Annotated in this window: 96 protein-coding genes, 1 tRNA gene and 4 pseudogenes (2 of these 101 cut by a window edge); 49 read left to right on the top strand and 52 right to left on the bottom strand. The window is 60.9% G+C overall.

Annotation, left to right across the window (positions count from 1 at the left end):
* Positions 1-129: the 5' end (the start) of an SCP2 sterol-binding domain-containing protein gene (locus tag RO009_03110; protein MDT3684018.1), read on the bottom strand. It extends 303 nt beyond the left edge of the window; only the first 129 of its 432 coding nucleotides appear in the window; its start codon is at positions 127-129; its stop codon lies off the left edge, out of view.
* A gap of 178 nt (positions 130-307) precedes the next feature.
* On the opposite strand from RO009_03110, the gene RO009_03115 reads away from it, so the two are divergent.
* The 4 genes from RO009_03115 to RO009_03130 are packed head-to-tail and all read left to right on the top strand — an operon-like array spanning position 308 to position 3,387.
* Positions 308-1,867 (top strand): UbiD family decarboxylase, encoded by a 1,560-nt coding sequence (locus tag RO009_03115; protein MDT3684019.1) that lies wholly within the window; start codon positions 308-310, stop codon positions 1,865-1,867.
* Positions 1,864-2,427: a UbiX family flavin prenyltransferase gene (locus RO009_03120; protein MDT3684020.1), complete on the top strand. Its 564-nt coding sequence runs from the start codon at positions 1,864-1,866 to the stop codon at positions 2,425-2,427. Before RO009_03115 ends, RO009_03120 begins: the two co-directional genes overlap by 4 nt.
* A 39-nt stretch (positions 2,428-2,466) precedes the next feature.
* Positions 2,467-2,985 (top strand): molybdopterin adenylyltransferase, encoded by a 519-nt coding sequence (gene mog, locus RO009_03125; protein MDT3684021.1) that lies wholly within the window; start codon positions 2,467-2,469, stop codon positions 2,983-2,985.
* A gap of 24 nt (positions 2,986-3,009) precedes the next feature.
* Complete coding sequence (locus RO009_03130; protein MDT3684022.1) at positions 3,010-3,387, top strand: hypothetical protein; 378 nt, start codon at positions 3,010-3,012, stop codon at positions 3,385-3,387.
* Positions 3,388-3,556: 169 nt separating this feature from the next.
* Here RO009_03130 and RO009_03135 read toward each other — a convergent pair whose 3' ends face one another.
* Positions 3,557-4,201 carry a transferase hexapeptide repeat family protein gene (locus RO009_03135; GenBank protein MDT3684023.1) on the bottom strand — a complete coding sequence of 215 codons (645 nt, stop codon included), beginning with the start codon at positions 4,199-4,201 and terminating at the stop codon, positions 3,557-3,559.
* Positions 4,202-4,242: 41 nt separating this feature from the next.
* Here RO009_03135 and RO009_03140 point away from each other — a divergent pair, with 41 nt between their 5' ends.
* From RO009_03140 to RO009_03150, 3 genes are all read left to right on the top strand, one after another.
* A complete protein-coding gene (locus tag RO009_03140; protein ID MDT3684024.1) occupies positions 4,243-4,569 on the top strand; it encodes a Dabb family protein in 327 nt (108 codons plus the stop codon).
* A gap of 63 nt (positions 4,570-4,632) precedes the next feature.
* Positions 4,633-5,118 (top strand): AMP-binding protein, encoded by a 486-nt coding sequence (locus tag RO009_03145; protein ID MDT3684025.1) that lies wholly within the window; start codon positions 4,633-4,635, stop codon positions 5,116-5,118.
* A 134-nt stretch (positions 5,119-5,252) separates the two neighbouring features.
* Positions 5,253-5,612: a DUF6455 family protein gene (locus RO009_03150; GenBank protein MDT3684026.1), complete on the top strand. Its 360-nt coding sequence runs from the start codon at positions 5,253-5,255 to the stop codon at positions 5,610-5,612.
* Positions 5,613-5,902: 290 nt separating this feature from the next.
* On the opposite strand, the pseudogene RO009_03155 reads toward RO009_03150, so the two are convergent.
* Positions 5,903-6,857 (bottom strand): annotated as a pseudogene (locus RO009_03155) (IS3 family transposase).
* A gap of 275 nt (positions 6,858-7,132) precedes the next feature.
* Between RO009_03155 and RO009_03160 the strand changes: the two are divergent.
* From RO009_03160 to RO009_03180, 5 genes are all read left to right on the top strand, one after another.
* On the top strand, positions 7,133-10,645 hold the full coding sequence (locus RO009_03160; GenBank protein MDT3684027.1) for a helicase-related protein: 3,513 nt from the start codon (positions 7,133-7,135) through the stop codon (positions 10,643-10,645).
* Positions 10,642-11,145 carry a hypothetical protein gene (locus RO009_03165; protein ID MDT3684028.1) on the top strand — a complete coding sequence of 168 codons (504 nt, stop codon included), beginning with the start codon at positions 10,642-10,644 and terminating at the stop codon, positions 11,143-11,145. Before RO009_03160 ends, RO009_03165 begins: the two co-directional genes overlap by 4 nt.
* Before the next feature lie 13 nt (positions 11,146-11,158).
* Positions 11,159-14,056 carry a DUF1156 domain-containing protein gene (locus RO009_03170; protein ID MDT3684029.1) on the top strand — a complete coding sequence of 966 codons (2,898 nt, stop codon included), beginning with the start codon at positions 11,159-11,161 and terminating at the stop codon, positions 14,054-14,056.
* A 28-nt stretch (positions 14,057-14,084) separates the two neighbouring features.
* The gene (locus RO009_03175) at positions 14,085-16,901 is read left to right on the top strand and encodes an ATP-binding protein (GenBank protein ID MDT3684030.1); all 2,817 of its coding nucleotides are present in this window, start codon (positions 14,085-14,087) and stop codon (positions 16,899-16,901) included.
* Between the two features lie 184 nt (positions 16,902-17,085).
* A protein-coding gene (locus tag RO009_03180; protein MDT3684031.1) for an IS3 family transposase occupies positions 17,086-18,218 on the top strand; the annotation gives its coding sequence in 2 pieces (ribosomal slippage) (positions 17,086-17,347 and positions 17,347-18,218; 1,134 coding nt in all).
* 380 nt (positions 18,219-18,598) lie between these two features.
* Here the strand turns inward: RO009_03180 and RO009_03185 are convergent.
* From RO009_03185 to RO009_03195, 3 genes are all read right to left on the bottom strand, one after another.
* On the bottom strand, positions 18,599-18,925 hold the full coding sequence (locus RO009_03185; protein MDT3684032.1) for a hypothetical protein: 327 nt from the start codon (positions 18,923-18,925) through the stop codon (positions 18,599-18,601).
* A 301-nt stretch (positions 18,926-19,226) separates the two neighbouring features.
* Positions 19,227-20,189 carry a DNA-primase RepB domain-containing protein gene (locus RO009_03190; protein MDT3684033.1) on the bottom strand — a complete coding sequence of 321 codons (963 nt, stop codon included), beginning with the start codon at positions 20,187-20,189 and terminating at the stop codon, positions 19,227-19,229.
* Entirely contained in the window at positions 20,186-20,683 is a 498-nt protein-coding gene (locus tag RO009_03195; GenBank protein MDT3684034.1) for a hypothetical protein, read from the bottom strand. The genes RO009_03190 and RO009_03195 overlap by 4 nt, the downstream gene beginning before the upstream one ends.
* Positions 20,684-20,894: 211 nt before the next feature.
* On the opposite strand from RO009_03195, the gene RO009_03200 reads away from it, so the two are divergent.
* Positions 20,895-21,317 (top strand): ribbon-helix-helix protein, CopG family, encoded by a 423-nt coding sequence (locus RO009_03200; protein MDT3684035.1) that lies wholly within the window; start codon positions 20,895-20,897, stop codon positions 21,315-21,317.
* On the top strand, positions 21,314-22,978 hold the full coding sequence (locus RO009_03205) for an LPD7 domain-containing protein (protein MDT3684036.1): 1,665 nt from the start codon (positions 21,314-21,316) through the stop codon (positions 22,976-22,978). The genes RO009_03200 and RO009_03205 overlap by 4 nt, the downstream gene beginning before the upstream one ends.
* Before the next feature lie 660 nt (positions 22,979-23,638).
* Here RO009_03205 and RO009_03210 read toward each other — a convergent pair.
* Entirely contained in the window at positions 23,639-25,882 is a 2,244-nt protein-coding gene (locus tag RO009_03210) for a DUF87 domain-containing protein (GenBank protein ID MDT3684037.1), read from the bottom strand.
* A 443-nt stretch (positions 25,883-26,325) separates the two neighbouring features.
* Here RO009_03210 and RO009_03215 point away from each other — a divergent pair, with 443 nt between their 5' ends.
* Positions 26,326-27,348, top strand: coding sequence for a hypothetical protein (locus tag RO009_03215; GenBank protein ID MDT3684038.1), 1,023 nt, complete (start codon positions 26,326-26,328; stop codon positions 27,346-27,348).
* Positions 27,349-27,358: 10 nt separating this feature from the next.
* Complete coding sequence (locus RO009_03220; protein MDT3684039.1) at positions 27,359-28,522, top strand: hypothetical protein; 1,164 nt, start codon at positions 27,359-27,361, stop codon at positions 28,520-28,522.
* A gap of 600 nt (positions 28,523-29,122) precedes the next feature.
* On the opposite strand, the gene RO009_03225 is transcribed toward RO009_03220, so the two are convergent.
* The 5 genes from RO009_03225 to mnmA form a co-directional block, all read right to left on the bottom strand.
* On the bottom strand, positions 29,123-30,928 hold the full coding sequence (locus RO009_03225) for a hypothetical protein (GenBank protein MDT3684040.1): 1,806 nt from the start codon (positions 30,926-30,928) through the stop codon (positions 29,123-29,125).
* Positions 30,929-31,048: 120 nt separating this feature from the next.
* Positions 31,049-31,125 (bottom strand) — tRNA-Met (locus tag RO009_03230).
* Positions 31,126-31,253: 128 nt separating this feature from the next.
* Positions 31,254-31,583 (bottom strand): hypothetical protein, encoded by a 330-nt coding sequence (locus tag RO009_03235; GenBank protein ID MDT3684041.1) that lies wholly within the window; start codon positions 31,581-31,583, stop codon positions 31,254-31,256.
* Between the two features lie 59 nt (positions 31,584-31,642).
* Positions 31,643-32,278 carry a methyltransferase domain-containing protein gene (locus tag RO009_03240; GenBank protein ID MDT3684042.1) on the bottom strand — a complete coding sequence of 212 codons (636 nt, stop codon included), beginning with the start codon at positions 32,276-32,278 and terminating at the stop codon, positions 31,643-31,645.
* A 17-nt stretch (positions 32,279-32,295) separates the two neighbouring features.
* Entirely contained in the window at positions 32,296-33,492 is a 1,197-nt protein-coding gene (gene mnmA, locus RO009_03245) for a tRNA 2-thiouridine(34) synthase MnmA (GenBank protein ID MDT3684043.1), read from the bottom strand.
* Between the two features lie 333 nt (positions 33,493-33,825).
* On the opposite strand from mnmA, the gene RO009_03250 reads away from it, so the two are divergent.
* The 10 genes from RO009_03250 (at position 33,826) to RO009_03295 (ending at position 42,847) form a co-directional block, all read left to right on the top strand.
* The gene (locus RO009_03250) at positions 33,826-35,280 is read left to right on the top strand and encodes a flagellar hook-length control protein FliK (GenBank protein ID MDT3684044.1); all 1,455 of its coding nucleotides are present in this window, start codon (positions 33,826-33,828) and stop codon (positions 35,278-35,280) included.
* Between the two features lie 9 nt (positions 35,281-35,289).
* Positions 35,290-35,994 carry a flagellar hook capping FlgD N-terminal domain-containing protein gene (locus RO009_03255; protein MDT3684045.1) on the top strand — a complete coding sequence of 235 codons (705 nt, stop codon included), beginning with the start codon at positions 35,290-35,292 and terminating at the stop codon, positions 35,992-35,994.
* Positions 35,995-36,158: 164 nt separating this feature from the next.
* A complete protein-coding gene (locus RO009_03260) occupies positions 36,159-36,434 on the top strand; it encodes a DUF1153 domain-containing protein (protein MDT3684046.1) in 276 nt (91 codons plus the stop codon).
* A 147-nt stretch (positions 36,435-36,581) separates the two neighbouring features.
* Complete coding sequence (locus RO009_03265) at positions 36,582-36,983, top strand: hypothetical protein (GenBank protein ID MDT3684047.1); 402 nt, start codon at positions 36,582-36,584, stop codon at positions 36,981-36,983.
* Positions 36,984-37,145: 162 nt separating this feature from the next.
* A complete protein-coding gene (gene fliF, locus RO009_03270; protein ID MDT3684048.1) occupies positions 37,146-38,774 on the top strand; it encodes a flagellar basal-body MS-ring/collar protein FliF in 1,629 nt (542 codons plus the stop codon).
* A 15-nt stretch (positions 38,775-38,789) separates the two neighbouring features.
* Entirely contained in the window at positions 38,790-39,893 is a 1,104-nt protein-coding gene (fliG, locus tag RO009_03275; protein ID MDT3684049.1) for a flagellar motor switch protein FliG, read from the top strand.
* The gene (locus RO009_03280) at positions 39,893-40,540 is read left to right on the top strand and encodes a FliH/SctL family protein (GenBank protein MDT3684050.1); all 648 of its coding nucleotides are present in this window, start codon (positions 39,893-39,895) and stop codon (positions 40,538-40,540) included. The genes fliG and RO009_03280 overlap by 1 nt, the downstream gene beginning before the upstream one ends.
* Entirely contained in the window at positions 40,533-40,889 is a 357-nt protein-coding gene (gene fliN, locus RO009_03285) for a flagellar motor switch protein FliN (GenBank protein MDT3684051.1), read from the top strand. The genes RO009_03280 and fliN overlap by 8 nt, the downstream gene beginning before the upstream one ends.
* A 133-nt stretch (positions 40,890-41,022) precedes the next feature.
* The gene (locus RO009_03290) at positions 41,023-42,396 is read left to right on the top strand and encodes a sigma-54 dependent transcriptional regulator (protein ID MDT3684052.1); all 1,374 of its coding nucleotides are present in this window, start codon (positions 41,023-41,025) and stop codon (positions 42,394-42,396) included.
* A 109-nt stretch (positions 42,397-42,505) separates the two neighbouring features.
* Positions 42,506-42,847 carry a DUF952 domain-containing protein gene (locus tag RO009_03295; GenBank protein MDT3684053.1) on the top strand — a complete coding sequence of 114 codons (342 nt, stop codon included), beginning with the start codon at positions 42,506-42,508 and terminating at the stop codon, positions 42,845-42,847.
* 184 nt (positions 42,848-43,031) lie between these two features.
* Here the strand turns inward: RO009_03295 and RO009_03300 are convergent, their stop codons facing one another.
* Complete coding sequence (locus tag RO009_03300; protein MDT3684054.1) at positions 43,032-43,466, bottom strand: DoxX family protein; 435 nt, start codon at positions 43,464-43,466, stop codon at positions 43,032-43,034.
* Between the two features lie 140 nt (positions 43,467-43,606).
* On the opposite strand from RO009_03300, the gene RO009_03305 reads away from it, so the two are divergent.
* On the top strand, positions 43,607-44,509 hold the full coding sequence (locus RO009_03305) for a LysR family transcriptional regulator (GenBank protein ID MDT3684055.1): 903 nt from the start codon (positions 43,607-43,609) through the stop codon (positions 44,507-44,509).
* Between the two features lie 5 nt (positions 44,510-44,514).
* On the opposite strand, the gene RO009_03310 is transcribed toward RO009_03305, so the two are convergent.
* Positions 44,515-44,985, bottom strand: coding sequence for a DUF411 domain-containing protein (locus RO009_03310; GenBank protein ID MDT3684056.1), 471 nt, complete (start codon positions 44,983-44,985; stop codon positions 44,515-44,517).
* Between the two features lie 187 nt (positions 44,986-45,172).
* Between RO009_03310 and RO009_03315 the strand changes: the two genes are divergently transcribed.
* The 3 genes from RO009_03315 (at position 45,173) to RO009_03325 (ending at position 49,578) form a co-directional block, all read left to right on the top strand.
* A complete protein-coding gene (locus RO009_03315; GenBank protein ID MDT3684057.1) occupies positions 45,173-46,261 on the top strand; it encodes a DUF1176 domain-containing protein in 1,089 nt (362 codons plus the stop codon).
* Positions 46,262-46,831: 570 nt separating this feature from the next.
* Positions 46,832-48,961, top strand: coding sequence for a flagellar biosynthesis protein FlhA (gene flhA / locus RO009_03320; GenBank protein MDT3684058.1), 2,130 nt, complete (start codon positions 46,832-46,834; stop codon positions 48,959-48,961).
* 395 nt (positions 48,962-49,356) lie between these two features.
* Complete coding sequence (locus RO009_03325; protein ID MDT3684059.1) at positions 49,357-49,578, top strand: hypothetical protein; 222 nt, start codon at positions 49,357-49,359, stop codon at positions 49,576-49,578.
* Between the two features lie 127 nt (positions 49,579-49,705).
* Here the strand turns inward: RO009_03325 and RO009_03330 are convergent, their stop codons facing one another.
* Both RO009_03330 and RO009_03335 read right to left on the bottom strand, forming a co-directional pair.
* Positions 49,706-50,443 carry an anti-sigma factor gene (locus RO009_03330; GenBank protein MDT3684060.1) on the bottom strand — a complete coding sequence of 246 codons (738 nt, stop codon included), beginning with the start codon at positions 50,441-50,443 and terminating at the stop codon, positions 49,706-49,708.
* 5 nt (positions 50,444-50,448) lie between these two features.
* Positions 50,449-51,006: a sigma-70 family RNA polymerase sigma factor gene (locus tag RO009_03335; protein MDT3684061.1), complete on the bottom strand. Its 558-nt coding sequence runs from the start codon at positions 51,004-51,006 to the stop codon at positions 50,449-50,451.
* A 332-nt stretch (positions 51,007-51,338) separates the two neighbouring features.
* On the opposite strand from RO009_03335, the gene rnk reads away from it, so the two are divergent.
* Entirely contained in the window at positions 51,339-51,737 is a 399-nt protein-coding gene (gene rnk, locus RO009_03340) for a nucleoside diphosphate kinase regulator (GenBank protein MDT3684062.1), read from the top strand.
* A gap of 135 nt (positions 51,738-51,872) precedes the next feature.
* On the opposite strand, the gene fliJ is transcribed toward rnk, so the two are convergent.
* Both fliJ and fliI read right to left on the bottom strand, forming a co-directional pair.
* Entirely contained in the window at positions 51,873-52,292 is a 420-nt protein-coding gene (fliJ, locus tag RO009_03345) for a flagellar export protein FliJ (GenBank protein ID MDT3684063.1), read from the bottom strand.
* 92 nt (positions 52,293-52,384) lie between these two features.
* Positions 52,385-53,713, bottom strand: a complete 1,329-nt coding sequence (gene fliI / locus RO009_03350) for a flagellar protein export ATPase FliI (GenBank protein MDT3684064.1) — start codon at positions 53,711-53,713, stop codon at positions 52,385-52,387.
* 361 nt (positions 53,714-54,074) lie between these two features.
* On the opposite strand from fliI, the gene RO009_03355 reads away from it, so the two are divergent.
* From RO009_03355 to RO009_03385, 7 genes and pseudogenes are all read left to right on the top strand, one after another.
* A complete protein-coding gene (locus RO009_03355; GenBank protein ID MDT3684065.1) occupies positions 54,075-54,776 on the top strand; it encodes a response regulator transcription factor in 702 nt (233 codons plus the stop codon).
* Between the two features lie 203 nt (positions 54,777-54,979).
* Positions 54,980-56,029 (top strand): transporter, encoded by a 1,050-nt coding sequence (locus tag RO009_03360; GenBank protein ID MDT3684066.1) that lies wholly within the window; start codon positions 54,980-54,982, stop codon positions 56,027-56,029.
* A 35-nt stretch (positions 56,030-56,064) separates the two neighbouring features.
* On the top strand, positions 56,065-56,592 hold the full coding sequence (locus tag RO009_03365; GenBank protein ID MDT3684067.1) for a hypothetical protein: 528 nt from the start codon (positions 56,065-56,067) through the stop codon (positions 56,590-56,592).
* Positions 56,502-57,038: pseudogene (locus RO009_03370) on the top strand (HupE/UreJ family protein). Before RO009_03365 ends, RO009_03370 begins: the two are co-directional and overlap by 91 nt.
* A gap of 28 nt (positions 57,039-57,066) precedes the next feature.
* The gene (locus RO009_03375) at positions 57,067-59,025 is read left to right on the top strand and encodes a DUF3604 domain-containing protein (protein ID MDT3684068.1); all 1,959 of its coding nucleotides are present in this window, start codon (positions 57,067-57,069) and stop codon (positions 59,023-59,025) included.
* A 260-nt stretch (positions 59,026-59,285) separates the two neighbouring features.
* Entirely contained in the window at positions 59,286-59,561 is a 276-nt protein-coding gene (locus RO009_03380; protein MDT3684069.1) for a hypothetical protein, read from the top strand.
* 785 nt (positions 59,562-60,346) lie between these two features.
* Positions 60,347-60,766 (top strand): annotated as a pseudogene (locus RO009_03385) (DUF2778 domain-containing protein).
* Positions 60,767-60,874: 108 nt separating this feature from the next.
* Here RO009_03385 and RO009_03390 read toward each other — a convergent pair.
* The 7 genes from RO009_03390 to RO009_03420 form a co-directional block, all read right to left on the bottom strand.
* Complete coding sequence (locus RO009_03390; protein ID MDT3684070.1) at positions 60,875-61,762, bottom strand: protein-glutamate O-methyltransferase CheR; 888 nt, start codon at positions 61,760-61,762, stop codon at positions 60,875-60,877.
* Complete coding sequence (locus RO009_03395) at positions 61,759-62,868, bottom strand: chemotaxis response regulator protein-glutamate methylesterase (protein ID MDT3684071.1); 1,110 nt, start codon at positions 62,866-62,868, stop codon at positions 61,759-61,761. The genes RO009_03390 and RO009_03395 overlap by 4 nt, the downstream gene beginning before the upstream one ends.
* Before the next feature lie 105 nt (positions 62,869-62,973).
* Positions 62,974-63,339: a response regulator gene (locus RO009_03400; protein MDT3684072.1), complete on the bottom strand. Its 366-nt coding sequence runs from the start codon at positions 63,337-63,339 to the stop codon at positions 62,974-62,976.
* A gap of 57 nt (positions 63,340-63,396) precedes the next feature.
* Positions 63,397-63,858, bottom strand: coding sequence for a chemotaxis protein CheW (locus RO009_03405; GenBank protein MDT3684073.1), 462 nt, complete (start codon positions 63,856-63,858; stop codon positions 63,397-63,399).
* 8 nt (positions 63,859-63,866) lie between these two features.
* A complete protein-coding gene (locus tag RO009_03410; GenBank protein ID MDT3684074.1) occupies positions 63,867-66,470 on the bottom strand; it encodes a chemotaxis protein CheW in 2,604 nt (867 codons plus the stop codon).
* A gap of 347 nt (positions 66,471-66,817) precedes the next feature.
* Complete coding sequence (locus tag RO009_03415) at positions 66,818-67,411, bottom strand: response regulator (GenBank protein ID MDT3684075.1); 594 nt, start codon at positions 67,409-67,411, stop codon at positions 66,818-66,820.
* On the bottom strand, positions 67,408-69,051 hold the full coding sequence (locus tag RO009_03420; GenBank protein MDT3684076.1) for an MASE1 domain-containing protein: 1,644 nt from the start codon (positions 69,049-69,051) through the stop codon (positions 67,408-67,410). The genes RO009_03415 and RO009_03420 overlap by 4 nt, the downstream gene beginning before the upstream one ends.
* Before the next feature lie 166 nt (positions 69,052-69,217).
* On the opposite strand from RO009_03420, the gene RO009_03425 reads away from it, so the two are divergent.
* Together RO009_03425 and RO009_03430 are read left to right on the top strand one after the other, a co-directional pair.
* Positions 69,218-70,495, top strand: a complete 1,278-nt coding sequence (locus RO009_03425; GenBank protein MDT3684077.1) for a putative Na+/H+ antiporter — start codon at positions 69,218-69,220, stop codon at positions 70,493-70,495.
* Positions 70,496-70,585: 90 nt separating this feature from the next.
* Positions 70,586-71,035: a universal stress protein gene (locus tag RO009_03430; protein MDT3684078.1), complete on the top strand. Its 450-nt coding sequence runs from the start codon at positions 70,586-70,588 to the stop codon at positions 71,033-71,035.
* Positions 71,036-71,174: 139 nt separating this feature from the next.
* Here RO009_03430 and RO009_03435 read toward each other — a convergent pair whose 3' ends face one another.
* Positions 71,175-71,651 carry a MarR family winged helix-turn-helix transcriptional regulator gene (locus RO009_03435; GenBank protein ID MDT3684079.1) on the bottom strand — a complete coding sequence of 159 codons (477 nt, stop codon included), beginning with the start codon at positions 71,649-71,651 and terminating at the stop codon, positions 71,175-71,177.
* A 53-nt stretch (positions 71,652-71,704) separates the two neighbouring features.
* On the opposite strand from RO009_03435, the gene RO009_03440 reads away from it, so the two are divergent.
* Both RO009_03440 and RO009_03445 read left to right on the top strand, forming a co-directional pair.
* A complete protein-coding gene (locus RO009_03440) occupies positions 71,705-72,229 on the top strand; it encodes a DUF2269 family protein (protein ID MDT3684080.1) in 525 nt (174 codons plus the stop codon).
* 9 nt (positions 72,230-72,238) lie between these two features.
* A complete protein-coding gene (locus RO009_03445) occupies positions 72,239-72,829 on the top strand; it encodes a DUF2269 family protein (GenBank protein ID MDT3684081.1) in 591 nt (196 codons plus the stop codon).
* Between the two features lie 160 nt (positions 72,830-72,989).
* On the opposite strand, the gene RO009_03450 is transcribed toward RO009_03445, so the two are convergent.
* The gene (locus RO009_03450; GenBank protein ID MDT3684082.1) at positions 72,990-73,625 is read right to left on the bottom strand and encodes a histidine phosphotransferase family protein; all 636 of its coding nucleotides are present in this window, start codon (positions 73,623-73,625) and stop codon (positions 72,990-72,992) included.
* A gap of 257 nt (positions 73,626-73,882) precedes the next feature.
* On the opposite strand from RO009_03450, the gene cysQ reads away from it, so the two are divergent.
* The gene (gene cysQ, locus RO009_03455) at positions 73,883-74,698 is read left to right on the top strand and encodes a 3'(2'),5'-bisphosphate nucleotidase CysQ (protein MDT3684083.1); all 816 of its coding nucleotides are present in this window, start codon (positions 73,883-73,885) and stop codon (positions 74,696-74,698) included.
* 473 nt (positions 74,699-75,171) lie between these two features.
* Here cysQ and RO009_03460 read toward each other — a convergent pair whose 3' ends face one another.
* The gene (locus RO009_03460) at positions 75,172-75,681 is read right to left on the bottom strand and encodes a YHS domain-containing (seleno)protein (GenBank protein MDT3684084.1); all 510 of its coding nucleotides are present in this window, start codon (positions 75,679-75,681) and stop codon (positions 75,172-75,174) included.
* A gap of 264 nt (positions 75,682-75,945) precedes the next feature.
* On the opposite strand from RO009_03460, the gene RO009_03465 reads away from it, so the two are divergent.
* From RO009_03465 to RO009_03475, 3 genes are all read left to right on the top strand, one after another.
* On the top strand, positions 75,946-76,506 hold the full coding sequence (locus RO009_03465) for a DUF1134 domain-containing protein (protein ID MDT3684085.1): 561 nt from the start codon (positions 75,946-75,948) through the stop codon (positions 76,504-76,506).
* A gap of 160 nt (positions 76,507-76,666) precedes the next feature.
* The gene (locus tag RO009_03470; GenBank protein ID MDT3684086.1) at positions 76,667-77,953 is read left to right on the top strand and encodes a hypothetical protein; all 1,287 of its coding nucleotides are present in this window, start codon (positions 76,667-76,669) and stop codon (positions 77,951-77,953) included.
* A 171-nt stretch (positions 77,954-78,124) separates the two neighbouring features.
* Positions 78,125-78,874 (top strand): DUF2927 domain-containing protein, encoded by a 750-nt coding sequence (locus tag RO009_03475; protein MDT3684087.1) that lies wholly within the window; start codon positions 78,125-78,127, stop codon positions 78,872-78,874.
* 12 nt (positions 78,875-78,886) lie between these two features.
* Here the strand turns inward: RO009_03475 and RO009_03480 are convergent, their stop codons facing one another.
* Genes RO009_03480 through RO009_03495 form a run of 4 tightly spaced genes read right to left on the bottom strand, consistent with a single transcriptional unit; the run spans position 78,887 to position 85,043 of the window.
* Positions 78,887-79,780, bottom strand: coding sequence for a hypothetical protein (locus tag RO009_03480; GenBank protein ID MDT3684088.1), 894 nt, complete (start codon positions 79,778-79,780; stop codon positions 78,887-78,889).
* A 55-nt stretch (positions 79,781-79,835) separates the two neighbouring features.
* Positions 79,836-80,549, bottom strand: coding sequence for a Crp/Fnr family transcriptional regulator (locus RO009_03485; GenBank protein MDT3684089.1), 714 nt, complete (start codon positions 80,547-80,549; stop codon positions 79,836-79,838).
* Between the two features lie 20 nt (positions 80,550-80,569).
* On the bottom strand, positions 80,570-81,781 hold the full coding sequence (locus RO009_03490; protein MDT3684090.1) for a patatin-like phospholipase family protein: 1,212 nt from the start codon (positions 81,779-81,781) through the stop codon (positions 80,570-80,572).
* 49 nt (positions 81,782-81,830) lie between these two features.
* Positions 81,831-85,043, bottom strand: coding sequence for an adenylate/guanylate cyclase domain-containing protein (locus RO009_03495; GenBank protein ID MDT3684091.1), 3,213 nt, complete (start codon positions 85,041-85,043; stop codon positions 81,831-81,833).
* Between the two features lie 108 nt (positions 85,044-85,151).
* Between RO009_03495 and RO009_03500 the strand changes: the two genes are divergently transcribed.
* Positions 85,152-85,301, top strand: coding sequence for a hypothetical protein (locus RO009_03500; GenBank protein MDT3684092.1), 150 nt, complete (start codon positions 85,152-85,154; stop codon positions 85,299-85,301).
* 155 nt (positions 85,302-85,456) lie between these two features.
* Here the strand turns inward: RO009_03500 and RO009_03505 are convergent, their stop codons facing one another.
* From RO009_03505 to RO009_03575, 15 genes are all read right to left on the bottom strand, one after another.
* Positions 85,457-91,645 carry an SDR family NAD(P)-dependent oxidoreductase gene (locus tag RO009_03505; protein ID MDT3684093.1) on the bottom strand — a complete coding sequence of 2,063 codons (6,189 nt, stop codon included), beginning with the start codon at positions 91,643-91,645 and terminating at the stop codon, positions 85,457-85,459.
* Positions 91,642-91,995, bottom strand: coding sequence for an acyl carrier protein (locus RO009_03510; protein MDT3684094.1), 354 nt, complete (start codon positions 91,993-91,995; stop codon positions 91,642-91,644). Before RO009_03510 ends, RO009_03505 begins: the two co-directional genes overlap by 4 nt.
* On the bottom strand, positions 91,989-92,741 hold the full coding sequence (locus RO009_03515; GenBank protein ID MDT3684095.1) for an SDR family oxidoreductase: 753 nt from the start codon (positions 92,739-92,741) through the stop codon (positions 91,989-91,991). Before RO009_03515 ends, RO009_03510 begins: the two co-directional genes overlap by 7 nt.
* Before the next feature lie 13 nt (positions 92,742-92,754).
* Entirely contained in the window at positions 92,755-94,122 is a 1,368-nt protein-coding gene (locus tag RO009_03520) for an AMP-binding protein (GenBank protein MDT3684096.1), read from the bottom strand.
* Positions 94,123-94,163: 41 nt separating this feature from the next.
* Positions 94,164-94,682 carry a hypothetical protein gene (locus RO009_03525; GenBank protein MDT3684097.1) on the bottom strand — a complete coding sequence of 173 codons (519 nt, stop codon included), beginning with the start codon at positions 94,680-94,682 and terminating at the stop codon, positions 94,164-94,166.
* A 214-nt stretch (positions 94,683-94,896) separates the two neighbouring features.
* The gene (locus RO009_03530; GenBank protein ID MDT3684098.1) at positions 94,897-95,370 is read right to left on the bottom strand and encodes a hypothetical protein; all 474 of its coding nucleotides are present in this window, start codon (positions 95,368-95,370) and stop codon (positions 94,897-94,899) included.
* Positions 95,371-95,437: 67 nt separating this feature from the next.
* Positions 95,438-95,656: a hypothetical protein gene (locus tag RO009_03535; protein ID MDT3684099.1), complete on the bottom strand. Its 219-nt coding sequence runs from the start codon at positions 95,654-95,656 to the stop codon at positions 95,438-95,440.
* Between the two features lie 188 nt (positions 95,657-95,844).
* Positions 95,845-96,087 carry a DUF1150 family protein gene (locus tag RO009_03540; protein MDT3684100.1) on the bottom strand — a complete coding sequence of 81 codons (243 nt, stop codon included), beginning with the start codon at positions 96,085-96,087 and terminating at the stop codon, positions 95,845-95,847.
* 254 nt (positions 96,088-96,341) lie between these two features.
* Positions 96,342-97,457, bottom strand: a complete 1,116-nt coding sequence (locus RO009_03545; protein ID MDT3684101.1) for a M20 family metallopeptidase — start codon at positions 97,455-97,457, stop codon at positions 96,342-96,344.
* A 3-nt stretch (positions 97,458-97,460) separates the two neighbouring features.
* Positions 97,461-98,171, bottom strand: a complete 711-nt coding sequence (locus tag RO009_03550; GenBank protein ID MDT3684102.1) for an ABC transporter ATP-binding protein — start codon at positions 98,169-98,171, stop codon at positions 97,461-97,463.
* A complete protein-coding gene (locus RO009_03555; protein ID MDT3684103.1) occupies positions 98,171-98,944 on the bottom strand; it encodes an ABC transporter ATP-binding protein in 774 nt (257 codons plus the stop codon). The genes RO009_03550 and RO009_03555 overlap by 1 nt, the downstream gene beginning before the upstream one ends.
* A complete protein-coding gene (locus tag RO009_03560) occupies positions 98,941-100,116 on the bottom strand; it encodes a branched-chain amino acid ABC transporter permease (GenBank protein MDT3684104.1) in 1,176 nt (391 codons plus the stop codon). The genes RO009_03555 and RO009_03560 overlap by 4 nt, the downstream gene beginning before the upstream one ends.
* Positions 100,103-101,023 carry a branched-chain amino acid ABC transporter permease gene (locus RO009_03565; GenBank protein ID MDT3684105.1) on the bottom strand — a complete coding sequence of 307 codons (921 nt, stop codon included), beginning with the start codon at positions 101,021-101,023 and terminating at the stop codon, positions 100,103-100,105. Before RO009_03565 ends, RO009_03560 begins: the two co-directional genes overlap by 14 nt.
* A 76-nt stretch (positions 101,024-101,099) precedes the next feature.
* Positions 101,100-102,272, bottom strand: a complete 1,173-nt coding sequence (locus RO009_03570) for a branched-chain amino acid ABC transporter substrate-binding protein (protein ID MDT3684106.1) — start codon at positions 102,270-102,272, stop codon at positions 101,100-101,102.
* A gap of 337 nt (positions 102,273-102,609) precedes the next feature.
* Positions 102,610-103,089 (bottom strand): Lrp/AsnC family transcriptional regulator, encoded by a 480-nt coding sequence (locus RO009_03575; protein MDT3684107.1) that lies wholly within the window; start codon positions 103,087-103,089, stop codon positions 102,610-102,612.
* A gap of 127 nt (positions 103,090-103,216) precedes the next feature.
* On the opposite strand from RO009_03575, the gene RO009_03580 reads away from it, so the two are divergent.
* Positions 103,217-105,637, top strand: a complete 2,421-nt coding sequence (locus RO009_03580) for a transketolase (GenBank protein ID MDT3684108.1) — start codon at positions 103,217-103,219, stop codon at positions 105,635-105,637.
* Positions 105,638-106,145: 508 nt separating this feature from the next.
* On the opposite strand, the pseudogene RO009_03585 reads toward RO009_03580, so the two are convergent.
* Positions 106,146-107,543, bottom strand: a pseudogene (locus RO009_03585) (HWE histidine kinase domain-containing protein).
* An 11-nt stretch (positions 107,544-107,554) separates the two neighbouring features.
* On the bottom strand, positions 107,555-113,269 hold the full coding sequence (locus RO009_03590; protein ID MDT3684109.1) for a HAMP domain-containing protein: 5,715 nt from the start codon (positions 113,267-113,269) through the stop codon (positions 107,555-107,557).
* 303 nt (positions 113,270-113,572) lie between these two features.
* Between RO009_03590 and RO009_03595 the strand changes: the two genes are divergently transcribed.
* A complete protein-coding gene (locus tag RO009_03595) occupies positions 113,573-113,941 on the top strand; it encodes a hypothetical protein (protein ID MDT3684110.1) in 369 nt (122 codons plus the stop codon).
* Between the two features lie 171 nt (positions 113,942-114,112).
* On the opposite strand, the gene RO009_03600 is transcribed toward RO009_03595, so the two are convergent.
* From RO009_03600 to RO009_03610, 3 genes are all read right to left on the bottom strand, one after another.
* Complete coding sequence (locus RO009_03600; protein ID MDT3684111.1) at positions 114,113-114,529, bottom strand: thioesterase family protein; 417 nt, start codon at positions 114,527-114,529, stop codon at positions 114,113-114,115.
* A 256-nt stretch (positions 114,530-114,785) separates the two neighbouring features.
* Positions 114,786-115,199: a hypothetical protein gene (locus RO009_03605; protein ID MDT3684112.1), complete on the bottom strand. Its 414-nt coding sequence runs from the start codon at positions 115,197-115,199 to the stop codon at positions 114,786-114,788.
* On the bottom strand, positions 115,196-115,343 hold the end of the coding sequence (locus RO009_03610; protein ID MDT3684113.1) for an FAD-dependent oxidoreductase. The gene runs 1,823 nt beyond the window's last position; 148 of the gene's 1,971 nt are visible here — the last part of the coding sequence; the start codon falls outside the window, past its right edge — the gene reads right to left on this strand; it ends in the stop codon at positions 115,196-115,198. Before RO009_03610 ends, RO009_03605 begins: the two co-directional genes overlap by 4 nt.

Below are 115,343 nucleotides of genomic sequence, written 5' to 3' on the forward strand. Positions count from 1 at the left end.
CTCGACCATGGGTCGATCGGGATGCGGCCTGAGCCGGAAAACGAATGGGAGATCGACCGGATCGACCAGAAAAATCTTCTCGGCGTGCCCCTCGAGCCGCGCAAACAGGGCGGGCTGCTGCCGTCGCACGCTCTCTGCTGCGCGCTGCAAAATGAGACGCAATGGCCACAACGGCAGAGGCCTCAGAAGCAGCGCGAGCGGAGCCGGGACGATAGGAACATTGGTCGCATTATGCATAACAAAACATAGCTGGGGAGAAATGCTGCGTCTTTGCTCCAGAGCAAAGCGCAGGGGCTTCCGCGCAGACATGGATCGCCGCAAGGAGATGCTGGTGCTCGTCCGCGATCTGCCACCATTTCGCAATTTGCGGGATTTTCTCGACCATCTTGCGATCACGAAGGACCTAGTCCGCATCGCTGAGCCGGTCTCGCTTGTCCATGAGATGACCGAGATTCATCGGCGCGTTCTTCACGCGGAAGGCCCTGTCTTACGTTTCGACAAAGCCTTGCATGAGGCTGGCGCGCCGGCTTCCATGCCGGTCATCGTCAATCTGTTCGGGACGGTGGAACGGGTCGCGGCGGGTTTTGGCGTCCGGCGCAATCGTCTTGGTGAGCTTGGCGAAGCATTGGCGGCTTTGCGCAACCCGCGCCCGTTGAACGGGGTCCGTGATGCCCTCAAGCGCTGGCCCATGCTACGGGCCGCGCTGGCAACGCGCGCCCAATTGGTGCAACGCGCAGCTGTGCAGACGATCACTCGGCGCCATGGTGATATCGACCTTGGCGCGTTGCCGATCCAGACCTGCTGGCCGGGAGAACCAGCCCCGCTCATCACATGGCCTCTTGTCATCACCCGTCCGCCAAATGCCGATGCGGCCGACGTCGGCCGCATGAATGTCGGCGTCTATCGCCTGCAGGTGCTGGACCGGGAGCGATTAATAGTTCGCTGGCTCGCTCATCGCGGCGGCGCGGCGCATCATCGCGCCTGGGCCGCGCTGAACCAGGACATGCCGGTTGCAGTCGCCATTGGTGCAGATCCGGCCACCATGCTCGCCGCAGTGCTGCCTCTCCCCGAAGCATTGTCGGAAATGAACTTCGCAGGCCTGTTGCGAGGCGAACGGCCGCGTATAACCCCCGCCGTCAGCGTCCCTGTCATGGTTCCTGCAGACGCAGAAATTGTCATTGAGGGCTGGGTCAGCCCGCGGGAAACGGCGCCCGAAGGTCCCTATGGCGACCACACGGGCTACTACAATGGCGTTGAGAACTTCCCGGTCTTGCGCGTGACCGCAATCACGAGCCGGGCCGATCCTCTATATTTGTCGACCTTTACCGGCAGACCGCCGGACGAGCCGTCGGTCATCGGCGAAGCGCTGAACGAACTCGCCTTGCCGCTCATCCGCCAGCAGATACCGGAAATCGCTGATCTCTACCTGCCACCCGCCGCCTGCTCCTATCGCATCGCGGTGGTCTCCATCGCAAAGCGCTATCCTGGGCAGGCGCGGCGCGTGATGATGGCGCTGTGGGGGATGCTCCCGCAATTCAGCTACACCAAAATGATCGTCGTGGTGGACGACGACATCGATGTCCGCAGCGGAGCGGATGTGCTGTGGGCAACGTCCACGCGGATGGACCCGGCGCGGGATCTCCTGGTGCTTGACCGAACGCCTATCGACTATCTCGACTTCGCCTCGCCGGAATCCGGCCTGGGCGGCAAGCTCGGCATCGACGCCACAACCAAGATTGGCAGCGAGACACACCGCGAATGGGGCCGGCCACTCGTAATGTCGCCGGAAGTGACGACGCGCGTCGATAAAATATGGCCGCAACTCGCATTCAAGCTGCGTGCCGGCATTGGCGGGATGGAACAATGAGCGCGCGTGTCGTTGTCGGAATCAGCGGCGCGTCCGGTGCCGCCATCGGCATTCGTGTCGTTGAGCTTCTCGCAGAGCTAAAAGCCGAGATCGATCTCGTTATTTCTACCGATGCGGAACGAACGATCGCAATGGAAACAGGTGCCGAGGCCCTAGACAAGATCACCACACTGCCTGTCCGCCGCCACGACGCGAGCAACCTCGGCGCAGCCATAGCCTCCGGCTCGGTTCAGACTGCGGGCATGATCGTCGCGCCCTGCTCTATGCGCACGCTTGCGGCGATCGCTCACTCGCTGTCTCACAATCTGCTGGTCCGTGCGGCCGACGTCCACTTGAAAGAACGCCGCCCTCTTGTGCTCATCGCCCGCGAGACGCCGCTCCACCTTGGACATCTGAAGGCGATGACCGCTGTCACCGAGATGGGGGCAATCGTGATGCCGCCGGTCCCCGCTTTCTATCTGCACCCTTCCGGCATTCAGGATGTGATCGAACAGATCGCGCGCCGTGCGATCGATCTTCTCCACGTCGCAGAGCCGACTGCAAAGACGTGGAAGGGCTAAGGAAATACGATGTTCCTCTGTTGGACGTGAGCAGACATGGTGCGCATTGGCATTCTTACCATTTCAGACCGGGCAAGTGGCGGACAGTATGAAGACGTGAGCGGTCCTGCGATCGAAGCTTGGCTCACGCGCGCGATTCGTTCCCCGTGGACCTCGTGTCGCCGCATCGTCCCCGACGGCCTTGAATCGGTGTGCGACGCCCTGATCGCGCTGTGCGACGACGACGGTGCCGATCTCGTCTTGACCACCGGCGGCACCGGCCCCGCGCCGCGCGACCTAACACCCGAAGCAATGCGGGCTGTGATTGTGCGCGAGTTGCCCGGGTTTGGTGAGCTCATGCGGCGCGTCAGCTTCAACACGGTGCCGACGGCGATCCTGTCGCGCCAATCCGCCGGCATACGCGGCCATACATTGATTGTGACCCTGCCTGGAAAGCCGACCTCAATCGCCGTGTGCCTCGACGCAGTATTTCCGGCGATCCCCTATTGTTTGGACCTGATTGGAGCCGGACGAATCGAGACCGATCCCGATATTTGCCTTGCTTTTCGCCCGGCATGAGATTCATCGGGGTTGAGTTTCCTCGTGCGCGATCCGCAGGTCCTTGCCCGTCACAATCAGGGCCTGTGCCTCACGCATCGCCTGGGCTGCGTTCGCCGCAGATATACGAATCTAGTCGAACAGTGTCGCCATTTCCTCGAACACACCTGGGTCGTCTTCCCCTCCGTTGATGTCATCGAGCTCGGCAAGAAAATAGAGCTGAGCCGCGATCCAATCCCTCTGCCGGCGCCCCTGTCGAAGCGCGCTGCGAAATCGGCGGCGAAATTCGAGGTCCGAGAAACGCTCGAGCGCGCCGTCGAGCGTCGTTCTGCACTCGCAATCAAGTGCACAACGGCACTGGACTCTCCGGCATTTTGCAGAGGCATGAACCACTCATCTTCCGGTCGAAAGGCCGATTTATAGTCAAGAAAAATGCCGGCAGAACTGGCAACCGACGTTGTGGCCGCGCAAACTTCAACGGTCTGATGTGCGCAAATCCGCCGGCGAGTTATGAGCGGCTTAGGGTGAAACGCGCTTTGGGAGAAGAGATCACAGGCTCTCCCATAAAGCGCACCGTGACGACAGCTCTGCCCTACTTTCGGTCATGACGAGGATTGCGGCGCTTTCGCCTCGCATCGCGCAAGGGAAGCGACATACCCTCATCCATCCGCTTCCGGCCGGGGTCGAAATGCGTCAACGGCTGCGCCGCAATATGCGTCGCCAGGCTTCTTTTCGCCAACTGATGATATTGCTGGGTCGCCTCGATCTTGATGGCCAGCTCATCGTCGGTCAGTTCGCGCAAGACCCTGGCCGGAATGCCCGCCGCCAGATGACACGGCGGAATCTCGACGTCGGTCGCAACAAAGCTCATGGCCGCGATGATCGCGGATTCGCCGATGACGGCGTGGTCCATGATCACCGAATGCATGCCGACCATTGCGTTCCTTCCGATGCGCGCGCTGTGGATAATGGCGCCGTGCCCGATATGTCCGTCGGGTCCGATTACGACGTCCGTGCCGGGCAACGTGTGCAGCGTGCAGTTGTCCTGCACATTGGAGCCATGCTCCAGCACGATGCGGCTGAAATCTCCGCGCAGCGATGCACCCGGCGCCACGTAGCAGCCTGCGCCGATCACCACATCGCCAATGATGATGGCATCGGGGTGCACGAAAGCGGTCGGATCGATGACCGGTGCGATGCCGTCGATGGAATAGATTTTGCGTTTGTTCGAGCTCATCACCCACTGTCCCTCAAAACAGCATAAGAAGGAAGCGACCTATGTTCCGGCATGTGTCTCTCTACAGGATGGTGCCCGAGGCCGATCTGCAGGCGGCTATCGACATCCTCAATGCTCTGCCGGCAAAAGTGCCGGGAATCATCAACTGGACCCTGGGAGCGCATCGGTCGCCTCCCAGCGGGCGCAGCGGACACTGGGACTATGGCTTGGTGTGCGACTTCAGAAGCTTCGAGGATCTGCAGACTTACAACAGTCACCCGGCCCACTTTGAAGCCGTCAAGGCGGTCTTGCCAATGATCTCGGCGCACGCGATCTGCGATTTGAGTTTAACGCGGATAAATAAGACGTTTGGTGCCTCTTGGGTCTGACTAGCCGATGGCTGGCAATTTTCTGAAGAACCCCCGCCACAGCAACAGTTTGGATTCAAGGGCGTGCGCTGCTATTTGTCGGCGGGCGAGTCGCTTCCCGAAAACGTCTATAACCGTTGGCGCGAGGCCACGGGCGCGCCGATCGTCGAAGGCATCGGCATGACCGAAACAATATTCATGGTGATAGGCGGCACGCCGCAGGACCATCGGCCGGGCGCCACCGGCAAGCCCTTTTCCTATACCGAAGTGAAGCTCCTCGATCCCGAAGACCAGCCGGTCGAACCGGGATCACCGGGGACGCTCCGTCTGGGCTCGCTGTGCAAAGATTATTGGCAGCAGCCGGAAAAGACCGACGCGGCCTTCCGCGACGGCTGGTTCCGCACCGGCGACGTCTTCGTCATCGATGAAGAAGGCTGGTGGCGATCATCAGGGCCGCGCCGACGATCTGCTCAAGATATCCGGGCAATGGGTCAGCCCGGCGGAGATCGAGGAATGTGCGACGACAGTGCCCGGTGTGGCGGAAGCCATCGTCGTTGGCGCACAGGATGAAGACGGGCTGGTTCGGCTGAGCATGTTCCTGGTCGCGCCCGAGGGGGACAGCGAGACCTTGCTGCAGCGTGTGCAGGAACGTCTCCTGCAGACGCTCTCAAAATACAAGTGCCCGAGGCGCATTGTGTTCGTCGATGCGATTCCACGCACCGCGACCGGAAAGGCGCGACGCTTTCGCCTGCGGAACTGGGCGGCATTTCCTGCAACGATTGATGCGCGCGCTCGGACTCGATCCGGTTCGCCTCGAACAGGCGAATGCGCCACTGTTCCGCAATCTGCAGCGAAAATGCGTCTCCTGCGACTCCCACGAACGCTGCGACGCCGAGCTACAACAAGGCACCTACGAAGCCGACTTCCAGGACTATTGCCCGAATGCGGATGTCCTTGTTTCTCTGCGGATCGGCGGCGGCCCCATTAAGAGACATGCCGCGCGGTCTCGCGTTGCGGTTCAGAGTTGGGGGGCAGACAGTTACGAACACGCCGTCACGGCGTGACGGACGATGGCGCCATGCGAGAACGGAGAAGCTGCGTCAATCGGCATTGCGCCAAATTCGTTATCGGCTAGGCGCGCTTTTTCAGTGGCTTAGCGCGGAATTTGGTAGCGGAGGACGGACCCGCGACCTGCTCACCGCTAAGCTCTTGATTTCAAAGAATCCAGCTCGCCCAAAGTCGCCAATGGGTAATGTCACATACTTACATTCTAAGATTAGAGCGCTCTTATCTGCAAGTCCTGGAGGCCCACGTATTAGACCTATGGCCTGCACCCGGTTTTGTTGACACGCACTTAAGCTAACCCGTGCTTCCGCTCGAACTCCATAGGGCTGAGATAGCCGATGGTCGAGTGCCTGCGCTTCGGATTGTAGAAGCGCTCGATATAGTCGAACACGTCGGCCTTGGCTTCGTCCCGTGTCCGGTAGGTCTTGCGCGCCGTGCGCTCGGTTTTCAGCGACGAGAAGAAGCTCTCCATCGCCGCATTGTCCCAGACATTGCCGGAGCGGCTCATTGAGCAGACGATGCCATGATCTGCCACCAGCCGCTGGAATGGCTCACTGGTATATTGACTGCCACGATCGGTGATGCAGCAGCGCGTCAGGCTTGCCCCGCCGCCAGATCGCCATCACCAGCGCATCGGTGACGAGCTGAGCCGTCATGGCGGCACTCATCGACCAGCCGACGACGACGAGAGAACAGGTCCACGACGGTCAAGACGTAAAGCCAGCCCTCGGCTGTCCAGACATAGGTGAAGTCGGCAATCCATCGACGGTTGGGAGCGGGAGCGGCAAAGGCGCGGTCAAGCACGTTCGGAGCGACGGCGGCGGCCTGCCGCGGACCCAGGTCAGGCGGCAGCCGACGCCGGCGCGGGCGGGCTTTAAGCTCCTGGCACCGCATCAACCGCTCGAACAGGTGCAGTCCGCAGGATATCCCTTCGGCGAGCAGATCATGCCAGACCCGCCTGGCGCCATAGGTCCGGTCGCTCGCCAGGAAGCTCGCTCGCACCTTCGCGCCGAGCGCTTCGTCATTGCGACTGCGCTGGCTGCGGCCGCTTCAGCCACGCATAGAAGCCGCCCCGCGAGACACCGAGCGCCCCGCACATCCAATCCGCCGGCCAGATCCCCCGGTGCTTCGCGATGATGGAGCACTTCACGTCGATTCCTTCGCGAAGTAGGCTGCGGCTTTTTTTTTTGGATGTCCCGCTCCGCTTTCAGCTTGTTCACTTCGCGCTTGAGCCGCGCGATCTCTTCGGAACCGGGTGCAGGCCACTTACTCATAACGGCCATTTGGCTTGGGTATAGGACTCCGAGTCTAAGAACAAAAGTGAACCGGCTCAGCCACTTAGCCGGCGAGTCCCGAATTGTGGGGTAGCTTTGTGGGGTAAAGGTATCCTGAGCTTCAGCTTTCCACAACCCGCTACGAGAACCGAGGCTTTGCGGCCGCCGTTGCTGTAAAGAGAAGTGCGTCCGACTTGGGGGAGATCGATGGTGACAGAAGCCTGCCTGAAGGCCATCCCGGAGCAATGAGACTTGAAGAAGTTGCACCCGGGCAAAGCCTCTCGGGGATCGAACCAACTGACATTGTGACCGTTGTGGCGGTCGTACCGCTGGCCGAAGGGTCTGTGCAGCTAATTTACCGCGCGCCTGACGGGACGATGAAGGAACGCCTGCTCGGGCGGGCGGAAGAAGCAACAATCGCCGTTGCCAGTACCGAGCGCCCGTTCTCGTTCGACGGCGACGGTGGTGCCTTCCAACTGGCCTGCGAGGCCAAGCGGATAGACCTTGCCTTCCTGTTTGATCCGATGATGGCGGTGCACAGCTCGAACGTCGAGCCGCTGCCGCACCAGATCACCGCCGTTTACGAGTCACTGTTGCCGCGCCAGCCGCTGCGCTTTGTTCTTGCCGACGATCCTGGCGCCGGCAAGACCATTATGGCGGGCCTCTACATCCGCGAGCTTATCATGCGCGCGGACTCGCACCGCATTCTAATTGTCGCGCCAGGCAGCCTGGTCGAGCAGTGGCGCGACGAACTGTTTGAGAAATTTGGGCTGGAGTTTCACGTTTATTCGAGCCTGCTGGAGCAGACCTCGCCCAGCGGCAATCCCTTCGACGACTTCCCGCGCCTGATCGTCCGCCTCGATCAGCTTTCCCGCAACGAGGAGCTACAGGACAAGTTGTGCAATCCTGGCTGGGACCTCGCCGTGTTCGACGAGGCACATAAGCTGTCGGCGCACTATTTCGGATCTAAGCTTGAAAAGACGGCACGTTTTCGGTTCGCGGAGAAGCTGGGCAAGCATGTTCGGCACCTACTGCTGATGACGGCGACGCCCCACAACGGCAAGGAAGAAGACTTCCAGCTTTTCCTGTCGCTTCTGGATTCGGACCGCTTCTACGGAAAATTCCGGGATGGCGTTCATAAGGTCGATCCCTCCGACCTGATGCGTCGCATGGTCAAGGAAGAACTACTGAAATTTGACGGTACCCCGCTGTTTCCGGAGCGTCGCGCCTATACAGTCAATTACGAGTTATCACCGATCGAAGCTGCGCTCTATGAGGCCGTTACCAACTACGTGCAAACGGAGATGGGCAAGGCTGACCAACTCCAAGGCGCGCGCAAGGGATCGGTCGGTTTTGCGCTCACCGCGCTGCAACGGCGACTTGCCTCAAGCCCAGAGGCCATCTTCCAATCGCTCAAACGCCGCCGCGAGCGGCTTGAGAATCGGCTGCGCGAAGAAAAACTGGGTATCCGGGGCCGCCAGCCCATTGCCGAGACTTATCCCGGAATCCCTGAGGATGACGACGACCTCAGCGCCGAAGAACAGGAAACTCTTGAAGAAAATCTGATCGACGAGGCGACCGCCGCCAAGACCGTTACCGAGCTTGAGGCCGAGATCGTCATCCTCAAAGGGCTGGAAGCCCAGGCCAAGGCCGTTGTCGCGTCAGGCCAGGATCGCAAGTGGGATGAGCTGTCCAAGATTTTGCAGAATAATCCCGAAATGCGCGATGCCGCCGGCCGGCAGCGCAAGATCATCATCTTCTCAGAGCATCGGGATACGCTGAATTACCTTCATGCCAAGGTTGCCGGCGTGATTGGAAATCCCGATGCCATCGTCACCATTCACGGCGGCACGCATCGTGATGAGCGCCGCCGACTCCAGGCATTGTTCCGTTCCGATCCCGATGTTCGCGTGCTGGTGGCAACCGACGCAGCCGGCGAAGGCGTAAACCTTCAGAACGCGAACCTCATGGTCAACTATGACCTGCCCTGGAACCCGAACCGGCTGGAGCAGAGGTTCGGTCGCATCCACCGTATCGGGCAGACTGAAGTCTGCCACCTGTGGAATCTGGTCGCCAAAGAAACTCGTGAGGGTGACGTCTATCATCGGCTGCTTAAGAAGCTGGAGGTCGAAAGTGCCGCGCTGAAGGGCCGCGTCTTCGACATTCTGGGCGAGGTTTTCGAGGAAACCAGTCTCAAAGACCTCCTCATTCAAGCTATCCGCTACGGTGACCAGCCTGAGGTGCGTGCGCGTTTGACGCAAAAGATCGACCAGGCGCTCGACCACGATCACCTCAAGAACCTTCTCAACCGCAATGCTCTCGCGCAGGAAACTATGAGTGCCGAGCGGCTATTCGCCGTCAAGGAAGAAATGGAGAAGGCCGAAGCCCGGCGGCTCCAGCCCTTCTTTGTGCGCGCCTTCTTCACCAAGGCGCTGGATACCCTCGGCGGAACGGCGCATCCGCGCGAATCCAGCCGCTATGAGGTCACTCATGTCCCCGCAGCGATCCGCGAACGCGACCGCCGCTTGACCGGGCGGAACCGGCGAGAGAATGAGCCGGTGCTGCGGCGGTATAGCCGCATCTGTTTCGAACGGGAGGCCATTCAGCCGCTCGACAAGCCCGGGCTGGAGCGCGCCGTTCTCATGCACCCCGGCCATCCGCTTATGCTCGCCATGTCGGACATGATCCTTGAGCAGCATGCCAACCTGCTGCGGCAGGGTGCCGTTCTTATCGACCCTGCCGACGAAGGTCTTGATCCCGCGCTGCTGTTTCTTCTCACCCACGAAATCAAATCGGGTGACGGCGCCGTTCTTTCCAAGCGTCTGCAATTCGTGCGCGTTAGGCCGGACGGCAAGGCGGAGTTCGCGGGCTGGGCGCCGCATCTTGACCTTGAGCCGATGTCAGAGAGCGAACGCGTTTTGCTCAGGGATACCCTCAAGGCGTCGTGGCTTGCCTCGGGCCAGGAACAGCGTGCCTTGTCGCTGGCGGCAACGACGCTTGTGCCCGAACACTATGGCGAGGTCGCCCAGCGGCGTATCGCCCATGTCGAAAAGACCCTCAACGCCGTGCACGAGCGCCTGAGCAAGGAAATCGCCTTCTGGCAGGATCGCTGGCTCAAGCTCAAGGAGGACGGCGAGGCCGGCAGGGACGTTCGCCTCAACCTCCAAAATATCGAGCGCACGCTTTCCGATCTGCAAAGCCGCCTGGAAAACCGCAAGAAAGAGCTTCAGGCCATGCGGCACGTCGTCAACGGCACCCCAGTCGTGCTGGGCGCGGCGCTGATCGTTCCGGCGGGCCTTATGGCAAAACTGCGCGGTGATGAGCCGGTCGATCCGGCGGCGGCGACCTTTGCCGCCGACCCGGCGGCACGCTCGCGCATCGAGCAGCTTGCCATGCAGGCCGTGCAGAAGGCTGAGGAAGCGCGCGGCTGCCGCGTCGTCGATGTATCCGCTGCAAAATGCGGGTGGGATTTGAGTTCCTATCCCCCTGCCATCGACGGCAAACAGCCCGACCCGCGCCATATCGAGGTGAAGGGCCGAGTGAAGGGCGCCAGCACCGTTACCATCACCCGTAACGAAATGCTCTACGCCTTCAATCAGGGCGACAAGTTCGTACTGGCCATCGCGCTGGTCGGCGAGGACGACTCCATCGACGGCCCGCATTACATCCGCAATCCTTTCGACCGCGAGCCCGGCTGGGGAGTCGCGTCGATCAATTACAGCTTGGGCGATCTGCTCGCCAAGGCAGAAGTTCAATGAGCGCCGCCGATGTTATGGGAAAGCAGGCCCTGGTGGTCGCCACCGCGCTGACGACGGCAGAGCAATCGAATGCGATTGTCGTTTCCTTCGATGCTAAGTGGCATCGCAGTTTGTTAGGCGGGACACTGGGTGCCGTCATTCGGAAACGCGTGCCTAAAGAACGAAGTTTTGACTGGCTATATTTTCACGTCAATAGCCCGATAAGCGCGATCTGTGGACGAGTTAGAATCGACAAAATTACTATGATCACCTTGCAGCAAGCAATTCGACTTGCCGAGCAACTCAACCTTCCTCCAGATGCAATAGCGCAGTACGTGGGGCACGACGGCCGAGTCGGATGCTATCATCTCGGCTCGTTTCAGATCCCATCCGTCGCGCTGCATCGCTCTACTCTCACCGAGAGGGTGAAATACAGTCCGCCACAAAGCTTTCTAATTCTTTCCAAAAGCGCAAAAGAAATCATCGACGCGATCTGCGGCTTCGATGATGTTTCGTCTTGAGAGGGTTAGAATCTTGACTTCAACAATAAAATCCCCCCGCAAGCTTATCGAGGTGTCGCTCCCACTGGACGCGATTAATATTGCTGCGGCTCGCGAAAAATCCATTCGACACGGCCATCCCAGCACATTGCATCTGTGGTGGGCGCGACGACCGCTGGCTGCGGCGCGGGCCGTGATATTTGCACAGATGGTCAATGATCCATCGTGGAAATGGGAGCTTGAGCATCCCGGCGAGGTTCCGCCCAACAATCTCAAGGCAAGCTGGGCCAAAAGCCGCAATCGGTTATTCGCCATCATCAAAGATATGGTGACCTGGGAAAACACCACCAACGAAGAAGTGCTGGAAAGAGCCCGCGTTGAAATCCGCAAGTCCTGGCGCGAAACTTGCGACCTCAACAAGGATCACCCGCAGGCTGCGGAACTGTTCGACCCCGGAAAGTTGCCCGCTTTCCACGATCCGTTTGCCGGCGGCGGCGCCTTGCCGCTGGAGGCGCAACGGCTTGGGCTTGAAGCCTATGCGTCCGACCTCAACCCCGTCGCCGTCCTCATCAACAAGGCGATGTTAGAGATTCCGCCAAAGTTTGCGGGACGCCCGCCGGTGAACCCGGAAGCGCGCGCAAGCCATGACTCTTGGAGCAACCAGTGGAGTGCGGCGCAAGGAATCGCCGAAGACGTCCGCTATTACGGCCAATGGATGCGCGAGCAAGCGCAAAAGCGCATCGGGCATCTCTACCCGCCTGTCGAGATTACGAAGGACATGGCAGATGATCGGCCCGATCTGAAACCGCTTGTCGGAAAGAAACTCACGGTCATCGCCTGGCTCTGGGCGCGGACGGTGAAAAGCCCGAATCCCGCCTTCCGTCACGTCGATGTGCCGTTGGCCTCAACGTTTGTTCTTTCAAGCAAGGAAGGCAAAGGAGCCTACGTTCAGCCCATCGTCAATGAAGACAAGTACAGCTTCACGGTGAAGGTAGGTAAGCCGCCGCAGGAAGCTAGTGAAGGCACCAAGGCCGGCGGTCGTGGCGCGAACTTTCGTTGCGTGCTCTCACATACACCCATTGGCGGCGACTACATCAAAGCTGAGGGGCGAGCCGGGCGCATGGGCGCAAGGCTCATGGCCATCGTCGCAGAAGGTACGCGAGGCCGTGTCTTTTTGGCGCCGACCCTCGAACACGAGAATGCCGCTCGGCTGGCGCAACCCGCTTGGAAGCCCTCTGGCAATGTGCCTGCCCGCCTCACGGGCGGTACGTGCGTTCCTTATGGCCTGACCGAATGGGGCGACCTCTTCACCCCGCGCCAGCTTGTGGCGCTGACGATGTTCAGCGATCTCGTTACGGAAGCTCGAAAACAAATTGAGCACGACGCGCTGGCCGCCAACCTGCCCAACGACGACACCGCACTCGAATCGGGCGGCTCAGGCGCAAAAGCCTATGCTGATGCTATCGCGGTGTATCTCGGCCTGGCCGTCAGCAGGACGGCGAATACAATAAATTCTCTTGCTGTATGGTCTCAAAGCCGCGAACAGAGCGTCAATTTGTTTAGTAGACAAGCCATACCGATGGCGTGGGACTTCCCAGAGGTAAATCCCTTCGCAGGCGCGGCTGGTGATTTCGGAGCTACAACAACGTCCATTGCGAAAATAGTGTCGCAAGCCTTGATACGGTCTGCGCACGTGCAGCAGGCAGACGCGCAGACGCAGGAAATATCTAGGTCAAAGCTGATCTCGACAGACCCGCCCTACTACGACAACGTGGCTTATGCTGACCTAGCTGACTTCTTTTACGTCTGGATTAGAAAGTCCCTTCGGCCAGTCTTCCCGAGTCTGTTGGCAACCGTTGAGACACCCAAGGTGGAGGAGCTTGTCGCTTCTGCCTATCGCCACGGCGGGAAGGAAAGGGCCGAGATGTTCTTTCTTGACGGCATGGCTCTATCGCTAACCCGTCTCGCCGCTTTGGCCCATCCAAGTTTCCCGCTGACTATCTACTACGCATTCAGACAATCCGAAACGGCCACAGAGACTGGCACGACATCAACAGGTTGGGAGACATTCCTAGAAGCGACCAAGCGGGCCGGATTTGCGCTGACTGGAACTTGGCCGATGCGTACTGAGCGGCCAAGTGGTGTGAAGACCGGTACAAACGCCCTCGCATCCAGTATCGTCCTTGTTTGCCGCCCGCGACCCGCGACGGCGGAAACCATTTCTCGCCGCGCATTCCTGCGCGAGTTGAATCAGGTTCTACCCGAGGCGCTTGATGAAATGACACGCGGCTCCGGCGACGACCGTTCTCCGGTCGCGCCGGTCGATCTTTCCCAGGCCATCATCGGTCCCGGCATGGCCGTGTTCTCAAAATACGCCGCCGTGCTTGAGGCCGACGGTACTCCAATGACGGTGCAGACCGCTTTGCGGCTCATCAATCGCTTCCTCGCCGAGGACGACTTCGACCACGATACGCAATTCTGCCTGCACTGGTTTGAGCAGTACGGATGGAAGGAAGGCAAGTTCGGCGATGCCGACGTTCTGGCACGCGGAAAAGGCACCAGCGTTGACGGCGTGAAGCAGACCGGCGTGCTCTATGCTACCGGTGGCGTCGTCCGCCTGCTGAAATGGGGTGACTACCCGGCGACCTGGAATCCGACAGAGGATGATCGCCTGCCGGTATGGGAAGCCCTGCATCACCTGATCCGCATCTTCAAGACGGAAGGCGAGAGCGGCGCGGGAAAAGTCCTTGCGGCCGTCGCCGCGAAAGCCGAGCCGACGCGACAGCTTGCCTATCGTCTTTATACGCTGTGCGAGCGCGCGGGCTGGGCTGAGGATGCCCGCGCTTACAATGAAATTGTCACAAGCTGGAGCGCCATCGAGTCCGCCGCCGCAGCGGCTCCGAAGGCGCAGCAGGCTGATCTATTCGGATGAGGGGGCTGATATGAAACCTTGGAGGGAAGTGGCTGTTCCCCATCAGGACGTACTCGAAGGCACGTTTCAGCAATCGGAGTTTGCGGCCGATATTACGGCGGTCAGTACCGGCAAGGCGAGCCGTGAATATCAGGACGCCGCCGCTTTCTTCGATCGTACCTTCATTACTGAGGGCATGGCGCTTCTTCTGACGCAGGTGGCGCAGCGGCTTGCCGGCAAGGGCGGCGAGCCGGTCGTACAGCTTCAAACCGCGTTCGGCGGCGGCAAGACCCACACCATGCTGGCCGTTTATCACCTTGCGACCCGCAAGGGCGTCTTGTCCGAACTCGCGGGCATTCCGGCCCTTGTTGACCGGGCCGGGTTGATGGACGTGCCACAGGCACGCGTGGCCGTGATCGACGGAACCGCCCATGCGCCGGGTCAGCCATGGAAGCGCGGCGGTCAGACCGTCAGGACACTTTGGGGCGAACTTGCCTGGCAGCTTGGCGGTGCCGAAGGCTACGCACTCGTTGCCGAGGCTGACGCGACGGGTACATGCGGCGCAGAAGTGCTGCAGCCGCTCTTGGAGAAATATGCACCTTGTGTCGTTCTGATCGACGAACTTGTGGCTTATTTTCGACAATTCCCCGAATCGCAGACCATAAGCGGCGGCAGCTACGATACCAATCTATCCTTTGTTCAAGCGTTGACTAATGCGGTCACACGGGTGCCCCGCGCCATCGTTCTAGCGTCATTGCCCGAGTCCGATGTTGAGGCCGGCAGCCAGCGCGGCGTTGCTGCGCTCCGGGCTCTCGAAAAGACTTTCGGGCGCGTGCAGGCGATTTGGAAGCCGGTAGCGACCGAAGAGGCTTTCGAGATAGTGAGACGACGGCTATTCGAGAAGGTAGGCGACGAAAAAACCCGCGAAGCCGTGTGTCGCGCTTTCGCCGATCTCTACATTGCCGAGGGTGTCAAGCTTCCATCTGAAACGCAGGAACGACGCTATTACGACAGGCTACTGCAAGCTTATCCCATCCATCCGGAAATCTTCGACCGGCTATATGAGGACTGGACGACCATTGACGGCTTCCAGCGTACACGTGGCGTGCTCAAACTGATGGCAAAGGTCATCTTTCGCCTCTGGAAGGACGACAACAAAGACCTGCTCATCATGCCCGGCAGCCTGCCGCTGCATGACGGCAGCAGCCGTAACGAACTCACCTACTATCTGCCCGCCGGCTGGGATGCCGTGATCGAGCGCGACATCGACGGCGAGCGCGCGGAAACCACCGCGCTCGAAAGCCGGGAGCCGCGCTTCGGCCAGGTCGGAGCCGCCCGGCGCATTGCGCGCACGATCTTCCTTGGCAGCGCGCCATCGTCCGTTGTGTCCAATGCTGCCGCACGTGGTATCGACCGCGCGCATATTGTACTGGGGTGCTTGCAGCCGGGGCAAACTTCATCGGTCTATACCGATGCCCTTAGCCGTCTCGCCGACCGGCTGCATTATCTCAACGCTTCCGGCGACAAAAGCCAGGATGCGACGCGTTTCTGGTTTGACACCCGCGCCAACCTGCGCCGTGAGATGGAAGATCGCAAACGCCGGTTTGACGATCTCACGGAGGTTCGCGTCAAGATCGCGGACACGCTCAAAAAGACCCTTAGCGGGGCGTCATTTTTCGATGGCGTACATATCTTCACATCCCACGCCGATGTGCCTGACGACAGCGCGCTGCGGCTTGTCGTCCTGCCCCCTGAAAACTGGTACACGAGGGACGAGGCGCGGCTTGCATTCGATCTCGCTCTGGAGATCATTACTAAAAATGGTGCGACGCCACGTTATCGCAGCAATCGCCTGATCTTCCTTGCTGCTGACCACGGCGCGCTTGCTAGACTCAGGGATGTTGCGCGTGTGGCACTCGCCTGGAGCTCGATCGTCGATGATGTAAAGGAAGGTCGACTCAATATTGACCTTTTGCAAAAGAGCCAGGCCGAGAAAGAACTCAAGAGCGCCGAGGACGTTCTACCGCGTGCGGCGCGCGAATGTTACAAGTGGCTGCTCTGCCCGACCCAGGATGCGCCCGCTGACAAGTCTGGCATCGAGGCGTTCCCTCTGAACACCGCTGGCGGCGCTGGCGCAGAGATTGAGCGGGTTTGCACCGACAACGAACTTGTCATCACCACCTGGTCGCCAATCCACCTGCGCGCAAAGCTGAAGGAACTTTACTGGAAAGGCGGCCAGAACGCCGCCAACGCTTCCGCCTTCTTTGAGGATACGCTGCGGTATCTTTATATGCCGCGCCTGAAATCGCGGGATGTTCTAGGGCAGGTAATTCACGCTGGCGTGGCCAGCAAGGATTTCTTCGGCACGGCCTATGGTCAGGCCGACGGTAAGTTCGAGGGCTTCGGCCTGGGCAGCGGCAGTGTGGTGTTCGACGATACCCTGCTTCTGATTGAGCCAGAGACGGCACGCGCTTACGAGCAGGCAAACCGGACGAAAGCTCCGAACTCCGATGTCGGGTCCGGTCCAACCGTGACTACGGGAGCAGATACCAGTCCGGACTATCCTCTGCCCTCCACCACACCTGGCGGCGGACTCTCGGACCCAGGTGGAAAGCCGTTGGTACCGGGAGCGGCAAAAGTCAAATCTTTCTTCGGCTCAGCCGACATTCCGACCGCCACCGCGAAGATGCGCTTGGTGCAGATTGCCGACGAGATCGTCTCCGTGCTTGCTTCCGATCCAAACGCGAATATTCGCCTCACCGTCGAGATTTCTGCCGACTTTCCCGACGGGGTAAATGACTCGATAAAGCGCGCAGTTTCTGAAAACGCCCGCAGTCTTGGACTGAAGGCCGCTGATTGGGAGTGAGTAGGACGTGCGACATCCTGAATTTGTTGGGGCTGACAAATTGTTACGACACGACTCGTGAGGATGGGATGAGAGGACGCTTCAAGTTGGGCGCTGCCCGACTATGACCTGCCTCCGGTTTTCTGGACTGCGCTAAGCTGGAAAATTCCAGTTTTGCGGCAACGGCCGGAGGACGGAGCGAACCATGAAGAGATCGAAGTTTTCGGAGGCGCAGATTGCCTTCGTGCTGAAGCAGGCGGAGGACGGCACCGCGATCGGCGAAGTCTGCCGGAAGGCAGGGATCTCCGAAGCCACGTTCTACAACTGGCGTAAGAAGTATGCCGGTCTGATGCCCTCGGAGATGAAGCGCCTGCGTCAGCTCGAGGATGAGAACGGCAAGCTCAAGAAGCTGGTCGCCGACCTGTCGCTTGATCGCGCCATGCTGCAGGATGTTCTTCGCCGCAAACTATGAAGCCTGCCCGGCGTCGGCAGTTGGTCGATCATGCGCGATCGACCTGGAAGGTCTCGATCCGTCGCGCCTGTTCAGTCCTGGTGACGGAGCCCTCGACCTACCACTACAAGAGCCGCCGCGCTGGGCAGGCGCCCCTTTGCCACCGGATGAAGGAGATCGCCGCAACACGGGTGCGCTACGGCTACCGGCGGATTCATGTGCTGCTGCGGCGTGAGGGCTGGCCGGTGAACGCCAAGCGCGTCTATCGGCTGTATCGCGAGATGGGCCTGCAATTGCGCAACAAAACGCCCAGGCGCCGGGTCAAGGCCAGGCTGCGAGACGACCGTCAGCCAGCGACCCGCTCGAACGAGATCTGGGCGATGGACTTCGTGCACGATCAACTCGCCACCGGCCGCAAGTTGCGCGTGCTCACCATCGTGGACACGTTCTCCCGGTTTTCGCCGGCGACGGAAGTGCGCTTCAACTTTCGCGGTGCCGATGTTGTCGAGGTGCTTGAACGTGTCGGCCGCCAGCTTGGCTATCCAAAGGCCATCCGGGTCGACCAGGGCAGCGAGTTCGTCTCGCGCGATCTCGATCTCTGGGCCTACCAGCGTGACGTCACGCTCGACTTCTCCCGGCCAGGCAAGCCCACCGACAACGCATTCATCGAGTCGTTCAACGGCAAGTTCCGGAGCGAGTGTCTGAACGCACACTGGTTCATGAGCCTCGACGATGCGCAGCGAAAATGCGAGGCTTGGCGTAGACACTACAACGAGGAGCGACCACACAGCGCGATCGGCAACCGACCGCCGATCGACGTGCTGAATCGATCAGCGGCGCACGGCCCGCCACTGGTCGAACAGGCTGGAAATTCCCCAGCCGCGTGATCCAAAGACGGGGTGCAGCTCAACTAGGAACGGACTCTACCCAAAAACGGGGGCAATTAAGGGGAGCAGGTCACCGTTTTGAAGCCGTCAATCTGGAGCGGGGCTTCGTCGCCCTTTGCCCACCAAAGACGCCCAGGGCCTCTCCTAGAGAGCTCGCACTGCGAACCCCAGAAAAGACCCGGCCGAACCTGCGACGCACCTGCAAGGGCTGTTTCCGGGCGTTCTCCGGCTTGCCTAGCCACCAGCGCGCTTCCGTAGCAGCTTGCGGCGGCCGCTTGCTCGACAAAAATCCTGAATCGCCCCTCCGGCCAGGTCGCGAACGTTGCGACCCGGCCGTTTTGATTGGCCGGCTGGATTACCGATCAATGCACCAATGCACCTCACCGTCGAAACAAACGCTTGAGTAAACGGACCAACATCTGGAGGTCCCGCTGCAACCGCGTAACAGCGAGCAGCAAATAGACGGTCCTGATCGCAGAATTCGGCGAAAGCGCGAAGGTTGAATTACCCAGATGGGCGTGGTCGAGCGCTTGCCGCAGCATTACGACAAAGGCACGCGAACCGATCTGTGGCGGAGCAACGCCGCAATAAACCAAGTAGGCGTCGCCGGTTTCGGCAGCAATCTGTCGCCTAGCCAAATCCGGCGCCCTCGTTGCCAAAATACGTACGTGCCCGTCCGCGCCAGCCACAAGCGTGACGATATGCATGATCACGCCCCTCCCGCGCGAATTAGCGCAGCCGCAGCAGCAGCAGTCGAGATTACCTGATAGAGGGCTCGGACCCGGCGTCCGATGGGTCCATTATTGACGACGCGCTGCGTCGCCCGCATGGTATTGGGAACCATGACGATCTCCTGTGGTAGCAGGTGGTCGAATGGCCAGGTCGTGCCGGGGTTGCACCCCCGGCGCGGCCGCCCTTAAGTGCGGTCGCTGCCTGACCAGCCGCAGGATGCGGCTGCTATTAAATGGGAAGTAGCGAGACAGTATATCAAGAAGGGCGCACTGAAGTTCAACCGAGAGGGTTAATGGGCGAATAACTGCTCTTACCCTCAAGATGCATCGAAGCAGCCTCGACCGTGCGCCAGGCGTACGAATAGTCCTTGTCGGGGCGGGTCTGGGCGAGCCAGGCCGCGATCTCGCTTCCGTCAATACCATGTGCCAAAGCTTCTACGGCAGACGCGAAGTCAATTTCCGAGCGGGATCCGCTGGAAGCAGGCCGACGTCCAGCAGCAAGTTGCCCGTCGATGCGCTTGGCCGCGCGAGCGCGAAATACGTCGAGCTGTTTCCAAAGCGGCATTTTGATTTCAGGAGCAGACAAGGCCGCTTTTTCCGGGCGGCGCCCCGCGCCCGCCCGCGCCTGTGACGCACATGCTGGCTCAATCTCCGCCAGGAGAGCGGCTGCCCGGGGCGCAACAAGACCCGGCGCAGTGTGGATCACGCGCACAAATGGAAAGAGACCATTCGGCTGGCGATACTTGTCCTTGCGATTTGTAAGGCCCGGCACCCTGCCCGGCTGCCACGCAGAGGCCGCGCGCGGATCAGCGTCAAACGTCTGAATGAGGTGCCGCAATGCGGCTTGCACAAGCTCCGGGCTGAGCCACGCCCCGACGGGCACCAAGCGAATCCACACCTGAAAATTTCCAGGTGAAGTTTCCACCGTAAGAACGGGCGGAAAGTCATTTGACGTCAAGCGCGCAACGTTGCCAGCCGTCACATCGTCAAGCAGTACGACGCCAGGATGTCCTCCCGTGTTAGCGCGAACGCGCAGGTACACGTGCGCGCCGCGCGCGTTCGCGGCACACGCGCGCGGCAGCAGAGCAAGCACATCAGACGTGGCAAGGTCCCGGTTTTGCCAGTACCCGCGACCGCGCACTTCACCGGGGCGGGGCGGAAAAATCATCCCGAGGTCGACCGGTGTGCCGATCGCCTCAATTGCCCTTGTCACAGCCGAGACGGTGAGGGGATGCGTCACCGTGCTCTCTCCGACCAGCCGGGGAGCCGGCCGCGCATTTTCGTAAACGCATAGCGGTTCACTTCGCGACTGAGTTCAGAGATCGGGAGGTTCGACCACTGAGGCGGAATTGCTTCGTTGATAGCGTCGAGAAACCTCACGCCCTCAAGCGCGGAATGCGTCACCGCAATCGCCTGACCGACCAGATCGCATGCAAGAGCCGCAAACTTATCAAACGCGCCCTCGCGCGCCTGACCCACAAAAGTTCCAAACCGCCCGTCGATTTCCAGCGGGGGATATTTTTCCTCCAATGCCGCGCATGCTAGTGCAACGGAAACTCCATCTCGTTTGGCTATGCGCTGGCCATCCCGGATCTTAGCAAGGTCCTGGAGTACGGCCGTCTGGCTCGCAATGTGGCCGTTCAGTACGCGAAAAAGTGATGGAATTGTAGGCGCCCTAACCGGCTGCTCCACCTCCTCACTCCATCCATTTTCACCAAACTCATTGTCCGACATGTGCATCTCCTAAGGTGCGGATCCTCTCAATATCGTTCGTCGGCCTGCAAAACCAAAATCGTCCGCGTGATTGAAATTATTTGTTCGCCTCTTGCAGGCTCAGAAATCATTCTGGTGACGGAAGGACAGCGATAGCCAGGTGTGCGTGCGGATATCCGCACGCACCTGGGCAGGGGGCGAAGCCCCCGTGCACCCCCCTTTGAGACGAACGATGACGACTGATAAAAAATGCAGACGATCTGAAAAACGACAAATGCAGTGCACGTTGCTCGTGCGCCTTGACGATCAGCTCGCCAACAAGCTCGGCGCCGCAGCAAGGGCCGGCGGTTCAACGCGTCCCGCCTTCGTGCGCGCGCTATTGCTACATCACCTCGAACAAGAAACCCCCGCGCCCGCTTCGGTTACTGAATTGCAAGCAACGGCACCCGTGTCTCGCGTTACGGATATTGAACGATTGTTCGCCACAGCCGGCACCCATGTTGGGCGCCAGACCGGAGCACTCGTTCAACTCGCCAAGTCGGTGCGGGCGAATGGAGGGGCTTCCTCACTCCATGCTGAGATCGAGAAATTGATTATCGACGCACGCAAGACGCTCGCATGCATTCGCGACGCGCTTCTGGAGATAAAGCCATGATTACCGGCTTTTGCGTGCATTCAGGTGGAACGGCTCTCGCCCGGCATCTCGCCCGGCACGACAACAATGAGAGCGTTTCTGTTGCTACACGAGGTCTCGCGGCTGACACAATCAAAGACGGCATCACTGAGCTCGGCCTGATGTCGAGAGGCTGTGGTACTAAAAAGCCGCTAATCCACGTTTGGGCCAGCCCTACGCGATTGTACTCAAAGGGCGGTTGGAGCCGGTATTGGGCCAGATTTGAAAAGGAGTTTGGCCTTGAATTACAGCCGTATGTCGAAGTCACGCATATAAAGCTCGGTCTCGGGGGGCGCACCGCGGAGCACAAGCATCGTGTTTACGTCCGCATCCGGCCAGATAGGACCGCAATTCCGTATTCGCACAGCCACAAGCGCATGGAAAAGCTCTCACGACTGGCGGAGCTGGATGCCGGCGAGCCGCTAACAAAAGGTCGGCACAGCAGGGCTGTAGTGAAAGCGTTGGAACGGCAGGGACTCGAGCTTGAAGCGCAGGCCTTGGTGAATGCGGGCCTGACGACGGGGCCGCTACCCGTTGCACCGTCGCCAGCTGAACGCGCCGCAGCCGAGCAGAAGGAAGATCTCGCCCCCGATGCAATCTGGATGCGCGCGCATAGTGCCTGGTGCCGCTCGAATGACGCTGCATCCTTCGTTGCAGCATTGCAGGCCGAAGGGTTGAGCATCGCGGAGGGCAGCCGCGGTCCAGTTCTTGTTGGCCCGCGTGGTAGCGTGACCAGTTTGCGGCGAGCTGTTTCGAACGGCGCACGCCGCGCGGGTTGCGATTCGGTACGTAAAAGCGACATCCGGCAGCGGATCGCCGACCATATACTTCCAGCGCTCGACGATGTGCTCAAAAGCCAACCGGCATGCCCAGTTGATCAGTTGTTTTCCATCGTCGGCCTTGATCGAAGCATCCCTGTTCCAGATCCCAAGTATCCGTCCGCCCAAGTCGAGGAAAACCATTCCTGGTCGTTCGCAAACGCAGCTGAACCGACTAGTTTCGACGCGCCCACTACAGAGGATATATTGCTCACGCCCGCACAAATGGCTGCTGCTCAGGCGTTTGAAGATGCGCTCGCTTATGGGAGCGCTGAATTCGCGCAAAAGGTACTTCGGGAAATCGAAGCCGAGTTGGCAACGGCGCAGCAAGAGAAAATCGCAGAAGACAAGGATCTTGCCCAGCACTTGCGTCAGCGCGTTGCCAGACTTGGGGGGGACCCCGCGTTGCCAGCCATCGGGATTCCAGGCTGGCGCGATGCATTCAAAGCCGATCTTGCGCGCCTTCCCCGCAAAATCGGGCCGGTATTACGCTGGGTAGAACAGAGAGAGGCGGGTTGCTGCAAGATCACTTTGCGGTCCGGCGTTACAGTTATCACGATGCCCGATCGGGCTGTTGCCGATCAAGCAACGGACGAAACCGTGTCCGTGATGATCTCTCACGCTCACGCCCGTGGCTGGCAAGAAATCACTGTCACCGGGGGGACACCGGAATGGCGAGAAGCGATTACGCGCGCCGCCACGAGAGCGGGGATCGCCGTCGTCAATCACGATCTCAAACTAGTAGAAGAGGAAGAGCGGCAAATCATGCGGAAGGAGATGGCCCTTGAGCTTGTCAACGATGGTCGCATGCCCGGCAACAGGTAACCCAAGCCGTGATCACGATGAAGCCTGCAACATCACGGCCGATGACCGTGCTGGCATCGTTTACTATTACCGCTACAACAACCGCGGTCGCCTCGATCGGCCGACCATTGGATCAACACGGCGGATTAAGCAAATTGCCAACGATCTAGCCCGCGTGGTTCGAATTTGACGATGGTCCAATGGCACAGGCCGGCGCGCGCGCCGGAAGGAATATCCCTTGCCGGCAACCGATAAATACCCAAGAGCGGGAGTGCGGGAGGGCAGCTGGAAAAATTGGTCCTGAGACGCCGGGAAAGGCTCTTCTCAGAGGTCTCGAGGACCAAGCTGGGAGGAAATGCTTCGCGGGGCTTCCCACCGCCGTAAGGTCCGTTTCCGGCCGTTACAAACGGATTGCGTACAAACACTCACGTTCTCGTCCGGACGACAGGTCATGCCCCCGGCGCCCGGCCCCACAATCTCGACTTCCACCAGCACCGGCGTCCCGAAGTTCTGCCCGCGGTTGGCTACTGTCCACATGATCGGCCAATGCCCGGCCGAACTCGACGTTCTTAAGAAAGTTCTACAGACGCCGCCCGTTGAAAGCTTAATTCGTCGCCCCACAGCTACAACCTCAGCCCAGGCTCAACGTGTTCCGCAAAACTATCGGCCGCCGCGACACCTTCAGTCCGGCGCGGAAAGAGCGCCGAGACCGTCTTGAGCGGCCTGAGCAGCTGCCGGCGGTGTCATCGCGGCCGCAGGCAGAGCAGGAACCGGATGAATCGCGCGGAATCTCTGCACGAAGGCTTCACGGTCGTTCAGCCGCACCAGAACGGGATTTTCACAGCTGGACGCTTTCCCGAACACCACCGCATGTCGCGCCTCAAGGCTTGGCAGAACCCCTGCATAATCGCCGCCAATGTAGTTCGACAGAAATTCTTTGCCGGTGTCGTCGAAAGTCCGCATTGCAAAAATAGTGTTGCACTGGTTCAGGATCGTCTTCGTTACGTTGGCGGTCCGCTGCGTGATCAACAGGCAACCGAGGCCGTACTTGCGACCCTGCAGGATGGCGCGAGCGGTGCGCGCCGTCGCCGCTTTGTCGCCCTCGGCGACGACGGAGTTCCACTCCGGCACCAGTGAGTGCGCCTCCTCATAGACCAAGCACAGCCGGCCCTGATCGGTCATGCCGAGTTCCTGGCACACCCTAAGCGCGGCATCCGAGATTAAGGCCGTGATCTCGGTCGGTGTGAGCGACGCCATCGACGCGTCGCCTGTTTTGAAATCCTTGAAACCAGTCTGCCGCCACACATCAAATGCCGCAGGATTCACGATACGGAGATTGCGCCCATTTTCTGCCAGGAATGCGCGAATTTGCTCGGTCAGCTTCTGCGAGAAGCGTCCAACGGTACCGCCTTCCTCACGGTTCTGTTCGACCTTTCCCCGACCAGAAACCGCGTGGAGTTCATCGTCCAGTTGCTTTTCACGCGCTACGTCAACAAAATCCCCAAGCAGCTTGGCGTACTGATCGGTGAGGTCGAGGCAGATCACCTTGATGCCATCGGCGATCATGCGCTCGACGAGCTCAATGGCGAGGTAGCTTTTGCCGATTCCGAGGATGCCAAGGACGGCGGTGTTATGCGTCACGGCCGCCGACATATCGAGACCGACGCCGAAGCCCGTATTTGGAAAATGGCCGATGGTCGAGGCTGCGTCCGCCGCGCCCTCGTCGTCGCGCAGGAACACCGGCGCATTCATGCGCGGCAGCCATTTCACCGGCATGAATTTTCCAGCATCCGCATCCCATCGGCCGATCTTGCGCGCCTTGGCCCGCGCATAGCCGTAGGTGTTCTTCTGCTGGACGATCTCCTCGCGCGTCAGTCCGTCGATAATTTGAAAAATGACAAAGGAATCACCAATCCGCGCTTCCACCAACCGACCTTCGGATAAGTTGCGCTCCTCGGTCACCTCAAAGAGGACGTAGTCCAGACTTGTGTCGCTGACGACTACACCGCAAAGGCGATTGATCCACTGTATGGCAGGGACGTCCTCTAACTCCTCAGGGGTCGCGTTCAGCGCCAGCGCAGTCGCCGCGCCCTTCGAGTCCGGGAGGTTCCCGATCCTGTCCCGCAACCCGGCAGGCAGCGGAGCGGTCAGAACTCGCAGCAGATTTCCCTCGTCGCGACCGACATAGTTGAGCGCCACGCCAAGCATCCATGGTCCGTGGCTATCGGCGACCACGAGCGGCGTTCCCCGCTCCACATCGGCCTGACCCAGCTGCCGGACAAGCACGATGCCGGGCGACTGGTGTGCCGCAATCGCCCCCACGATCTGATCGGGACGGAGGACATTCCAATGCTCGCGCGCCCATCCAACGAAGTCCAAGACGGACTCTACCGGGCGCAGCACAACGATCATGGCCCACGTGCTCAGGATCGCGATGACCTCGTGGGGGCGGGTACGGTGAAACAGCCAGACGCATAGCAGGATCACGATAGTGAAGATGACGACTGGGCTGCCAAGGCTGCGAACAGCCCTATCGGCGAGGCGGACGACGGGGCGGGTTTCCATACCGATGGGGGGCCGGACCAGCAGGACGAGGACGGAGACGAGGCAAACGGCTGCGCAGAACACAATTGTCGTCCAAAGCAGCCACCAGTCGGCGCTCTCCGGCTGAACCGCGAGTGAGCTCGCGAGCAATGCCGCCAGCGCCATGAAAGAGTTCGTGGCCGAGTCCGCGGGCGGCGTGAAATGCGGGTTCAGGAGACGACTGCCGAACAGGAGGCTGGCGAACCCACTTAAGAGCCAGATGGAGTTTTCGTTAGGGGTGAAGCCCGAGACGACAACGAAGTACTGGATGATGCCGAGCACAGCCGCGTAGATCGCCAACCCGGCGACGCGGTGTTGCGTTTGCCGTTTTCCCTTCTCCAAATGCGCCCCCTCCAAACTATTCACTGAATACTTATCGGCGTCGCGCGTCTCAGCAATGAACTCTGAAAGAAAAACTACCCCACACAAAGATGAGGCGGCAGTATAGATTGTGTCAACCTCGCAGGGAAATGACGCAAGGGAGATCAGGCTGGCAGCTCCCGTTCAACCCGGCAATTTCGTAAAAGCCGAGGCATCGAGGCTTACGACCTGTAGGTGACGGACGCGGTGAAATCCGCCATTTCGTGGCCGATCCACAGATCAGCGGGCCTCGTAACGTCATGCGCGTGCTTCGGGGGACAGCGGCGACATGAACGCCGTCGAGATCGTAGAAGGCATATCGGAGCTGGCCGAGCAGCCGTCCCCGAAATACGCCTACGACCTAGAGCCGCTCGCCTGATTCAGTGCGAACGTGATTCCAGGGCAGAGTAGGCACAGGCTAGTAAATGACGATGTTCAAAGAGACCATCCGCACCCTCCGCCAGCTGGAAGGACAGACGCAGGTTTCTGTCCCGATCAGCGACGATGAGGAAGGCTACTTTGATCGCGAGTGCCCCTCCGCGGAATGTCTGTTCCAGTTCAAGATTTTTGGTGAGGATTGGAAGGAAAAGGTCAGGGATAAGGAGGTGTTCTGTCCCAACTGCGGCCACACAGCAGATTCCGGCAGTTGGTGGACGCAGGAGCAACTTAAGTACGCCAAGCAGGCGGCGCTTGCCCAGGTGAAGGCCAGTATAAGCGGCGCCTTGCGCCGTGATGCCAACCAATGGAATCGGCGGCAGCCGCGCAACAGCTTCATTTCCATGACGATGAAGGTCGATAACCGGCCGCAGCATGTGCCGCTGCCGTCCGCGGCGACCGAGCCTATGCGGCTCAAGATTACGTGCCCCACATGCGCCTGCCGCTATGCGGTGATTGGCGCGGCTTACTTCTGCCCGGCTTGCGGTCACAACGCGGCCGACCAGCAGTTTGCGCTGACCATCGGCGGAATCAGACAATCACTTGACGCGCTCGACGCAGTACGCGCCGCCGTCGCCGACCGCGATACGGCTGAAAACACCGTCCGATTGATTGTGGAAAACGGTCTGCAGAACGCGGTCACGGCCTTCCAGAGATGCGCCGAAGCCATCTTTGCTGGCTTACCCTCTGCGCCAAAAGCACGTCGCAACGCTTTCCAAAATCTGAGCGAGGGCGATCAGCTTTGGCAGGGCGCAACCGGGAAGGCGTACATCGATCATCTGGCTTCCAACGAATTGGCTGACTTGCAGCGCGCGTTCCAGCTGCGGCACTTGCTGGCGCACACGCAAGGACTTGTCGATCAGGACTATCTCTCCAAGAGCGGTGATACGCGGTACAGGATCGGCCAGCGTATTGTCGTGCGAGCCGATATGGTGCGCGATGTAACAGTCCTAATCGAAAAGCTGATTGGCGGCCTTCAGGCCGACGCAGGCGCGGCAGCGAGGCAGAAATGATGGTCGCGCAATGCCTCCGATAAACTACACGCGAACGGTCAATCCACTGCAATTCGAGGCCTTGGAGCCAAAGCGGTTCGAGGACCTGGTTCGCCAGCTCATCTACGACTTCCGAGTATGGCGACAGCTTGAGGCGACCGGAAGGTCTGGATCGGATGATGGCTTTGATGCGCGAGGTTGTGAGATCGTCGGGACCGGGTCAGCGGCGGAGCCTGTAGAAGAAGAAGGCGAACCATCAGTCCTAGAAGGAACGGACCGAATTTGGCTTGTTCAATGCAAGCGCGAGAAGTCCATCGGCCCTTCGAAGCTTATCGGCTATCTCGACACCATTCCCAAATCCGAGCGTCCGAATCTGTACGGCGTCATACTCGCCGCACCCGCAGATTTTTCCAAGAAGGCGCGCGATCAATTCAGGGACTGGTGTTCTGAAAACGGAATCTCCGAATGCTACCTGTGGGGCAGGGCCGAGCTCGAAGACGCGCTCTTCCAGCCCAAGAACGATCATCTTCTCTTTGCCTATTTCGGCTTGTCCCTCTCCATTCGGAAGCGCTCCGATCAAGCGAGGCTAAGGGCGCAGACGACGATCAAGCGCAAGATCAAACGCGCGTTCAGCGACAAAATCGAAGTGCTATTCCGCGACGTTGATGATCGCGAATATCCATTCGCACACCGCGAGAGAGACGATCACCGATGGTGGGTGTACCGCAACCTAAAACTCACGTTCCGGGGTCTGGAATGTGAGGCCAAACGGTTCTTCGCCTTCATCGACGATGACCAGACCCACTGGGACTATGCCAACGTACTCGATGATGCATCGCTAAGCTCGCACAGCGATCCTTGGCGGGGAAAGGACGGTGGCTCCCCCGAGAGACAAGAGCTTTGGGAGTTTTGGTCATCACTCCCGCGCGGTAATCAGGCGTGGCTGATCGTCAAGGGCGTCATCGCACTCGACAACATCCTCGAAGTGGACGAGATCGGCGACGACATCACCGGCAGCGTCCATATCTATGTGCGTACCGATCCCAGTCAGCCCCATCCGTTCTCGAATTTCTATCCCGAGTTCGCCACGGACGGATGGAGCGGTGCTCGCTCCACCGAACCCAGTCCCACTAACCGTATCGAAAAATTCCCGGCAAAGTTTCGGAAGCCTATGCCCGGTCAATCACAGACCTGATGCGCCGCCGAGGCCGAGCAAATCGTGTCGGTCCTGCCGAGGCGGCTATAAGCTTGCTCAAAACGGATCAGGAACTGACCGCGCCAGGACTGATCGCCAAGTGCCAGCCATGCTAGCGCATCATCGCCCTGCCGGCGCCAGCGGCAAGTCAAATCCTTCGTATACGAATGCGCCAGAGATCCCGTTCCGATACGCCGGGCCAGTTTTGGACGCCTATCCCCGACTCAGGGGGTCAATATTGCAGGCCCAATAAACAGCCCGCGTGGTTCATAGCCCCAATGGCACAGGCCGGGCGCGCCGCGCGCCCGGAAAGAAGATTCTTCGCGCGACAACCGACAAAAATATCCAGCGGCGGAGACCTGTTCGCGTACACTTGCGGGATGGCAGCTGGAAAAATTGGTCCTGAGACGCCGGGAAAGGCTCTTCTCAGAGGTCTCGAGGACCAAGCTGGGAGGAAATGCTTCGCGCGCCTCCCTAGTGCTGTAAGGTCCGTTTGCGGCCGTTACAAATACATTGCGTCCAAACTTCGCTCATGACGTGGCGCGCCCGGACTACGCGGCGATTGATCCGGGGTTTGACCCCGGCGACGAGCGCTTTCCGTTAAGAGTTCAGACCACGCAGCCACGGCTTCAGCACAGTCAGTTGTCCGCAATCCGCCTTTGTCTTCGCATTCAGCAGGACCTCACGCATTTTCTTGATTACAGGAGGCTCAAGGGCCGCGATCGCAGCGGATTGTTCCGGAGAAAGCATTCCCTTCCTGCCATATCCATCAGGCACTGAACCGACATGGCCGAGAATACGATTGCGAGTGCGCTGCGCTACTGCTTCGTTATCGAGGAGGTCCGCCATCAAATGGCGAGTGCCATACAAGGTGAGATCCTTGCGAGTGATCTCAAGCAGGCCTTTCACATACTGCCAGGATTTCGTCATGGGCTGTCCCCAGCGCAGTTCGCCGGTCGGCTTTTTATAAGGCTGCCACTGGGGGAACAGGCGGTCGATCTTATTTTTCTGCAGCTCCCAAACTCGGTCCAGCAAACCCAAGTCGATCAAGAGCGGGTGAATTGGAACGACGCGTGCCGAAGACTGCGTCTTGAATTTGCGCTGATCCTTCAGGGCTACGCGCCCGGCACGAGCATCAAAAGGTCGCAAATCAAAGAAGAAAAATTCACCGTCCGTCACCACATCGGCACAACGCAATTGCCCAACCTCACCTGCACGCATGCCGGTCAAGATCAGAATAAGAAAGCCCCAGTAGATATGGTTTTGCAGGAAATAGCCGCCCTTTGTCCACATCCGACTAGTTCCTCGGCACCCCGTAAATAAAGGAAGATTTACAAGGGCGAGCAATTCATCGTCCTCGAAGGCGTCCCGGGGCAACGCAGTCAGGTTTTCTGGACTGATCTTTTTAAAAGTGGGTTTGGGCCCGTGAAAGTAACCGTTGTCGATCGCCCAACCGAAGAACGCACGTAAAGCAATATGGTATGATTTGATCGTCGTCACGGTCATACGCTCGAGCTTGTCCCAACCATTCGCCTTGGCGAACTTGAAGCGAGACATCAGCGTTACCCGATCACCCGTTGGCAATCCTTTTCTGTTCGGGATTTCGGGGAGCGCATCGTCGATCTTTTGGAAATCTGAAGGCGTCATCGAACTCAGCTCGGGGTCACCCAGCAACTTGATGACAAATGAAATCAGCGGCTCATACTCGCCGCGCGCCCTGTCGTCATCGTTGAGTTTATACTTATCTTCGTAAAACAACTTGGCTACTTGCGATAACCGAAGTGCCGACTCGGCCGGAAGCGGACCAGGCATTGCCTCCTGTTTCCCATTAATCGGTCGGAGTTCGCTCAAGTGCGGTGCCACCGAGACGCCGTCCGTGCTCCGCATTTGATGCATCAATGGGCTGTGGGTCCATCCATGGCCGATCGCCTCGCCCGCGTCCGCCCTGCCACGTTCGTATTCACGACGTTGTCCAGCGCGGATCAGACACTCTTCGCTGGTCTTATTCTGGTTGACGAAATCGACCCAGTTGCTCGCAAACGAATGAAAGCGCTGGCAGAATGAATAGCCACGCTCCTGCGAGCGCACGATAAAGCTCCTAACCTGGTTCTCGAACGCAACGCGCTCCGCCAACTCTCGCTCGGTCACCGGTGCGCCTCGGCCGGAATAGGCTACGAGCCGTGAATGAAGCACCGTCCCGAGCGTTTCGAGGTCGGGTGCATCAATGAGTTCGCAGGCCCAGCCGAGACTGTCCACAAGTCGCCTCCTTGCTTCCGCATAGTTGGACGTCCTCAAGGACGCCCTCAAAAGCGCGCGTCCGTAAAGATCGGCGGCGACTTTTCCCAGCCGAATTTGGAGGTAATAACGACCGCCATCTCGGCGGGTCAGATAAGGCGCGCGCGCCATGCCCTCGCTCCTGGGGCCGAATCCCTGTGTCACCTCGCAGTGAGACGTCACACAGAAGTCCGGAACCCCTTTGAGGGCGAACCATTTGAATTCAAAAGCTTTTTAGGCAGTTTGCGAATTTGGTAGCGGAGGACGGATTCGAACCGCCGACACAAGGATTATGATTCCTCTGCTCTAACCACCTGAGCTACTCCGCCGCCGGTCAGGCGTGGACGTCCCGGAAGCCGGGCACGCCATTTGGCCTGCAAGCGAGGCCGCATATAGGAAGCCACCGGAAAAGCTGTCAAGTTCAGCAAATGGCGGCGGGAAAACCAGCCAGCCCTGATCACTTCGGCTCAGCCGGCGGCGCCCCGGGGGCTGGCGGCGGGATCACCGGCGTTCGGCCGCCATTCGGCGCCGGCGCGCGGATCTCCGGATCGAGCCCTTGCGGCGGGCAAATCACCCCGCCCGATTGCGCGAGCTTGTCGCTGAGGTCCTGACCGGACGGCGCACGGCCCTGCGTCTCGTGGGTGTCACCCGGTCCTTGCAGATTGTGCTCGGCACAGGCTTTGCGGTCGAGCGGCGCCGCGTCCAGACCGGGGGGCCTCGCCTGCGCCGCGGCGATGCCATTCGCCGCGAGCAAAAACGCCAGGACAAGCGGCATCCATCTGATCATATCGATCTCCCGCATCACGAGAGACAACGGCAAGCGCGCGCATCAGGTTCCGGCGAAGATCAGACCTTGCCGAACCGGATCATGGAGAAATGGCCAAGCGGCGGCATCGGCATGCGCGCGATCACCCGCATATCGGGCCGCGCGTCGATCCAGCGCTGCAGCCGCGCCCATTCGAATTCCGGCCGCCAGCCAAGCTTCCGTGCGACCGGCGCAAAGCCGAGTTCGAAGGCGCGCCGCAATCCGCTTTCCGCGCTGATGTGATTGACCAGGATCATCTCGCCGCCCGGCTTCAGCACACGCGCAAACTCGTTGAGGGCGGCTTCGGGGTCGGGGACCGCAGTGATGACATACTGTGCCACCACGACGTCGAAAAAGCCGTCGGCGAAGCCGAGATGGGCGACATCCATCACCGCCAGCGCCTCGACATTGGCCAGATTGAACTGCGCGACGCGTTCCTTCGCCTTGCGCAGCATCGGCTCCGATATGTCGATGCCGACAAGCCTGTTGGTCCGCGCATAATCCGGCAGCGAAATGCCGGTGCCGACCCCGACCTCCAGAATCCGTCCGCCGATGTGCTCCGCCGCGGCGATCGAGGATTTGCGCCCGGTTTCGAACACGCGGCCGAAGACGAGGTCATAGACCGGCGCCCAGCGCGCATACGCCTTCGTCACGCTCGCCTTGTCGATGTCCCCCATTCGCCCCGCCTGCCGACTTATGCACGCATCGAGACAGCCGAAAGGTTTTCGGGATTGCGGTCCGCGACCGCGTCAAACATCGCGATGGTGCTGCGGATGAAGCCGCCGCCCAGAACGCGCGCCTGGCCGTCGATCGCGTCGTAGAAGACGCAGGCCTGGCCGGGGGACACGCCGTCTTCGCCGTCAATCAGCTCGACTTCATAGCCGTTCTCGCCGTAAATCAGCCAGCCCGGCTGCGGCGCGCGGGTGGATCGCACCTTCACGAACACCTCGCAGCGCCCGGACGCGACCGCATCGGAGATCGTGCCGTCGCCGATCCAATTGATGTCGCGCAGCAGAATGCGACGCGTGCGCAGCGCATCGCGCGGACCGACAATCACGCGGCGGTTTGCGGCATCAAGCTTGATCACATAAAGCGGCGCGCCGGCGGCAATGCCAAGTCCCTTCCGCTGGCCGACGGTGAAGCGGATGATGCCGTCATGATGTCCCAAGACATTGCCGGCGAGATCGACGATATCGCCCTTCTCTGCAGCGCCCGGCATGAGCTTCTCGATCACATCGGTATATTTGCCCTGCGGCACGAAGCAGATGTCCTGGCTGTCATGCTTGTCGGCGACCGGCAATCCGAAGCGGCGTGCCAGCTCCCGCGTCTCGCTCTTCGTCAGATCGCCGAGCGGAAACCGCAGCACGTCGAGTTGCTCGCGCGTCGTGGCGAACAGGAAATAGCTCTGGTCGCGCTCCTCCTCGCGCGCGCGAAACAGGCCGCGCTGGCCCGATGGCAGAATGCGCGAGGCGACGTAGTGACCGGTCGCCATCACGTCGGCGCCGAGTTCTTTCGCGGTTTCCAGAAGATCGCGGAACTTGATCGACTGGTTGCAGGAGATGCACGGCACCGGCGTTTCACCGCCGGCATAGCTTTCGGCAAAACGGTCGATCACCTCTTCCTTGAAGCGGCTCTCGTAATCCAGGACGTAGTGCGGAATGCCGAGCTTTTCGGCCACCGCGCGCGCATCATGGATGTCACGGCCGGCGCAGCAGGCGCCCTTGCGGTGGCTTGCGGCGCCATGGTCGTAAAGCTGCAGCGTGACACCGACCACGTCATAGCCTTCCGCCGCGAGGATCGCCGCCGTCACCGAGGAATCCACCCCGCCCGACATCGCCACGACCACGCGCGTATTCTTCGGCTCGCCCTTCACATCAAGACTGTTCAGCATTCCGGGTCGCGGCCGCCGCCGCACTCCTTTATTCTTGTCTTGCCCCCAAAGGTCCTGCCTCGATGCGCCTCATCCGGTGGATCCACCTGACTTTTTACTATAGGCGTCAGCGGGCCCACGCAATGCGGAGCGATCTGCGCCGGCCCAGCACGGCATATAGGGATTGCCACACGGCATTTCTTGCCGGGCAAAGCCCTTCCTGCGCAAGCCTAAAAATGCTCAACGCCAAGCATAAATAATTGTAATTACTAGACTTTTTTAAGAACTCCAGCTTTGGCGCAATGATTGCAAAGCTCTTGGCAGAGCCATTTTGCCCATGCCTGAGGTCGTCCCGTGACAAGCGTCGCGTCAGAATCGGTCACTTTCTCCAGCCGAACCCCGCAGTTCCAGCGCAGCCATTCCGCGAACCAGGCGCCGGACAACGACACGCCCTTTGCGATGATGCTGGAGGCGAGCGCGCCCCCTGCCGACACGGCCCCGCGCCAGCCGGAACAGGTGAAGCCCGCGGAAAAGACCGCCGCCGCACCGGCCGACCCCAAGAAGCCCAGCACAGCCGACACGCCCGAGCCCGAGAAAAGGGCAACCGAAACCTCCGCGCCAGCGGACAAAAACCCGGCGGAAGAGAAGGCAGCGCAGGAAGCCGCGGCGGAAGGCGAAACGCCGATTGCCGAGGGAGATTTGCCCGAAATCCCGCAGACGGACGACCTGACGGAAGTTGGTTCGGATTCTGTCGATGCTGACGCCGTTGTTGTTCAGGTCCAGACCGACCCCGCCCGGCCGCAGCCGGCCGCCGCGCCGGAAGGTCCGATTGCAGCGCCCGCACTGACAACCCCTGATGTCACTGCACCGGCGCAAGGCGAAAGCGACGGCAAGGCCGACCCCAATCTGACCGTGAAGCCTGTTGCCGCCGGTAATACCCCAGCCGCAGAGCCGGTCGACGCGCCAGTTGATATGCCGGTCACCGACATTCCGGAGAGGCCGGTCGTCGAAACGCAAGGCGGCAAGGATGTTCCGGAGATCAAAGGGAAGATCGAACTGAAGGTAGCCGAGCAGCCGGCAGCCCCCGCCGATCAGACCGCAGAGGCGGAAGGTGAGACCGTTCTGCCGCAACAGCCGGCCAAGGCTGATCAAATCCGGCCGCAGGTCCAACAGGCAGATGCGAAACCGCAGCCCGCCGAAGTCAAGCCGGAGGCTGACGCGAAGCAGCCGGCTGAGCCCGTACAAAACAAACCGGCAGCAATGCCGCATCTGGCGGCCTTTGACACCGAGACAGCGAGCACGCCCCTGCCGCAGGTCCATCAGCCGGTCGCAACCGATGTCGCCTCGCTCACGGCCAGTCCGCGCGCGGCGACATTGATGGCGCAGACGCCCGTGCCGGTCTCCGGCCTCGCCGTCGAAATCGCCGCGCAAGCGCGCGCAGGGAATAACCGTTTCGAAATTCGCCTCGACCCGCCGGAACTGGGACGCATCGACGTGCGCCTGGATGTCGATCAGGACGGCAACGTGAAATCCCGTCTCGTCATCGAACGGTCCGACACCTACGATCTTCTGCGCCGCGATTCCTCCACGCTCGAGCGCGCGCTGCAGCAGGCGGGCCTGAAGACATCTGATAACGGACTGGAATTCACCTTGCGCGATCAAGGTTCGGCGCAGCGCGATGCGCGCGAGCAGAACCTGCGCAATGCCGAGCGGGGCATCATTCCCGACGCCGATATTCCGTCGGCCGAAGCGGCGAGCGGCTATGGCCGCGTGCTCGGCCTTGGCGGCGGCGTCGATATCAGGATCTAGGAGCAAGTCATGGCCGTCAACGGCGTTACCACCAACGTCACCTCGGCAATCACCGGCAACGGCACGACGAATGACAGTCCGACGCTGGCCGACAACTTCCAGACTTTCCTGCAGTTGCTGACGACGCAATTGCAGAACCAGAATCCGCTCGATCCGCTCGACACCAACCAGTTCACGCAGCAGCTCGTGCAATTTGCGCAAGTCGAGCAGCAGCTAAAGTCCAACGACCAGCTCGCCACGCTGATTTCAGTTCAGCAGTCGATGCAGACCACGCAGGCGCTGGGCTATGTCGGTCACATCGTGGCAATCGAAGGCAAGACGACGACGCTGGTGAATGGCATGGCCGGCTGGAGCTTCAACGCGACCAAGCCGTCGACTGCTACCATCAACATCCAGAACGCCGCCGGCTCCACCGTTTATACCGGCACATTCTCGCTGCAGGCGGGCACACAGAATTTCGTCTGGGATGGTAAGGATAACAACGGCAACACGATGCCGGACGGTGAATACACGCTGTCGATCACGGCAACCGATGCCAACGGGCAGACGACCGCCGTTTCGACGGAAATCCAGGGTGTCGTCGATTCAGTCGACGTCTCGAAGACGCCGCCGATGCTGAATGTCGGCGGCAAGGATTATACCATCGACAAGATCAAGCGCGTTGTGCGTTACCAGGCGCCGAGCGAAAGCGACAACAGCGGCACCTCTTCGTAGCGCGTTGCTTGCAATTTTATCTATCGCATTAAGAAGCGGTTAAGACCTTGGTGACGGCTTCGCATCTGCCGATCATTTCCCAATTGAATGTGACGCTTAGGCAAATCTTAAGCGGCAGGGACTACATTCCCGGGAGTTTGTTGGTCGAGTGTGTGAGTTTTCCAATGACAGAGGCCCATCGCCCGAGGGTGAAGTACGTCATCGGGCCGGACGGTTCTCCGCTGACGATTGCGGATCTGCCGCCTCCGAGCACGAAACGTTGGGTGATCCGCCGCAAGGCGGAAGTTGTTGCTGCCGTACGCGGCGGGCTCCTTTCGCTGGAGGAAGCCTGCAAGCGCTACACTCTGACCACCGAAGAATTTCTGTCCTGGCAATATTCCATTGATCAGCATGGGCTTGCCGGGCTGCGGACCACCCGCATCCAGCAATATCGGCAATAAGCGCTCCGAGCAGCTTCCGCCTGAACGCCAGCCGCGAGGCTGGCGTTTCGCTTTACCGCGCGTCTTGCGTGGACGATCGCAAACGCCCGTTTCAACAGCCCGATTTTGCCCTATAAAGGGGACTCGAGACGAGTCACGGAGGCGACGATGCAGCGGGTCATTCTTGCTTTAGCAGCCACGGCCTTTGCGTTTTTGGGCGCAACCGACGCTTTCGCCGGACGCCGCCTGGCCGTGGGCGCCGCCGCTGGCTACGAAGTGCCGCCGGGCTATGAGGCCGTTGCCGTGTTCAACCGGTCGGTCGGCTATGCCTGGACGCCCACTGACACAAGCCTCGGCTATGCCTTCCGCGAGCCGATTTATGCCACCCCCAAGGGTTACAGATATGTCTATGTGCGAGGCTATTACCTGCGCCGGGCCGCGGACTACAGCCGGCCAGTCGTGAAGCGCGTCTATGTAAAGAAGGCCTCAGTCAAGAAGACCTCCGTCCGCCGCCATCGTGGAATCTGTGTGACCGACATCGGCTTCGGCCGCCACGATTATTGTAATTGAGAGTTCACCGTTCGGATCATTTCGCGCGAAGGCGGGCCCAAAAGCCCGCCTTTTTCGCGTCTGCCCCGCATCACGGAACCCCGCATTAACCAGATGGAAACCATGAACCGGGCATTTTTTGCCGGGTGAACATGTGGTGTTCGAATCCCTGGGGGGACATTCGTGCAGGGCCTGGTCGAGTTCGTCAAAACGTTGGGCGCGACCCGCATCGCGGCCATGGCCGCGGTCGCTGTGGCCCTGATCGGCTTCTTTGCCTTCATCATCTTGCGGGTGACCGCGCCGCAGATGGCAGTTCTGTATTCCGACCTCGCGATGGAGGATTCCGCCGCCATCATGAAGGAACTGGAACGGCAGGCGATCCCCTACGTCGCCCGCAATGAAGGCGCCCTGATCCTGGTGCCCAAGGATTATGTCACCCGGCTGCGCATGAAGATGGCCGAGTCGAACCTGCCGAAGGGCGGCGGCGTCGGCTACGAGATTTTCGACAAGTCCGACGCGCTCGGCGCCACCAGCTTCGTCCAGAACATCAATCATCTCCGCGCCCTGGAAGGCGAACTCTCCCGCACCATCCGCGCCATCGACCGTGTGCAGTCGGCGCGCGTGCATCTCGTCCTGCCGGAGCGGCCGCTCTTCTCCCGTGACAAGCCGGAGCCCTCGGCCTCCATCGTGCTGAAGCTGCGCGGCTCCCTCGACAGCCAGCAGGTGCGCGCCATCCGCCATTTGGTGGCGTCCGCCGTCAATGGTCTGAAGCCGACCCGCGTCTCGATTGTTGACGAGAACGGCCGTCTGCTCGCCGACGGTGCCGACGATGCGCAGGGCATCTCGCTCGGCGCCGATGAGCGCAAGATCGCGTATGAACGCCGACTGCGCGATCAGGTCGAGCAGATCGTCTCCTCCGTCGTCGGACCGGGTCGCGCCCGCGTGCAACTCACCGCCGATTTCGATTTCAACCGCATCACCCAGACCTCCGACCGCTACGATCCGGAAAGCCGCGTGGTCCGCTCCAGTCAGACGCGCGAGGAAAGCGCCTCGAGCGCGGATGGACGCGACAATCAGGTCACCGTCGGCAACGAATTGCCGAGCGCCCAGGCCGCCCAGCAGGGCGCCGGCAATCAGCGGCAGGACCAGAGCAAGAAATCGGAGGAAATCGTCAATTACGAGATTTCCCGCACCACGAAGACGGAAGTGATCGAGGGCGGGCGGGTCAACCGCATCTCGGTCGCGGTGCTGGTCGACGGCAATTACAGCCGCAACGCGCAGGGTCAGCTTGTCTATTCGCCGCGCGATCCGGCGGAGATCGACCGTATTTCCGCACTGGTCCGCTCCGCCATCGGCTTTGATCAGAAGCGCGGCGACCAGGTCGAGGTGGTCAATCTCCGCCTCGCCGAGACACCCCCCGCCGCCGTCGCCGAACCGAGCGACTGGCTGGAGCGGCTTGCACTGACCAAGGAAGACATCATGCGCGGCGTCGAAATGATGGTGATGCTGCTGCTCGGCCTTGTCGTCCTCTTCTTCGTCGTCCGTCCGCTGGTCCGCCGCATCATCACACCGGAAGCGAAGGAAATCCCGGCGGTCGACTCGCCTGCTCTCGTCCCCGCCGGACCCAACGTCTCGCTCGTCGGCGGAGAGCAGGCCGTGCAGATATCCAATCACGCCTCGGCCATGATAGACATCGCGCAGGTGCAGGGACAGGTGCATGCGCAAACCGTGCAGAAGGTCGGCGAACTCGCCGACCGCAACCCGCACGAAACCGTCGCGATCATTCGCCAGTGGCTGCACGACACACCGTAAGTGAGAAATTGACGCATGGTTGCAGTTGACGAAAAAGCCGCCGAGAAATCGCAACAGGATATTGCGAACATCGTCGCCACGCTGGCCGCGAGCCGGCAGGGCGAGCAGGCGCCGGTTCCGCTCAAGGAGCTGACCGGACCGGAACGTGCCGCCGTGCTGATGCTCTCGCTCGGCGAAGAATATGGCGGCAAGATCTGGAACATGCTGGACGACGACGAGCTGCGCGAATTGTCGATCACCATGTCCACGCTCGGCACGATCGATTCCGGATCGGTGGAAAACCTGTTGCTGGAATTCGTCGGCCGCCTTTCCGCTTCAGGCGCGCTGATGGGCAATTACGAGGCGACCGAGCGCCTGCTGCAGCAATTCCTGCCGCCCGAGCGCGTCGGCGGCATCATGGACGAAATACGCGGTCCGGCCGGCCGCAACATGTGGGAGAAACTCTCCAATGTCCAGGAAGAGGTGCTCGCCAATTATCTGAAGAACGAATATCCGCAAACCATCGCCGTCGTTCTCTCCAAGCTGCGGCCGGAGCACGCCGCGCGCGTGCTGGCGATCCTGCCGGAGGACATCGCCTTCGACGTTGTCTACCGCATGCTGAAGATGGAGGCGGTGCAGAAGGAGGTCATCGACCGCGTCGAGATGACGCTGCGCACCGAATTCATGTCCAATATTGCGCAGACACGCCGCCGCGATGCGCACGAGGTCATGGCGGAAATCTTCAACAATTTCGACCGTCAGACCGAAACCCGCTTCCTCACTGCGCTGGAAGAGGAAAACCGCGAGGCCGCCGAGCGCATCAAGACGCTGATGTTCACCTTCGACGACCTGATCAAGCTCGACACCGGCTCGGCGCAGACACTGATGCGCCATATCGACAAGGACAAGCTCGCCGTCGCGCTCAAGGGCGCCGGCGACGGCGTGCGCAAATTCTTCCTCTCCAACATGTCCTCGCGCGCCGCCAAGATGCTGGTCGACGACATGCAGGCCATGGGACCTGTGCGTCTGCGCGATGTGGATGAGGCGCAGGTGCTGCTTGTCAATCTCGCCAAGGATCTGGCTGCCAAGGGCGAGATCGTGATCGCCAAGCAGCGCGGCGATGAAGAACTGGTGTATTGATGACCGCGCCCTCGAAATTTCTGTTCGATCTGGACTTCGCCACGCCGAAAGTCGCGAACACGATCCCGCTCGCCGACCATCAGGCGCAACTGACCGAGGCGGAATCGCGCGGCTATGCCAAGGGCTTCGCCGCCGGACAGCAGGAAGCGGAAGCGCAGACCGCGCGCCGCCTCGCGCAGACGCTGGAACGGATCAGCCAGACCCTGACCACGATTGTCGGCGGGCTGCAGACCATCGAAAACCGGCTGGAGGCGGAAGCGGTGGAAGTCGCCGCCGCGGTGGCCAGAAAGCTTGCCGCCGAGCTCGTCGCGCGCGAGCCGCTGGTCGAGATTGAGACGCTCGTGCGCGACTGCTTCCGGCAATTGTCGACGACCCCGCATGTCGTGGTCCGTGTCGGCGAAGACCTCTATCCGCATATTCTGGAAAGGCTCGATGTCATCGCCAACGAATCCGGCTTCCAGGGCCGGCTCGTGGTGCTGGCCGAGCCCGATATCCGCGACGGCGACTGCCGCATCGAATGGGCCGATGGCGGCGTCACCCGCGACACAACCCGTACAGAAGCCGCGATTGCCGAGAATGTCGGCCGCTTCGTCGCCGCCCGGCGCGGCGTTTCCGATTTTTCCGTGAAAGGCACAGAACATGAGTGACGACGACAATCAGGTCCCGCTACCCGATCTGGAGAATAACGGCGGCGTGCTGGCGGTCGAGAATGAGAGCCCGCTCGCGCCCGGCGATCAGGACACGGACCGCACCGCCGCCGATTTGGAAGCGATGTTCGACGTGCCGGTGCAGGTGTCGGCGGTGCTCGGCCGCTGCAAGGTCGATGTCGGCGATCTGTTGCGCCTGGGGCCTGGCACGGTGCTCGAGCTCGACCGCAAGGTCGGCGAAGCCATCGACATCTACGTCAACAATCGCCTGGTCGCGCGCGGCGAAGTCGTGCTGGTCGAGGAGAAGCTCGGCGTGACCATGACGGAAATCATCAAGGCGGACCGGTGATGAAGACCCGCATCGCTCGTCGTTGTCGGGCGCCCGCCAAAGGCGGGCAGACCCGCAATCCAGACAAGACAAATGGATTGCGGATCGCGCTACGCGCGCCCGGAATGGCCAACAAGAATAGAGGAGAAGAAACATGCGCCTCCTGATCGTCGGCACACTGAAGGGCCAGCTCACGCTCGCCACCAAATACGCCATCGACAAGGGCGCCGCGGTCACGCATGCGACCGATATCGCGCAGGCGCTGGCCGTGCTGCGCTCGGGCAAGGGCGCGGACCTCCTGATGGTTGACGTTGCCATCGACATCGCCAGTCTGATTGCGCAACTGACAAGCGAGCGCATCCACGCCCCGGTCGTCGCCTGCGGCACCGAGAACAATGCCCGCGCCGCGGTCGCGGCCATCCACGCCGGCGCGAAGGAATACATCCCGCTGCCGCCCGATCCCGAACTGATCGGCGCCGTGCTCGCCGCCGTCGCCGAAGACAGCCGCGACCTGATCTGGCGCGATGAAGCCATGGGCAAGGTCATGAAGCTGGCACAGCAGATCGCGGGCTCCGACGCCTCGGTGCTGATCACCGGCGAGAGCGGCACGGGCAAGGAAGTGCTGGCGCGCTATGTGCACACCCGCTCGCCTCGCGCCAACAAGCCATTCATCTGTGTCAATTGCGCCGCGATCCCGGACACGCTTCTCGAATCCGAACTGTTCGGACATGAGAAAGGCGCCTTCACCGGCGCCATCGCGCGCCGCATCGGCAAGTTCGAGGAGGCCAATGGCGGCACGCTTCTGCTCGATGAGATCTCCGAGATGGACGTGCGGCTGCAGGCCAAATTGCTGCGCGCGATCCAGGAGCGCGTGATCGATCGCGTCGGCGGCGGCAAGCCGGTGCCGGTCGACATCCGCATCATCGCGACGTCGAACCGCAATCTGACCGAAGCTGCCCGCAACGGGCAGTTCCGCGAGGACCTGCTGTTCCGTCTCAATGTTGTGAATCTCAAAATCCCGCCGCTGCGCGAGCGCCCGCAGGACGTGCTGGCCCTCGCCGAGCATTTCGTCACGAAATATGCGGCGGCCAATGGCCTGCCGGTGCGGCCGCTGTCGCCGGAAGCACGCGATGTGCTCGCCGCCAATCGCTGGCCGGGCAATGTACGCGAGCTGGAAAACACGCTGCATCGCGCGGTGCTGCTCACCTCGGGCGAGACCATCGGCGCCGACGCGCTGATGACGCCGGACGGCGGCACATTCGAGCCGTCCGCCAATTCGTCGGTCGCCTCGCAGGCGGCGCAGACCGCCGAGCAGGTCACCCGCTCGCTGGTCGGGCGCACCGTGGCCGATGTTGAGCGTGAGCTCATCCTTGAGACACTGAAACATTGCCTCGGCAACCGCACGCACGCTGCCAACATCCTCGGCATTTCGATCCGCACCCTGCGCAACAAGCTGAACGAATACGCCAATGACGGCATCGCGGTGCCGCCGCCGGGCAATGCAGCGGATGCACGATACGCGGTTTGAGCGATAGACAAAGAACCGGGGTCATTGGCTCCGGTTCTTTTTATGAGCTCGTCACAACAGGTGAATCGCAACACCCGATTGCCGGCTCGCTTTGCGGCAAAGGAGAGTCATGCCGACCATCTACAAGATCTGTCCCGCCGACTTGTGGGAGGACGCCAAAAGCCTCGGCGTTCTCCGCGGCGCGCCGATCGATCTCGCCGACGGCTATATCCATTTCTCGACTGCGCAGCAGGTGAAGGAAACGGCTGCGAAGCATTTCGCCGGGCAGAATGATCTGGTGCTGCTGTGGATCGACAGCGCGGCGCTCGGCGACAAGCTGCAATGGGAACCCTCGCGCGGCGGCGATCTGTTTCCACATCTGTATGATGTGCTTGACGTGAAGCACGTCACACGCGCCGAAAAGCTGCCGCTTGGCCCTGACGGCCGCCACGTCTTTCCTGATCTGGCTTGAACCTTATCCACGTCATCGCCGGGCTTGTCCCGGCGATCCCGCTGAGAAAGGCTCTGCGTCGCTGGATGCCTTCGACACGTTTATGCTCCGGCCGGCTTCGGCCGGATCGGGGCGCGCGGGCATGACGCACGTTAAAAAAGAAGCCGGAGCTTTCGCTCCGGCTTCTTCCTTCCTCACGCCGCGATCAGGCATGCGCGAGGCGGCTGCTCAGATAAGGCAGCTTGACCGCATAGGCGCCGGCGCCGAGCAGGGCCTGCACCACCGCCAGCACAATCCAGAGCGCCGGAAACTCCCAGCCGCCATTGGGGGCGGAGAACACCCAGCCGTTCGGCAGATGCACGGCCAGCGCGCCGACAAGGATCGGCAGGCTCGCGATGGAGGCCACGCGCACCAGGATGCCGAGGATCAACCCGGCGCCGATCGCAAGTTCGCCGGCGACCACCGCATAGGCGGTCCAGCCCGGAAAGCCCTGCGCGGCGAAATAAGCCGCGGTGCCCGGCAGGGTGAATACGAAAATCTTCAACCCGGCATGGGCAAGGAACAGAACGCCGAGCGATACACGAAGAATGAAAGCGGCGAGATCCCCGGGATCGGTCGCCGAAGCGGTGTTTGCAGCCATAACACGTCTCCTGTTCCGACCTTTGAGCCTGCGGCGAGCCATTCGCCGCTCTTGACCGGGCCGGACAATTTCGATGTCGCGTATCTAGTCGTTGCCGATTCGCAATGATATAAGCGTATCTGCCAATCAAGTTTGCAAAAATGCAACGCCGCGCCTTTGCCTGGGATGACCTGCATGTGGCTCTCGCCATCGCCCGCAACGGCAATCTCGCCGCTGCGGCGCAGGCGCTCGGCGTCAATCACTCCACCATGTTCCGAAGACTGAACGCGCTGGAGAAAGCGCTTGGGTCAAAGCTGTTCGAACGGCTTCCCGCCGGCTACCGCGCAACCGACAGCGGCCTTCGCCTGATTGAAACCGCCGAGCGTATGGAAACCGAAGCTCTCGCGCTCGACCGTGAACTGACCGGTCGCGACACGCGGCTGAGCGGGCACTTGCGCGTCACCTGTTCGGAGACGCTGGGTTTCAAGATTCTCACCGGCGAGATTGCGCGCTTCGGCAAACAGCATCCCGGCATCATTGTGGACCTGTCGGTGGACAACAAAACCATCGATCTGTCGCGCCGCGAAGCGGATGTCGCCTTGCGCGCCATGCGCCCAAGCGAAGGCGACCTGTTCGGCCGCAAGCTCGCCGATATTCGCTGGGGCTTTTTCGCGTCCGCCGATTACGCGAAGGCGCATGGATTGCCGAAACGCGCCGACGATCTGGCCAAGCACGTCATCATCGGCTGGTCGGATTCAGCGCCGCAAACCAAGGCGGCCGCCTGGCTGCTGAAGCATGTGCCGCCGTCGGCGATGAACTTCCGTTCCAGCACGCTGCTGAACCAGTACATCGCCGCGAAAGACGGACTTGGTGTCGCGCTGCTCCCGATCTATCTGCCGGCCGGCGACGCAAGCCTCATGCGCGCCTTTGGTCCGCTCAAAGACCTCGTCACCGAAATGTGGATCGTCACCCACCGCTCGCTGAAGGATACAGCGCGCGTGCGCGCTTTCATGGAGATCGTCGGCGACGGCGTCAGGCGCAGCATCGCTGAACTGAGCCGCTGACCGGATCAGGCTTCGCGGTCGCCGCGGAATTTTCCGTAAGAGCGCGCGGGACCCGCACCGAACAGGATCACGTCATAGGTTTCCGGTTTGCCGCCCATGCCGGGAGAACCCAGCGGCATGCCGGGCACGGCAAGTCCTTTGGCCTGCGGTCGTTCGCGCAAGAGCCGCTCGATCGCGCGCGCCGGGACATGGCCCTCCACGACATAGCCGTCCAGCTCGGCGGTGTGGCATCCGGCGAGATCATCCGACACGCCGAGCCGCGCCCGCACGGCATTCAGGTCACGACTCTCGATGATGGTGACCGGAAATCCTGCCGCCTTCAGATGATCGGCCCAGCCGCTGCAGCAACCGCAATCGGGATCCTTGTGAACGGTGACGCGCGGCTTGTGCGCGCTGGCGGCGGCCTGGCCAGGCGACAGCAGGATCGCGGCAAGCCCCGCAAGGAATGACCGGCGACCGCAGGTTTCAGGGTGCATGGCAAGACTCCGGCTCTCACAGCATTCTGACAGCATGTCGTTCCGGCCGCCCCTTCCGCAAGTCACCTCTTCTTGCAAGGTGCTACTTCTTGCAACTCACAGGCACGTGCTAGAGCAGCCGGGCTGCCGGAATTGAACCTGACCGCCTCCCGCACGACCAAGAGAATCAAACCGGACCATCGCCGCCATGCGTTTGATCACGACGCTGCTCGCCACGACATTGCTCGCCCTGCCCGCCTCGGCATCCACCGACAAGGAATTCCGCGACTGGTGGGCCGCCTGCGACAATCTCCGCAATTGCTCGGCCTATGGTTTCGATACGCAATTGACCGGCGGCGGCTATATCCGCATCGAACGTGGCGGCGGGCCGTCAGCGCAGGCGAAAATTATTCTCGTGGCCTATGCGCCTGACGGCGTGACCTTCAGACTCTCGTTCGACGATCCTGCCTTGCCCGGCCTGCCCGCTGATGTGCAGTCCGGTGACGAGGTCGATGCCAGCGACATGCGCCGCGTCACGTTTGACGGCGATACGGTCGCGCCGCTGATCGAGTCCCTGCGCAAGGCGAAGACCATCGTCATCACCCGCGTCGATCCGCCGGGCAAGAAGAGTGAGACGGCCGTGTCGACGATTTCCCTCAACGGCGCCGTCGCCGCCCTGCTCTGGATCGACGAACAGCAGAAGCGCCTCGGCACGGCGACCGCTTTGATCCGGCGCGGCGACAAGCCCGAGTCCTCAGTTCCACCGCAGCCGAAAGCGCCGGTCATCGTCGCCGCCAAGGGATTGTCCGGCGCCTCAGCCGACAGGACGCCGTCGGAACGCGACTTGGCCGCCATCAAGAAGAAAGCCGTGCAGCAATGCGGCGAAGGCGACGAGGGCGAACTGGAAGAGGCAAGCGCCCTCTCCCCCGATACGTTCCTTTATCCGATCCGCTGCCCCGACTCGAGCGGCGCCTACAATCACGCATATACATTCCTGATCGCGCGCGCCGGCCAGCCGCAATCCGCCCGCACGCCGAAATTCCGCTGGCCGGTGAAAATCGGCGACAGGGAAAAAGATTCCGAGGGCGAGGATTTGCTGATCAATGCCGACTTCTCGAATGCCGACATGACCATGACCACCTTCAACAAGGGCCGTGGCATCGGCGATTGCGGCGACGAGGAACGCTGGGTCTATGACGGCAAGATGTTTCGGCTGGCCGAAGTGAAAACCATGCCGCATTGCCGCGGCGTGCCGTTGGAAGACTGGCCGACGGTCTATCGCGCCACCGTGAAGTGAGGTCTGCCGACGCGCCGTCTTGTGCTTGCAGCTGCGGTCGTGGTGCTGGCGCTGCCCCATTTCCGCGGACGCCGCGCCGAAAAGGGGGCCCGGCTGCCACCGCTGACAGCAGCGTGCACGGCATCACGCTTGGCGATGCTGACAGCACCCGCCGCGTACTCGGCGAGAATTACAGAGCCGTGCCGAACGAACCGAACACCGATTTTCCCTGGTACGCCTTTGCCTGCGCGACGGCCAGCAGATCTTGCGGCTGCGCAGCCATGCCGGCGGGGTGATCGATTCCTATCTGGAATTCGAGGTGCGGCGTTTAGCGCCGCGCGACTCGACTCCTCCCCGCGCCCCTCTGTGTGGCCGCAGCGCAACTCCGGCTGCAATAAGTACCGCATTTCCGCAATAAGTACCGCCGTTAACACCTTGCTAACCATAAGGCGGCAAATTTTACCTAGGGGACGGGTCCGGTCGCGGGTTGCGATTGGGGCTGTGGCATCCAGCCGGGGGGCTGACATGCATTTCACGCGTCTGTTGTTTCAGTGATTTCCCGCTGATTACCTAAGCTTTAGTCCGGAACGCATGACCGACGTCACCGCAGCAGAGGCCGCCCCGAGGGGCGGTCCGAAATTCACGTTCCCGCCGCTGTCGGATTTTACCGCCGCGCTCAAGCGTGGCGACCTGCTGCTCGCCATCGGCGTGATGACCATCCTGGTCATCCTCATCCTGCCGCTGCCGCCGGTATTGCTGGATGTCTGCCTCGCCATCTCGATCACCATTTCGGTGCTGATCCTGATGACGGCCCTGTTCATCCAGACGCCGCTGGAATTCTCGTCCTTTCCGACCGTGCTCCTGATCGCCACCATGCTGCGGCTGGCGCTCAATCTCGCCTCGACCCGCCTGATCCTGTCGAACGGGCATAACGGCACCGCCGCCGCCGGCCACGTGATCGAGGCCTTCGGCAATTTCGTGATGGCAGGCAACTTCGTGATCGGCATCATCGTGTTCACGATCCTGATCATCGTGAACTTCGTGGTCATTACGAAGGGCTCCGGCCGCATCGCCGAGGTTGCCGCGCGCTTCCACCTCGACGCCATGCCCGGCAAGCAGATGGCGATCGACGCCGATCTCTCCGCCGGCCTGATCACCGAGGACGAAGCCCGCAAGCGGCGCAAGGAGCTGGAGGACGAGAGCGGCTTCTTCGGCGCCATGGACGGCGCCTCCAAATTCGTGCGCGGCGACGCCATTGCCGGCCTCCTGATCGTGTTCATCAACGTGATCGGCGGCATCATCATCGGCGTCGCGCAGCAGAGCATGGGTTTCATGGATGCCGCGCGCACTTACACGCTGCTCACCGTCGGCGACGGCCTTGTCACCCAGGTGCCGGCGCTGATCGTATCCACTGCCGCCGGTCTGCTTGTCTCCAAAGCCGGCGTGTCCGGCGCCGCCGACAAGGCGCTGGCGAAGCAACTCTCCGGCTATCCGAAGGCGCTCGGCATGGCGGGCGGCGTGATGATCCTGCTCGGCATGCTGCCTGGCATTCCGATGCTGCCCTTCTTCATTCTCGGCGGCGGCGCCTCCACACTCGCCTGGTACAGCGCCAAGCGCATCAAGACCGAACAGGCGCAACAGAAACAGACCGAAGCCGCCGCGGCAACGGCGGCAGCACCGGCGGAAGAACCAATCTCCAGCGCGCTGAAGATCGACGATCTGAAGATCGAGCTCGGCTACGCGCTGCTACCACTCGTCAACTCGCCCGAAGGCGGCGACCGCCTGACCGAGCAGATCAAGGCGTTGCGGCGCGCGCTCGCGATCGAGATGGGCTTTGTCATGCCGGCGGTGCGCATTCTTGACAATGTGCAGCTTGAGGCCAACCTCTATTCGATCAAGATCAAGGAAGTGGAAGCCGGCTCCGGCCGAATCTGGCCCGGCCAGTTCATGGTCATGGATCCGATGGGCGGTCAGGTGAATCTGCCCGGCGTGCACACGACAGAGCCGACCTTCGGCCTGCCCGCGACCTGGGTCGATCCCGCGCAGAAAGAAGAAGCGGCGGTCCGCGGCTATACTGTGGTCGATGCCGCGACCGTATTGTCTACGCATCTGACCGAACTGTTGAAGAACAACACCGCTGACCTTCTCTCCTATGGCGAGGTCTCCAAGCTCCTGAAGGAATTGCCGAAGGAACAGAGCGAGCTGATCAAGGACATCATCCCCGGCCAGATCACCATGTCGGGAGTCCAGCGCGTTCTGCAGTTGCTGCTGAGCGAGCGAGTATCGATCCGCGATCTGTCGACCATTCTCGAAGGCATTGCCGACGCCCTCTCCTTCACCCGCAACCCGTCGAGCATTGCCGAGCATGTGCGCACACGCCTTGCCCGCCAGATTTGCGCACAATACACGACGCCATCGGGCTATCTGCCGCTGATCGGGTTGTCGCCGAAATGGGAGCAGGCCTTCGCCGACTCCATCGTCGGCCAGGGCGAGGAGCGCAGCCTCGCCATGCAGCCCTCGCGGTTGTCGGAATTCATCACCCTGGTGCGCGAGCGCTTCGAGGAAGCCGCCCGCCAGGGCGAAAACCCGGTGCTGGTCACCTCCGCTGGCATCCGCCCCTTCGTGCGCAACATTACCGAGCGGTTCCGCGCGCAAACCACCGTATTGTCACAGGCAGAAATCCATCCGCGTGTCCGGCTGAAGACGGTGGGCAGCATCTAGATTTGCGCTATTGCGGCGGCGCGATCTCCTCGAAAGATGACGGCCGCCACCCGACGATCCGGGATTTTCCCGGGATCGGATTCAACAATGAGCTGTCGGCAAAAGCCGGTATGCGATGGCTCGCCGCTTATTCGGCTCGCACCTCCGGGTGTTGGAAACGGGTCGCGTAAGCCACCCTTCACGCCCCCTCACGGGCCATCAAGCGAACGTGAAGTCTCATGATACCCCCTTGGGAACCAGCAGCGGGTTCCTACGTTTCTTGGGTATCAAGGGATGCGGGAGCCGGTACCGCCGCGGGGCCAAGGTCTTGCTGCGGAACGGGTTTCTGCATCCAAAGGAAACGGTGAACCGGAAGGGCGCCGGCTCCGACAAAAGGAAAACGAAGGTCCCGTGCCATGAACAATACGTCGCTGACCAGCGCCGACAGCCACACCCACCTGAAGGTGGTCGTGGTTTCGCTGATCGCCGGCATTCTGGTGATCGGTGTGGGCATCGCCGCCAGCCCTTCGTTCAATCAGGGCGGCGCGACGGCGACCCGTATGGAAGCAACCGGACCTGTCATCCGCGCCGGCAAACCGATGGCCGTCACAGCCGGAGAGACAGCAACCATTCGCTAGTTTTTTCAGAACCCAATTTTTTCCGAAGTGATCCCTAGTTGAACGCCCAAGACTGCAACGCGCCTTTCCCCCGAAGGCGCGTTGTTTTTTTTCTTCCCTCTCCCGCGTGCGGGGAGAGGGAAACGAACTACCTCTCCGCCTCAATCAGCCTGCCGGTGAACACCACCGGCCCCGTCGGCGCGCCGGTTGGCGAACCGCCCGGCGGTTCGACCGACACCGCATAGGTCGCCTCGTTGATGACCTGCGGATCGTAATTGGCAAAGGCTGCGGGCCGCGTGAATTCATGCTCGCTGACGACACCGAGCGAGCGCGGGCCTGGGAATTTGTCATGCACCAGCCACAGTTCATAGGCGCGCCCCTGCGGCGGCTCGGCACCGACCCTGCGCACGGTGAAGGATTTGTTGCCCGTGTCGACGGTGAGCAGAAATGCCGGCGCATCCTTGCTCTGCTGGATCACCGCCACATAGCGCACGCCATCAGGCCGCAACGCTGACGGCAGATAGTTGGGTGCGAAATCGCGTAGGGCCACAAACACAAGCAACGATGCCGCGAGCGCCGACGCTGCGACAGCCGCGCCGCGCCAGCGATTCAGCCGCCGCGTCAGGTCGACGACGTTGGCGCCGCGCACACCGCTCGTTGCGGCCTCGCGCGCGATGCGCGCCTTGATGCCCGGAAACAGGTCGCGGCGCGGTTCGACCGGCGCAACGCCGTCCACGAGCCCGCCCAGATAATTCTCCCAGTAACGCACGCGCGCTGCGAATTCCTGATCCGATGCATGCAACGCCTCCGCCTGAGCCCGCTCGTTCGCATCGAGCGTGCCCAGTACGTATTCGGCGGCCAGCGCCTCGCGATCTTCACTCAGCATCGTCGTCACTCGTCTCCAGGCGCGCCAAGACACGCCCGGATTTCCATCAGGCTGCGGCGCAGCCAGGTCTTGATCGTGTTCACAGGCTTCGCCAGTCGCGCCGCCAATTGCTCGCGCGACAGTCCATTATAATAGGCAAGCAGCACGAGTTCTTTACGCTCCGCGTCGAGCTTGCCAAGGCAGGCCATCAGTCGCTGCAAATCTTCGGTCATCTCGCGCGCTGCGAGCGGGTTCGGCACATCGGCCGCGATGTCCATCGCTTCGGGCTCCTCCTCGATCGAAGCCTCGCCCCGCTTGCGCACAAGGTCGATCGCGCGGTTGCGCGCGATCGTCGCCATCCAGGTGATCGGGGATGCGACCGAAGCGTCGAAGCGCCCGGCGCTGCCCCAAATCTTCACATAGGTCTCCTGCACGACCTCCTCGGTGAGGTCGTGGCGTTTCAAGATACGCAGCGCCACGCCATAAAGTTTCGCCCGCGTCGCCTCGTAAAGCCGCTGAAAAGCCGCCTCATCGCCCCGCGCGGTGGCGGCCAGAAGATCGGCAAGATCGGCGGAGGTGAGCATGAAGGGTCCCGGGCGGCGGGAGCCTCTTTGCCCCCGGATTAGGCGCGCCTTATAGCAGGTCCGGCCGACGCTTCGTAGGGCCGACCCGGAGACCCGCCCTCGGCTTGACTTTCTCCGCCAGCTTCCTACTTTTGGCACATGCTTTATATCGCGCACCAACTCCGCTCGTTCCTTCGCGCCGGTCGCCTGCACACAGGCCACTGACCCGGACGGCTGCGCATTTGTCAGCCTTCCGGGCTGACACTCATCCGCTCACTCCCGCATATTCTTCGACAGGCCTGTCGTCGCACAGGCTGTCCATGCGTTTGCAAACTCCAGAGAAAGGAGAAACCATGACCAGCTATTTGCTGCCCGACTTGCCGCCGATCGCCATCACGCGCGGCGATTCCGAAAAGCTCGCCCGCATCGCCAACGCGGCGGCGGAAACATTTCCGCGCACCGCGGACTTTCTTGCCCGCGAAATCGAGCGCGCGCAGCTGATCGATGACATCGAAACCCGCCCCGGTCTCGTGAAGATGGGATCGCGCGTCACGTTTCGCGACGATACCACCAACCAGGAGCGCACGGTGACGCTAGTCTATCCGCCCGACGCCGATGTCACAGAAGGCAGGATCTCCGTGCTCACGCCAGTCGGCGCGGCGCTGATCGGCTTGTCGGTCAGCCAGTCGATTGAATGGCAGACGCCGAGCGGCGGCTGGCGTTCACTGACGGTGCTGAAGGTGGAAAATTGAACGAGCGAACCTGGGTTGGGCGCCGGTTTAACCGGCGCACATGCCGATAGGGGCTGCATTCTGTCTGCCGACGCGAAAATGGCCGGGACAAGCCCGGCCATTCAACGTTCCAGCTTGAGATAAGTGAAGAGGGGTTTACGCCCGGGCAGCATCCCGGATGCGCATGATGCCGATCGAGTCGAGCTCGCGCTGCTCCTGCGCATTCTGTTCGGCCCGCTCGTTGGCCTGATCGCGCTCGTTGAGCAGTTCGACCTTCTTCAATTCCTCAAAGGCTTCGGCGAGCTCGGCTTTGGCGCTATCGAGTTGCACCTTCAGGTCGTCGACCGAGCGCACCAGATTTTCACGCCGCTGCTTGGCGGCCTTGGCATAGGTCGGATAGGCGAAATGCGCGGGATCGGAGATGCCGACCTTGTCCTGTTCGGATTTGATTTCGCGGTCGAGATCGGCGGTCATGCGCTCGAACTCGGCGATCATGCTTTCGATCTGGGCGGTGCGGCGGCGCTTCTCGTCCACCTGAAATTTCCGCAGCCGGATCAGCGTCTCTCGTGACTTCATCGACTCATACTCCCCGAAGCCCCCCAACACACGAGGGCCGCGCCGGCAACAGGCGGGCGCGGATCAACCGTGGCGATTGTGTCCCGCTATCGTTATTTTTCCGTATCCGAGACCGGGAGAATTTGTTCAAGCTGCTGGTATCCTTCGAGAAGCCCGGTCGCTTCATCCTTGCCCTGAGCCAGAAACGCCTCCAGCGGCTTGTGCAGCCGGATCGCCTCGTCGACTTCGGCGCTCGAGCCCGGCCGGTAGGCCCCGAGCCGGATCAGTTCTTCCATGTCGGCGTAGGTCGCCATCACCTGCTTGGCCTGGTTAACGAAGGGTAAATATTGCGGGTCTGCCGCACGCGGCATGGTGCGCGAGACCGACTTCAGCACATTGATCGCCGGATAACGTCCGCGCTCGGCGATCGCGCGCTGCATCACGATGTGCCCATCGAGAATGCCGCGCACCGCGTCGGCCACCGGCTCATTGTGATCATCGCCATCGACCAGCACGGTGAAGATGCCGGTGATCGACCCCTGCTCCGCCGTGCCGGGACCGGCGCGTTCGAGCAGGCGCGGCAATTCGGTGAACACGGTCGGCGTGTAACCCTTGGCGGTGGGTGGTTCACCGGCCGACAGGCCGATCTCGCGCTGTGCCATGGCGAAGCGCGTGACCGAATCCATCAGCACCAGCACGTCCTTCTTCTCGTCGCGGAAATATTCGGCGATCGAGAGCGTGAGATAGGCCGCCTGCCGGCGCATCAAGGCCGGTTCGTCGGAGGTCGCGACCACGACGACCGAGCGCGCAAGTCCCGCCTCGCCGAGGTCTTCCTGCAGAAATTCCTGCACCTCGCGGCCGCGCTCGCCGACCAGGCCAATGACCGACACGTCGGCCTTCACGTTGCGCGCCATCATCGACAGCAGCACCGACTTGCCGACGCCCGAGCCGGCGAAGATGCCCATGCGCTGGCCGCGGCAGCAGGTGGTGAATGTGTTCAATGCGCGCACGCCGAGATCGAGCGCATCGCCGACACGCTGGCGCGCATGCGCGGGCGGCGGATTGTTGCGGAAAGGAACGGGATCGGGTCCCGCCGGCAGCGGCCCCTTGCCGTCGATCGGCTCGCCCATCGCGTTGACCACGCGTCCAAGCCAGCCGGAGGTGGGCCGCACCGCACCCGGCACCGCGGTGACGATGGCGCGGCAGCCGCGCCGGACGCCTTCTAGGTTGGAGAACGGCATCAACAGCGCATGCGCGCCGGTGAACCCCACGACTTCGCAGGCGATCGGCCGGCCCGGCCCGGTCTCCACCAGCACCCGCGCGCCGACCGACATCGCATGAATGGGACCGGCGACCTCCACCATCAGGCCGCGCACGCCCACGACCCGGCCATAGATCTCGACGCCATCCAATTCGGCGATCTGCTCGGCCAGAGCCTTCATGGAAGGTTTCCGGTCGATCGAATTTTAACCGCCTGTTTACTCGCGTCGTTAATCATTGCGTCACCGTTTCTGCGACGAAACGCGAACCGCCAGGACCAGAATGGAAGCGGCGAGTCCGGAGAGTCGGTTACCACCGACTCTTAAGGTGGAACATGAACTGACGCGTGGTAGAAAACCCTTACGTTGAAAGATTTTAGGCCGATTCGACATTTTCTGCCTAGTAATGCTTGCAACGGAGAATCAGGTTTTGTTAACCATGTCAAATTAGTGTTCCCGAATCGTAGCGTTGCGAAGCGTTTCGAGGGCCGCCGCCTGCGGCGTGCCGACCTTAAGCCCCGCAGCGGCGAAAGAGGGGACTGGCATGCGCGTTCTGCTGATCGAGGATGATAGCGCGACAGCGCAATCGATCGAATTGATGCTCAAATCCGAGAGCTTCAACGTCTACACCACCGACCTCGGCGAGGAAGGGGTCGATCTGGGCAAGCTGTACGACTACGACATCATCCTCCTGGATTTGAATTTGCCCGACATGTCGGGTTTCGAGGTTCTGCGCTCCCTGCGGGTCTCCAAGGTGAAGACGCCGATCCTCATCCTCTCCGGCCTCGCCGGCATCGAGGACAAGGTGCGCGGTCTCGGCTTCGGCGCCGACGACTACATGACCAAGCCCTTCCACAAGGACGAGCTGATCGCCCGCATCCACGCGATCGTGCGCCGCTCCAAGGGCCATGCGCAGTCGGTCATCAATACCGGCGACCTCATCGTCAATCTCGACCAGAAGACGGTGGAAGTGAACGGCGCCCGCGTGCATCTGACCGGCAAGGAATACCAGATGCTCGAGCTGCTCTCGCTGCGCAAGGGCACGACGCTGACCAAGGAGATGTTCCTCAATCACCTCTATGGCGGCATGGACGAGCCCGAGCTGAAGATTATCGACGTGTTCATCTGCAAGCTACGCAAGAAGCTGGCGAATGCCTCGAACGGCAAGAACTACATCGAGACGGTCTGGGGCCGCGGCTATGTGCTGCGCGAGCCCTCCGACGAAGAGGCCCGCATCCCGGCCTGATCTCGTTACAAAGACCAACAAAAACCCCGCCGGAAACGGCGGGGTTTTTTTGTTTGCAGCGGAGCGCCGCACGGAGCGCCCCCGAAGCTCGTATTTCTATGCGCTGATAATGCCCGATATTCAACAATAACCGTCGGTGATTTGATATTTCTCAGAATGCAGTCCACGTTTGAATTAGTTCAAAAAAACTCGTGGGACGTCAGATGCGAGGGTTGAAACGGGCCACATTGGCGGTCGCGCTGTTGGCCGGCCTGCCGATGACCCAGCTGATCGACGCCGCCCATGCAGATCAGGGTGGCGTAAGCTTCTGGCTTCCCGGCACCTATGGAAGTCTCGCGGCCACACCGCAGATGCCGGGCTGGGCGCTGGCGACGGTCTATTATCATACATCCGTCAGTGCGGGCGGTGCGGTGTCGGCGTCCCGGCAAGCCACGCTGGAGAGGCTCAGTCCGACGCTGAACATCAATCTCAACGCCAATCTCGACGCCCGCGCCGATATGGCGCTGATCATTCCCAGTTACGTGTTCGAAACCCCGGTTTTCGGCGGCCAGCTGGCCCTGAGCATGGCGACCGTCATCGGCCGCAACAGGACCAGCCTCGACGGAACGCTGACCGCGTCGGTCGGCGGTCTGGCGGTCACGCGACAGGGCTCGATCGACAGCTCCGTCGCCGGCTTCGGTGATCTCTACCCCAGGGCCGAACTGCGCTGGAATGCCGGCGTGCACAACTTCATGACCTATGCCATGGGGGATATTCCGGTCGGCTCCTACGAGGTCACGCGGCTCGCGAATCTCGGGATCGGACACGCCGCGATCGATGGCGGCGCGGGCTATACCTATTTCGATGCGGCCCAAGGCAACGAATTCTCCGCCGTCGCCGGCCTGACCTACAATTTCAAGAATTCCGACGTCGATTACCGCAACGGCATCGACTTTCATGTCGAATGGGGACTGTCGAAGTTTCTCTCCAAGCAGTTCCACATCGGCGCGGTCGGATATTATTACAACCAGCTCACCGACGACAGCGGCGCGCCCGCCATGCTGGACGGCTTCCGCTCCCGCGTCGCCGCAATCGGCCCGCAGATGGGCTTTGTTTTTCCTGTCGGCAACATGCAGGGCTATCTCAATCTCAAGGGCTACTGGGAGTTTGATGCGAAGAACCGGCCAGAGGGTTGGAATACATGGGTCACATTCGTGATTTCACCGCCGCATCCTCATCCGACCAAGGCGTCAGCGCGGCCGAACCTCAAGTGACAGCCTCTGCCCAGCGATCGGGCAAGGTGAGGAGCATGATAAGGCTGCTCAGAGAGCCTTTGCTTCATTTCGCGGTCGCTGGCGGGGTGCTCTTTGGCGGCTATTCGATCCTCAAAGGCAAGGATGCGGCGCCCGAAGCGGTGGCACAACGTATCCACGTTACCTCGGGCGATGTGACCTGGCTCGCCGAGAACTGGACGCGGCAATGGCGTCGCCCGCCCACACAGGATGAATTACGGGGATTGGTGACGGATTATGTCAACGAGCAATTGCTCGCGCGCGAGGCACGCGCGCTCGGACTCGAGGACAATGACCTCGTCATCCGGCGGCGGCTGGCGCAGAAGCTCTCCTTCATCATCGAGGATACCTCGCGCCGCGCCGAACCGACAGACGACGAACTGCAGAAATTCTATCAGGCACATCGCGAGCGTTTTCGTACCGAGGCGCGCATATCGTTCCGGCATGTGTATTCGAGCACATTTTGCTCGGCATCGATCATCTTCTTTTCGTGCTGGGTCTTGTGCTGCTCACACGCGGGATGTGGCCGCTCGTTAGGACTGTGACGGCTTTCACTGTCGCGCACAGCATCACGCTGGCGCTTGCGACGCTTGGCTATGTGCATGTGCCGCCCGCACCGGTCGAGGCGCTGATTGCACTGAGCATTGTCTTTGTTGCGGTGGAAGTTGTGCACCTGCATCGTGGGCGTGAGGGCCTGACCGCCAGAAAGCCCTGGCTTATCGCCTTCGCATTCGGCCTGCTGCACGGACTCGGCTTCGCTGGCGCGTTGAGCGAAGTCGGGCTGCCGCCTGGTCACATTCCAACGGCGTTGCTGTTCTTCAACCTGGGCGTCGAAATTGGCCAACTCGTGTTTATTGCAGCGGTGCTGGGCCTGGCTGCCCTGATCCGTCGAATTCCCGTGGCGCAGCCGAGATGGGTGAAACTCACAGCGCCGTATGCGGTTGGCAGCATCGCGATGTTCTGGGTGTTCGAACGTGTTTCCGCTTTTTGATGCAGCGATCCTACTTGGGAGAAAAATCATGACCAAGTTTCCATCGCGGCGGATAGCCTTGGCGGGATTCCTGGCGGTTGGCGTGGCATGGCCGGCAGTCGGGCAAACCCCGCCAGCGGGGGTTGGGATTTCCGGCACGCTGGAGAAGGAGCAAGCCGACAAGGCTTTTCCCGCGAAGCCGCCGTATTCCCCCTATGCCAATCGAGACTTCCCGACCCGCCCGCTTTTTGGCGACACGCATCTGCACACCTCATTCTCCTTCGACGCCGGTGCGTTCGGCGCGCGGCTCGGCCCGCGGGACGCTTTTCGGTTCGCCAGAGGCGAGCAGATCACGGCCTCAAGCGGACAGCCGGTCAAGCTTTCGCGGCCGCTGGATTTTCTCGTGGTCGCTGATCATTCCGACAATATGGGCTTCTTTCCGGACTTGCTCGCAGGCAAGCCGGAGATTCTGGCCGACCCGAAGGGTAAGCGATGGTACGAGATGATCCAGTCGGGCAAAGGCGGCGAGGCCGCACTGGAAATCATCTTTTCGTTCACGGACGGCACTTTCCCGAAGGACCTGATCTACAATCCAGGCACGCGTCCCTACCGCAATGCATGGCAGGAGACGATTGCGGCAGCGGAGCACTATAACGATCCGGGTCGCTTCACGGCCTTCATTGGCTACGAATGGACGTCCACGACCGCAGGCAACAACCTGCACCGCAACGTCATTTTCCGCGATAACGGCGACAAGGCCAGCCAGGTCGAGCCGTTCACCACTTTCGCCCCGCTTGGAAGCGACAATCCTGAGCAACTCTGGAAGTGGATGGAGGACTATGAAAAGAAAACCGGCGGCAACGTTCTGGCGATCGCGCATAACGGCAATCTGAGCAACGGCCGGATGTTCCCGGTTGTCAAAGCCTTTGGCAAGAAACTCGACCGCCAGTACGTCGAGACGCGCGCAAAATGGGAACGGCTTTACGAAGCGACACAGTCCAAAGGAGATGGCGAGACACATCCCGTCCTGTCGCCGAACGACGAGTTCGCCAGTTTCGAGCGCTGGGACGTTGGTAATCTGGACGCCAGTGAGGCCAAGAAGCCCGAAATGCTCGAGTTCGAATACGCCCGTTCGGCGTTGAAAAACGGTCTCAGGCTGGAGCAATCGCTTGGCACGAACCCCTACAAATTCGGACTGGTCAGCGGCAGCGACGCGCATACGGGTCTCGCAGCGATGGAGGAAGAAAATTTCCTCGGCAAGACGACCCCGCAGGAGCCAAGCCCCCATCGCACGACGGCGACATTTGTCAAAAACGACAAGACCGGCATCAATATCATGGACTGGCAGGTCTCATCGTCCGGCTATGCAGCAGTCTGGGCGACGGAAAATAGCCGTGCCTCGATCTGGGACGCGATGCAGCGGAGGGAGACTTATGCCACCACCGGTTCGCGCATGGTCGTCCGCTTCTTCGGCGGCTGGGATTTCGAGCCTCAGGATGCCGGCAACCGCATGCCGGCCTATGTCGGCTACACCAAGGGTGTCCCGATGGGCGGCGACCTGCGCGACGCACCGCAGGGTAGAGCTCCGACGTTCCTTGTCGCCGCGCTCAAGGACCCGATCGGTGCCAATCTCGATCGCTACCAGATCGTGAAAGGCTGGATGGACAAGGACGGCAAGCTGCACGAGAAGGTCCACGACGTGGCGTGGTCCGGCAATCGGAAGCCTAGTGCGGACGGCAAGCTCCCCTCGGTGGGCAGCACGGTCGACATTCCGAATGCCACATGGACCAATACCATCGGTGCACCGGAGTTGATCGCGGTATGGAGAGATCCTGATTTCGATCCGAACCAGCGCGCCTTCTATTACGGGCGGGTGATCGAGATTCCGACGCCACGCTGGACCGCCTATGACGCCAAACGCTTCGGCATCAAGTTGCTGCCAGGGACGCAGACGACCGTGACGGAGCGCGCATATACCTCGCCGATCTGGTATACGCCGGCGAAATAAAAGCCGTGGCCACCCACTGGCCTGTTCTCCACCGGCAACAAACCCCCGCCGGAAACGGCGGGTTTTTTTTGCGCTCATCATGCAACTTCGGATTCTGATCGTTGCAGCATGATAAGGTGGAACATATCCGCGGAGCCAATCTGTGCGAAATCCCTTCAAAGGCGGTGGATGATGATTCATACAGAGGTCAGCAGTGACGTCGAACATAGACGACGGCGACACCGGAAATTCGGTTCGCCAACACAGAGGGCGATCGTGCCATGAGGACGAATCTTTATTGCACGGGCTTCGGCTTCATTCTTGCCGCCGCCCTGGCCATCGAGCCAATCCCGGCGGCGGCGCAGGAGATGCCGCCCGAAATTCTGGCGGTCCAGATCCGCAGCCAGGGCTTTGCCTGCGAGAAGCCGTTGAGCGCAGTGCGCGACAAGGCGCTGTCGCGGCCTGACCAGGCAGCCTGGATCCTCAAGTGTCAGAACGTCACCTACCGGGTGCGATTGAATCCGGGGATGGCCGCGCGGGTGCAGCGGATCAACTGAGCCATCCACTTCGTTTGGGCCGCTCGGACGCCCTGCTGGAATGGATGGCGTAACTCCGCGCCCTGTCGGGCCCCCTCTGGACCGGAGGCAGTGAGCGCAGGAGACGCGCCCGGTCGCGAAGAGGCCATCTTTTCGTCCCGCCAGCACCCTTTTGCCGCCCTTTACGCGCGCTTAACCACCGTCAGGGATGGTCAAGGGGACCTATCCGGGGACGAAGTTGCGTAATGTCTGTTTCGGGGGAGGCCGTGCCCGCTCGGCACGGCAGGGCGCCTAAACGCCCGGGAAAATCGTCTGCCAATCGATGGCTCGCTGCGCTCGCGCGCGGCGGCGCCGCGGCGGCGATCGCTTGCACGGTCGCGGGCACGACCATCGCTGCGGCTGGACATGTGCTGGCGCTGGCCATCGACGCTCGTTCCGATACGCGATCGCTGGTCGGCCTGGCCCGGCCGTCCGCCGGGCTGGCCTGGTTCGCCGAGCCCGACACGACAATGATACCGCAGATCCTTGAAGCCGAGTCTTCGGCGGCGCCCGACGGATGGCGCTTCGTCCTGCAGGCCGCCTCCGGCTCGCTCAGTGATGACGATGTGATCTTTACCGGTTCCATCGGCGGCATCACCGCGGCCAACCCCGGCGCCGAACCCGCGCCGCCAACGGTCCGCATCGAAACGTCCCTGAGGGTGGACAATCCTCCGCCCCGGCCGCTGCCGCGCGCGCGTCCGCAGCTTGCCTCGCTCACGCCCGCCGATATGCCGATCCAGCTCGAGGAGGATGCGCAAACCGCGAAAACGGCGATCTATGACATCACGGCGCGCACCGTTTACATGCCCAATGGCGACAAGCTCGAAGCGCATTCGGGCTTCGGCGAATTCATGGACAATCCGAAGCATGTGCGACTTCGCATGCGCGGCGTCACCCCGCCGAACAGCTACAAGCTGACCATGCGCGAAGCGCTGTTCCACGGCCACGAGGCCATCCGCATGAATCCCGAGAACAGGGAGGCCATGTTCGGCCGCGCCGGCATTCTCGTGCATCCGTATCTGCTTGGCCCGAACGGCCAGTCGAATGGCTGCGTCTCCGTCAAGGACTATCAAAAATTTCTCGCCGCCTTCAAACGCGGCGAGGTGGAGCGCATGATTGTGGTCGCCCGCCTTGAGAAAGCGCCGGCATTCGCCGCGAAACGCAGCTTCTGGCCGAAATTGTTCTAGTGGGGTGGCTCAGACCTTCGCGGCGCGTCCATCAAGCGAAGTTCTGATCCAAAACCACACTCGAATTATAATTTTGCGAGTGTCCTTCGAATCAGCGGCTTGCCTGCGTCATGCGCTGCCGGCGGCGACCAGCGGACGCTGCACCGGAAATTTCAGCAGCACCGCCTCAGCGCCCGCTTCGGCCGCATGGTTCGGCATATAAAGCCCGCGCTTGTCGGACAATGCGCGGAAGCTGTGCGTCAATCCGATGACCGTTTCCGCGGCACCGAGGACCAGATAGCCGTCGGCCGCGACGACGCGGCTGAGACGGTCAAGGATGTCGATCTTGGTCGCCTGGTCCAGATAGATCAGCACATTGCGGCACATGACGAGGTCGAAGGTGCCAAAGCGCGAGAAATCGTGCAGCAGGTTGAACGGCCGGAACTGCACCATGGCGCGGATATCAGGCGCGATCTGCCACATCTCGCCGACCTTGGTGAAATACTTGACCAGAAGCTGGATCGGCAGTCCGCGCTGCACCTCGAACTGGCTGTAGATGCCGGATTTCGCCTTTTCCAGCACCTCGGTGGAAATGTCGGTCGCCAGGATTTCGAAGCGGCAGCCGTCGAGCCGATGCTCCATCTCCTTCAGGATCATCGCCAGCGAATAGGGCTCCTGCCCGGTCGAGGCCGCCGCGCACCAGATGCGGATGCGCTGATGCTTGCCGCGCGCGCCCATCAGGGTCGGCAAAATGAATTCGCGGAAATGCTCGAAGGGAATCTTGTCGCGGAAGAAGAAAGTCTCGTTGGTGGTCATCGCCTCGACCACCTCGGTCGTCAGCGGTTCGGCGGTGAAGCCTTTCAGCTTCTGCACCAGTTCGCCAAGGTCCGCAAAGCCGGCCTTGCGCGCGACCGGCAAGAGGCGGCTCTCGACGAGATAATGCTTGTCAGCCGACAGCATCAGGCCGGACCGTTCCTTCAGCAGCTTGCGCAGGAAGTCGTAATCGCTCGGGGTCACGTGCGCTCCCCGGCTGTGAACATGCGGACCAGCTTCGGCGCGATCTCCCCGATCGGCAGGACGGCGGAACACAGGCCCGCGCCGGCCGCCGATCCCGGCATGCCCCAGACCACGCTGGTCGCCTCGTCCTGTGCGATGATTGAGCCGCCGGCGGCGACAATATCTTGACCGCCACGCGTACCATCGGCGCCCATCCCGGTCAGGATCAGCCCCAGCACCCAGGCGCCCCAGACATCGGCCGCCGAGGAGAACAGGACATCGACCGATGGCTTGCAGAAATTCACCGCCGGCGAGTCGTCGATCGCAATCACCGCCTGGTTGTCGCGGCGCGATACGCGCATGTGGCGCGCGCCCGGCGCGATATAAACGTGCCCCGAGCGGATATGCTCGCCATGCTCGGCTTCCCGCACCGGGCGCTCGATCGCGCGTGACAGATGCTCGGCGAGGATGGTGGTGAAGGTCGGCGGCATGTGCTGGGTAATCAGCACCGGCGCGTGATCGATCACCGGGCCCAGCCCGGCGCAAAGCGCCGTCAGCGCCTGCGGGCCGCCGGTCGAGGAGCCGATCACCAGCACGCGCGGCATGCTCTTCGGGAACGGGCGCAGCCGGGTTTCCGGCCGCCGCGCCGGCTCGAAGGGAACGATCGAGGGATCGGTGAATTCGGGAACACGCCGGACTTCGGCGGATGGCGGCGCGTTCCGGCGCAGCGCCACGCGGCGCGCGCGCGCGCCGAATTCGCGAATCTTGGCGAGCAGATCGCGGCGGAATTCCGGGTTGGTGACGACGCCGTTCGCTTCCGGCTTCTGCACATAATCGAGCGCGCCGAGCGCCAGCGCCTTCAGCGTGATCTCGGCGTTGCGGCGCGTCAGCGTCGACGCCATGATCACCGCCAGATCCGGCCGCTTCTTCAGCATCAGCGGCAACGCCGAAATGCCGTCCATGTCCGGCATGTCGACATCAAGCACGACGACGTCGGGATGCGTGCGGTCGAGATAATCGATGGCCTCGCGCCCGGTCCGCAGCGAGGCGACGATCTCGAGGTTGGGCTCTTCCTCGACCCAGCGGCGCACCAATCCGCGCGCCACCGCTGAATCATCAACCACCATGACCCGCACCGGCCCGAGCAGGGCGGGCGCGACGGTCTCTTCTGCTGACACTGCGACTGGCACGATACGCACTACTCAACGCTTACGAGGCACGGGAAATAGCGGTCAGATCAGGCCGACTTCCTGAAGCTTGGCCTCGACGATTTCCTTGTCGAACGGCTTCATGATGTATTCATTGGCGCCGGCATGCAGCGCGCGGGCGATATGCGCGACATCGTTTTCGGTGGTGCAGAACACGACTTTCGGACGGTCGCCGCCCGGCAGCCGCCGCAGCGCCTTCAGGAAATCGTAGCCGTCCATCTTCGGCATGTTCCAGTCGAGCAGGATTGCATCCGGGAGATCGCGCTGGCAGGCGTCGAGCGCCTGCTGGCCGTCTTCGGCCTCAACGATCTGGAAGTCGAGCCCTTCCAGTATGCGTCTCGCCACCTTGCGGATGACGCTGGAGTCATCGACGACAAGACAGGTTTTCATCACATCCTCGCTTTCGCAGACGCCTTCCGCGCCCGCATTCATCCTTCGCAGTCTTTCTCAGGCCGCCATGTCGCGCGGCTTGACGTCGAGCACACGCGCGACGTTAAGAACCACAAGAAGCTCGCCATCAAGCCGGTGAACGGCGGCGGTCACCTGCGCCAGCCGCGCGTCGAGATTGATGGGCACCGGTTCGCGGGTGTTCTCATGCAGCTTGAGAACCTCCCCGACCGTGTCGATGATCAGGCCATAGGACTCGCCGTTCAGATCGATTCCGACCGCCATCGCATTCTGCCGCGTGTCGCGTTTCGGCAATCCGAGCCGGCAGCGCATGTCGACGGCGGTGACGATGCGGCCGCGCAGATTGAGCACGCCGGTGATCTCTTCGGGCGCCAGCGGCACCGGCGTCAGATGGCCGGGGACGAAGACGTCCTGCACCTGTCCGATCGGCAGGCCGAACAACTGGCCGCCGATCGTGACGGTGACATATTCAAGACGATTCTCGGTCTGGACCTCGGTCATGGCGTCACTCATGCGGCCCTGTGAACGTTGCCGATCTGCTCTTTCAGCGCGGCAATCAGCCCCTGCCGATCGAACTTGGCAACAAAATCGTGGAAGCCCGCCTGGCGCACACGCGCGATAGCGTCGTCCGTCGCAACCGACGACAGCGCGATCAGCGGAATGCCGGCCCATTGCCTGTCGGCGCGAATGGCGGCCGCGAGCGCGACGCCGTCCATGTCCGGCATGTCGAGATCGGTCACAATGGCCTCGAAGCGTGCGCCGTTCCTGAGAATGGACAACGCCTCCTGCCCGCCCCCGGCGGTGGTGACGTTGTAACCGGCGGCGCGCAGGACCGGCACCAGCATGTTCTGGAAGAAGGCCGAATCCTCGACAAAGAGAAGGTTGCGGCGCGCATCGGCGCGCACGTCCTTGCGGCGGAACCAGTCGGCAAAGGCGAGAGGCAGGAAATGCCCGACATCGATGATTTCGGTCGCCTCACCCTTGACGATGGCCGAGCCCAGGATTCCCGGACGATCGCCCACGACCTGGATGTCGAGCGTGTCTTCCACGATGTCGACGATCTGATCCACCACCAGCGCCATGGAGCGCGCGCCGTCGGAGAAGACGAGCAGCGGCTGCGTGCCGTCTTCCCTGATCTTGACGTCGCTGTTGACCTGGATCAGCGGCATCAGGTGGCCGCGATACTGGATCATGTGGCGGGAATTCGCGATTTCGATCTTCTTGACGTCGATTTCTTCCAGACGCGTCACCAGCGACAGCGGGACCGCCTTCGGCGCGACCGAACCGGCGCGGAAGACGAGAAGCGAGGTTTTCTCGGCACCGGAGTCTTTTTCGGCGTCGTCGGCGAACACATCGGCGATTTTCGCAACCTGTGAAACCGCCGATCCGAACGCATTGGCGATGCCGTTCGGATCGAGAATCATGATCACCGATCCGTCGCCCAGAATGGTATTGCCCGAGAAGGTGTTGATGTGGCGCAACCGCGTCGCCATCGGCTTGACCACTATCTCCTCGGTGTGAAAGACCGCGTCGACGACCATGCCGAAGCTGTGCGGTCCCACCTGCATGACCACGACAAATCCGCGGTCGGATTCAGCGTCCGGATTGTCGCCGAGCCGCAGCAACTTGCTGAGATAGATGAGCGGCAGCAACTTGTTGCGCAGCCGCAGTACCGGCGTGTTCTTGATGCGCTCGATCTTGTGCTCGGAGCCCTGCTTCACCCGCACCAGCTCGACGACGGCGGGCTGTGGTACGGCGAAGCGCTCGCCGCCGGACGAGATGATCAGCGCCGAGATGATCGCCAGCGTCAGCGGGATCTTGATGATGAAGACCGAGCCTTCCCCGCTGACGGATTTGACGTCGATCGCGCCGCCAAGCTGATCGATGTTGTTTTGCACAACATCCATGCCGACGCCGCGGCCGGAAATGTTGGTAATCTCTTTGGCGGTCGAAAATCCCGGGGCAAAGATGAAGCGGTGGATCTGCGTTTCCGTCATCTTCGCGATCTCGCTCTCGGTGGCGAGACCTTGCGCAATGGCCTTGGCCTTGATCTGCGCCGTATTCAGGCCGCGGCCATCGTCGGCGACTTCAATGATGATGTGCCCGCTCTCATGATAGGCGGTGAGCCGGATCGTGCCCTTTTCCGGTTTGCCCGCGACCACGCGTTCCTGCGGGAATTCGATGCCGTGATCGGCGGAATTGCGGATCATGTGCGTGAGCGGATCCTTGATCCGGTCCAGCACCTGGCGGTCGAGTTCGGTGTCGGCGCCGTGCATTTCGAGTTCGATATGCTTGCCGAGTTCGCTCGACAGATCGCGCACGATGCGCGGCAGCTTCTGCCAGGCATTGCCGATGGGCTGCATGCGCGTCTTCATGACGCTTTCCTGCAATTCGGCGGTGACATGCGACAACCGCTGCAGCGGCACCTTGAATTCGGATTCGGATTGCCGGCGCGCCAGCTCGAGGAGCTGGTTGCGGGTCAGTACCAGCTCCGACACCATCGTCATCAGATGTTCAAGCGTGTCGACATTGACGCGGATGGACTGGTTGGCGACCCGTTGATCCGGTTTGTCATCGTCTTTGCCGGCGCTCTTTTCCTTGGCTGCCGCGGGCGTCGGTCCCGGGGTTTCACGGAACACGCGCTCCAGTTCGTCGAGCGACACTTCGCCCGGACGCAGCGGCCGTTCCAGCACCTGATAAACGAGAGAACCGCTGGTGTGGGCGACCGCCGGACGCGTGCCCTGCGCCGCCATCTGATCGAGCCTGCTGATCAGGTCGGCATCGTCGCCGTCCGGCTCGCGCTGTTCGGTCTCGAGCGCGTCAAGAATGTCCTTGATGCGGTCGATGGTGGAGAGAATGAGTGTGATCGCGTCGCCGGTGACCGGCGCGCCGTCACGGAATTTGCCGATCATGGATTCGGCGGCATGCGCGAGCGCGGCCAGCCGCGGCAGGCTCAGAAACCCGCACGTGCCCTTGATGGTGTGAACGAGCCGGAAGACATTGGCGATGATGTCGGCGTTATTGGGCTCCTGCTCCAAGCGAACAAGCTCGACGTCCACGACGTCGAGGCTTTCGTTGGTCTCGGTCAGGAACTCGCGCAGCAACTCGTCCATAAGCACACGCCATGGCGCGCCTGGGCAAATCCCGGCGGCCTCCACCCAACGGCTGTCGCGGAGTGTGTTCGGTAACGATTAAATTTTGGGTAAGGCAGAGCGCAAAAACGGACGATTAACGGCTTGTTAAGGGAGCGGCCTCGGCGAATGATCAAATGCAAGAGATGTGGAAACTGCGGTGCTCATTGTTCTGTCTTAACCAGGCGGGCTGGCCCTACATCAGTTCGGCTGGCAGGGCTACCCTCACCTAAAGCGTTAGCGAATCAGTCAACGATGCCCCGTTCACGTTTGGCGGAGTGGATGCTGCCTGGGACTAGCTGCCTTACAAGCTGAGTCGCGGCCAGCAGTCAGCCCAATGCCATGACCTTGCGCACCAGATCGGCGAGATTCTTTGCGCCCATCTTTTCCATTACCCAGGCGCGGTAATTCTCGACTGTCCGTGGGCTGATACGAAGCTTGAGCGCAATTTCCTTGTTGGAGAGGCCTTCCGCCACCAGCCACATCACCTCCAACTGACGCGGGGACAATTCTGACATCTGCTGCTGCAGCCGCACCCGCTCATTGTGCTCGATGCGAGCGCGCATTCCCCGCTCCACCGCCAATCCAATGCTTTCCACGAGCCGTTCAGCATCAAAAGGCTTCTCGATAAAATCAAACGCCCCACCCTTGATTGCACTGACCGCCATCGCGATGTCGCCGTGTCCGGTGATGAGAATGATCGGAACGGCCGCATCGCGCTCGCGCAACTCACGCTGCAATTCGAGCCCTGACATTCCTGGCATCCGAATATCGGAAATCACACAATCCAGTGGGTCCGTCCCAAACGATCCCAGAAAGCTCTCCGCGGTTGCAAAGCAGCGCACGGTCATGCCGCGTGTCTCGAGTAGCTGGCTTAGCGATCTGAGAATCGCTTCATCATCCTCGATTAGCGCGATAGTCATGCTGCATGCTCTCCACTGGCGACGGCGCGCAGCGTGAAGGAAACACAAAATCCACTGGTGCTGCTATCTATCTGTAACTGGCCGCCGTGTGCTTCCACAATGGAGCGGGACAAAGCCAAGCCTAACCCGAGACCGTCGCTTTTCGTTGTCGTAAAGGCATTAATGGGCTGACCGACAAGATCAGGGTCGAGACCAGGACCGTTGTCACGCACCCGTATGACAATCTGGTCGGGCGCCGCTCGCTCGGCTTCAATCTCGATCCAGCCGTCATAGCGTCCGGCGTGAACGAGCGCCTCCAACGAATTGCGCAGAAGATTGAGAATCACCTGCTCTATCTGCAGCACATCGGCCATCACAGGGGGAAGATCGCGTGCGATCCGCGCGTGGCATTCCACATTGTGCCGTTCAAGTTCGGGGCGGCAGATTGAATAGGCGTCGTCGACCAGCCGCGCAACCAAGGTCGGACTCTGTTCGATCCGCCCAAAGTTGATCAGATCGCGTAGGCGACGGATGACTGCTGCCGCGCGATCCACCTGATCGATCGCGCCTGACGCGGCTTGCGCGGCAGCCCTGTTGTCGGGAGGACTTCTCTCTGCAGCGTCCTTCGCCAACTGCGAATAATTGGCGATGGCGGTCAGTGGCTGGTTGATTTCGTGCGCGACAGCCGCTGCAAATTCGCCCATCGTTCCGAGTCGTGCCGCGCGACTGAGCGCTTCCTGATGAAGCCGCAATTGTTGCTGCGTACGCCTCTGCTCATTGACAATCACCCCGATGGCAAGTCCGGTGATCGTGAGCACAACCATCAAGGCCTGATAGGACACGACATCGACTGCGCTCTGACCCGATATATGAATGGCGACGAGCAGTCCGATTTGCGTGATGACGAGCGCAAGCGTCACTCCTTCCAGGCCGAAGCGGACTGCAATCCAGACAACCGGTATGAAAAAAGCATAAAAGAGCTGGAAGCGGTAGGCCTCGGTGAATCCGAAAACACCCCACAATGCAAGAAAGGTGAGAGCGACGATAAACGCGAGCTCCCAGGAGAGAGATGGTAAATGGCGGCGCGTGAATACGATCAGAAGAAATGGCGTAAAAACCATGACGCCAATGAGATCGCCGACAAAAGCGCGCATTGTCGCCGACCAAAAATCGGCCGACGACACCATGCCGTGCGCAAACAGAATTAGGACATGGCTGGATGCCACCAGCCCAATGCTGACAATCGCCACTGCTAGGAGCCACAGCAGAGAACGTCGTGAGGACAATGTGTGATCGAATTTAATGTGCGGCGACAGAAGAAGCGCCGCGGCTGCGCCGTAAGCCAGCCCATTGATCAGAACGGTCGGAACTTCTGCCGTGATTGGCAGTGGCAGGCCACGCACAATTAGGTCGCCAAGCAGGGGAGCCAAAACAAGCCAGGGCACGAAGTAATAGCCAAACAACAAGATCAGGGCGAAGCTCAAGCCGACGTGGGGATTCCAGGGCGTGATTCCAAACGTCGCAAACGGGTGGACGTAACTAACCCAATCCAGCAACACATAGGCGGCAAGATAGAGAAGTCCGATTCCGACATGCGAGCGTGAGATCAGACGCGCAAGCGGCATGCGAGGATCGACCCTTTCCCAAGGCTGTCTCGTCATTCCGTCATACTCCCGGCAACGCCTCACTCCGATTAGGTAGTTCTACTCTAGTAGCTACCCTGTAGGGCAAATCCTCGGGCGACGCACCGGATTGTCTGCTGAAGGGTGCGGCCGCCAACTTGCACCATCGGCGTATCCAGCCCCTTCGCCCGGAGCAGTCGGCCGCATGGTTTCGCAAATTTCCGCGCCAGACACAGTCGCCATTGCCTCGGCCATAATTTTCGCTGTGGCGATCATTCATACCTTCGCAACCCGCGCATTCGAGCGGCTGGCTCATCTCGACACGGCACATGCCGGCTTCTGGAGGCTCATGGCCGAGGTCGAAGTCGTGTTCGGCTTCTGGGCGGCGATCCTCATCCTGTTTATGGCCTCCCATGTCGGAACACGCGAGGCCCTGCAATATCTTGAGAGCCGCAATTTCACCGAGCCTGCATTCGTCTTCGCCATTATGGTGATCGCCGCCAGCCGGCCGGTCATCGATTTCGCGGCGTTGCTGCTCAGCTTCATTTCTTCAACGCTGCCAATTGCACGGCCAATGGCCTATTACGTGACGTTGCTGTCGGTTGGCCCCTTGCTTGGATCGTTCATCACGGAACCGGCGGCGATGACGCTGACCGCGTTGCTATTGCGCAACCGTTATTTCGGCGCCAATGCTCCGCAAAAATTCATGTACGTCACGATTGGCGTGCTGTTCGTCAATGTCTCGATCGGCGGAACGTTGACGCCCTATGCGGCGCCCCCGGTGTTGATGGTTGCGGAGCGTTGGGGCTTTGATCTGGCCTTCATGCTGCAAACATTTGGCTGGAAAGCGGCGGTTGCCGTCGTCGTAAATGCGACGGGCGCGACGTTTCTGTTTCGCTCCTATCTCAATGAACTTCCCGGCCTGCCGCCCTCTCTCGGCAAACTCGAGACACCAATATGGATCGTCGCCGTGCATCTTGCATTCCTCGCGGCGATTGTAATCTTCAATCATCACCTCGTGGTCTTCCTGGCTCTGTTTCTGTTCTTTCTCGGCTTTGCCCATGCATACAAGCAATACCAGTCATCCCTGATACTGCGTGAGGGGCTGCTCGTTGGTTTCTTTCTTGCCGGGCTCGTCGTGCTCGGCGGCCAGCAGAAATGGTGGCTTCAGCCGCTGTTGAGCGACATGGGTCCGACCGCCCTGTTCACGGGCGCAACGCTTCTCACTGCTATCACCGACAACGCGGCGCTGACCTATCTTGGCTCGCTGGTTGAGGGAGTGTCAGACGAGTTCAAGTACTCGCTCGTCGCCGGTGCTGTAACCGGCGGCGGTCTGACCGTGATTGCCAACGCACCAAACCCCGCAGGCTTTGCCATCCTCAAGGGCAGCTTCAAAAACGGGGTCATCAGTCCGGCCGGACTGTTTGCAGGCGCGGCCGTGCCCACGCTGGTCGCCGCGGCGGCCTTCATGCTCTTGCCTTGAACAATGACGGAGACCGAGTCCATGGCCACGACTGGCTCAGAACTAGCTTCACAGAGCGCACAATCTCCGACGCATCAGGGTCGGGACGCAATGCGGATTCTTGCCGTGGTAGAAGGAACCGCGCAGACAAATCGGGTCGTAGAATACCTGACCATGCTTGCTACGCGCGGCGCGCCGATTGATATCTTCGTTCTCAACGTGCAATCCAAGCGGCGGGACCATCGATTGAGGGGCTACCAGACTTTCAAGCAGAGCGAGATCGACAACAGGCTGATCAAGGAATTCGGAATGCCGATTGTCTCGCATATCAGCCGCCGTCTTGAGAAAGCGGGTCTTCGTGTCCAAGGCCGTGTCGAGATTGGAGAGCCGGTTGAAACCATTTTGGGAAAGGCGATGCAGGAGCATTGCGATGCCATTGTGATCGGCGGGGAAAAGCCGGGAATGCTGCATCGTTGGCTTGCCGGAACATTGGGCTTGTCCTTCGGGCCGGCGGCGTCCCTCACCGTCTTGTCGAAACTGCCCGTCGTCGTCGTCAAATGACTTGGTGACAGAGATCAGCCTGCGATTTCCCCGTCAGGTTTGTGAGTACACGCCCCTGGCGAGCGGCCCTACTGCGCCGTGATCGCCACTGCTTCGTCTTCCGGCACAGTCATCGCAAGATTTGAATCATCGGAAGCGATCAGTCTCGCTCTTCACGTTCGTCGTTGCGCTCCAGCTTTTGGCGGAGGGCAGTTATCACCCGATGGACACCGTCTATCTCCGTGACCGAGAGCCCATGCGCGAGGCTGTTGATCCAGGGGGCCTGCAGGTCCATGGCCGCTTCGAAGGCCCGCTTTCCCTTGTCAGTCAGGATGACGAGTTGCGCCCGCCGGTGATGCGGGTTGGTCTTGAATGCGACGAGCCCTTCCCCGTGAAGGTCGTTGACGATGCGCTGAACGTTCTGGCGGTTGGCACCCATGTCGCGCGCGAGCCATGCGACCGGCTGCGGCCGGTCCGCCGCGACGATGGTGCCAAGAATCTGCCAGCGGGCGCTGGTCAGCCCGAGCCGGGCCACCAGACGATCCCCCGCGGTCAGAACATGACTGTTGAGCCGGAACAGATCGAGCATGAGGCCGCTCAGGGCTTCGCCCGCCGGCGTTCGCTTGGCCTTACGCATTTGTAACCATAGTCACCTATTGACATCATAATGTCAATGAGGTACGGGCGCACTTGAGAATTTCACCTGTCTTCGGACCCAAAGCTTCAGGACAAGGCACTCAATGTACAAAGGCGGCGCATTTCGTCGGTTTGGCCATGTTCCTTGGCAGCATCCTCGGCCACATCACGATCGGATTCGTGCCCGGTGCCAAAGACCAGACGCAAGCGATGCTGTTCGGGCGGCTGGCCATCGAAATCGCCACATGGTCGCTGACGATCCCGGGGCTCGCGCTCCTCGTCGTCACCGGTCTGTTCATGACTCTTTACGGCAAGCTCGGCTTCGGGCGGAGGCGATGGCTCACCGCGCATCAGATGATTGGCGTCCTGATCATTCTCAACGCTGCATTTGTCCTGGTGCCGGCTGGGGTCAGCCTTCTCGATGTGGCCGCCGAAATGATCCGAGGCGGTGGATCGATGGAGACCTTTAACGCAATCAAAAATCGGGAAGCCATGTTCGGTGCTGCTAATCTGGTTCTGGCCCTGGTCACCATCTTCCTCGCCACGCTGAAACCAGCGTTTGGACGATCCCGGAATTGAAGGCCGGCGATGGACCAGTTCCTGCTCCTGCGGTTCGCACATCTTGTCGGCCTCATGCTCATGTCGGCCGGCCTCATTGGCGTCTTTGTGTCGGATATGCGCTCCCGTCAGGTGCGCGATCTGAAGCTGTTTGCGCAGGCGGTGACGCTGATCGCGGTGTTCTACGACGGGCTGGTCGTTCCGGGCGCTCTTCTTCTGCTCGGAAGCGGCACCTGGTTGATCATCTCCTACCATGACGGATGGAGCTTCGTCGCGGTTCCGTGGCTTGCCGGCATGGTGCTTCTTTTCGCCTTCGAGTTCATCGAGGGGAACACGATCACGCGGCTGTACTTCACGCGATTGCGCCGTCTCGCGAGAGAGGCCCTCGCGGCCGGGCGCCTGACCCCGGAGCTCGCGCGCGCCCGCAGCGAGCAGCTCGCCTCGTTCACACATTTCCTGGATATCCCGATCCTTGTTGTGATCGTGTCGCTCGGGGCGCTGCGACCGAACGACTGGACGCAATTCTTTGTAGCAACAACGCTTGCGGTCGCAGTCGCTTCGCTGCTGAACTATGCGATCCCGCGTATCTATCCGTGGGATGGCGAAGGGGAAACAGCTTGAGCGGAAGAGCGCTCGCATTTGTGCCCTCTTCCCTGGTGAGGCAGGGCAATCACATATGGTTTTGGTTTGACTGCGCCGCGACCGACCTGCTACCTCCTTTGAAAAGGGCGGTAGCCTGACTTGCTGCACGCTCACCAGACAATGACAGCGCCTTCACGAGCTACTGCGCCGTGATCACCACGCTCTCGCCGTCCGGCGCAATCCTCACAGACAGCCCGCAATGCCTCGCCAGCAGCCCCGTGTAATAGGGCTGGATCGCGTGCGCATCGACGCCGCCCTCATGCGAGCCGCCGGCGAGCAGCGGCGGGATGGCCTGCGGGACCTTGGCATTGAGGCCCGTGGTCGTCACCTTGAAGGCCAGATCGTCGTTCGTGCCGATCGGGTCCACCGTCACCACGCCACCGCGCGGAATCGTCTGCCCGGCGATGATCAGCATGTTGAGCAGAAGCTTCACCCGGTTCTTCGCCAGCAGCAGCCGCGGCAGATTCCATGTCAGCTTGGTCTTGTCGTCTTCCATGAAGCCACGCGCGACCTTTTCGGCATCGCCAAGGTCAATCTGGGCGCCGGCCGAGCCCGCGGCGCCGAAGGCCAGCCGGCAGAATTGCAACCGGGCCGACGCCGTCTTGACGCTCTTCTTGATCAGTTCGAGCGCAAAGTCCTTGGTCTCCTGATCATTGTCGTCCTCCATCACCTCGAGGCCATTGACGATCGCGCCGACTGGGCTGATCAGATCGTGACAGACCCGCGAGCACAGCAGGGCGGCAAGATCGAGCGACTCGAGGGCAGTGGCAGTCATTGAACCTGTCTCCGGGATTTCGGTGACGCGGATGAGCGAATCAGATGGACGTGCGGGGCCGACGGGTTGATACACTGCAGCCGCCGACCCGCCAAGATGCGGCGGACAAGAGCGTTTTCCGGCGAAGTGGAAACCGGTTCGCCGTAGAAAACGCGATCAAAAAAAGGAATCTAGGGCATGATCCGGCTCAATCTGAACGGATCATACCCCAGGTGCAATTTCACCATGGCTGAGAACGGGCCGAAGCGAGCGAGCGCGTGAAGGATTTTCTGCAACCGCGTCTGGTCGACGAGATGACTGACCTGGTCTCGCGCGCGGCCGCGGCCGTGATGAAGATCCGTTCCTCCGCGCTCGCGGTCCGGCATAAATCCGATTCGAGCCCGGTCACGGCCGCCGACGACGCATCTGAAGACATCATTGCGCGGGGCCTGCAACGACTGCTTCCGGGCCTGGACATCATTTCGGAAGAAGCGGCGGCGCATTCGGCACCGCAATCGGTCGGCGCAACTTTCGCGCTGATCGATCCGCTCGACGGCACCCGCGAATTCGTCGCCGGGCACGATGATTTCACCGTCAACCTCGCCATCATTGCGCAGGGCCGCCCGGTTGTCGGTCTGGTGGCGGCGCCGGCGCTGCAACTGGTCTGGCGCAGCAAGGCCGAAGGCGGCGCCGAGCGGCTGCATCTGCAACCCGGCGCGCCTTCGCAGGAGGCGCACGACAGGACCGACATCCGCACCGCCATGCCGGAGGCCAATCGCCTGCGCGCGCTGGTCAGCCGCTCGCATCTGGATGAGCGCACCACGGCCTGGCTCGCGCAGCGCAGCGGCGTCGCATTAACCGCATGCGGATCGTCGCTGAAATTCTGCCGTCTGGCCGAAGGCTCGGCCGATGTCTATCCGCGCCTTGCGCCGACAATGGAGTGGGACGTCGCGGCCGGCGACGCAGTGCTGACCGCCGCCGGCGGCGCCGTGCTGACGCCCGACGGCGCGCCGCTGGTCTATGGCCAGACCGGGCGCGGGCTTCGCATTCCGGAATTCATCGCCTGGGGCAGGCCGCCGGCGGCCGGGAGATGAAAAACGCTGGAACCTGATTCAGCTTGGTTGAAGCGGTTGTCTCAATCGGCCTCATCCTGAGGATCATTGCGAAGCAACGTGGTCTCGAAGGATGGGGCCGCCCTCGCCCTTCGAGACGCGCTTCTGCGGAGCGCTGCTCAGGATGAGGCGGAAGCAATTCAACATGAGAGCAATGGCAAACACCGTGCTCGCAGGCGAGGAAGCGGCGCTCGTCGCCAAGGAAGCCGAACTCGCGCGTGTTTCGGCCGAGCTTGGCGAGAAGCGGCGCTCGTTGGCGAGAAGCGGCGCTCGCTGGCGAGGAAGGGGCACTCGCGGCCGAGGAAGCGGTGCTCACTCGGGAGGAAGCGGTGCTCGCGGCCGAGGAACGGCATTTCTACGAGCATGACCGGGACGGTTTTTCAGATCGGCACGCGTGGCGCGATAGGAATTTTTTCACGTGAAACAGGCCACCTCCGGCTTGAAAATCAAGGACTTCACGGCGCCAGGATGCGCAACACCTCGGCCCATTTCTCGTCGGCGAGATGAATCGCTTCGTTCGGATTGCTGAGGAATCTCGCCCGCGACCGCTCATCATGGAAAAGATAAAGCCGGTTGCCGGAAATCGCCCAGATTTGCGGATGGCCCGCCGTCGCCACGCCGCGTCCGACGGCAACCGGGTCGTAACCGCCAAAGCGCGGCCGGTAGACATGGACATCGGCGGCAAAAGCTGAGCGATTGCCTTCGTTGCGGAACCGCCAGATCACGCCTTCCGCACGGTATTCGAAATCGGCGCTGCCGATGCTGGGTTTGCCGTCGGTAAAATAGGCCACCGGGTCAAAGCCGCTGATCGCGAGCCCGCTCAGCGGATCGGTGACGACGCGTTCTGTGATGTTGTCTGCCCGTACTGGCTGCGCCGTTCCGAGCACCAGAGCAAAAAACAGCCCCGCAAGCTGCACGCCGATACCGGCTGGCGGTCCAATCCGTTGACGGCGTCGTGCGGTCATGATTCGGTCCATAAGTGTTCCGATTCGGATGCTGAAACCCCTGGTGTGGTGGTTCGGAGATTCGCTCATTTCTTGCGGTTAGCCCGAGAGCGAATTTCCGAACCAAACCACACTAGGCTCATAGGTTTGCCGGAGTCCTTCGATTCCGAAGTTCGCCGAGAGCGGGCGCCATATTGTTGCGGATTTCGGAATCGGGACACTAGCAGCCTCACCATGAGCATCGGGTTAAGCGGCCCTGTCTGATCGCAAGCGATGGAGCACTCAATGCGCGCCGTAATTCGGAGTTTTGGCCTGGCCCTGTTTGTGCTTTGGGCGGCAACCCTGCCGGCCGCGGCACAGCAGAGCCAATATTCGTCCAACGAAATTCTGGACGCCGGTCATCGCTTCTTCGGCGGCGTCTCGCGCGGTCTGGCGCAGGTGGTCGAAAAAGCCTTCAGCCAATGGGGTCTGCCGAACGGTTATGTCCTTGGCGAAGAAGCGGGCGGCGCTTTCGTCGCCGGCCTGCGCTACGGCGAGGGCACGCTTTACACCAAGAATGCCGGTGATCTGCGGGTGTTCTGGCAGGGGCCATCGCTCGGCTTCGACGCCGGGGGCGACGGCGCCCGCACCATGATGCTGGTCTATAACCTGCCGGCCACCGAGGCGATCTATGAGCGTTTCGCGGGGATCGACGGCTCGGCTTATTTCATTGGCGGCTTCGGGATGACCGCCCTCACCGCCAACAACGTGGTCCTGGTGCCGATCCGCTCCGGTGTCGGCCTCAGGCTGGGCGCCAATATCGGCTATCTGAAGTTCACGCCGAAGCCGACCTGGAACCCGTTCTGAAACAGAAATTGCGCCGCATGCCCGTGTTCTCGCGTTCGACCGGCAAGAAATGAGCTTCACCGCGCCCCGGCTTCCGGTTTAGGGTACCGGCGTCGCAATATCGCCTTTACCTTCATGGTCTTGTCATGACAGCGTTTTTCAGTGGGGTTGGAGTGAGACCATGATTGAGCCGGCCATGTATTTCGGCATCGGCTTCCTGTTCGCCAGCCTCCTCGGCATCGTCTTTATCCCCCTAGTCCATGCCCGCGCCGTGCGCCTCACCATGCGCCGGCTGGAAGCGTCCACCCCCCTGTCGATGGCCGAAATCCAGGCTGACAAGGACCAGTTGCGGGCCGAATTCGCCATGTCCACACGCCGGCTGGAAATGAGCGTGGACCAGTTGAAGGCCAAGACCACCAGCCAGTTGGCCGAGCTGGGCAAGAAATCCGACGCAATCAACCGCCTCAAGGTCGAGCTGGGCGACAAGACGGCGACGATTTTCGCGCTGGAGGCGCGGGAAAAGGCGCTGAAGGATCAAATCCGCACGACCGAGGAGGAATATTCGGTCAAGACGACGGCCTTGCGGGAAACGGAACGCTCGCTGGCCGACAAGGAAGCCGAACTTGCGCGGGTTTCGGCCGAACTTGGCGAGCACAAGGCTCAAAATGACGGCCAGCGGGTGGAGCTCATTGCGCTGAAGACCCAGATCGACGCGCTGAAATTGCGGATCGAAGATTACGAGCGCGAGATCAAGACCACCGAAGAGCGGCTTGAGCGCGAGCGGCAGGAGGTCGCCAGCGCCACCAAGGACCTGAACGAAGAGCGCGGCCGCGTGCAGAATCTTGGCGCGCGGGTGGCGCAACTCGAGCAGCAACTCGCCAAGCAGACGGAAGAAGCCGAAAATTTCGCGCGGCGCGTGCAGGAACTGGAAGGCCGCGTCGCCGATCAGGGCCGCTTGCTGACGGAACGAGATTCCGAGTGCGGAACACTGCGCAAGGACCTTGCCGCCAGCCGTCAGACCGAAACCAATCTGCGCGAGGAACTCGCCTCGACGCGCGAGCATCACAATGAGGCGACCGCCAATCTGCGCCGCGCAAAAGAACAGCTTGAAAAAGAGCTCACGCAGGCGAAAGCCGATCGCATGAAGCTGGAGCACGACATCGCGGCGATGAAGCGCGATGCCGAATCGAGCTGGGCGGCGGAGCGGGTCGAGAATGCCTTGTTGCGCGAGCGGATCAACGATATCGCGGCGGAAGTGACCAAACTTGCCGTGGTGTTGGAAGGACCGAACTCCCCCATCGACACCATTCTCGGAAATGAGGCGCAAAGGCGCGCGACATCCAATGGCCAGACGGTCCAGAGCGACGTCGGCAAGGCCAAAGCCTCACCGGCGCAAGCCTCTGGAAATCTCGCAGATCGCATGCGCGCCCTGCAGAGCCGCGCCTCAAGGCTCACGCCAACCACCTAGCCGACTCGGCATCGAACCATACTTGCAGGGCCCCTATGACGCGGCGATGATGCGCCGGGACCGGATTTCACCACCATGTCAGAAACCTTATCCAGCGTCCCGCACCGCGGGAACCCGGCAAGATGCTCCCGCTCTCTGACAGCGCCCCTCGTCGCAGCATGTCTGGCTTTTGTGGCGGTGGCGGTATGGCAACCGGCTCGCGCCCAGGATCCTCAGATCGCGAAAAGCCAGGCCGCCGAAAGAAAAAGCTTTACCGATCAGGAGATCATCGACGGATTTTTCAAGATCGTATTTGGCGCGGAGTTCCATGTGGCCGGCCGGACCGACCGCATCCGCAAATACGCTGTGCCGGTCCGCGTCTATATCGACAACCGCGCCAAGCCCGACCGCCGCGCGCAAATCGCCGCCGTGATTGCGGATATCCGCGACAAGGTCAGGGGTCTGGACATCGATGTCATCAAGAACCGGAAAGAAGCCAATGTCACGGTCACTCTGGTGCGGGACCGCGACATCGAGAAAACCATCCGCTCATTTTACGGCCGCGCCCGTGCAAAGACGATCCTGCAATCGCTGGAACCACAATGCCTGTCCGGTTTCCGCAAGGACGACTTTTTCCGCATCGTGAAGTCCGATGTCATCATCGTGACCGACGCCGGCGACTTCATCTTCTACGACTGCGCCTACGAGGAAATTCTGCAGTCTCTGGGTCCCATCAATGATGACGCAAGCCTCCCCTGGACGATGTTCAACGACGACGTGCAGATGGGATTCTTCGACATCTACGACCAGTATCTGCTGAATATTCTCTATGATCAGCGGATCAAGCCTGGCATGAGCGCCGACGAAGTGCGCCAATTGCTGCCATACATCCTGCCGGACGTGCGCGCCTGGGTAGCCAAGGTCAACAACCTCGCCAATTGACGCTCTATCCGCCTACAGCGACTTGAGCCATTCCACGATCGAATTGCGCGCCTGGAACGGCGTGGTCAGATGCAGGCCGGGAATGACCAGATATTTGCTTTTCGGATGCTTGGCGCCGGGATCAAACCCGTAATCGCGGCCATGGAAAAAGATCGGATCGCCAATGCCGACCACCCACAGAAACGGCACCGCGCCCATCGCCGCGGCGTTTTTCGGAATGACCGCCGGCCCATCCGGGTCGAACATGCTGAGATAGACATTGGGCGTCGCCGTGACCTGAAACGGGATGCCCTGCGCCAGGTCGGGAAACGACATGCGGACATCGCCCTTGCCGTCGGCAACGAGCTGCTTGGCTCTCGCGATCGCGCCTTTGGTCCGGATCCGTAGCGCCCAGGCCTCCGGCAAATGGCCGGGCGCCAGCGTAATAACCGCGGCAAGATCCTGCCGCCGCGCCGCATATCCGATGGCGGCATTGCCGCCGAGACTGTGCCCGGCGACGACAATGCGCGTGGCGCCCGCCCACTTGAGCTTTTGCACGGCGAGATCAATTTCCGCCATTGCCTGATCATAGGTCGCGTCATAGATGCGCCGGCTCGACCACGGCAATTCCGGCGCTTCAACCAATGCGCCTTCCTTCCTGAGCGTCTCGCTGAGACCTTCGATCATGCTGGTAGGCGTGCCGCCCTTACCATGCAGCAATACGACGCCAAAGCCAGCCAGCGTCGATCCCTGCGCCAGGGCTAGCGACAGCGAGACAATTAGCCAGGCAAGGGGCGCCAAAAGGCGCAGGAAGGCCTTCATCCCAAGGTCCGTCGAGCGAATCACCTCGTAATATAAAGCGAGACCGGCCGCGCCGCTCCCCTCGTTGCGGCCCCGGCCCGCAGACCGAAGAACAGGATCGATCACAGCGCCTATCCGGTCTATTCGAGGGCTCAGCCAGACGGCCGCCGCAATTACAGAATCATATCTCAGCGTCCGCGCAGTCCGACAGCGCCTCGGGCGACAACAGAACAAGCCCCCCTCTTTCAATGCGGATCCATTTGCGCTCCTCCCATTCGCGCAATTGCTTGTTGGTGCTTTCGCGTGACGCGCCGATGATCTGGGCGATTTCGTTCTGTGTCAGCAGGACCTTCCTGTTGCCCGGTGCAGCCTTCGGGTTGCTCATGCGCAGCAACGTCTTGGCGAGCTTGCCGGACAAATCAAGAAACATGACCTCCTCGAGCTGGCGGCTGGTATTGCGCAAACGCGCGCACAACATTTCGATCAGCTTCTGCGCGATATCCGGCTTGCTGTGAATAAGCGGCAGGAAGTCCCTCCGGTCAATCACCATCAGCTTGCAATTGGTGACGGCGGTCACATCCGCCGTGCGCGCGCCTCCATCCAGCAGAGCGATTTCACCAAAAATATCTCCAGGACCCAGGAAATTCAGCACCGCATTCTTGCCCTGTATCGAAAACGAAACGACCTTCACCTGCCCTTCGAGGATGGCGAAGAGGCTGGTCCCCGAATCGCCCTTGGCAAAAATCGTTTGCCCGCGCCCGATCAATTGCTCCGACACATGCGCCTGCAACTGCTGCAGCAGCTCCGGCCCGAGCACGCTGAAGATCGGATGGTTGCGCAGGAACGCCAGCCTGTCGCCGGGTTTCGTGTGCTGACTTGAAGGTGTCGGGCCCATCTTTCACCTGCAACGTACGTTCAGGGTGTCCATCCTTCCGCTATCAGTTCATCCGCCAGATCTTCTCCAGTCACGTATCCAAGGTCGAACAGATATTCCAGATTGGAGCGCGACCAATCGAACACGAACGGGAGACGATCGGGATCAATGTCGAACTTCGCCTCGTACCAGCGGTCCTGCACCTGCGGGAACAGGCTTGATAGGGGCACGCAACCTCCCGGCTTGCACACAGCCGCTTCGTCAAGTCTCCTTTTCTGCGCATAAGCGATGGCGTCCTTTGCAAGACCGCAGACGGTTGAATACTCTTTCTTCTCGATCTTCCGCTTCGAGATCCTCGCAACCGTCGCGATAAGCTGTTCGTCGATGTCAAGGATCGCGGCGTCCTTGACCACCTCGGTTCCATATTGTGCCAACGCCGCCACCGGCATCATGACCGATTGGGCATAAGCGTCCCACAGGTTACGGGGGCTGCGGATCTGTTGCGACGCCATCGGCTGCAAGACGACGAAATGATCGATAATCTCCGGGTTTAGCCGGGCTGGATTGATGCACTGGAACGCCGCGCCTTCGTAATAATATTCATCACCGATCTTGTGCGGCGGATAGATGAACGGAAATGAAAGCGCGGCGCGCAGGTGATCCGGAGTGATGACATCCTTGGAAAAATCGACAACGGTCTGGTCGCGCAGACGAAAGGCATTGACCTCGATGTCCTGCTCAACATTTGGCAGATTGTCGAAATCGATGAGGTTGTCGATGAAATGCGGATGCTCGCAAAGGCCAAGGCTCGCATAGGTCAAATCGGACGGGCACAGCATTGCGCCGAGAAACAGCAGCCAGTCGGCCCGAAGCTTTTCCTCGGGACTCATTCCGTACTGATGCGCGGCGGCTTGCACTTGCGGCAGATTGAACCAATAAGCGTTGAATTCATCGGCCGAGCGTCCCCATTTTGTGAAAGTCTTGTAGTTCACCGGAAACATTGCATAGATCTGGTCGGAGATGCCGAAATTGACGGTGTTCTCCAGCGCCTGTTCGGCGGTCAGTCCTTTGGGAGACACATACATCAGGCCGACGACGGCGCCGGCGCCCGCCATGGATATGATGTCAAACCGGATGCCTTTCTGGTGAAGCGCCAGAAGTGCTCCTGACATCAGAGTAAAATTTGGCGCACCTCCTCCCAGGAAAAGCGCCGTCATCTTCTCTTTCTTTTGCAGATTTTCCCGCCGATTCATCTGGTTCCCATCCGTCCTGGCAAGGCCCCAGTCGCGCAAAGCTGATTTTTCAAGAATGGCTATAACGATGCATGTTTACACTTGCCGCTTGCTGGCCAGCGAGGCCCGCCAATGACGTCGTCAGATCGCGCAGCGTCGCTCTTGCAGTCACGAGGTCTTCACTGATCTCGGTTGACTTGAACTGGCCAATGACATCCTGAAGCAAGAGCAGCGCATCATGCGGGCGACCGTTCTGCTGCCAGAGCCGCGCCAGATCGCAGGACGCGCGCAACTCCCAGGACCGTGCCTGCTGCGTTCTTGATACAGTGATGCTCTCGGACAGAAGCGCCTCTGCTTCCGCCGTACCGGCGCTGCTGGCGGCCAAAATCAGCGCCGCCTTCACACGAAGTATTTCGGCGATGGCCCAACGTTCGCCTGTCTCTGAGGCAACCGCAATGGCCTGTTCGATCGTGACCAGCGCCCGATCCATCCGGCCGATCGCGGCATAAGCTTGCGCTTCGATGGCCAGGAACAAGGGCAGCCACAAGCGGGCGCCGGTCTTGCGCCATTTTTTTAGACCGGCCTGTAGCACCTCGATGCCCTCCGCAGGCTGATTCTGCATGAACTTCGCCCAGCCGTTCAGGATCTCTGCACCGGCTGCCCAGAACGGGAAGCCGTGTTCCTGGCAGAGCGCAATGACAACCTCGGTATAAGCGATGGTGCCGGAAGCATCGCGCCGGAATACGTCGAGCATCCCGCGGGCGTGACAGATCGTATAGGCCGTTGTGTGCGGGTGACCGAGCCGTTCGGCCGACGCGACGGCTTCTTTCGCGACCTGCGCGGCCTGTTCGACATGGCCGAGATGCCACAGCGCCCATGACAGATAGCAAAGACCTGCAGCGCCGATATCCTGCCCGTATTGATAGCGGAAGCGCGCGTGATTGAGCGGATCGTAAAGCGATCTCGCTTCCTCAAGATGCCGCCGCCCCGGGACAAATTCTCCCATCGTTACATACGTGGTGCCGAGCGTACGGTGCGCTATACAAAGCGCCGCGCGGTCCTTGGCCTGTTCGGCTGCCTTCAGGAATTCGACGGCCGCCTGCTGCTGAAGCGCAACTTCTCCGGCGACATAATAACAAGCCCAAATCCCGTACAGGACGGCGAAGCGGTCCGACGATTCGGTCAGATGATGGAGCAGACCTTTGGCGCGCAGCAGCACGTCCTTGGTTTCGGAGGCCGCATAGCCGCGGCCTGCAATCAGCGCCTGCCCAAGGATGACGTCGATGCCAAGCTGAACCCTTTCCCGCTCCGACGATTCGGGCAGCATTTGCAGCAGATCCAGCCCTTTCTGCAGATGCCGGATGGCTTCCACATTCGCCGACCGCAGAACCGCGCGCTCACCGGCCTTGCGCAGATAGGCGATCGCTTCCTCAAGGCGGCCGGCCTGCGCGAGATGGTGCGCCATAATTTCAGGCTCGTTCTCGACCGTGTCGGCGAAATGACCGCTGAGAACGTCGGCAATGCGGCTGTGCAATTGCGAGCGCCGGCTGCGAAGCAGACTCTCATAGGCGACATCCTGAACCAGCGCATGCTTGAAGATATAGGTCGCATCCGGCGGCTCCCCGCGCCGATACACGAGATCGGCCGCGGATAGCTGATGCAGTGCCGCGTGCAAGGCCTTTTCAGAGATCGGCGCAACCGCTGCGATCAACTGGTGCGAGAACGAGCGGCCAAGCGCCGCCCCGATCTGGGCAATCTCGCGGCTCGGGCCCAGCCGATCCAGCCTCGCCATCAGCGAGTCCTGCAGCGTCGCAGGGATCGCGAGCGCTGGCAGCGTCCCGCTGATCGCGAAGCGATCGCCCTGGTCGTGCATGAGACCTGATTCAATGACGGTTCTTGTCAGTTCTTCGATAAAAAGTGGTACGCCATCCGTCTTGCTGACGATCTGCTCGTGAATTTCCGCCGGCAATGTCTTGCCGTCCGTCATGTTGAGAAGCAGCGCCGAGCATTGTTCACGGGACAGCCGGTTCAAGCGGATCATGGTGGCGTTCGGATTGTCGGCCCAGGGGGCGACGAATTCGGGCCGCGCGGTCACCACGACGCAAATGGCGGCAGAGGCAAGGTCCTGGATCAGGCGATCGAGCAATTCGAGCGTGGTCGGATCGATCCAATGCGCATCCTCGACGATAATCAGAACCGGCTGTGATTGCGAGGATATCCGAAAATAACGGATCAGCGCATTGATCGTCAGTTCCTTGGTCCGGCGTGGGGTCATGTCGGCGTCGGCAGGACGGGTCGCACCGGGAATCGACAGCAGCGAGGCATACAGCCCAAAATCGGCATTCGCCGACGGCCCCGTTTTGTTCAGAAGCTTCTCAAGCTTGCAAAGCTTCGTTCCCGGATTGTCGTCACGCTCAAATCCCGCCTCTTGCTCGATCTGTCCGATGATGGGCCGTAGCGGCGTGTTGTCGTAATACGGAGAACAGTGATAGCGAAGGACAATGTGATCCTCATCGGCGATTTGCTCCTGCAACGCCTCGACGATCCGCGATTTTCCGATTCCCGCCTCTCCGGAAATCAGAATCGCCTGTCCGTCCGTTTGTCGTGAACGGTTCCACAATCTTGTAAGCTGTTCGAGTTCGTCTTTTCGGCCGATGAATGGGGTCAGGATTTCCCTGTGCCTCCTTCCAAACCGCCCGCCCCCGGCGCTTTCAGAAACGACACGCCAAACCGGAACCTCGCCTGCAATGCCTTTGAGTTCGTGTGTGCCTTTCGATTCGCAAACGAAATGTCCGTGCACAAGCCGAAACGTATTCTCGGCGATCAGAACCGAGTTGGGGTCGGCCATACTCTGCAGCCGGGCTGCCAAATTTGGTGTTTCGCCAATGGCCGCCTTTTCGTTCGCCTGACCGCCGGCAATCGTGTCGACGACGACGAGACCGGTCGCAATTCCAATTCTGACTTGCAACGGCTCGCCCGACGGGAGCGACAAGGCCCCGACCTTCTCCACAAGACTCAACCCTGCCTTGACCGCGCGACCGGCATCATCCTCGTGCGCGCGCGGATAACCGAAATAGGCTAACAGACCATCGCCCATGAAACGGGCCGTATACCCGCCCAGTTCCGCGATCGCTTGGGCGCAAACGGACTGAAAGTCGCTGATGATGCGGCTGAAGTCTTCAGGATCAAGATGGCTCGACAATGTTGTGGATTCGACCAGATCGCAGAACAGGACGGTCAGATGCCGCCGTTCAGCCGGGCGCTGGGCGGCCGCAGCCTGCATGACTGAACGAGACTCAACAACGGAAGGAGTTAACGCGTGGTCTGTTGCACCGGACGATGCGCCTGACTCGGCTGCCATGGCGCGAATGCTGCGCAGCATGGCTTTTCGATGCCCAAGCAGAACCCCCATGCGTTCAAGATCCGCATCGGTGAGTTCAGTCAGGATATCGATGTCTACAGCATTGTCCGCAAAAACTGCGGCGTATTGTCCAAGGCCGATCTTATCGAGCCAGACCGCAATCGCGCTCACGACACATGATGCCTTAAGATAGAGACAAGCAGCGTCTAACCGTCGATTTCGCCAAATTTTATATCAGCTTCGGTGCGGCGTGTCATGGCATCGCCCGGTACCCGTTCCGGTAGAAACGCAGCCAAGCCGCTCAGTTTTCTTGGACTTTGGCGCGCGGTCACTTTTTAGTCACAATTGCATTCGCGGTTAATGACGTTGACGATGAAGTCTTTGTCGTCGACCACGGCAAAATGCGCGCCCTCCCGCATATAGGTCTGCAACCTGCTGTTGGTGAAGCGGCCCCAGCCGAGCGCATGCTCGCGCGTGACGTAAGGATCCTCCCGTGCGTAGAAACACGTCACCGGAATGTCCCAAGGCGGCTCCGCCTTAAAGATGTAGTTATTGGCCATGCGGAACTCCGCGCGGATGACCGGCAGCATCAGCTCGCGAAGCTCGGGCTCATCCAGAAGCTGCTCTGTCGCGAGGATGTTGAAGCGGCGGATAATAGTGGCGAAGACATCGTCGGGCTGGGCATGGGACGGCAAATTCATGCGGAAGCCGGCGAGATGCATCAAGTCACGCAGCAATTGCTCCTCAAACGCACCTTGGTCGGCAAGCTTGTCGGGAGGTCGGGCACCTGACACGAACAAATGATGTGGCCGATATGGCGTCGTGTGCACAAGCCGGCGTGTGGTCTCATACATTGTGAGCCCGCCGAGACAATGCCCGAAAAAGGCGAAAGGCCGATCCAGCCTGCCCTCAAGCTCCGACACCACATGGTCGACGAATTCATCAATGTCGCTGACGGCCTCTTCCGAGATGCGATTCAGCCGGCCCGGCGGCTCCGTCGCGATGACTTCAATATCCTTGTCAATGGATGGCACCCATGTGCGGTAGACTGCCGACCCGCCGCCGGCAAAAGGAAAGCAGAACAATCGAAAGCGCGGATCGTTGCGCGGACCAATCGGCGTCAGCCACCTCCCGCTTTCCGCTTGCGGCTGCGTCGGCTCATCTGCTTGCACGCCGGCAAATGCCCCGCCGGTTCCAGCCATGATGCCATCGACCAATTCGTTCAGGCTCGGCCCGCGGATCAGCTTTGCCATCGGAATGCGCGTGCCCAATGCGCTTTCCAGCCGGTTGATCAACGTGATCGACATCAATGAATCGAGACCATATTGCTGCAGTGAGCGCGCAGGATCGATCGATCCTGCAATGCCCAACGTGCTCGCAACCGCCTTCGCAGTAAAATCCGCCAGCAGCGCGCGCTGCTCTGGAGCCGTCGCCTTCGCCAGGTGCGCGCGCAGATCGGCAGCATCGCGTTCGGGCTGCGCAGCAGGCGCGGCGGCGGAAAACTCGCGCCGCAACTCATCATAGAGCGGCGGCACGTTCTTGAATTGACGGAAAAACACTGGCCAGTCGGTGATGGTAATCGCCGCATGCCCCTGGCATTTGCCGATCAATGCATCGAACGCGGCCCAAGCCTCATTCGTCTCGATATATTGCGTTCCGCGGGCGCGCCACAAGGCGCGTCCCTTGTCGCCGGAGGCGGTCGCCAGTCCCTCTGCGGCCCACGGCCCCCAGTTCAAGGCAAGGCTCGCAAGCCCCTCCTGCCGGCGGCGGGCGGCAAGCGCATCGAGGAACGTGTTGGCCGCGACGTAATTGGCCTGCCCGGCCGAACCCATGAGGCTGAGTACAGACGAAAACAATACGAAATGCTCGAGCGGATATTTGCGGGTGAGCTTGTCCAGAAGCCAGGCGCCGACGACTTTCGCCTCCATCACGCGCCAGAATTTCCGCCAATCCATCTGCGCAAGAATGCCGTCGTCGAGCGATCCGGCGCAGTGGAACACGCCCTTGACGGGCTTGCTTCTGTCCAGCTTCGCAAACAGCACCTTCAGGTCGCGTTCGCTTGTGACGTCGGCCTGACGCACAATGACCTCTGCGCCCAAGGTCGTCAGTTCGTTACAAAGCATTGGCGCGCGCGGATCGCCCTCGCCTTGCCGGCTGACCAGTACGAGATGCCTGATCTTGTGCCGCGTCACCAGCCACTTTGCGAGTTCGGAGCCAACAGCGCCAAGCCCTCCCGTAATGAGATAGCAAGCATCGGGATCGAAATGCGCCTGAACGCCAGGCGCTGGCATGCGGACCAGACGCGCTGCGAAACGCTTGCCGTCGCGCATGGCAGCCTGGTCTTCGCGCCCGCCATTCAGGATGTGCTCAAACACCGTTTCGGCCGCTATCCGCGCTGAAGCCTGTGGGTCAAGATCAATCAGCCCACCCCAGGCATTCGGATGCTCCAACGCGGCGCTGCGGCCCAATCCCCAGATCGTGGCGCCCATCGGATCGACAGGTGCACCATCTCCCTGGACGGCAACGACGCCCCGCGTCACCAGCCACACGCGCGCTGCCGCAGATTGCGACACGGGCGCTTGCGCAAGCGCGCGGAATACGGCGGCAGCGCCTCCCACAATCCTGTGCTGCAGACGGTCGATATCCGCCGCGCTCCTGATCCTCTCGTCTATGTCCAAATGGCGGAGATCGATAACTCCCCGCAAGGGCGGCGTCTCGGCGTCCGACATGGCGTTCATTGTGCGCTCAAGAGACGCAATCATGTCATCGATCAGCGAGGCCGGCTGAACCTGCCGGTCGAGATGGTCTGCATGAAGCAGCTGGCAGGCATCGCCCCGTCTGGTCAATTGTGCGGCGAGTTCCCCTCCCACACCCCGTCTGTCGGCAAGGATCAGCCAGGACGAACGCGGCACGCCGGCTTTTTCGGGAAAGGCGTCTCTGTCATAGGAGGACCATTCAAGCCGATAGAACCACTTCTTCGTATCCGGCTCACGATCGCCGGCCAAAGCAGCCGCGGGCAAGATTTTCAGCAGCAACCCGTCCATCACGGCGACGCTGCGACCGTCGTCGTCAAGAACGTTTATATCGACGGTCAATGTTTGCTGTTGCGGATCCTGCTCGCGTCGCCGCGCGTGAACCCAGACATCGCGACGCGGCGGGCCGGACAGAACAAAGCGTTCGAGCCCGACGGGCAAATATGTGGATTGCGCATCCGGCTCTACATCCAGCTCGCCGTATTCCTCGGCGAGGGCCGGATAGACGTGCAGGCAGGCATCGAGCAAGGCCGGATGCTGGCCGGCGCCCGGCAGCGACAGATGCGGAGGAAGGCTCACCCGGGTCAGCGTCTCGCCGGTGCCGCGGTAGAGTTTTGCAATGCCGCGAAACGATGGGCCGTATTGAAGGCCCAATGCCCGAAGGAATGCGTAACAGGCTTCCCCCTCAATCTCCGTCGCGCATCGCGCCTTGATCGCGTCAACGGATGTGGAGATCGTGATCCTTCGATTGTCGGCTGTGTCGAGCCGTACCTGACCCGCGATGTGCGATTGCCACTGTTCCCCGACAAAACTGGCAAGACGAATGTTCCTCCCACCATTGTCGGCAGGCGAAAGAATGATCTGCACATCGCATCTCTCTTCCTCCGGAACAATCATGGCCCTGTGATACTGGACATTCGCCAATTGAACCTGGCCCGACAAACCAAGCCCGCGCGCGGCGTCCGACATCGCCGCCAGTGCGGCGACGAATGGCAAGACCGGAAACCCGTAGATGCGGTGATCGCTCAGATAGGGAAAGTCACGGAGAGAAAAGGTCTGTTCGAAGATCGCATCGTTCGAGGCCGAGGGCAGACGCCGTCCCGCCAGACTTCCGACCGGCGCCGAAACACCGTCTTCGGGTCTGCCATGTCCGTCGATCCAGTATCGATGACGCTCGAAGGGATAGGTTGGCAGCGATATACGACGACCTCCGGCGCCAGCGTTGAAGGCGGTCCAGTCAATATCGTGGGCGCGCGTGTACAATTCACCGACACTTTCAAGAAGCGTCCGGACCTCCCGCCCCTTGCGCAAGGACGGGAGCCATGCCGACTGCACGTCGGCGGCGCATTGGCGGCCCAACGCAAGCAGCACATCGCCCGGACCGATCTCGACATATTGCATTATGCCGCGTCCCGTCGCGACGGACAGCGACTCGTTGAAGCGCACCGGCTTGATGGCATGCTCAACCCAGTAATCGGCGGACGGCGCTTCCGACATCAGATTTCCGGTCACCGTCGATATCCAGCCGATCTTGGGCGCCGAAGACGGAATGCGCGAAGCGGCGTCCTTGAATGCAGCCATGGCAGGAAGCATGAGCGGTGAATGGAAGGCATGCGACACCGACAGCTTTTGACCGGCCACGCCACGCTGTTCGAGAGCGGTGAGCATCTGCATCACGCTCTCGTCGGAGCCCGAAATGACCGTGCTCTCAGGCGCGTTCAGCGCCGCGATCGCCAGGTCCTCGCATTGCAGCTCGTTCATTGCGGCAGAGACACACTGCTGATCTGCGGCGATGGCCGCCATGCTGCCCGGCCGCAGCGACTGCATCAGCTCGGATCGCCGGAGGATGAGCGACAGTCCGTCCTCCAGCGTATAGGCGCCGGCGCAGAATGCGGCGGCAAATTCGCCGACGCTGTGCCCCAGCACAATGTCCGGCACGACGCCCCAGGATTGCCACAGATTGACCAGCGCGCACTGAACGGCATAGAGCGCAGGCTGGGTGTTGCAGGTCTGATCGAGTCGCGTGCGATCACCCGATCCGAACACGATGTCCTTCAATCTATAGCCGCGGGTCGCGGCAAAGATTTCGTCGCAGCGGTCAAAAGTCTCGCGGAAAAGCGGTTCACGGCGGTAAAGCTCCGCCCCCATTCCGGGATATTGCGAGGCCTGTCCGGAGAACAGGAATGCAAGGCCGGGCGCTTCGTCCTGCGGCGCAGGAAAGGACAAGGATGCAGCGGCGCGCAATTTGTCTCTCAGTTCCGGCATCGCATCGGCGACGACGGCAAACCGAAAGGGGAAATGCTGCCTGCCTTCTGTCAGGGTCCGGCTGGCATCCGCAAGCGAGATATCGGAGCTCTCATTGGTAAAAGCTGCGTGGTTGTGAAGCGATGCCTTCAATGCGTCTGCTGTCTTTGCGGAGAAGACGAACAGAAGCGGCTGGGACGCAGATTGAGTCTTACCTTTAACAGGAGGCGCCTCTTCCAGAACCGCGAAGGCGTTAGTGCCGCCCAACCCAAGCGAATTCACTGCGGCATGGCGCCGGCGCCCCTTGCCGGACCAGTCGCGGCATTCGGTGTTCACGAAAAAGGCGCTGGCGGCCAAGTCAAACTTCGGATTTGGCCTGAGAAAGTGAAGACTCGGCGGAATCTTTTTATGATGCAGCGCGAGCGCAGTCTTGATCAATCCCGCCATGCCGGCGCATTGCTCGAGATGGCCAAAATTGGTCTTGACCGAACCGATGGCGCAGAATTGACGCTTGTCCGTCGCGGTGCGAAATGCCCGCGACAATGCGCCAAGTTCGAGGGGATCGCCGACGACCGTTCCGGTGCCGTGACATTCAACATAGCCGATATCGCCTGCGTCGACTTGCGCAACATTCATGGCCTCGACCATGGCATTGGCCTGGCCCTGAACGCTTGACGCCGTATAGCTCACCTTGTCTGCGCCGTCGTTGTTGATCGCCGATCCGCGAATAACGGCATAAATCCGGTCGCGATCCTCCAGCGCCCGGCTCACGTCCTTGAGGAGGACAGCGCCGACACCGCTGCCAAAGAGTGTTCCTGTCGCGTCCGCGTCAAACGCACGGCAACGCCCGTCGCGAGACAGGATGCCACCCTTGATGCTCTGATAGCCGACCTTCTGCGGGACCCGCACCGTACTTGCGCCCGCCAGCGCCATGTCGCATTCGCCGGACAGAATCGACTGACAGGCCAGGTGCACTGCCACCAGCGACGTCGAGCATGCCGTCTGCACATTGATGCTCGGCCCGGTCAGGTTGAGTTTGTAGGAGATGCGCGTACTGACAAAGTCCTTGTCGTTGCCAAGATGTGACAGGCTGCCGGTATACCCCCGCAGGTCGCTGCTCGCGGCAATGCGGTCGAGCAGATAGGAGCTGGCGATGCCGCCGCAGCCGACAAAGACGCCCGTTGCCCCGCCCGGCCGATAGCCGGCATCCTCGAAGGCCTCCCAGGCGACTTCCAGCAGCAGCCGTTGCTGCGGGTCCATGAGCCGCGCCTCGCCCGGCGAATATTCAAAGAAAGGCGCGTCGAAATATTCGATATGGTCTAGAAGAGGGGCGGCTTTTACATAGTCCGGGTTGCGGATTGTCTCCTGCGGGACGCCGGCGCTCAACAGATCCCTGTCGGAAATCTGCGTGATGGATTCGACGCCGGCGATCAGATTGTTCCAGAAGGCGTGGCAATTGGGCGCGCCGGGAAACCGGCAAGACATTCCGATGATGGCGACCCCCGGCTGATCCGACCGGGGTTTCACTTTTTCCTCCGCGTCCGCCGCAGATGCGCCCGTGCCATGGCCGGCGACAGGTCCTGCCCGCGATGAACCAATGCGTCCCCCGGCTGCAAAGCCAGCCGATAGGCCTGCACCAGATCGCCAACGGTTCGCAGGTTGGTCACGGGAACCAGTTCGGCAAACGGATCTGCGTCGAGCGCCAGTTCAAGCTCGGAGATCAGCGTCGCAAGATCGAGCGAAGACAGACCTAATGTGTCGCTCAGCTTGTCCTTGGCGGAGAGCTTCGGCACATCGCGCGACTGCTCTCTCAGAATGGCGTGGATCTGCTCATGCACGATCGCTTCGACGCGGGCAGATTTATCAGCCGTCAACATGTCAGCCCCCCGTCGACCGCAATGACCTGACCGGTAACAAAGGCCGCCTGGTCCGACGCCAGAAAGTGGACGGCATTGGCAATGTCTACCGTGCGGCCGAGCCGACCCATCGGCGTCCGCCTTGCGATCTGCTGGCGCGTCTTGTCGGAAACGCCGGCCACCATCCGACTTTCGAAATATCCGGGCGCGACGGAATTGACCCGGATGTTGCGCGGGCCGAGTTCGCGCGCCAGGCTCCGCGTCAGTCCGTCAACGCCCGCTTTCGCGGCGCTGTAAATACAGACGCCCGCATGGCCACGCAGCGCATTCACCGACGAGATATTGATGATGCAGCCCGATGCCTGCCGCAGCATGACGCGGGAGCACGCTTGTGCGAGCAACGCCGCCGCCGTCAGATTGGCGCTGATGCAGTCGCGGATATCCTGCACGCGCATGGTCGCAAGAACGCCTTCCGCGCCGACGCCGGCGTTGTTGACAAGGACGTCGATACGGTCGAACTTCGCAATGACCTCCTTCACAAAGGCGCGCACGGCCTCGGCATCCTGGCCATCCACGGCGGCCCAGAGGAAGTCCCTTCCGCGCGGGTCCTTTGTCTGCATTCTTTCGATGAAGGACGTGGCGGACCGGCTGATCGTCGCAATGCGGTAGCCGCGTTCCTGAAAGCCGGTGACGAGCTCTGCGCCGAGACCACGGCTACCGCCGCTGATGAGCGCGACCGGCTTCCGGCTTGCAACCCGTTTGGCCATGACCATTTCACCACTAAGAACGCAATGAAAGCCCCGCAGAACTGCGCAATTTCTTAAATCGATACGAATGCTGATCTTCGCCGGTCACTTCCACCGCGACCGGAATCTTGTAAGGCTGCAGGCGATCCTTGCAGAAAGCGCGCAGCCGCTGCTTGAGGATGCCGGCATCTTCGTGCCTTTGCAGCGTGACACGCGCACAGACCACCTGCCCGGTCATCGGATTCGGCCGGCCGAACACCGTTGCGTCGCGGATATTGCTCATTGTCAGCAGGACGTTCTCGACTTCAGCCGGATGCACTTTCTCTCCGCCGACATTGATAAACTCGGTCTTGCGGCCGAGAATGCGCAGATAATCCCCCCTGATCTCGACCGCATCCTGCGTATTGAACCAGCCGTCCTCGATGAACGGGGACGGGGCGTTCAGGTAGCCGAGCATCGCTGTCGGCGATTTGATCCAAAGCACGCCATCGACCACCCGGACATTGAAACCATCGGACCCTAGTCTGATCCAGGTCGAGTCCGTCGTCTCCGAACGGCTTGGCAGAATTCCCAGTTCCGAAAGACCATAGGTCTGCTTCAAACGCACCCACGGCATGGCCTGCCGCACGGCCGCGAGCGTGGAATCCGGCATCGGCTCGGTGCCGTACGTCACCATGGTGAGCGAACGCAGGCTGTAACGGCGTGCGGCATCCGCAATCAGCATCATCCTGAGAAAGGTCGGCGTCGTGGGGAGAAGCTCGACGCCTTCCGCATCGATCGCGGCGCAAACCGCATCGACGGTTCGGCCGTGCGCGGTGACCAGCGTTCCACCGTTGCACAACACGTGCAGCATGGTGTTGATGCCACCGATGTGATCGAGCTGGAGAAATACCAGCGTTCGCAAAGCCGGACGTGGCTGCTTGAATCGTGTCAGCAGCCTGTCGAGGTCAAGCAGCACCGCCTTGCCGGCGCCGGTCGAACCGGAGGTGAACAGGATCAGGCCTGCGGCCTCATTGGCTGCGATCTGCCGCAACAAGGGATGCGCAGTCTCTCGCCTGTGCAGCGTCGCAAGGCGCGGCTGGTCCTGCTCATCAAACTCAACCTGAGCGGAGACTTGCGCGATCTCTTTGAATCTACCGTGAGCGTCGGAGGTCGCCGCCGTCAGCGGCACAATGATGTTTCTGTTGACAATCGCCGCGATGAAGAGAGCGCAGGTGTTCGGCGAATAATCGCCGGACATGGCCAAAACCTGGCCGGCACCGATGCCGGCGCCTTTCAGCGCGTCAAGTTGTTGGACGGCTTTCTCGCAAAGGATTCGATAGCTGAATGTCCGACCCTGCCAAATCAGCGCCGGCCTGTCGCCAAAGCCTGCCAGACGTTTGAACACCCAATGAGACGACATGGCACGTGATCACATCAATAATACAAATCCATTGCTTCCGATCAGGTGTGGCGCTCCCCCATGGCCGCGTCCCGGTAGGACTGCAGCGCGTCCAGCGCGTTCATGGCATGCAATACAGAATCGATGACGTGCGATGGAAATTCCCGCTCTTCGAGAACCGCCTTGACCTTGAGCTTGTCTTCCGGACTGACCTGCAAGCCCGAAAGCCCGCCGGACTTGCTTACATGCGCCGCCTGGTGCGCCATGGCGGCGAGCGCCTCGAATGAATGGTGCCAGAAGTCTCCGCGCGTCGCGGCGAAGCGCGCCATCGATTCCAGCATGTTCGGGCTGGATTGCGGCGTCGAGAAAAGCCACGATAGCATCCAGGCCAGCATCATCGGCGCGGCTGCGGGCAGCGTGGTGGGCGCCGGCGGGGGCGGCATGGCAAAGGCGCCGCTGAACGATGTCGCCTTCGGCCTCTCGGCAGATCGCTTCAGCACCCGGAGTTCTTTCTCCAGGGATTGAATTCGCTTCAGTAGATCGGCGTCACCCGCCGCGCCTCGGTCGTGCTGCTCGCTCATGATCGGCTCCGTTTAACTCGATCAGTCACAAACAAGATGTCGAAATCGAAGGCTGTCCCTGAATGAAGTCTTATCGTGCATCTTCTCACCAAAGACGGTGTCCGTCCATAGCGGAAACCTGCGATGCGGACGCCGCGCCAGCCAATGGAAATGCCGGCGAATAATGATCCGCCGGCATTTGGACAACCGATCGGTTGTCCCGCGCTCCCAGGCCTTACGGGGTAAACCGGTCGTTCTCGTCGCGTGCGAAGGGGGCAGCCTTGGTGACATCCCACTGATTGGCCTGGCTGATGCCGCCGCCGCCCTGCGCCCTGTATTCATGCGCATTGGCGGAGAAAGCAAACAGCGCGACCGTGACGGCGGCGATGGCGACGATGGCGGCTCGAATGTTCAACATGTTCATTCCTCCTCTGTTGGCGATGCCAAGGGTGACATCAGCGCATGGACGATGCCGCGGCGCGCCGAGGATGTATGTGATCTGGTCCACATTCCAGATTGGCGTTCGTGCGGCCGGCTTACGCGTTGGCAGGTCGTGCTTGGCCTGCCATTTCGGACCGGGACCGCGCATATAGTGCAGTTCGGGCCGGTAAGGCTGGAAGAGCTTGCGCAGCTCGATGGCGAATGCGGCCAGTTCGGCGTGGAAGCTCACTGATGTGTTCGGATGTGGATGTAAGGTGCAGTCGGTCATGACACTCGCTCTCCTGATCGGGAGCGCCAAAAAAGCGGGCCGGCTCCGCAGAAACCGGCCCGTTCAGTCAGTCGATCTCCCAGTTACGTTCGATCACATGCCGCTCGCCCGTCGGTAGGGGCCTGATCCCATGCGTCTCCCAGCGCATATCCTGCGCGTGGAGCGCACGCCTGTGTGCTCCGCCTGGATGCGGGCAACACATGTCGGTATCGAGCTCTTTGCCCGCCGACAATTGCGTCGAACCCATAAGAACGATGAGCGCAATAGCCACACTGGCTTTGGACATCATGATCGTTCCTCCTCTGTTGGCGACGCCCTCGAAAGGGCGTCGCAGGAGGAAGGCTAGGCGCAGATCATGCAGGATGACTGTAAGCGGGGTCACACGCCGATCATGCGCGGCATTACGACGGCGCAAGCAAAACAGGTTGAATTGGAAGGCGGCGGGACGCCGGTTCGCTGTCGCGCGATCGATTTTCAGGTGATGTACATCGCGTCCAGATGGCTGTCGGCGGCATTCGCCACGGCGGATTCCCTGCTGCCGGTTACCAGGACCGGCCGGCCGTCGGCCGAATGCAGCACGAAGACGACGTAGCCCGGCGGCAACATCGGCGCTTCGGCGCAGAGAAATGCGACCCGTTCCGAAGGAATGCGCCTGATGTAAGCAAGCCGACCCTTGCCAAAGGTTGCAAATTCCGGATCAGAAAGGCCTGGCCGCATGACGTCCTCCGAAGGCCGATGTGGGATCATCGGCATTCGAAAACTAATCCTTGCCCAGCCAGCCGAATGTGAGCCGGATTACATTGCAGGCAGATCGAAAGGAGATGACACGATTTTGCTGAAACTTTTTGGTTCTTATCTGAATGGACTGAGAGCGTATCCGTCATCCTAAGGTGCGAGCCGCGTCAGCGGCGAGCCTCGACGTGACGGCCATAGTCAGAAGGCTGTTTCGATCGAACGCAACCGCGCACTAGCTAAATGCCGCACCAGTCCCGCGCCAGTCGCGAATAAAGCTCGGTCGCCTGTTCAATATTGGATACGAGACAATATTCATCCGTCTGATGCGCCAGCGCCAGTTCACCGGGGCCGAGGATCACGGTCGGCGGCGCCCCCAACATGGGCGTCAGCACCGACGCATCGGTGAAATACGGCGCACTTCCCAGCCTGCCGTCGAAACCCGTTATGTCCCGCGCGGTGCGAAACACATCCCTGATCCAGGTATCGTCAGGATTGGTCCAGACACCTTGTGCATCGAGTAGCGGCTTGAACGTCACCTCCGTTCCCAGATAACTCGCGAGTTGCTCGCGCAGCTTCGCGTGGCTTTGCCCCGGGATCGTGCGGATATCGATGCCGATCGCCGCGCGGTCCGGCACCGAATTGACGTTGATGCCTCCGTGAACGGTGCCGACATTGAGCGTTGGACCGCCGAGCACATCGTGGCGCGCTACGTTGAAATCAAATCCCTCCAGCGCCGTCACCGCACGTGCGGCCTTGTAGACAGCGTTGACGCCCTTGTCAGGCATCGATCCGTGCGCGGTGACACCCCTCGTTTCCGCTTCGAGCCAGAGCGCGCCCTTGTGTCCAACCAGCGGCTTGTTGCCGGTCGGCTCCGCCACGATGAAGGCTCCGGCCTTGCCGATATCGGCGGCGGGAATCGCTGCCGCGCCTTCACACCCTGTCTCTTCGCCGGCGGTGATCACAAGCAGAACGCCGGGACTTGCCGCCAGCCTATCGGCGAGTGCGATGCAGGTGGTGACGAAGGCGGCGACACCGCTCTTCATGTCGGAGGAGCCGCGGCCATAGAGCCTGCCGTCTGCGATCTCGCCGGCGAAAGGATCAACCGACCAGGGCTGCGCGCCAAGCGGCACGGTGTCGAGATGGCCGGTGAAGGCGAGCGGCAGGCGGTCCGCCCGGCCGCCGATGCGCGCGATCAGTTGCGCCCTTCCCTCGCCGAAGGAAAGTAGCTTGACCCCGAAACCGGCAGCTTCCAGCAGCGCCGCGAGATGCTCCGCACAGGGACGTTCCGCGCCCGGCGGATTGATGGTGTTGAAGCGAACGAGTTCCTGCGTCAGCGTGACGGATGACAACATGATCTACCCGAAATAGGCCGCCCGCACTTCTTCGCGGGCCGCGAGTTCTGATGGCGTGCCGCTGGTGGCAACGCGGCCTTTCGACAATACAAAGCCGAAGTGGGAAATGGCCAGCGTCTGATGCACATTTTGCTCGACAAGCAGCACGGTGATGCCGCGCTCGTTGATCTGCTGGATAATATTGAAGTTTTCCTTCACGAATAGCGGCGACAAGCCCAGCGAGGGCTCGTCGATCAGAAGAAGCTTGGGCGCGCACATCAGCCCCCGCCCGATCGAAACCATGGCTTGCTCGCCGCCCGACATCGTTCCCGCAAGCTGGTCGCGCCGCTCGGCCAGGCGCGGAAATATCTCGAATATCTCGGCCATGCGGGCGCGCATGAGCCTGTCGGAAGGCTCCTGATAGGCGCCGACGCGCAAATTCTCCTCGACCGTCAGCTTGGGGAAGACCTTGCGGCCTTCCGGGATACAGGCAATGCCGGTCGCGATGATCTTGTGCGTCGACAGGCGGGTAATATCGACGCCATTGAACACGATCCGGCCCGCGCGCGCGGGCGTGAGCCCGAGAATCGAGCGCACCAGCGTCGTTTTGCCTGAGCCGTTCGAGCCGAGCAGGCAAGTGATGCTGCCCTGTCGAACGGTGAGCGACACCCCCTGCAGCACGTCGGCCTTGTCGTAGGCTGTCGTGACGCTGTCGAGTTCGAGGATTGCCGTCATCATGCCACCCCGAGATAGGCTTCCTGGACCTGCCGGTCTGCAGCGACCTCGCGGTAGGGACCTTCGGCAATCTTGCGGCCGAAATTGAGGACAACGCAACGATCGGTGATGCGCTCGATCACACCCATTTCATGCTCAACGATCACGATGGTCAAATTCTTGTTGCGTTCGCGCACCAGCAGAATGTCGTCCATCAGTTCGGCGGTCTCGTCATGCGTCATGCCTGCGGACGGCTCATCCAGCAGCAGCAGCTTCGGCGCGCTGATGAGCGCACGGCAGATCTCGATGCGCCGGCGGTCGATCATCGGCAGGCCGGCGACCGGCTCGAACATGCGATCGGCCAGCTGCGGCTCGAAGACCTCCATCAGCAGCCGGGCGGCATGATAGTTCTCCTCGAATTCGCGCTTGAAATCGCCGCGCCGGACGAGATTGAACCAGAGTCCCTGATTGAGGCGCTTGTGATTGCCGATCATGATGTTGTCGAAGATCGACAACGGCAGCGACAGGCGGGACCGCTGGAAGGTGCGGGAAATGCCGGACTGATAGACCGCGCGCGGCGCCGCGTTGGTGATGTCGGCGCCATCGAAGGTGATCGAGCCTGCATTGGCGCTGTAGATGCCGGTGGCGACGTTGAAGAACGTCGTCTTGCCGGACCCGTTCGGGCCGATGAGCCCGAGGATCTCGTTCGGCTGCACAACGAGGTCGAGATTATCGAGCGCCACCACGCCGCCGAATCGCCGCACCAAGCCGCGCGCTTCGAGCAAGGCGGTCATGGGCGCCATCCCGGGAAATAGCGGCGGACCGGCCGCGGCAGCAGGCCTTCCGGCCGGAACAGCAGCACGCCGATGACCATCAGCGCGTAGAGCAGGAAGCGGTATTCCTGAATCGTCTGCAGCTTTTCGGGCACCACGACAACGATGAAGGTCGCAACCACAAGGCCCCAGGGGTTGCCGATCCCGCCGAGCAAGAGGATGGACACGAGGATCAGCGAGTCGGCGAAGGTGTAGTTGTTCGGGGCGACGAAGCCGCCGACCATGCCGAACAGCGCGCCGGCGATGCCGATCAGAAAATTGCCGATCAGGAAGGCGGTGATCTTCCAGCGCGTGACATTGAGGCCGAAACAGCTAGCGGCGGTCTCGTCCAGCCGCAAGGCATCCAGATTGAGGCCGATCCAAGAGCGTTCCAGCCGCCGCACCAGCACGAATGCTACCGCCAGCAAGGCGAGGCTGAGCACGAAGTAATTCATGTAGAACGACAGGGTGATGTTGCCGATCTCGACATTGTCGTTGAACGACCAGCCGAACAGCGACATGCCCTTCACCTGCATGCCCTGCGGACCGCCGAGGACGTCGTTGACCTCAAGAAACGTCTTCAACAGCAGCGCAAAGGCGATGGTCACCACCGCGGCGTAATGGCCGCGCGTGCGCAAGACCGGCAGCAACAGCAGGGAGCCGATCAGAGCGGCCAGCAGGCCGCCGATCAGCAGCACGAGCAAATGCGGCATCGCTGTGTTGTTGAGCACCGCCGACGTGTAGGCGCCGATGCCGAAAAACGAGGCACCGGCGAAATTCAGCACGCCGGCATATCCGAACTGGATATTCAGCCCCAGCGTCGCCACCGTGTAGAGCAGCACGGTGATGATCAACAGAAGGACGAAGTGATCCTCGCGAAAGAAGCCGGCGAGAGCCAGCGCCGCCACGATCGCGACGCCGCCCATGGCGTTCTCGTGATCGGCAAAGGAGCGGCTGACCCGATCGAGCAAGCCAAGCCAGCCGGCGCCGATGACAACGATGACTCCGGCCGCCAGCAGTGAAATGATCATGCTCTGCTTTTCCGCCGCCAGCAGGACGGCGAGATAAGCGGCGGCAATGGCGACTCCGGCGACCCCCGGCCACATCCCTGCGGCCTTCCTGTCTTTCCTCCCCATTGCGTCAAACCCGCTCACTGATCTTTTCCTGGATCAGGCCGGTCGGCCGCCAGGCCATGATGGCAATGACAATGGCGAAGGCGAAAACATCCTTGTAGGCGCTGGCGAATGGCAGCAATACCGTGCCGATGATCTGCAGTGCGGCAAAGAGGAAGCCGCCCAGGATGGCGCCATAGATGCTGCCGAGACCGCCGATGATCGCGGCGGAGAAGCCGACCACACCGAGATAAAGTCCGATCCCGAAATTGATCTCGCTGTAATAGAGCCCGTTCATCACGCCGGCATAGGCCGCGAGGCCCGATCCGATGGCGAAAGTGACGAGAACGATGGCCGTGAAATTAATCCCCATGGTGCGGGCGGTTTCCTCATCCTGTGCGACCGCACGGATTGCGAGGCCAAGCTTGGTGCGATTGAGCAGGAATTGAAGCCCGACTATCACAAGCACGCCCGCCCCGAGCATGAGTACATTGTCGAGTCGCAAATTGAATCCGCCGATATCGACCGAACCGCGCGGCAGCAACGCGGGAAACGGCTTCGGATTGGCTCCCTGCGGATAGAACAGTCGCACGCTTTCACGCAGCACCGTACCGAGCATCAAGGTGATCAGCAGCGTATTAAGCGCCGGGGCCGAACGCAGCGGCATCACGAGATAGCGCGCGATCAGCATCCCGAGCAGCGCCATCGTCAGAATCGCGATCACCAAAATGACGATGAGCGTGATCCAATGCGACTTCAGGCCGAGTAGATTGAGACCCGCAAAGACCGCCAGCGCCGTGAAGGCCCCGACCGTAAGCACGTCGCCATGCGAAAACTTGATGATGTCAAGTACGCCGAAGAACAGCGTGAAACCGACCGCAACCAGAGCATACATCATGCCGAGCATCAGCCCGTTCATGACGTACTGGGCAAGCAAACCAGCGTCCATGATGTGTATTGGTCCGAGGTGAGATCAGCGTGAAACAGGGGCCGCGCGCTTGGCGGGCGGCCCCTACTGCACAATGCTATTTTTGCCCCGGCAGCTTGCGCTTGCCACTGGCATATTCGCTGTCGTCCCACTCGACGAATTTGCCGTCCTGAACCACATATTTGGTGATTACCGGCACGGTATTCTGCCCGTGATCGTCGAACGTGATCTTGCCGACGATTGAATCGCGATCCTTGACCTTGGCGAGCTCGGCAATAAACTTCTTCCGGTCAGGTCCGACTTTCTCAATCGTGTCGAGGATCATGTCCATCGCCGCAAACGCGAAGGGGCCGTAGGCCTCCGGCGGATTGTCGTATTTCTGGGCGGCGTATTTCTCCATGAAGAACTTGCCGCCCGGCAATTTCTCGACCGGCGCGCCTTCACGGAAGGCGAGCGAGCCTTCGGCCAGCGGGCCAAGCCCCTGAATAAAGGCATCGGACACAATGCCGGAGGTACCGTCGAACAGGGCCTTGATGCCGAGCTTGTCCATCTGCGAACGGATGCGCACGCCGATTGGCGTCAGCCCGCCGAAGTAGATCACGTCGGGATTGAGTGCCTTTATCTTGGTCAGTTCGGTGGCGAAATCCTGCTGATCGGCGGTGACGCCGAAGGTACCGACGATCTTCGCCTTGCCGATCTTGGCGAGCGCCTTGCTGAAATACTCGTTATGGCCCTTGCCGTAGTCGGTGGTGTCATGGATGACGGCCACGGTCTTGTAGCCGAGCTTCGAGATCAACTCCGCATTGGCGTCGTTCTGGTTGATCATCGTGCCGTTGACGCGATGAATTTCCGCGTACTTGTTGCGATAGGTGATATCGGGCAGCACCGCGCCCCAGACGATCACCGGAAAACCGAACTTGTGATAGACGTCGACGGTGGCAATCGCCGCCGCCGAACAATAATGCGTAGCGCCGGCGATGATCTCCCTGTCGGCCGCCATCTTGGTCGCAACCTGCACCGCCACGTTCGGCTTGCACTCGTCGTCGAGCACGACCAGTTCGTATTCATATTTGGACTTCGGATCGGCGTTGCGCAGCTTCACCGCCAGATCGGCGGAGTTGCGGCCGCCGATACCGTTGACGGAGACGCCGCCGGTCAGCGGTCCGATGAAGCCGACCTTGACCTTGTCCTTCGCCTCGGCATCCGCCCAGGCCATGCTGAGAAGCACGGCTGCAATGCCGGTAGCCGCCCATTTGCTCGCAGTCCTCATTATTTGTTACTCCCCTAGTCGTGATGCCCCATCGAGCGCCATCCCTCACGCTGACAGTAGACATGGTTGCGCTTCGCGACGCCTGCGGCAAGTAGGTAATTACAGGTCGCCTGTGCGAATGCCCTCCAAAGGATGAGAGCACCACATGCTCCTGCAATCGCAATGCCAAGTTGCAATCGCAATGCCAATTGCGCCGGCAGAATCGCCTCCGGTCAGCCAGTCGGAGGAATGTTCTGCTCGCAGACCGCCGCCGGCGGGCAATTTTGACATTTTCGGTTGACAATGCGTGCCTGCCCTCGGCTGTGCCGTCACACCTGTCCGAGACCGTTTTTCATGGTCACGGTGACGCAGTGATCGGCAAAACGTTGCTGTATTTGACCTGTTGCAGTGCAAAGCTCGATTCGATCGACGCAATGCCCTCGATACGTGTCAGTTTCTGCTTCACAAAGCGCTCGTAGGCGTCCAGATCCGGGACGACGACACGCAGCCAATAGTCGCGCGAGCCAGTCATCAGATAGCATTCCAGAATTTCCGGCCAGCGCTGGATCGCCTTCTCGAACCGGTCGAGCGATTCCTGTTTCTGCTTTTCCAGCTTGATCGAAACGAAGACGCTGACGGGCAGTCCAACCGCGCGCTGATCCAGCAGCGCGACGTACCGCGAAATCACGCCCGCTTTTTCCAGGTTACGCACCCGCCGCAGGCAAGGGGACGGCGAAAGTCCCACCTTGGCCGCGAGGTCGGCAACGCTGATACGCCCGTCGGCCTGCAGACTTTCGAGGATTTTCCGGTCGAGCGCATCCAGATTTGGAGTTGACATCTTTCACCTAATTCGTGGCTCACCTTGGCAGGATTCGCCAATTTTCCATGGAAAGATAGCTGATTTTGGCAGGTTCTGCCATATTGTCAGGCGCATAATGCGGCGCTTGGCAAAGCGAGCGAACGCCATGGGCCGTCAGCAAAAAGCATCCCACGAACAACTGCGCATTCTCGGCGAGCTCGAACGCAAGGTGCTTTGGCTCGCCAGCTGGATGATCCACAACGCCAATCATCTGCGCGAGAACACGGACGGCCTGAAGGTCGGCGGTCACCAGGCTTCCTCCGCCTCGGTGGCAACAATCCTCACAGCGCTCTATTTCCATGTTCTGCGGGCGCAGGACCGCGTCGCGGTGAAGCCGCATGCCTCGCCGATCTATCATGCGATCCAGTATCTGCTCGGCCGGCAGACACGCGAGGCACTGGAGAACTTTCGCGGCTACAAGGGTGCGCAAAGCTATCCTTCGCGCACCAAGGATACGGATGACGTGGATTTCTCCACCGGTTCGGTCGGGCTCGGCGGTGCGCAGACGCTCTTTTCATCGCTGGTGCAGGATTACATACGCGCCCACGGCTGGGGGATGGATCGCCCTGAAGGGCGGATGATCGCACTGGTCGGCGACGCCGAACTCGACGAAGGCAATATCTTTGAAGCGTTGCTTGAGGGCTGGAAGCAGGGGCTGCGCAATTGCTGGTGGATCATCGACTACAACCGTCAGAGTCTCGACGCCGTGGTGCGCGAGGGATTGTGGGAGCGTTACGAACAGCTCTTCAGGAATTTCGGCTGGGATGTGACGATCGTAAAATACGGTTCATTGCAGGAAGCCGCATTCCGTGAGCCCGGCGGCGAAGCGCTGCGACGCTGGATCGACACGTGTCCCAATCAGCTTTACTCGGCGCTGGTGTTTCAGGGCGGCGCGGCCTGGCGCAAGCGTCTGCTCGACGACATCGGAGATCAGGGTGACGTGACGACGCTGATCGAGTCGCGCTCCGATGAGCAGCTAGCCTGCCTGATGAACAATCTCGGAGGCCATGATCTGCCGGCCCTGCTCAATGCTTTTGACAGAATCGACCACGACCGGCCCACCTGCTTCATCTGTTACACCGTGAAAGGCTTTGGCCTGCCCTTCGCCGGTCACAAGGACAATCACGCCGGGCTGATGACGCCCGCGCAGATGGAAAGCTTTCGCGCGGCGATGAATATTCGGCCGGGTCATGAATGGGACGGGTTCGAAGGCTTGCAGACGGACCATTCGCAAATCCAGGCCTTCCTTGACGCCGTGCCGTTCGCGCAAAAAGGCCCTCGCCGCCTCACCGCACCGCGGATCGAGGTGCCGGATCAACTCAAGGTGACGATCTCGCCGGAGATGTCGACACAAACCGGATTCGGAGCGCTACTCAATGAGCTGGCGCGCGAGAAGACCGTGCTTGCCGAGCGCATCGTGACCGCCTCGCCGGACGTCACGGTCTCGACCAATCTCGGCCCATGGGTGAACCGGCGCGGCCTGTTCGCGCATGAGCGGATGCCCGACACCTTCAGGAACGAGCGCATCCCCTCCACCTTCAACTGGGAGTTCTCACCCAAAGGTCAGCATATCGAGCTCGGCATCGCCGAGATGAATTTGTTCATCCTTCTGTCCGCGCTCGGGCTGTCGCACACGATCAACGGCGAGCGCCTGCTGCCGATCGGAACGCTCTATGATCCGTTCATTGCGCGCGGCCTCGATGCGCTGAACTACGCCTGCTATCAGGATGCGCGTTTCATTGTCGTGGCAACGCCTTCGGGTATTACGCTGGCGCCGGAGGGAGGCGCCCATCAATCGATCGCGCAGCCGCTGATCGGCATGGCGCAAGACGGGCTTGCTGCATTCGAGCCGGCCTATGTCGACGAGCTTGCGGAAATTCTTCGCTTCTCTCTCGACTACATCCAGAGGGATGGCGACGGCGCCGCGTCGGAGCGCAACTGGCTGCGCGACGCGACCGGCGGCTCGGTTTATCTGCGGCTGTCCACCCGACCGATCGAACAAATCCGCCGGACGATGACACCGGAACTACAGCAGGGCATCGTCGATGGCGCCTACTGGTTGCGCGAGCCCGGCCCCAATTGCCAGGTCGTCGTGGCTTTTACCGGCGCAGTTGCGCCCGAGGCGATCCAGGCTGTGGGGCTTATGAGCGAGGACCGGCGCGATGTCGGTCTTCTGGCCGTTACGTCGGCCGACCGTCTCAATGCAGGCTGGATGGCGGCGCAGCGGGCGCGCGAGCGCGGGCTTGCGCACGCGCGTTCTCACATCGAACGTCTGTTGATGAGCGTGCCGGACCATTGCGGCCTGGTGACTGTCCTCGACGGACATCCGGCGACTCTCGCCTGGCTGGGCGCGGTCTGCGGCCATCGCGTTCGCGCGCTCGGCGTTGAACATTTCGGCCAGACTGGTTCGATCGCTGACCTCTACCGGCATTACGGCATTGATGCGAATGCGATCGTGGCGGCGGCGCAGCAGATCGCGCCCGGCGCCCCAATTCGCCATCTGCGGCCGTTGCGGTCAGCCATATAGCCGTCCAAGCGCGCTCGGATGGCCGCATTTCCTACGCGGATTTGGCACTTGTGACGTCATCGTTGACGCGGCGGATAAACATTCTTTCTATTTTTTCTCGCTCGATCGGTTTCTGAATGACCGGAATATGCCTGAAACGGGAACTAATGCTCTCCGGGCCATATCCAGTCACGAATACAAAAGGTATGTCCCTCTTGGAGAGCACATCCGCGACACGATAGATCATTTGTCCGTCGACATTCACATCGAGGATCGCAGCCTCGAAATCCAATGCCTCGGTGGCATGGACGGCGTCGCCAAGATTGCCGAATGGTCCGATCACCTCGAAACCCAGCTCATGCAGAAGATCGCAGAGGGCCAAGGCGACAATTGCCTCATCCTCAACAACCAGGATTCGATTTCCGGATAAGGCAATCAGCCGCTCAATGTCGCTGTTGCTGCTGTCTTGCATACCCTTGACGAGAAGGTCGGCAATCCCGGTTTTCTCTCCGCAAGGCACGGCAAATTCGCATCGTAATCCATCCTGCCGCCAATCAAATGTGATACGCCCACCCAGCTGCCGCTCGATACTTGTCCGTATGATCCGGGAGCCAAATCCATACGTCGCGGGCTCCGTTACCGATGGCCCACCGGTTTCGGTCCAATTGAGAAACAAGTCACCGTCCTTCAGATCCCATGCGACAGCCAATTTGCCCGCGAGTGAAGACAGGGCTCCGTACTTTGCTGCATTTGTCGTGAGCTCATGCAGCGCCAATGCAAGACTCTGCGCGGCGGCCGGTTGCAATACGATTTCCGGGCCGCTGGCTTTGATCCGGCCTGGATCGCCAGTCTTGTACGGAGCGAACTCCTCCTCCACCAGTCTTTGAAGATTGGCGCCTTGCCAACGTGACTGCGCCAGGACGTTATGGGCTTTCGACAGCGCTCGGATGCGCCCCTCCACCGCGGCTATATACGCCTGCTGATCGTTAGCTTTTGTCAGCCTGATAATGGATTGAACAAGCGCCAGCGCATTCTTGGCGCGATGATCGACTTCCCGCGCGAGCAAGGCCTGCCGTTCCTCCGCCTTTTTGCGATCGGTGATGTCTATGGTTACACCGCTGATGCGGCTGCGCGTCCCCGAAGCCTCGCTGGTGGCGGCGGTCCCAATGCACCAGCGTGTTTGACCATTGGGGCGCACCACTCTGAATTCGCCTTGGTGATGCTCTCCCCGAGCGATGAGGCGTTCGAGTCCGATCTGCAGGTTCATCCAGTCGTCAGGGTGAATCCGACTTCGGATGTTCTCCGAGGTGAGTTCAAAAGTGCCGGGGTCTACGCCGAAGATGCGATACTGACCTTCATCCCATACATACTGATCAGCCTCGCGGTCCCATTCCCATGACCCCATGTTCCCTGCTGCGAGGGCCAAACTGCGGCGCCGCTCACTTTCAACGAGTTTCTCCGCGGCACTTTCCAGTTCCATTGTCCGTTCCGCCACCCGCTTTTCCAGATCGAGATTGAGCAATTCCAGTTGACGCGTTTTTCGGTAGAGATCACAGAACACCCGAACTTTGGCGCACAGCACCTCCGGTATCACCGGCACCGGAACGTAGTCGACCGCGCCCATTTCGTAACCGCGCAGACGGTCCATATCGCTCAAATGGATCGCTGAAATAAAGATGATAGCGGTCTTCTGAAAGCGCGGGTGCTCGCGGATCATGGCTGCGAGTTGAAAGCCGTCCAGGTCCGGCATACACACGTCAACCAGGATGACGGCTACATCGTTTTTCAGCAGATGCTCGAGAGCCTCCCGCCCGGATGCAGCTCTCAACAGCTTCTCGTTGAGGTCGTGCAGGATCGCTTCATAAGTCAATAGCTTCCCCGGCTGATCGTCGACCAGAAGGATGTTAACCGGATCCTGTAGCGACATGGCCATACTCATCACCGGTGCAGCCACATTCGCAAAGCGGATAGCAACTGCTCGATGTTGACTGGCTTGGCCAGATAGTCGGAGGCACCCGCCTCCAGGCATTTCTCCCGATCACCTTTCATTGCCTTGGCCGTGAGCGCAATGATCGGAAGGCGCCGGCACTTGGGACTGGCACGGATGACATTCATGGTCTGGTAGCCGTCCATGTGCGGCATCATGATGTCCATGAGAACGATCGCAATGTCCGGGCAGGACTCGACAAGATCGACCGCTTCTCGGCCCGTTGTCGCTGTCAGCACATGCATGCCGCGGCGTTCGAGAACGCTGCTCAGCGCAAAGATGTTGCGCGCGTCATCGTCAACCAGGAGCGCGGTCTTGCCGACCAGATCCTCGTCGGAACTGGTGAGGCGTTCCAGCATCTGGCGCTTGCTGGCGGGCAGATCGGTGATGACGCGATGCAGGAACAAGGCGGTTTCATCCAGCAGCCGTTCCGGCGACTCGACGCCCTTGACGACGATGCTGCGCGCCATGCTGTGCAGACGCGCGTCTTCCTCGGGCGATAATTCCCGTCCGGTGAACACGATGACCGGAACGTCGGACAATTGTTGATCGGAACGAATCTCCTCCAGTACGTCAAATCCGCTCATGTCGGGAAGACGAAGATCGAGGACGACACAGTCGCACGAACTGTTGCGCAATGTCGCAAGTGCCTCACTGCCGGTATCGGTGATGACAATCTCGATATCGTCATGCCCGAGCAGTTCGCGGATACTCAGTTGTTCGGCCGCATTGTCTTCGACAACAAGCAACCGCTTGCGGCGCGACTGCACGTAATCCCTGATCTTGCGGATCGCCAGCTCAACGCCTTCCGGCGTCGTCGGTTTGTTGACGAAGGAGAATGCTCCCTGCGCCAACGCATGCTGGCGGTCTTCGTCATGCGTGACCACCTGCACGGGAATATGGCGGGTGAGAGGATTCTGCTTGAGCTGGCTGAGGACGGCCCAGCCGAGCATGTCCGGCAAAAACACATCGAGCGAAACCGCCGTCGGCAGATATTGTTTGGCGAGGTCCAAAGCATCGGCACCGCGCGCCGCGACGATCCCCTTGAAACCGCTATCGCGGGCGAGATCCAGAATAATCCTTGCGAAATGCGGGTCGTCCTCGACGATAAGCAGAATGGAATCGCCGGGCTCGATTTGCAGCCGGTCATCGGCGATCTGCTCTACAGGCTTCTCGGGCAGAGCGGGCTGTAATATCGCTGACACCGCCGGTTGCGAGACAACGTCGTTTTCACTTGAGACCATGCGTACGGTACTGGATGGGCCGGCATAGGCCAGCGGCAGGAAGAGCGTGAAAGTGCTCCCCTGCCCGGCAACGCTGCGCAACTGAATTTCTCCACCGAGCAGACTGGCGAGTTCGCGACTGATGGCGAGGCCAAGGCCGGTCCCGCCGTATTTCCGACTGGTGCTGGCATCAGCCTGCTGAAACGCCTCGAATATGATTCGCTGCTTGTCGGCCGGAATCCCGATGCCCGTGTCGGTCACCTCGAAGGCAACCACCGCGGAGGACGTACTGAGCACCGGGTGATCGAAGCTCCATCCTCCTATCGCAGACGACACCGACAACCGCACGCCGCCATGTTGGGTGAACTTGAACGCGTTCGACAGAAGATTCTTGAGTATCTGCTGGAGCCGTTTGGCGTCCGTCGTGATGTTGCGGTTCAGATGTGGATCGATTTGCGTTTCGAACGACAATTGCCGCCCTTCCGCCTCGTGTCGGAAGGGGCGGCCGATAGTCTCCAGCAGGTTGGCAAGCGGCACCTCCTCCGCGTCGACCGTCACCGTTCCGGATTCGATCTTCGACAGATCAAGGATATCACTGATCAGGTTGAGCAGATCGGTACCGGCGCCATGAATTGTTCTTGCAAACTCGACCTGCCGAGCGGTCAGATTGCCGTCCGGATTTTCGGTCAATTGCTGACCGAGGATCAGAATGCTGTTGAGTGGCGTCCGCAGTTCATGCGACATGTTGGCAAGGAACTCGGACTTGTACTTCGACGTCAGCGCAAGCTCGCCGGCCTTTTCTTCAAGTGCGCGCCGCGCCTGCTCAATTTCCTGATTCTTGCGTTCCACCTCCACATTGCGTTCAGCGAGCTGCTGCGCCTTCTGCTCGAGTTGGTCGTTGGTCTGCTGCAGCTCCGCCTGCTGGGTCTGCAGTTCCGCCGCCAGCTGCTGGGACTGTTGCAGCAGCCCCTCGGTCTGCATCGTCGCCTCGATTGAATTGAGCACAATGCCGATGCTGGTGGTCAGGTGCTCGAGAAACGTGATCTGCAGATTGGTGAAGTTGGAGACGGAGGCGAGTTCGATAACGGCCTTGACCTGGTTTTCGAACAGCACCGGGAGAACAATGACATTTTGCGGCAGTGCCTTGAACAGCGCTGAGCCGATGGGGACGGCATAGGGCGGCATGTCGGTGATCAGCAGCCTGCGCTTGTCGGCCGCGCATTGGCCGACCAGCCCTTCGCCCACATTCAACACCTGCGGGTGTCCGCCGGTCCCGTCATCGGCATAGGCGGAGAGAAGGCGGAGCGTGCGGTTGTCTTCGCCCGCGAGCTGATAAATGACGCCCATCTGCGCGTTCACCAGCGGCGTCAATTCAGACAGCAGCAGCCGACCGACTGTCGAAAGATCGCGCTGGCCCTGCAGCATATTGGTGAACTTGGCGAGGTTGGTCTTAAGCCAGTCCTGTTCCGTATTGCGGTCTGTCGTCAGCCGCAGGTTATCGATCATCGTGTTGATGTTGTCTTTCAGCTCGGCCACCTCGCCCCGGGCGTCGACGTCGATTGAGCGCGTCAGGTCACCCTTGGTCACGGCCGTCGCCACTTCCGCGATCGCTCGCACTTGAGTTGTCAGGTTGGCGGCGAGAAGATTGACGTTGCCCGTCAGATCCTTCCACGTTCCTGATGCGCCCGGCACGTTGGCTTGGCCGCCAAGACGGCCTTCGACGCCGACCTCGCGCGCAACACTCGTGACCTGGTCCGCGAATGTCGCAAGCGTCTGAGTCATGTTGTTGATCGTTTCGGCGAGCGCGGCGACCTCGCCTTTCGATTTCACCGTCAGGTTCTGCTTGAGATCACCGTTGGCGACGGCGGTCACGACCTTCACGATACCGCGCACCTGCTCCGTCAGATTCGCCGCCATGACGTTGACGGTGTCGGTCAGGTCTTTCCAGGTGCCGGCGACGCCCGACACTTGCGCCTGACCGCCAAGCTTGCCTTCCGTGCCCACTTCGCGGGCAACGCGCGTCACTTCCGAGGCGAAAGCATTGAGCTGGTCCACCATCGTATTGATGGTGTTTTTCAGCTCCAGGATTTCACCCTTCACATCAACAGTGATCTTGCGCGACAGGTCGCCGCGTGCCACCGCCGTCGTCACTTCCGCGATATTGCGGACTTGCGTTGTGAGGTTCGCGGCGAGAAGATTGACGTTGTCGGTGAGGTCCTTCCACGTGCCGGCCGCGCCTGGCACGTTGGCCTGCCCGCCAAGACGCCCTTCCGTACCGACTTCGCGCGCCACACGCGTCACCTCACCAGCAAATGAGCGGAGCTGGTCTGTGGTGGTATTCAGCGTTTCCTTCAGTTGCAGCAGCTCGCCGCGGACATCGACGGTGATCTTTTTCGAGAGATCGCCGCTGGCAATCGCGGTCGCCACTTCGGCGATATTGCGAACCTGCGCCGTCAAATTCGAGGCCATGAAATTGACGTTGTCGGTGAGGTCCTTCCAGGTGCCGGCGACGCCCGGAACCTCGGCCTGGCCGCCGAGCTTGCCTTCGGTGCCCACCTCGCGTGCAACACGCGTCACCTCAGAGGCAAACGCGTTGAGCTGATCAACCATCGTGTTGATGGTGTTCTTCAGTTCGAGAATTTCACCCTTTACGTCCACCGTGATCTTGCGCGAGAGATCGCCGCTCGCCACCGCGGTTGTCACTTCAGCAATGTTTCGTACCTGCCCCGTCAGGTTGGACGCCATCGAATTGACGTTGTCGGTGAGGTCCTTCCAGGTGCCGCCGACGCCGCGCACAACCGCTTGGCCGCCGAGCTTACCCTCCGTACCTACCTCGCGCGCCACGCGGGTCACTTCGCCCGCAAAGGCGTTGAGCTGGTCCACCATCGTATTGATGGTGTCCTTCAATTCGAGAATTTCGCCCTTCACGTCTACGGTGATCTTCTTCGACAAGTCCCCGCTCGCAATTGCCGTCGACACCTCAGCGATGTTGCGTACTTGGGCGGTTAGATTACTGGCCATGGAATTGACGTTGTCGGTCAGGTCTTTCCATGTGCCGGCGACACCCGGCACTTCGGCCTGACCGCCCAGCCGGCCTTCGGTGCCGACCTCGCGCGCGACGCGCGTCACTTCGCCGGCAAAGGCATTAAGCTGGTCCACCATCGTGTTGATGGTGTCTTTCAGTTCAAGGATTTCGCCCTTCACATCCACGGTGATCTTGCGCGAGAGATCGCCGCGCGCCACCGCTGTCGTCACTTCCGCGATGTTGCGGACCTGCGCGGTCAGGTTCGACGCCATGAAGTTGACGTTGTCGGTAAGATCTTTCCAGGTGCCGCCGACGCCCGGGACCTGCGCTTGGCCGCCGAGCTTGCCCTCGGTACCGACTTCGCGCGCGACGCGGGTGACTTCCGAGGCAAAGGCGTTGAGCTGATCCACCATGGTGTTGATGGTGTCCTTCAGCTCGAGCACCTCGCCCTTCACGTCCACGGTAATCTTGCGCGAGAGGTCGCCGCGCGCAACCGCGGTTGTCACCTGCGCGATATTGCGGACCTGGGTTGTCAGATTGCCGGCGAGCAGATTGACGTTGTCGGTCAGATCCTTCCAGGTTCCGGCAACTCCCGGCACGATCGCTTGACCGCCAAGCTTGCCGTCGGTGCCCACTTCGCGCGCTACGCGGGTCACTTCCGAGGCAAAGGAGCGAAGCTGATCCACCATCGTGTTGATGGCTTCCTTCAATTGCAGAATTTCGCCGCGGACATCGACGGTGATCTTCTTTGACAGATCTCCGTTCGCGACCGCGATCGTCACCTCGGCGATATTGCGAACCTGACCCGTCAGGTTCGACGCCATCGAGTTCACGTTTTCGGTCAGATCTTTCCAGACCCCGGTCATCTCAGGCACCTGTGCCTGGCCGCCGAGCTTGCCCTCGGTCCCGACTTCGCGCGCAACGCGCGTCACTTCCGACGTGAACACGCCAAGCTGCTTGATCATCGTGTTGACGATGTTGGCGGAGCGCAGAAATTCGCCTTTCAGCGGCCGGCCGTCGACGTCGAGACGCACAGTCTTGAGCAGGTCGCCTTGCGCCACCGCCGCTACCGCGTTCGTGACTTCCGCCGTCGGCCACAGCAGATCGTCAATCAAAGCGTTGACGGAGCTTTCCATTTCGCCCCACGCGCCATGGCCAGAACCAAATTTCACGCGGTGCTTGGTCTTTCCGTCCCGACCAACCGCCTGACCGGCACGTTCGAGCTCCCTGGCTATGCGTTCGTTCGAAGCGACGATGGCATTGAAAACGTCGGCGATCTTTCCGTCGATGCCGGTCGTGTCTGACGGCAATCGCACCGAAAAATCTCCTGCGCGAACTCCTTCCAGAGCACGCAGCAACACACTTGGACTGAGGATGAATTCCGCTGCCGAACCGGGCTTGGCAACGGCTGTTTCGATCTTGGTCACGATTCCCCCCAGTGCGATCCGAGGCCGCCAAACCCGCCTCGCGCAAAACAATTAATGTAGATATTTCAAATACTTGATGGCACTTTGTCGCACACACCCTCCCGCATGCGGGCCGCCTATCCAATGCATGGCCATCGCACGGCCAGCGGTAAAACTGACCACAAACCCAGCAGCCGTGGATTGGTTCCACATGGAAAGACGTTTGCTGCGTCAATTGGACCGCCAGTCAGGGTTGCTTCCGATGATCCAGGCGGACATACAGGGTGGGCTCCCACAAGCATTCGGGAATCCTCCGTGGACGAAGAAGAGACTCTCCTCTTCATTCAATCGAATTTGTCATCGGTCTGGGGATTGGAGCTCTTGCTGCTTCTATCTCGCAGCGCTCCACGCGGTTGGAGCCGCCAGGAGCTTATTCGCGAGTTGCGCGGCAGTGAATCGGCCGTCAACACAGCCATCCAAGGCCTTCATAAAATTGGACTCATCGCCGAGGATCAACCGGACCAGGTCGCTTACCGGCCTGCAAATGGAGTCCTGAATGACATAGTATCGTCCGTTGATCGGATTTATACGACACATCCAATGACTGTGATCAAGGTCATCACCGGGGCTCCAACTGACAAGCTGAAACTGCTCTCCGACGCTTTCAAGTTGAGAGACAGATGATGCTGATGGCGATTGATGCAGGCCCGTTCTTTCTGTTTGGGCCGTCGGCCCTCGAAATCGCAACCGGTATTGGGAGGAAACTGCATCCTGATCTCTTCGCGAATAGCTCTTCCCTAAATGTCGACTCGCAGATCAGAAAGTGCCTGCCTGCCTCCAAAATTTGCCTGAAGCTTATCCGCCGGTCAGCGACTCGAGCAATTGTTTCGGCCACGGTAGCGCCTTCACCCGCCCCTGCAAGGGATCGAACGCGGTGAGCACGCGCGTCTCGTCGCATTCAACGGCGAGCGTGCCGGAATTGAAAATACGGTGACGGATATCGAAGGCGCAGCGATGCAGCTTGATCACGCTCGTTTCGATGAGCAGTTCGTCGCCCCATCGGGACGGCGCCAGAAATCTGACCTTGTATTCGGCGACCGGGATGCCGTCGATACCGAATTCGGCGATGGCCTTTTTCAGACTGATGCCGCCATGCGTCAGCAGGGCATGGACGGAGACATCGAACCAGATGAAGAAATTTGGATTGTAGACGATCCCCGACGGATCGCAGTGGCCAAATTCGACGGTAACGGCACGGGTATTGGTGAGCATTAGTGACCTGTGGTCCGCGACGTCCGCGTCGTGTCAACGACAATCCCCTTTGCGACGTGGAAATCGCGCAGAGTACGCAAATAATCGCTCAGCTCTTCTTGCGATACCGGCGTCCCGCATTCGTAGCAGGAATTGGTCTGACGATCGTACCAGCGGCAACCGCATTCGTTGCATGCGAGTTCCGGCGCACCTTTGGGATTGCGGAAGATCATCGACTCTCTTGCCTCCCTTGGCTTCTGCCGGCCCGGACACCACCCTAGCGGCAGGCGCCCATGAACACGACGCCCATGGATTGTAGTACGTCCTCATAGCCGGCTTCGACAAGATCGCATTGCGTCCGCATCAGGAAGCAGACAAAGCCGCCCTGGCGCACCTGCTCCTTCAACGCCGGCAGGCCCTCCCCGTCGAGATTCTGCGCGACCTCATCCACGGCCGCATCGTCGCCCACCAGCATGACGTCGAGCGACCGGTCACCATAGCCGCCGAACGGCATCCGCTCCGCGTAGAGCCGGCCGCGCCGCGCTTCCCACACGACGATGCTGGCATCATCGCGGGAGAGATCGGAGCGGCGCCCGACGCCGATGCGCGAACCCGAGCGTAAATTGCCGAAAGCCGCGCCGTAGCGGTCCAGCATGCCCTGCCAGGCGTCCGGATCGGGCAGCGCCCTCATATGCGGCACCCGAGACGATAGCCGTCATGGATCGACTGGCCGAGCCCGCGCGGCACCACCGCGTCGCCGCAGACATGCAGCTCGTCGATCATCCATTCGAAGTCGTGCATCAGCGAGCGGCTTGCGATGCGCGGCGACGCCGCG

It is taken from the genome of Pseudorhodoplanes sp., from assembly GCA_032027085.1.
Lineage (GTDB): Bacteria > Pseudomonadota > Alphaproteobacteria > Rhizobiales > Xanthobacteraceae > Pseudorhodoplanes.

What these genes read in the sequence shown, in the direction of transcription:
- RO009_03115 (MDT3684019.1), top strand. Translation starts at nt 308, where the DNA reads ATGGATCGCCGCAAGGAGATGCTGGTGCTCGTCCGCGATCTGCCACCA.
- RO009_03120 (MDT3684020.1), top strand. Translation starts at nt 1,864, where the DNA reads ATGAGCGCGCGTGTCGTTGTCGGAATCAGCGGCGCGTCCGGTGCCGCC.
- RO009_03135 (MDT3684023.1), bottom strand. Translation starts at nt 4,201, where the DNA reads ATGAGCTCGAACAAACGCAAAATCTATTCCATCGACGGCATCGCACCG.
- RO009_03140 (MDT3684024.1), top strand. Translation starts at nt 4,243, where the DNA reads ATGTTCCGGCATGTGTCTCTCTACAGGATGGTGCCCGAGGCCGATCTG.
- RO009_03150 (MDT3684026.1), top strand. Translation starts at nt 5,253, where the DNA reads ATGCGATTCCACGCACCGCGACCGGAAAGGCGCGACGCTTTCGCCTGC.
- RO009_03160 (MDT3684027.1), top strand. Translation starts at nt 7,133, where the DNA reads ATGAGACTTGAAGAAGTTGCACCCGGGCAAAGCCTCTCGGGGATCGAA.
- RO009_03165 (MDT3684028.1), top strand. Translation starts at nt 10,642, where the DNA reads ATGAGCGCCGCCGATGTTATGGGAAAGCAGGCCCTGGTGGTCGCCACC.
- RO009_03185 (MDT3684032.1), bottom strand. Translation starts at nt 18,925, where the DNA reads ATGCATATCGTCACGCTTGTGGCTGGCGCGGACGGGCACGTACGTATT.
- RO009_03195 (MDT3684034.1), bottom strand. Translation starts at nt 20,683, where the DNA reads ATGTCGGACAATGAGTTTGGTGAAAATGGATGGAGTGAGGAGGTGGAG.
- RO009_03200 (MDT3684035.1), top strand. Translation starts at nt 20,895, where the DNA reads ATGACGACTGATAAAAAATGCAGACGATCTGAAAAACGACAAATGCAG.
- RO009_03205 (MDT3684036.1), top strand. Translation starts at nt 21,314, where the DNA reads ATGATTACCGGCTTTTGCGTGCATTCAGGTGGAACGGCTCTCGCCCGG.
- RO009_03215 (MDT3684038.1), top strand. Translation starts at nt 26,326, where the DNA reads ATGACGATGTTCAAAGAGACCATCCGCACCCTCCGCCAGCTGGAAGGA.
- RO009_03220 (MDT3684039.1), top strand. Translation starts at nt 27,359, where the DNA reads ATGCCTCCGATAAACTACACGCGAACGGTCAATCCACTGCAATTCGAG.
- RO009_03225 (MDT3684040.1), bottom strand. Translation starts at nt 30,928, where the DNA reads ATGGCGCGCGCGCCTTATCTGACCCGCCGAGATGGCGGTCGTTATTAC.
- RO009_03235 (MDT3684041.1), bottom strand. Translation starts at nt 31,583, where the DNA reads ATGATCAGATGGATGCCGCTTGTCCTGGCGTTTTTGCTCGCGGCGAAT.
- RO009_03240 (MDT3684042.1), bottom strand. Translation starts at nt 32,278, where the DNA reads ATGGGGGACATCGACAAGGCGAGCGTGACGAAGGCGTATGCGCGCTGG.
- mnmA (MDT3684043.1), bottom strand. Translation starts at nt 33,492, where the DNA reads ATGCTGAACAGTCTTGATGTGAAGGGCGAGCCGAAGAATACGCGCGTG.
- RO009_03255 (MDT3684045.1), top strand. Translation starts at nt 35,290, where the DNA reads ATGGCCGTCAACGGCGTTACCACCAACGTCACCTCGGCAATCACCGGC.
- RO009_03260 (MDT3684046.1), top strand. Translation starts at nt 36,159, where the DNA reads ATGACAGAGGCCCATCGCCCGAGGGTGAAGTACGTCATCGGGCCGGAC.
- RO009_03265 (MDT3684047.1), top strand. Translation starts at nt 36,582, where the DNA reads ATGCAGCGGGTCATTCTTGCTTTAGCAGCCACGGCCTTTGCGTTTTTG.
- fliG (MDT3684049.1), top strand. Translation starts at nt 38,790, where the DNA reads ATGGTTGCAGTTGACGAAAAAGCCGCCGAGAAATCGCAACAGGATATT.
- RO009_03280 (MDT3684050.1), top strand. Translation starts at nt 39,893, where the DNA reads ATGACCGCGCCCTCGAAATTTCTGTTCGATCTGGACTTCGCCACGCCG.
- fliN (MDT3684051.1), top strand. Translation starts at nt 40,533, where the DNA reads ATGAGTGACGACGACAATCAGGTCCCGCTACCCGATCTGGAGAATAAC.
- RO009_03290 (MDT3684052.1), top strand. Translation starts at nt 41,023, where the DNA reads ATGCGCCTCCTGATCGTCGGCACACTGAAGGGCCAGCTCACGCTCGCC.
- RO009_03295 (MDT3684053.1), top strand. Translation starts at nt 42,506, where the DNA reads ATGCCGACCATCTACAAGATCTGTCCCGCCGACTTGTGGGAGGACGCC.
- RO009_03300 (MDT3684054.1), bottom strand. Translation starts at nt 43,466, where the DNA reads ATGGCTGCAAACACCGCTTCGGCGACCGATCCCGGGGATCTCGCCGCT.
- RO009_03305 (MDT3684055.1), top strand. Translation starts at nt 43,607, where the DNA reads ATGCAACGCCGCGCCTTTGCCTGGGATGACCTGCATGTGGCTCTCGCC.
- RO009_03310 (MDT3684056.1), bottom strand. Translation starts at nt 44,985, where the DNA reads ATGCACCCTGAAACCTGCGGTCGCCGGTCATTCCTTGCGGGGCTTGCC.
- RO009_03315 (MDT3684057.1), top strand. Translation starts at nt 45,173, where the DNA reads ATGCGTTTGATCACGACGCTGCTCGCCACGACATTGCTCGCCCTGCCC.
- flhA (MDT3684058.1), top strand. Translation starts at nt 46,832, where the DNA reads ATGACCGACGTCACCGCAGCAGAGGCCGCCCCGAGGGGCGGTCCGAAA.
- RO009_03325 (MDT3684059.1), top strand. Translation starts at nt 49,357, where the DNA reads ATGAACAATACGTCGCTGACCAGCGCCGACAGCCACACCCACCTGAAG.
- RO009_03330 (MDT3684060.1), bottom strand. Translation starts at nt 50,443, where the DNA reads ATGCTGAGTGAAGATCGCGAGGCGCTGGCCGCCGAATACGTACTGGGC.
- RO009_03335 (MDT3684061.1), bottom strand. Translation starts at nt 51,006, where the DNA reads ATGCTCACCTCCGCCGATCTTGCCGATCTTCTGGCCGCCACCGCGCGG.
- rnk (MDT3684062.1), top strand. Translation starts at nt 51,339, where the DNA reads ATGACCAGCTATTTGCTGCCCGACTTGCCGCCGATCGCCATCACGCGC.
- fliJ (MDT3684063.1), bottom strand. Translation starts at nt 52,292, where the DNA reads ATGAAGTCACGAGAGACGCTGATCCGGCTGCGGAAATTTCAGGTGGAC.
- fliI (MDT3684064.1), bottom strand. Translation starts at nt 53,713, where the DNA reads ATGAAGGCTCTGGCCGAGCAGATCGCCGAATTGGATGGCGTCGAGATC.
- RO009_03355 (MDT3684065.1), top strand. Translation starts at nt 54,075, where the DNA reads ATGCGCGTTCTGCTGATCGAGGATGATAGCGCGACAGCGCAATCGATC.
- RO009_03360 (MDT3684066.1), top strand. Translation starts at nt 54,980, where the DNA reads ATGCGAGGGTTGAAACGGGCCACATTGGCGGTCGCGCTGTTGGCCGGC.
- RO009_03365 (MDT3684067.1), top strand. Translation starts at nt 56,065, where the DNA reads ATGATAAGGCTGCTCAGAGAGCCTTTGCTTCATTTCGCGGTCGCTGGC.
- RO009_03375 (MDT3684068.1), top strand. Translation starts at nt 57,067, where the DNA reads ATGACCAAGTTTCCATCGCGGCGGATAGCCTTGGCGGGATTCCTGGCG.
- RO009_03380 (MDT3684069.1), top strand. Translation starts at nt 59,286, where the DNA reads ATGAGGACGAATCTTTATTGCACGGGCTTCGGCTTCATTCTTGCCGCC.
- RO009_03395 (MDT3684071.1), bottom strand. Translation starts at nt 62,868, where the DNA reads ATGGTGGTTGATGATTCAGCGGTGGCGCGCGGATTGGTGCGCCGCTGG.
- RO009_03400 (MDT3684072.1), bottom strand. Translation starts at nt 63,339, where the DNA reads ATGAAAACCTGTCTTGTCGTCGATGACTCCAGCGTCATCCGCAAGGTG.
- RO009_03405 (MDT3684073.1), bottom strand. Translation starts at nt 63,858, where the DNA reads ATGACCGAGGTCCAGACCGAGAATCGTCTTGAATATGTCACCGTCACG.
- RO009_03410 (MDT3684074.1), bottom strand. Translation starts at nt 66,470, where the DNA reads ATGGACGAGTTGCTGCGCGAGTTCCTGACCGAGACCAACGAAAGCCTC.
- RO009_03415 (MDT3684075.1), bottom strand. Translation starts at nt 67,411, where the DNA reads ATGACTATCGCGCTAATCGAGGATGATGAAGCGATTCTCAGATCGCTA.
- RO009_03420 (MDT3684076.1), bottom strand. Translation starts at nt 69,051, where the DNA reads ATGACGAGACAGCCTTGGGAAAGGGTCGATCCTCGCATGCCGCTTGCG.
- RO009_03425 (MDT3684077.1), top strand. Translation starts at nt 69,218, where the DNA reads ATGGTTTCGCAAATTTCCGCGCCAGACACAGTCGCCATTGCCTCGGCC.
- RO009_03430 (MDT3684078.1), top strand. Translation starts at nt 70,586, where the DNA reads ATGCGGATTCTTGCCGTGGTAGAAGGAACCGCGCAGACAAATCGGGTC.
- RO009_03435 (MDT3684079.1), bottom strand. Translation starts at nt 71,651, where the DNA reads ATGCGTAAGGCCAAGCGAACGCCGGCGGGCGAAGCCCTGAGCGGCCTC.
- RO009_03445 (MDT3684081.1), top strand. Translation starts at nt 72,239, where the DNA reads ATGGACCAGTTCCTGCTCCTGCGGTTCGCACATCTTGTCGGCCTCATG.
- RO009_03450 (MDT3684082.1), bottom strand. Translation starts at nt 73,625, where the DNA reads ATGACTGCCACTGCCCTCGAGTCGCTCGATCTTGCCGCCCTGCTGTGC.
- RO009_03460 (MDT3684084.1), bottom strand. Translation starts at nt 75,681, where the DNA reads ATGACCGCACGACGCCGTCAACGGATTGGACCGCCAGCCGGTATCGGC.
- RO009_03465 (MDT3684085.1), top strand. Translation starts at nt 75,946, where the DNA reads ATGCGCGCCGTAATTCGGAGTTTTGGCCTGGCCCTGTTTGTGCTTTGG.
- RO009_03470 (MDT3684086.1), top strand. Translation starts at nt 76,667, where the DNA reads ATGATTGAGCCGGCCATGTATTTCGGCATCGGCTTCCTGTTCGCCAGC.
- RO009_03485 (MDT3684089.1), bottom strand. Translation starts at nt 80,549, where the DNA reads ATGGGCCCGACACCTTCAAGTCAGCACACGAAACCCGGCGACAGGCTG.
- RO009_03490 (MDT3684090.1), bottom strand. Translation starts at nt 81,781, where the DNA reads ATGAATCGGCGGGAAAATCTGCAAAAGAAAGAGAAGATGACGGCGCTT.
- RO009_03495 (MDT3684091.1), bottom strand. Translation starts at nt 85,043, where the DNA reads ATGCAGGCTGCGGCCGCCCAGCGCCCGGCTGAACGGCGGCATCTGACC.
- RO009_03500 (MDT3684092.1), top strand. Translation starts at nt 85,152, where the DNA reads ATGCCCAAGCAGAACCCCCATGCGTTCAAGATCCGCATCGGTGAGTTC.
- RO009_03510 (MDT3684094.1), bottom strand. Translation starts at nt 91,995, where the DNA reads ATGTTGACGGCTGATAAATCTGCCCGCGTCGAAGCGATCGTGCATGAG.
- RO009_03515 (MDT3684095.1), bottom strand. Translation starts at nt 92,741, where the DNA reads ATGGCCAAACGGGTTGCAAGCCGGAAGCCGGTCGCGCTCATCAGCGGC.
- RO009_03520 (MDT3684096.1), bottom strand. Translation starts at nt 94,122, where the DNA reads ATGTCGTCTCATTGGGTGTTCAAACGTCTGGCAGGCTTTGGCGACAGG.
- RO009_03525 (MDT3684097.1), bottom strand. Translation starts at nt 94,682, where the DNA reads ATGAGCGAGCAGCACGACCGAGGCGCGGCGGGTGACGCCGATCTACTG.
- RO009_03530 (MDT3684098.1), bottom strand. Translation starts at nt 95,370, where the DNA reads ATGACCGACTGCACCTTACATCCACATCCGAACACATCAGTGAGCTTC.
- RO009_03535 (MDT3684099.1), bottom strand. Translation starts at nt 95,656, where the DNA reads ATGTCCAAAGCCAGTGTGGCTATTGCGCTCATCGTTCTTATGGGTTCG.
- RO009_03540 (MDT3684100.1), bottom strand. Translation starts at nt 96,087, where the DNA reads ATGCGGCCAGGCCTTTCTGATCCGGAATTTGCAACCTTTGGCAAGGGT.
- RO009_03545 (MDT3684101.1), bottom strand. Translation starts at nt 97,457, where the DNA reads ATGTTGTCATCCGTCACGCTGACGCAGGAACTCGTTCGCTTCAACACC.
- RO009_03550 (MDT3684102.1), bottom strand. Translation starts at nt 98,171, where the DNA reads ATGACGGCAATCCTCGAACTCGACAGCGTCACGACAGCCTACGACAAG.
- RO009_03555 (MDT3684103.1), bottom strand. Translation starts at nt 98,944, where the DNA reads ATGACCGCCTTGCTCGAAGCGCGCGGCTTGGTGCGGCGATTCGGCGGC.
- RO009_03565 (MDT3684105.1), bottom strand. Translation starts at nt 101,023, where the DNA reads ATGGACGCTGGTTTGCTTGCCCAGTACGTCATGAACGGGCTGATGCTC.
- RO009_03570 (MDT3684106.1), bottom strand. Translation starts at nt 102,272, where the DNA reads ATGAGGACTGCGAGCAAATGGGCGGCTACCGGCATTGCAGCCGTGCTT.
- RO009_03575 (MDT3684107.1), bottom strand. Translation starts at nt 103,089, where the DNA reads ATGTCAACTCCAAATCTGGATGCGCTCGACCGGAAAATCCTCGAAAGT.
- RO009_03580 (MDT3684108.1), top strand. Translation starts at nt 103,217, where the DNA reads ATGGGCCGTCAGCAAAAAGCATCCCACGAACAACTGCGCATTCTCGGC.
- RO009_03600 (MDT3684111.1), bottom strand. Translation starts at nt 114,529, where the DNA reads ATGCTCACCAATACCCGTGCCGTTACCGTCGAATTTGGCCACTGCGAT.
- RO009_03605 (MDT3684112.1), bottom strand. Translation starts at nt 115,199, where the DNA reads ATGAGGGCGCTGCCCGATCCGGACGCCTGGCAGGGCATGCTGGACCGC.